This window comes from Ekhidna sp., from assembly GCF_965227465.1.
Classification (GTDB): Bacteria; Bacteroidota; Bacteroidia; order Cytophagales; family Cyclobacteriaceae; genus Ekhidna.
Genome location: NZ_OZ245746.1, coordinates 3,997,491 through 4,112,833, shown reverse-complemented (window position 1 = coordinate 4,112,833; position 115,343 = coordinate 3,997,491). Strand labels below are relative to the sequence as shown.

Annotated in this window: 96 protein-coding genes (2 of these 96 cut by a window edge); 60 read left to right on the top strand and 36 right to left on the bottom strand. The window is 39.9% G+C overall.

Annotated features, from left to right (window positions below):
- The 3 genes from ACO05G_RS18115 to ACO05G_RS18105 all read left to right on the top strand — a co-directional run.
- Positions 1 to 58, top strand: partial view of a chloride channel protein gene (locus ACO05G_RS18115; protein ID WP_421764012.1) — the 3' end only. It extends 1,736 nt beyond the left edge of the window; only the last 58 of its 1,794 coding nucleotides appear in the window; the start codon falls outside the window, past its left edge; the stop codon is at positions 56 to 58.
- Positions 59 to 297: 239 nt separating this feature from the next.
- Positions 298 to 768 (top strand): TlpA family protein disulfide reductase, encoded by a 471-nt coding sequence (locus ACO05G_RS18110; RefSeq protein ID WP_421764011.1) that lies wholly within the window; start codon positions 298 to 300, stop codon positions 766 to 768.
- Between the two features lie 14 nt (positions 769 to 782).
- Positions 783 to 1,406: a thioredoxin family protein gene (locus ACO05G_RS18105; protein ID WP_421764010.1), complete on the top strand. Its 624-nt coding sequence runs from the start codon at positions 783 to 785 to the stop codon at positions 1,404 to 1,406.
- Positions 1,407 to 1,471: 65 nt separating this feature from the next.
- Here ACO05G_RS18105 and hpf read toward each other — a convergent pair whose 3' ends face one another.
- From hpf to ACO05G_RS18085, 4 genes are all read right to left on the bottom strand, one after another.
- Positions 1,472 to 1,771, bottom strand: coding sequence for a ribosome hibernation-promoting factor, HPF/YfiA family (gene hpf, locus ACO05G_RS18100; RefSeq protein ID WP_348283334.1), 300 nt, complete (start codon positions 1,769 to 1,771; stop codon positions 1,472 to 1,474).
- 24 nt (positions 1,772 to 1,795) lie between these two features.
- Complete coding sequence (locus tag ACO05G_RS18095; protein WP_421764009.1) at positions 1,796 to 2,671, bottom strand: tyrosine-type recombinase/integrase; 876 nt, start codon at positions 2,669 to 2,671, stop codon at positions 1,796 to 1,798.
- Positions 2,672 to 2,744: 73 nt separating this feature from the next.
- Positions 2,745 to 2,939, bottom strand: a complete 195-nt coding sequence (rpsU, locus tag ACO05G_RS18090; protein ID WP_348283332.1) for a 30S ribosomal protein S21 — start codon at positions 2,937 to 2,939, stop codon at positions 2,745 to 2,747.
- A gap of 52 nt (positions 2,940 to 2,991) precedes the next feature.
- The gene (locus ACO05G_RS18085; RefSeq protein ID WP_421764008.1) at positions 2,992 to 4,155 is read right to left on the bottom strand and encodes an acyl-CoA dehydrogenase; all 1,164 of its coding nucleotides are present in this window, start codon (positions 4,153 to 4,155) and stop codon (positions 2,992 to 2,994) included.
- A gap of 129 nt (positions 4,156 to 4,284) precedes the next feature.
- Here ACO05G_RS18085 and ACO05G_RS18080 point away from each other — a divergent pair, with 129 nt between their 5' ends.
- Positions 4,285 to 5,595 carry a UDP-glucose dehydrogenase family protein gene (locus ACO05G_RS18080; RefSeq protein WP_421764007.1) on the top strand — a complete coding sequence of 437 codons (1,311 nt, stop codon included), beginning with the start codon at positions 4,285 to 4,287 and terminating at the stop codon, positions 5,593 to 5,595.
- A 52-nt stretch (positions 5,596 to 5,647) separates the two neighbouring features.
- On the opposite strand, the gene ACO05G_RS18075 is transcribed toward ACO05G_RS18080, so the two are convergent.
- Both ACO05G_RS18075 and ACO05G_RS18070 read right to left on the bottom strand, forming a co-directional pair.
- A complete protein-coding gene (locus ACO05G_RS18075) occupies positions 5,648 to 6,391 on the bottom strand; it encodes a DUF547 domain-containing protein (protein WP_421764006.1) in 744 nt (247 codons plus the stop codon).
- Between the two features lie 213 nt (positions 6,392 to 6,604).
- Positions 6,605 to 8,836, bottom strand: coding sequence for a SulP family inorganic anion transporter (locus tag ACO05G_RS18070; protein ID WP_421764005.1), 2,232 nt, complete (start codon positions 8,834 to 8,836; stop codon positions 6,605 to 6,607).
- A 237-nt stretch (positions 8,837 to 9,073) separates the two neighbouring features.
- On the opposite strand from ACO05G_RS18070, the gene ACO05G_RS18065 reads away from it, so the two are divergent.
- The 3 genes from ACO05G_RS18065 to ACO05G_RS18055 are packed head-to-tail and all read left to right on the top strand — an operon-like array spanning position 9,074 to position 12,734.
- Positions 9,074 to 10,621, top strand: coding sequence for a glycine--tRNA ligase (locus ACO05G_RS18065; RefSeq protein ID WP_421764004.1), 1,548 nt, complete (start codon positions 9,074 to 9,076; stop codon positions 10,619 to 10,621).
- Between the two features lie 3 nt (positions 10,622 to 10,624).
- Complete coding sequence (locus ACO05G_RS18060; RefSeq protein ID WP_421764003.1) at positions 10,625 to 11,392, top strand: zinc-dependent peptidase; 768 nt, start codon at positions 10,625 to 10,627, stop codon at positions 11,390 to 11,392.
- Positions 11,393 to 11,402: 10 nt separating this feature from the next.
- Complete coding sequence (locus tag ACO05G_RS18055) at positions 11,403 to 12,734, top strand: deoxyguanosinetriphosphate triphosphohydrolase (protein ID WP_421764002.1); 1,332 nt, start codon at positions 11,403 to 11,405, stop codon at positions 12,732 to 12,734.
- 17 nt (positions 12,735 to 12,751) lie between these two features.
- Here ACO05G_RS18055 and ACO05G_RS18050 read toward each other — a convergent pair whose 3' ends face one another.
- Both ACO05G_RS18050 and ACO05G_RS18045 read right to left on the bottom strand, forming a co-directional pair.
- Positions 12,752 to 13,447 (bottom strand): LytR/AlgR family response regulator transcription factor, encoded by a 696-nt coding sequence (locus ACO05G_RS18050; RefSeq protein WP_421764001.1) that lies wholly within the window; start codon positions 13,445 to 13,447, stop codon positions 12,752 to 12,754.
- Positions 13,448 to 13,513: 66 nt separating this feature from the next.
- Positions 13,514 to 15,328 (bottom strand): tetratricopeptide repeat-containing sensor histidine kinase, encoded by a 1,815-nt coding sequence (locus ACO05G_RS18045; RefSeq protein WP_421764000.1) that lies wholly within the window; start codon positions 15,326 to 15,328, stop codon positions 13,514 to 13,516.
- 327 nt (positions 15,329 to 15,655) lie between these two features.
- On the opposite strand from ACO05G_RS18045, the gene ACO05G_RS18040 reads away from it, so the two are divergent.
- Complete coding sequence (locus ACO05G_RS18040; protein ID WP_421763999.1) at positions 15,656 to 16,270, top strand: hypothetical protein; 615 nt, start codon at positions 15,656 to 15,658, stop codon at positions 16,268 to 16,270.
- Between the two features lie 61 nt (positions 16,271 to 16,331).
- On the opposite strand, the gene ACO05G_RS18035 is transcribed toward ACO05G_RS18040, so the two are convergent.
- From ACO05G_RS18035 to ACO05G_RS18020, 4 genes are all read right to left on the bottom strand, one after another.
- Positions 16,332 to 16,697, bottom strand: coding sequence for a hypothetical protein (locus tag ACO05G_RS18035; protein ID WP_421763998.1), 366 nt, complete (start codon positions 16,695 to 16,697; stop codon positions 16,332 to 16,334).
- Positions 16,698 to 16,793: 96 nt separating this feature from the next.
- The gene (locus tag ACO05G_RS18030) at positions 16,794 to 22,937 is read right to left on the bottom strand and encodes a LamG-like jellyroll fold domain-containing protein (protein ID WP_421763997.1); all 6,144 of its coding nucleotides are present in this window, start codon (positions 22,935 to 22,937) and stop codon (positions 16,794 to 16,796) included.
- Between the two features lie 149 nt (positions 22,938 to 23,086).
- Positions 23,087 to 23,836, bottom strand: a complete 750-nt coding sequence (locus ACO05G_RS18025; protein WP_421763996.1) for a LytR/AlgR family response regulator transcription factor — start codon at positions 23,834 to 23,836, stop codon at positions 23,087 to 23,089.
- Between the two features lie 82 nt (positions 23,837 to 23,918).
- Positions 23,919 to 26,714 (bottom strand): sensor histidine kinase, encoded by a 2,796-nt coding sequence (locus ACO05G_RS18020; RefSeq protein WP_421763995.1) that lies wholly within the window; start codon positions 26,712 to 26,714, stop codon positions 23,919 to 23,921.
- A gap of 215 nt (positions 26,715 to 26,929) precedes the next feature.
- Here ACO05G_RS18020 and ACO05G_RS18015 point away from each other — a divergent pair, with 215 nt between their 5' ends.
- From ACO05G_RS18015 to ACO05G_RS17995, 5 genes are all read left to right on the top strand, one after another.
- Positions 26,930 to 29,320, top strand: coding sequence for an efflux RND transporter permease subunit (locus ACO05G_RS18015; RefSeq protein ID WP_421763994.1), 2,391 nt, complete (start codon positions 26,930 to 26,932; stop codon positions 29,318 to 29,320).
- Positions 29,280 to 32,720 (top strand): isoleucine--tRNA ligase, encoded by a 3,441-nt coding sequence (ileS, locus tag ACO05G_RS18010; RefSeq protein WP_421763993.1) that lies wholly within the window; start codon positions 29,280 to 29,282, stop codon positions 32,718 to 32,720. The genes ACO05G_RS18015 and ileS overlap by 41 nt, the downstream gene beginning before the upstream one ends.
- A complete protein-coding gene (locus tag ACO05G_RS18005; protein ID WP_421763992.1) occupies positions 32,717 to 33,340 on the top strand; it encodes a lipoprotein signal peptidase in 624 nt (207 codons plus the stop codon). Before ileS ends, ACO05G_RS18005 begins: the two co-directional genes overlap by 4 nt.
- Before the next feature lie 3 nt (positions 33,341 to 33,343).
- The gene (locus tag ACO05G_RS18000; RefSeq protein WP_348283314.1) at positions 33,344 to 34,072 is read left to right on the top strand and encodes a DUF1835 domain-containing protein; all 729 of its coding nucleotides are present in this window, start codon (positions 33,344 to 33,346) and stop codon (positions 34,070 to 34,072) included.
- Between the two features lie 87 nt (positions 34,073 to 34,159).
- Positions 34,160 to 34,462 carry a hypothetical protein gene (locus ACO05G_RS17995; protein ID WP_421763991.1) on the top strand — a complete coding sequence of 101 codons (303 nt, stop codon included), beginning with the start codon at positions 34,160 to 34,162 and terminating at the stop codon, positions 34,460 to 34,462.
- Positions 34,463 to 34,505: 43 nt separating this feature from the next.
- On the opposite strand, the gene ACO05G_RS17990 is transcribed toward ACO05G_RS17995, so the two are convergent.
- Positions 34,506 to 36,116, bottom strand: coding sequence for a hypothetical protein (locus ACO05G_RS17990; RefSeq protein WP_421763990.1), 1,611 nt, complete (start codon positions 36,114 to 36,116; stop codon positions 34,506 to 34,508).
- 195 nt (positions 36,117 to 36,311) lie between these two features.
- Entirely contained in the window at positions 36,312 to 37,088 is a 777-nt protein-coding gene (locus tag ACO05G_RS17985; RefSeq protein ID WP_421763989.1) for a hypothetical protein, read from the bottom strand.
- Between the two features lie 374 nt (positions 37,089 to 37,462).
- Here ACO05G_RS17985 and ACO05G_RS17980 point away from each other — a divergent pair, with 374 nt between their 5' ends.
- Together ACO05G_RS17980 and ACO05G_RS17975 are read left to right on the top strand one after the other, a co-directional pair.
- Positions 37,463 to 39,886 carry an ATP-binding protein gene (locus ACO05G_RS17980; RefSeq protein WP_420317028.1) on the top strand — a complete coding sequence of 808 codons (2,424 nt, stop codon included), beginning with the start codon at positions 37,463 to 37,465 and terminating at the stop codon, positions 39,884 to 39,886.
- On the top strand, positions 39,886 to 40,608 hold the full coding sequence (locus ACO05G_RS17975; RefSeq protein ID WP_421763988.1) for a LytR/AlgR family response regulator transcription factor: 723 nt from the start codon (positions 39,886 to 39,888) through the stop codon (positions 40,606 to 40,608). The genes ACO05G_RS17980 and ACO05G_RS17975 overlap by 1 nt, the downstream gene beginning before the upstream one ends.
- 3 nt (positions 40,609 to 40,611) lie before the next feature.
- Here the strand turns inward: ACO05G_RS17975 and ACO05G_RS17970 are convergent, their stop codons facing one another.
- On the bottom strand, positions 40,612 to 41,820 hold the full coding sequence (locus ACO05G_RS17970) for an alpha/beta fold hydrolase (protein WP_421763987.1): 1,209 nt from the start codon (positions 41,818 to 41,820) through the stop codon (positions 40,612 to 40,614).
- 79 nt (positions 41,821 to 41,899) lie between these two features.
- On the opposite strand from ACO05G_RS17970, the gene ACO05G_RS17965 reads away from it, so the two are divergent.
- Both ACO05G_RS17965 and ACO05G_RS17960 read left to right on the top strand, forming a co-directional pair.
- On the top strand, positions 41,900 to 42,535 hold the full coding sequence (locus ACO05G_RS17965) for a DUF6134 family protein (RefSeq protein WP_421763986.1): 636 nt from the start codon (positions 41,900 to 41,902) through the stop codon (positions 42,533 to 42,535).
- Between the two features lie 103 nt (positions 42,536 to 42,638).
- A complete protein-coding gene (locus ACO05G_RS17960) occupies positions 42,639 to 42,998 on the top strand; it encodes a LytR/AlgR family response regulator transcription factor (protein ID WP_421763985.1) in 360 nt (119 codons plus the stop codon).
- On the opposite strand, the gene ftsY is transcribed toward ACO05G_RS17960, so the two are convergent.
- The 6 genes from ftsY to ACO05G_RS17930 all read right to left on the bottom strand — a co-directional run bounded on the left by ftsY (position 42,982) and on the right by ACO05G_RS17930 (position 46,583).
- Positions 42,982 to 43,941 carry a signal recognition particle-docking protein FtsY gene (gene ftsY, locus ACO05G_RS17955; RefSeq protein ID WP_348283305.1) on the bottom strand — a complete coding sequence of 320 codons (960 nt, stop codon included), beginning with the start codon at positions 43,939 to 43,941 and terminating at the stop codon, positions 42,982 to 42,984. The genes ACO05G_RS17960 and ftsY overlap by 17 nt on opposite strands.
- 92 nt (positions 43,942 to 44,033) lie before the next feature.
- Entirely contained in the window at positions 44,034 to 44,183 is a 150-nt protein-coding gene (locus ACO05G_RS17950) for a DUF4295 family protein (protein WP_348279825.1), read from the bottom strand.
- Between the two features lie 2 nt (positions 44,184 to 44,185).
- Positions 44,186 to 44,368, bottom strand: coding sequence for a 50S ribosomal protein L33 (rpmG, locus tag ACO05G_RS17945; RefSeq protein WP_348283304.1), 183 nt, complete (start codon positions 44,366 to 44,368; stop codon positions 44,186 to 44,188).
- Between the two features lie 102 nt (positions 44,369 to 44,470).
- Positions 44,471 to 45,916, bottom strand: a complete 1,446-nt coding sequence (locus tag ACO05G_RS17940; RefSeq protein WP_421763984.1) for an aminopeptidase P N-terminal domain-containing protein — start codon at positions 45,914 to 45,916, stop codon at positions 44,471 to 44,473.
- Positions 45,917 to 46,061: 145 nt separating this feature from the next.
- Positions 46,062 to 46,301: a 50S ribosomal protein L28 gene (rpmB, locus tag ACO05G_RS17935; RefSeq protein ID WP_421763983.1), complete on the bottom strand. Its 240-nt coding sequence runs from the start codon at positions 46,299 to 46,301 to the stop codon at positions 46,062 to 46,064.
- Between the two features lie 60 nt (positions 46,302 to 46,361).
- Positions 46,362 to 46,583 (bottom strand): DUF5522 domain-containing protein, encoded by a 222-nt coding sequence (locus ACO05G_RS17930; RefSeq protein ID WP_421763982.1) that lies wholly within the window; start codon positions 46,581 to 46,583, stop codon positions 46,362 to 46,364.
- On the opposite strand from ACO05G_RS17930, the gene rocD reads away from it, so the two are divergent.
- The 4 genes from rocD to ACO05G_RS17910 all read left to right on the top strand — a co-directional run bounded on the left by rocD (position 46,565) and on the right by ACO05G_RS17910 (position 50,973).
- Positions 46,565 to 47,836 (top strand): ornithine--oxo-acid transaminase, encoded by a 1,272-nt coding sequence (gene rocD, locus ACO05G_RS17925; RefSeq protein ID WP_421763981.1) that lies wholly within the window; start codon positions 46,565 to 46,567, stop codon positions 47,834 to 47,836. The two genes, ACO05G_RS17930 and rocD, sit on opposite strands and share 19 nt — an antisense overlap.
- 85 nt (positions 47,837 to 47,921) lie before the next feature.
- Positions 47,922 to 48,314: a hypothetical protein gene (locus ACO05G_RS17920; RefSeq protein WP_421763980.1), complete on the top strand. Its 393-nt coding sequence runs from the start codon at positions 47,922 to 47,924 to the stop codon at positions 48,312 to 48,314.
- Between the two features lie 156 nt (positions 48,315 to 48,470).
- A complete protein-coding gene (locus ACO05G_RS17915) occupies positions 48,471 to 50,252 on the top strand; it encodes a tetratricopeptide repeat protein (RefSeq protein WP_421763979.1) in 1,782 nt (593 codons plus the stop codon).
- A 61-nt stretch (positions 50,253 to 50,313) separates the two neighbouring features.
- Positions 50,314 to 50,973, top strand: a complete 660-nt coding sequence (locus tag ACO05G_RS17910) for a response regulator transcription factor (RefSeq protein ID WP_348283297.1) — start codon at positions 50,314 to 50,316, stop codon at positions 50,971 to 50,973.
- Positions 50,974 to 51,059: 86 nt separating this feature from the next.
- Here the strand turns inward: ACO05G_RS17910 and ACO05G_RS17905 are convergent, their stop codons facing one another.
- Both ACO05G_RS17905 and ACO05G_RS17900 read right to left on the bottom strand, forming a co-directional pair.
- Positions 51,060 to 54,227: a caspase family protein gene (locus tag ACO05G_RS17905; RefSeq protein ID WP_421763978.1), complete on the bottom strand. Its 3,168-nt coding sequence runs from the start codon at positions 54,225 to 54,227 to the stop codon at positions 51,060 to 51,062.
- Positions 54,228 to 54,293: 66 nt separating this feature from the next.
- On the bottom strand, positions 54,294 to 56,162 hold the full coding sequence (locus ACO05G_RS17900) for a PQQ-binding-like beta-propeller repeat protein (protein WP_421763977.1): 1,869 nt from the start codon (positions 56,160 to 56,162) through the stop codon (positions 54,294 to 54,296).
- A 224-nt stretch (positions 56,163 to 56,386) separates the two neighbouring features.
- Between ACO05G_RS17900 and bioB the strand changes: the two genes are divergently transcribed.
- The 5 genes from bioB to ACO05G_RS17875 all read left to right on the top strand — a co-directional run bounded on the left by bioB (position 56,387) and on the right by ACO05G_RS17875 (position 62,085).
- Positions 56,387 to 57,370 carry a biotin synthase BioB gene (bioB, locus tag ACO05G_RS17895; protein ID WP_421763976.1) on the top strand — a complete coding sequence of 328 codons (984 nt, stop codon included), beginning with the start codon at positions 56,387 to 56,389 and terminating at the stop codon, positions 57,368 to 57,370.
- Positions 57,371 to 57,470: 100 nt separating this feature from the next.
- Complete coding sequence (locus tag ACO05G_RS17890; RefSeq protein ID WP_421763975.1) at positions 57,471 to 58,580, top strand: aminotransferase class I/II-fold pyridoxal phosphate-dependent enzyme; 1,110 nt, start codon at positions 57,471 to 57,473, stop codon at positions 58,578 to 58,580.
- Between the two features lie 84 nt (positions 58,581 to 58,664).
- Entirely contained in the window at positions 58,665 to 59,270 is a 606-nt protein-coding gene (gene bioD / locus ACO05G_RS17885; RefSeq protein ID WP_421763974.1) for a dethiobiotin synthase, read from the top strand.
- Positions 59,248 to 60,543 carry an adenosylmethionine--8-amino-7-oxononanoate transaminase gene (bioA, locus tag ACO05G_RS17880; protein ID WP_421763973.1) on the top strand — a complete coding sequence of 432 codons (1,296 nt, stop codon included), beginning with the start codon at positions 59,248 to 59,250 and terminating at the stop codon, positions 60,541 to 60,543. Before bioD ends, bioA begins: the two co-directional genes overlap by 23 nt.
- Before the next feature lie 63 nt (positions 60,544 to 60,606).
- Complete coding sequence (locus ACO05G_RS17875) at positions 60,607 to 62,085, top strand: histidine kinase dimerization/phospho-acceptor domain-containing protein (RefSeq protein WP_421763972.1); 1,479 nt, start codon at positions 60,607 to 60,609, stop codon at positions 62,083 to 62,085.
- Here the strand turns inward: ACO05G_RS17875 and ACO05G_RS17870 are convergent.
- Positions 62,053 to 63,153 carry an aminotransferase class V-fold PLP-dependent enzyme gene (locus ACO05G_RS17870; RefSeq protein WP_421763971.1) on the bottom strand — a complete coding sequence of 367 codons (1,101 nt, stop codon included), beginning with the start codon at positions 63,151 to 63,153 and terminating at the stop codon, positions 62,053 to 62,055. The genes ACO05G_RS17875 and ACO05G_RS17870 overlap by 33 nt on opposite strands.
- A 23-nt stretch (positions 63,154 to 63,176) precedes the next feature.
- Between ACO05G_RS17870 and ACO05G_RS17865 the strand changes: the two genes are divergently transcribed.
- Both ACO05G_RS17865 and ACO05G_RS17860 read left to right on the top strand, forming a co-directional pair.
- Positions 63,177 to 63,557 (top strand): hypothetical protein, encoded by a 381-nt coding sequence (locus ACO05G_RS17865; protein WP_421763970.1) that lies wholly within the window; start codon positions 63,177 to 63,179, stop codon positions 63,555 to 63,557.
- Between the two features lie 54 nt (positions 63,558 to 63,611).
- Positions 63,612 to 64,400, top strand: a complete 789-nt coding sequence (locus ACO05G_RS17860; protein ID WP_421763969.1) for a prohibitin family protein — start codon at positions 63,612 to 63,614, stop codon at positions 64,398 to 64,400.
- A gap of 42 nt (positions 64,401 to 64,442) precedes the next feature.
- Here the strand turns inward: ACO05G_RS17860 and ACO05G_RS17855 are convergent, their stop codons facing one another.
- The gene (locus ACO05G_RS17855; RefSeq protein ID WP_421763968.1) at positions 64,443 to 65,837 is read right to left on the bottom strand and encodes a DUF4403 family protein; all 1,395 of its coding nucleotides are present in this window, start codon (positions 65,835 to 65,837) and stop codon (positions 64,443 to 64,445) included.
- Positions 65,838 to 65,990: 153 nt separating this feature from the next.
- Here ACO05G_RS17855 and ACO05G_RS17850 point away from each other — a divergent pair, with 153 nt between their 5' ends.
- Entirely contained in the window at positions 65,991 to 69,236 is a 3,246-nt protein-coding gene (locus ACO05G_RS17850; protein ID WP_421763967.1) for a S41 family peptidase, read from the top strand.
- Positions 69,237 to 69,291: 55 nt separating this feature from the next.
- Here ACO05G_RS17850 and ACO05G_RS17845 read toward each other — a convergent pair whose 3' ends face one another.
- The 3 genes from ACO05G_RS17845 to ACO05G_RS17835 all read right to left on the bottom strand — a co-directional run bounded on the left by ACO05G_RS17845 (position 69,292) and on the right by ACO05G_RS17835 (position 71,824).
- Entirely contained in the window at positions 69,292 to 69,783 is a 492-nt protein-coding gene (locus ACO05G_RS17845; RefSeq protein ID WP_421763966.1) for a fasciclin domain-containing protein, read from the bottom strand.
- 167 nt (positions 69,784 to 69,950) lie between these two features.
- Positions 69,951 to 71,138 carry a VOC family protein gene (locus ACO05G_RS17840; protein ID WP_421763965.1) on the bottom strand — a complete coding sequence of 396 codons (1,188 nt, stop codon included), beginning with the start codon at positions 71,136 to 71,138 and terminating at the stop codon, positions 69,951 to 69,953.
- 38 nt (positions 71,139 to 71,176) lie between these two features.
- Entirely contained in the window at positions 71,177 to 71,824 is a 648-nt protein-coding gene (locus ACO05G_RS17835) for a DUF6090 family protein (RefSeq protein WP_421763964.1), read from the bottom strand.
- A gap of 161 nt (positions 71,825 to 71,985) precedes the next feature.
- Between ACO05G_RS17835 and ACO05G_RS17830 the strand changes: the two genes are divergently transcribed.
- From ACO05G_RS17830 to ACO05G_RS17790, 9 genes are all read left to right on the top strand, one after another.
- The gene (locus ACO05G_RS17830; RefSeq protein WP_421763963.1) at positions 71,986 to 73,710 is read left to right on the top strand and encodes a hypothetical protein; all 1,725 of its coding nucleotides are present in this window, start codon (positions 71,986 to 71,988) and stop codon (positions 73,708 to 73,710) included.
- Positions 73,707 to 74,078, top strand: coding sequence for a hypothetical protein (locus ACO05G_RS17825; RefSeq protein WP_421763962.1), 372 nt, complete (start codon positions 73,707 to 73,709; stop codon positions 74,076 to 74,078). The genes ACO05G_RS17830 and ACO05G_RS17825 overlap by 4 nt, the downstream gene beginning before the upstream one ends.
- Before the next feature lie 94 nt (positions 74,079 to 74,172).
- Positions 74,173 to 74,769 carry a hypothetical protein gene (locus tag ACO05G_RS17820; protein ID WP_348283280.1) on the top strand — a complete coding sequence of 199 codons (597 nt, stop codon included), beginning with the start codon at positions 74,173 to 74,175 and terminating at the stop codon, positions 74,767 to 74,769.
- A gap of 71 nt (positions 74,770 to 74,840) precedes the next feature.
- Entirely contained in the window at positions 74,841 to 76,697 is a 1,857-nt protein-coding gene (locus ACO05G_RS17815) for an ion channel (RefSeq protein WP_421763961.1), read from the top strand.
- A 196-nt stretch (positions 76,698 to 76,893) separates the two neighbouring features.
- Positions 76,894 to 78,723 (top strand): potassium channel family protein, encoded by a 1,830-nt coding sequence (locus ACO05G_RS17810; protein WP_421763960.1) that lies wholly within the window; start codon positions 76,894 to 76,896, stop codon positions 78,721 to 78,723.
- Between the two features lie 141 nt (positions 78,724 to 78,864).
- Complete coding sequence (locus ACO05G_RS17805; protein WP_421763959.1) at positions 78,865 to 80,709, top strand: ion channel; 1,845 nt, start codon at positions 78,865 to 78,867, stop codon at positions 80,707 to 80,709.
- Between the two features lie 366 nt (positions 80,710 to 81,075).
- Positions 81,076 to 81,378, top strand: coding sequence for a GIY-YIG nuclease family protein (locus ACO05G_RS17800; RefSeq protein ID WP_421763958.1), 303 nt, complete (start codon positions 81,076 to 81,078; stop codon positions 81,376 to 81,378).
- Positions 81,379 to 81,567: 189 nt separating this feature from the next.
- Complete coding sequence (locus ACO05G_RS17795; RefSeq protein ID WP_421763957.1) at positions 81,568 to 82,425, top strand: hypothetical protein; 858 nt, start codon at positions 81,568 to 81,570, stop codon at positions 82,423 to 82,425.
- Between the two features lie 12 nt (positions 82,426 to 82,437).
- Positions 82,438 to 83,784 (top strand): S1 family peptidase, encoded by a 1,347-nt coding sequence (locus ACO05G_RS17790; protein WP_421763956.1) that lies wholly within the window; start codon positions 82,438 to 82,440, stop codon positions 83,782 to 83,784.
- 78 nt (positions 83,785 to 83,862) lie between these two features.
- Here ACO05G_RS17790 and ACO05G_RS17785 read toward each other — a convergent pair whose 3' ends face one another.
- Complete coding sequence (locus ACO05G_RS17785) at positions 83,863 to 87,159, bottom strand: WD40/YVTN/BNR-like repeat-containing protein (RefSeq protein WP_421763955.1); 3,297 nt, start codon at positions 87,157 to 87,159, stop codon at positions 83,863 to 83,865.
- A 207-nt stretch (positions 87,160 to 87,366) separates the two neighbouring features.
- On the opposite strand from ACO05G_RS17785, the gene ACO05G_RS17780 reads away from it, so the two are divergent.
- From ACO05G_RS17780 to ACO05G_RS17745, 8 genes are all read left to right on the top strand, one after another.
- On the top strand, positions 87,367 to 88,101 hold the full coding sequence (locus ACO05G_RS17780; RefSeq protein WP_421763954.1) for a DUF6090 family protein: 735 nt from the start codon (positions 87,367 to 87,369) through the stop codon (positions 88,099 to 88,101).
- Positions 88,098 to 88,826, top strand: coding sequence for a hypothetical protein (locus ACO05G_RS17775; RefSeq protein WP_421763953.1), 729 nt, complete (start codon positions 88,098 to 88,100; stop codon positions 88,824 to 88,826). Before ACO05G_RS17780 ends, ACO05G_RS17775 begins: the two co-directional genes overlap by 4 nt.
- A 158-nt stretch (positions 88,827 to 88,984) precedes the next feature.
- A complete protein-coding gene (locus tag ACO05G_RS17770; RefSeq protein WP_421763952.1) occupies positions 88,985 to 89,695 on the top strand; it encodes a DUF6090 family protein in 711 nt (236 codons plus the stop codon).
- 46 nt (positions 89,696 to 89,741) lie between these two features.
- Positions 89,742 to 90,266, top strand: a complete 525-nt coding sequence (gene yjjX, locus ACO05G_RS17765) for an inosine/xanthosine triphosphatase (RefSeq protein ID WP_421763951.1) — start codon at positions 89,742 to 89,744, stop codon at positions 90,264 to 90,266.
- A 130-nt stretch (positions 90,267 to 90,396) separates the two neighbouring features.
- Positions 90,397 to 91,125 (top strand): DUF6090 family protein, encoded by a 729-nt coding sequence (locus ACO05G_RS17760; protein ID WP_421763950.1) that lies wholly within the window; start codon positions 90,397 to 90,399, stop codon positions 91,123 to 91,125.
- Positions 91,126 to 91,167: 42 nt separating this feature from the next.
- Positions 91,168 to 91,917: a DUF6090 family protein gene (locus ACO05G_RS17755; RefSeq protein WP_421763949.1), complete on the top strand. Its 750-nt coding sequence runs from the start codon at positions 91,168 to 91,170 to the stop codon at positions 91,915 to 91,917.
- Between the two features lie 8 nt (positions 91,918 to 91,925).
- Positions 91,926 to 92,684 (top strand): hypothetical protein, encoded by a 759-nt coding sequence (locus tag ACO05G_RS17750; protein WP_421763948.1) that lies wholly within the window; start codon positions 91,926 to 91,928, stop codon positions 92,682 to 92,684.
- A 3-nt stretch (positions 92,685 to 92,687) separates the two neighbouring features.
- Positions 92,688 to 93,473: a DUF6090 family protein gene (locus ACO05G_RS17745; protein WP_421763947.1), complete on the top strand. Its 786-nt coding sequence runs from the start codon at positions 92,688 to 92,690 to the stop codon at positions 93,471 to 93,473.
- Positions 93,474 to 93,522: 49 nt separating this feature from the next.
- Here ACO05G_RS17745 and ACO05G_RS17740 read toward each other — a convergent pair whose 3' ends face one another.
- The 3 genes from ACO05G_RS17740 to ACO05G_RS17730 form a co-directional block, all read right to left on the bottom strand.
- A complete protein-coding gene (locus tag ACO05G_RS17740; RefSeq protein ID WP_421763946.1) occupies positions 93,523 to 93,963 on the bottom strand; it encodes a response regulator in 441 nt (146 codons plus the stop codon).
- Between the two features lie 73 nt (positions 93,964 to 94,036).
- The gene (locus ACO05G_RS17735) at positions 94,037 to 95,506 is read right to left on the bottom strand and encodes an ATP-binding protein (RefSeq protein ID WP_421763945.1); all 1,470 of its coding nucleotides are present in this window, start codon (positions 95,504 to 95,506) and stop codon (positions 94,037 to 94,039) included.
- Between the two features lie 188 nt (positions 95,507 to 95,694).
- Positions 95,695 to 97,155 carry a helix-turn-helix domain-containing protein gene (locus ACO05G_RS17730; RefSeq protein ID WP_421763944.1) on the bottom strand — a complete coding sequence of 487 codons (1,461 nt, stop codon included), beginning with the start codon at positions 97,153 to 97,155 and terminating at the stop codon, positions 95,695 to 95,697.
- 92 nt (positions 97,156 to 97,247) lie between these two features.
- On the opposite strand from ACO05G_RS17730, the gene ACO05G_RS17725 reads away from it, so the two are divergent.
- The 6 genes from ACO05G_RS17725 (at position 97,248) to ACO05G_RS17700 (ending at position 105,010) form a co-directional block, all read left to right on the top strand.
- Positions 97,248 to 99,146 carry a malate synthase gene (locus ACO05G_RS17725; protein ID WP_421763943.1) on the top strand — a complete coding sequence of 633 codons (1,899 nt, stop codon included), beginning with the start codon at positions 97,248 to 97,250 and terminating at the stop codon, positions 99,144 to 99,146.
- Complete coding sequence (locus tag ACO05G_RS17720; RefSeq protein ID WP_421763942.1) at positions 99,143 to 101,407, top strand: isocitrate lyase/phosphoenolpyruvate mutase family protein; 2,265 nt, start codon at positions 99,143 to 99,145, stop codon at positions 101,405 to 101,407. The genes ACO05G_RS17725 and ACO05G_RS17720 overlap by 4 nt, the downstream gene beginning before the upstream one ends.
- 487 nt (positions 101,408 to 101,894) lie before the next feature.
- Complete coding sequence (locus tag ACO05G_RS17715; RefSeq protein WP_421763941.1) at positions 101,895 to 102,521, top strand: hypothetical protein; 627 nt, start codon at positions 101,895 to 101,897, stop codon at positions 102,519 to 102,521.
- Positions 102,518 to 103,552 (top strand): WD40/YVTN/BNR-like repeat-containing protein, encoded by a 1,035-nt coding sequence (locus tag ACO05G_RS17710; RefSeq protein WP_421763940.1) that lies wholly within the window; start codon positions 102,518 to 102,520, stop codon positions 103,550 to 103,552. The genes ACO05G_RS17715 and ACO05G_RS17710 overlap by 4 nt, the downstream gene beginning before the upstream one ends.
- A complete protein-coding gene (gene hemB / locus ACO05G_RS17705; RefSeq protein ID WP_421763939.1) occupies positions 103,549 to 104,514 on the top strand; it encodes a porphobilinogen synthase in 966 nt (321 codons plus the stop codon). The genes ACO05G_RS17710 and hemB overlap by 4 nt, the downstream gene beginning before the upstream one ends.
- A 1-nt stretch (position 104,515) precedes the next feature.
- Positions 104,516 to 105,010 carry a hypothetical protein gene (locus ACO05G_RS17700; protein WP_421763938.1) on the top strand — a complete coding sequence of 165 codons (495 nt, stop codon included), beginning with the start codon at positions 104,516 to 104,518 and terminating at the stop codon, positions 105,008 to 105,010.
- A 10-nt stretch (positions 105,011 to 105,020) separates the two neighbouring features.
- Here the strand turns inward: ACO05G_RS17700 and ACO05G_RS17695 are convergent, their stop codons facing one another.
- From ACO05G_RS17695 to ACO05G_RS17680, 4 genes are all read right to left on the bottom strand, one after another.
- Positions 105,021 to 105,857 carry a hypothetical protein gene (locus ACO05G_RS17695; RefSeq protein ID WP_421763937.1) on the bottom strand — a complete coding sequence of 279 codons (837 nt, stop codon included), beginning with the start codon at positions 105,855 to 105,857 and terminating at the stop codon, positions 105,021 to 105,023.
- Between the two features lie 77 nt (positions 105,858 to 105,934).
- Positions 105,935 to 106,312 (bottom strand): co-chaperone GroES, encoded by a 378-nt coding sequence (locus ACO05G_RS17690; RefSeq protein WP_421763936.1) that lies wholly within the window; start codon positions 106,310 to 106,312, stop codon positions 105,935 to 105,937.
- A 32-nt stretch (positions 106,313 to 106,344) separates the two neighbouring features.
- Complete coding sequence (rmuC, locus tag ACO05G_RS17685) at positions 106,345 to 107,694, bottom strand: DNA recombination protein RmuC (RefSeq protein ID WP_421763935.1); 1,350 nt, start codon at positions 107,692 to 107,694, stop codon at positions 106,345 to 106,347.
- A gap of 41 nt (positions 107,695 to 107,735) precedes the next feature.
- Complete coding sequence (locus ACO05G_RS17680) at positions 107,736 to 108,449, bottom strand: pyridoxine 5'-phosphate synthase (RefSeq protein WP_421763934.1); 714 nt, start codon at positions 108,447 to 108,449, stop codon at positions 107,736 to 107,738.
- Positions 108,450 to 108,501: 52 nt separating this feature from the next.
- On the opposite strand from ACO05G_RS17680, the gene ACO05G_RS17675 reads away from it, so the two are divergent.
- The 8 genes from ACO05G_RS17675 to ACO05G_RS17640 all read left to right on the top strand — a co-directional run.
- Entirely contained in the window at positions 108,502 to 108,951 is a 450-nt protein-coding gene (locus tag ACO05G_RS17675; RefSeq protein ID WP_348283251.1) for a GatB/YqeY domain-containing protein, read from the top strand.
- Complete coding sequence (locus tag ACO05G_RS17670; RefSeq protein WP_421763933.1) at positions 108,952 to 109,500, top strand: CvpA family protein; 549 nt, start codon at positions 108,952 to 108,954, stop codon at positions 109,498 to 109,500.
- A gap of 19 nt (positions 109,501 to 109,519) precedes the next feature.
- On the top strand, positions 109,520 to 110,182 hold the full coding sequence (locus ACO05G_RS17665) for a CBS domain-containing protein (protein WP_348283249.1): 663 nt from the start codon (positions 109,520 to 109,522) through the stop codon (positions 110,180 to 110,182).
- Positions 110,179 to 111,051 carry an NAD kinase gene (locus ACO05G_RS17660; protein ID WP_348283248.1) on the top strand — a complete coding sequence of 291 codons (873 nt, stop codon included), beginning with the start codon at positions 110,179 to 110,181 and terminating at the stop codon, positions 111,049 to 111,051. The genes ACO05G_RS17665 and ACO05G_RS17660 overlap by 4 nt, the downstream gene beginning before the upstream one ends.
- Before the next feature lie 160 nt (positions 111,052 to 111,211).
- Positions 111,212 to 112,297, top strand: coding sequence for a hypothetical protein (locus tag ACO05G_RS17655; RefSeq protein ID WP_421763932.1), 1,086 nt, complete (start codon positions 111,212 to 111,214; stop codon positions 112,295 to 112,297).
- Between the two features lie 3 nt (positions 112,298 to 112,300).
- Positions 112,301 to 112,990 (top strand): DUF6089 family protein, encoded by a 690-nt coding sequence (locus ACO05G_RS17650; RefSeq protein ID WP_421763931.1) that lies wholly within the window; start codon positions 112,301 to 112,303, stop codon positions 112,988 to 112,990.
- An 84-nt stretch (positions 112,991 to 113,074) separates the two neighbouring features.
- Positions 113,075 to 113,794, top strand: a complete 720-nt coding sequence (locus tag ACO05G_RS17645) for an isoprenyl transferase (protein ID WP_421765724.1) — start codon at positions 113,075 to 113,077, stop codon at positions 113,792 to 113,794.
- An 8-nt stretch (positions 113,795 to 113,802) separates the two neighbouring features.
- Positions 113,803 to 115,343: the 5' portion of a BamA/OMP85 family outer membrane protein gene (locus ACO05G_RS17640; protein ID WP_421763930.1), read on the top strand. Its footprint extends 1,114 nt past the window's final position; 1,541 of the gene's 2,655 nt are visible here — the first part of the coding sequence; it begins with the start codon at positions 113,803 to 113,805; its stop codon lies off the right edge, out of view.

Sequence of the window (115,343 nt, the reverse complement as noted above, 5' to 3'; positions counted from 1 at the left end):
AAAGTCTCGCATTTTCAATGCCTATAGAAAAAAACTGATAAGGCAAACGGCTGAATGATTATCAATTGATAATCCCCTGAACATCAGGAGATTAGATATGCCTAATTAGAGTTATCCACAAATTTGAAAATATGAACTTTATTGATAAATTTTTGAAAATCAGTCACTTACAGTTAGCGCAAACCCTATTGTGGATAACTTAGCCAAAATGTTGATAAATAAACATTGAAATATTTGGTCGAAAAAAAACTAGTTATTAGAACTCAAAAACATGATCTTTTTAATTTCGTAATTTCAATGATGAAAAAATTCCTTTTAATACTCCTGGTACTGTGTTCACTGCATATTTCCGCACAAGAAGTTGAGGTTATTCGGTTTGCAGATCTCCAGAAAAAGATATTATACACAGAAGCACCTCTAACCGTTTTTAACTTTTGGGCCACATGGTGCGGGCCCTGTATCAAAGAGCTTCCTCATTTCGATGCAATAGAAACTGAGAGCGATCAGGTAAAAGTGTATTTGGTAAGTATTGATTTTCAAAGCGAGTTAGATCGGGTGAAAAAATTTGTTGTAAAAAAATCTCTCAAGTCCGATGTACTTTTTTTAAATGAAAAAGATCCAGATAGTTATATGGGAAAGGTTAGTCAAGAATGGTCAGGAGCTATACCAGCAACGTTATTTGTAACTGATCTTGGCAAAACGTATTTCCATGAAAAAGCGTTTACAAAAGAGGAATTGGAAAAAACAATAAAGAAATACTTGAATTAATAATGTCGAAGACTATGAAACGAACATTTATTTTACTCTTCTTAGTCACGGCTGTTGTTGCCGTGCTATTCATGAATGCATCTGAGCCTTTAGCAGGTTATGGAGTAGGAGATTATGCAAAAGATTTTAAGCTGCCCAATACGGATGGTAAAACTGTAACTATGTCAGATTATAATGATGCTAAAGGCTTTATCATTGTATTTACCTGCAATACATGTCCCTATGCGAATGCCTACGAGTCCAGAATCATTGATCTGGACAAGAAATATGCAGGTAAAGGATTCCCCGTTATCGCAATTAATCCAAATGATGTCTCCCAGCAGCCAGGGGATACAATGGATGAAATGAAAAAGCGTGCAAAAAACAAGGGTTACACATTCCCTTACCTTAGAGACGATAGTCAGCAAGTCACCAAAGCTTTTGGAGCTACGAAGACTCCACACGTGTATGTTTTGAATAAGGAAGCTGCCGGAAAATATAAAGTCGAATTCATAGGCGCAATTGATGACAGTCCGAATGATCCTTCTGATGTCTCCGAAAGATACGTTGAGGATGCAATAAATGCTATATCAGCAGGTAGCAGTCCAGCGATAACTGAAAAGAGAGCCATTGGTTGTACCATTAAATGGAAAAGTTAATCTGAGATAACAACAAAAAAGCCCTGCCTTAATATTAAGACAGGGCTTTACTTTTTATGCCAATATTAATGGGCTGTTACTTTCTCTTTATGTTTCTTTAACTGTCTTCTTAACGCTTCCACAGCTGCATCTGCACCAGCCTCGAAAGATCTGGATTTTTCTTTAGAGAAAAACTGGTTTTTAGGTCCATTCAATTTTATTTCTACAATTTTATTTTCCTTAGACTCGTCTTTCTCTACTCTTAGAAAGACCTCTCCATCGATGATTCTGTCATAGAAAGTCTCTAATTTATCTACTTTCTTTTGGATGAAATCTAGCAGCTTGTCGTCTGCGTCGAAGTGAATGGAATGCATCTGTAACTTCATGTCTATCTAGTTTAAGGTTATACATTAAGCTTTAGGATGAGCCTGATCAAAGGCTGCCTTTAGCTTCTCTATTGAATTATGGGTATATACTTGTGTGGCTGCCAGGCTGGTGTGACCCAACAAATCTTTAACAGCGTTTAAGTCTGCCCCTTTGTTTAATAAGTGTGTTGCAAATGTGTGCCTCATTACATGAGGACTCTTTTTGCTTAAAGTAGTGACGGCATTAAGGTACTTTTTCACCTTACGGTAAATGAACATTGGATATAAAAAATCACCCTTATCGGTAAGCAATAATCTATCTCCCATCATTCCCATTTGGCTTTTACTTTTTTTATAATCTGTGATCAAGTGTATTAACGAATTACTGATGGGTATGATGCGTTCTTTACTTCTTTTTCCGAGTACCCGAATAGTTTTTTCGTAGGAGTTAATATCTGACTCTTTCAATCCTTGCAGCTCAGCCAAACGAATACCTGTTCCGTATAATAGTTCCAGAATTAAATGATCACGTTTCCCTGCAAAATCATTAGCAAATTCAACCCTATCAAGCAGATTGGTAATTTCTTCTTCTTTTATAAAAGCGGGTAAGTCTTTCTCGGTTTTTAATGGCTTGATCTGAGTGGTGGGATTCACACTTATATACTCCCGAGCAAGCAAAAACTTATAGAAGGATTTAAGAGTGGCGATTTTCCGATTTACAGTCTTAGGTGATAAGCCTTGATCCATTAAATGTACAACCCAACTTCGAATGTACGGATGTAGTACTTCTTGCAGATTTACTATTTCAAAATCTGATGCTAAAAACTCGGAAAATTGCTGAAGATCTTTCTGATAAGCAGCGACAGTGTGTTTACTGTATCGCTTTTCGAAAGAAAGGTATTTTAGGAAAGTCTCCACCATAAGCAGTAACACCTCTGAAAATGAGGTGAATACTAACTTATTAAAATCTTAGGTGAAGTAGAAGGAGTTGAGGTTATTTATTTTCCTCGTCTCTAATCTGCTGGATGTACCTGGCTTTAATGATCTCTTCTCTTCTAGCAACTGATGGCTTTTTGAAATGAGTTCGTGATCTTAATTCCCTAAGTACGCCCGTTTTTTCGAACTTCTTCTTGAATCTTTTAAGCGCTCTGTCTATAGATTCGTTCTCTTTGACGTTGATTATTAACATTTCAGAATTTTTAATGGGCCGCAAATATAGCAGCTATTTTATTTCATTGCAATTATTGATTCAATAAGGTTCTGGCTATAACTACCTTTTGAATTTCTGATGTTCCTTCACCTATGGTACATAGTTTGGCATCTCTATAATATTTTTCTGCAGGGTAGTCCTTGATGTAACCATATCCTCCGAAAATTTGAACTCCTTCATTAGCCACTTCAACGGCTATCTCTGATGCATAAAGTTTGGCCATAGCTGACTCTCTATTGACACTTTTTCCCTGGTTTTTCAGTTCCGCAGCTTGGTAAGTCAATAGCTTTGCAGCTTCTACTTTCAATGCCATATCTGCCAATTTGAAGGATATTCCCTGAAAAGAAGATATTGATTTACCAAATTGCTCACGCTCTTTTGAGTAATTGGTCGCTGCATTCAGGGCTCCCTCCGCAATACCACAACTTAACGCTGCTATTGATATGCGGCCACCATCAAGCACCTTCAGCGCCTGAACAAATCCTTCACCCACTTCGCCAATTAGATTTTCTTTGGGAATCCGACAATCTTCAAAGATCATTTCAGAGGTCTCCGAACATCTCATTCCCAATTTATTTTCCTTTCTCCCCTGTTTGAACCCTGGATTTGTTCTCTCCACTATGAACGCACTCGCATTTCTTGACTTTCCAGACTCTCCTGTTCGTGCAATAACTACTGCAACATTTCCTGAATTGCCATGCGTAATAAAATTTTTCGCTCCATTCAGGACCCACTCATCACCTTCTAACTCAGCCACTGTTTTCATATTGCCAGCATCAGACCCGGTATTAGGCTCAGTCAACCCCCACGCTCCGATCCACTCTCCTGTAGCGAGTTTTGGTAAGTACTTCTTTTTTTGATCTTCGCTACCATGCTGAAGAATATGTCCCGTACACAATGAATTATGAGCGGCCATTGACAAACCAATTGAGCCATCAACTTTGGAAAGTTCAATAATTGCAGTTGCATATTCATGATATCCAAAACCAGCTCCACCGTACTCCTGAGGCACTAATACACCCATAAGGCCTAGTTCTCCCATTTTATGAAAAACATGCTTTGGAAATTCCTGTGATTCATCCCACTCCATTTTATGTGGCTCAATTTCCTTTTCACAGAAATCTCGCACCATCTGAGCGATCATATTTTTATTTTCTTCGATTTCGTTGGGTGAGTTTAATGTTGCAGTTGACATACTTGGGATGTTGTTTTATTTGGGAACGCAAAATTACTAATCTTGTTCGTCTAAAAATAGTGTTTATCCATAGACAGAAATAAACAAACACTATTTTTGCGGCCCATTAAGAAGATAAAAGTATAACTAATGAAAATAGCAGTTGTTGGAACTGGGTATGTTGGTTTGGTAACTGGGACATGTTTTGCCGAAACTGGAAATCATGTTACGTGCATCGATATCGACAAGAAAAAAGTTGAAAAACTTAACAATAAGCAAATCACCATTTATGAGCCCGGGCTTGAGGCGCTCTTTGAACGTAACATTCGTCAAGGGAGGCTCGAATTCACCACCAGCCTTGAGGAAGGTATTAAAGGTGCTCAAATTATCTTTCTGGCTCTTCCAACCCCTCCAGGTGAGGATGGGTCAGCAGACCTTCAATATGTGTTGAGAGTTGCAGAAGATCTAGGTCCAATGCTCGAAGATTTCACCGTAATTGTTGACAAAAGTACGGTACCAGTTGGGACCGCTGAGAAGGTCACAGCTAAGGTTAAAGAAGATGCTAAAGTTGATTTCGAAGTAGTCTCAAATCCTGAATTTTTGAGAGAGGGTGTTGCAGTTGAAGATTTTATGAAACCAGATCGTGTGGTGATTGGAGCAGAGGAACCAAGATCAGTAAAACTCATGGAGCAGCTTTACGGACCATTTGTCCGCCAGGGTAATCCTATTATCTTCATGGATGTTCGATCTGCCGAACTCACAAAATATGCAGCAAACTCTTTCCTCGCTACGAAGATTACTTTCATGAATGAAATCGCCAATCTCTGTGAACTTATGGGAGCAGATGTTGATAAAGTAAGAAAGGGAATTGGCACAGATTCGCGAATTGGGAATAGGTTTCTTTTTGCGGGGATAGGTTACGGAGGCAGCTGTTTTCCTAAAGATGTTCAGGCATTAGCCAAATCTTCATCTGAAGTAGATTATGACTTTAAGATTCTAAACTCGGTGATGGGTGTAAATCAAAACCAAAAACAAAAATTGATTGCTCCTTTGAAGAAATACTTCAATAATGATCTTAATGGTAAAACCATCGCCGTTTGGGGGCTTGCATTTAAGCCATATACTGATGATATCAGGGAAGCACCAGCTTTAGAGAATATTCAAACTTTACTTGACTTAGGAGCAAAAGTGAAGTCTTATGATCCTGAAGCGATGGAGAACGTTAAAGATGTTTTTGGAGATAAAATTCATTTTGCTAATGATCAATATGATGCCCTGGAAGATGCAGATGCCCTAATGATTATGACAGAATGGCCAATTTTTAGAACTCCTGAGTTTGATGGAATCGCGTCTCGACTTAAGAACAAAGTAATATTTGATGGTCGAAATCTTTATGATCTTCATCAAATGGAAGAATTAGGATTTGAATATCATAGTGTTGGAAGAAGAATTGTCAAATAATTCTTAGAAAAACATTTTTTAGAGCTTGGTTAGATAGTTAACCAAGCTTTTTTTATTTCTGCTCGTTTAACTTCCAGTTATAATCCATCCAATCAATATCAGCATTCTTGCTAAGCTTAGTGGGTGCATATTTATTAATGTACTCGATCAACGTTCCATCATTTTTAAAATCTCCGCCATACCAGTTGAATAGCTTAGATAAGGTTGCTTGATTTTCATTCTTGAATCTATTCTTAGCCGAATTCGACAAAAATTCTTTTGCCGCTTTAGTTAATTGCGCGTCAAGCTTTTCTGGAAGATAAGCTCTATTTTGAAGTTTGGGACATGAAACAGCCGCACACACCAGAGCAAAGTGAATTCTAGGTTCATCAAAATCCTTTCGGATAATACCATGCTCAATATTATTTAGATCATATTCCTCGCCTCCGATATTAATAAACTTAATATCCCACGCAGTACTTACAAAAGGGATTTTGATAGTTGAACCTATATCCTTGATGCTCTCAACCGGATAATGTTCCAATATCAATTCAAGTGTATATGCGTTGTAAGCATTTATCCAGTAAGCCAACTTTTGATCCCTGGTCCAGGTTTTTCGAGGCGCATTATTTTCCAGGGTAGACAAATAAGATTTGAGCTCAGATCTTTCTGCCTTTAACCCTTTATAATTTACCATTCCTTCATCGTCCACATATTTTTGGAGTAGCTGGTCAAAAGCATTGTGAGAAACACCCGACTGACTAAAAAGCCCAAATGACATCAAAATTGTGATAAAAAAAACGGTGAACTTATTCATAATTTTCATATTTCAAATTAACACTTACTAAAACGTACGAATGACTTGATTGATTCAGCTAGATTAAATATTGCAAGACAACCAATACAAGATGTACGCCAAAAGACAAACATTTGGATTCGTTGTTTTGAATTAAACTTTATAGCCTTCTAAAGGCTTGTTAGCTTGTGCAAAACACAAGGCTCGGATATGACAACTGCATGCCACAATGAATTATGAAGATGTTTTTGCATCTAAGAGTGCCGCCAACTCTTTGCCATACTCTATAAAGGCAAGCGTCTCATCTGTTCGTGCAAGCTTAATTTTATTAAAAATAAGTAGTGCCTCACCATTGCTTTCTAAATGATAAATATGGTGATTTTCGAAGAAGCGAATGATTTCATCTTTAAAAAATGATCGAATCTCAGATTCATTATTCCCCATAAGTAGGAATTTCTTAGAAAAATCAGGATATATCTCAAAATCAATGTCTTTATAGCCAGTAAAAGCCATTACACGATCAAATATTCTTTCAAATACCCCTTCTTTTTCTAAGGTAAAAATGGGAATTTGCTTATTTAATTTTAAGACCATAAGCGTTGCGTTGAATGTCTCAGCAGTAAAAGCCTGGCCCTCATTGAAAGTTACATCTGAAATTTCCCAAGACGCATTCTGGTCTTTATATACTCCTTTGAGAGAATTGGATTTTCTTTCAATCGGTCTAATTTCAAAAAAGTGGAATTCCTTTAAATAAGTCGTATTCCAATCTACTTGACTATTGTATTGGTAATCATTCTTGGTTGCTAAGTTTCGTAATCGCTTTTGTCTATGCGATAATTTTGCAGAACTGGTCAAGCTAATTTTCAAAGCCCTATTATATGAAGATGATGAAACATGAGAATCCAATCCTGTAATGAAGACTTTACCTCCAGTATCCCTTTGCATCTTTAAGAATTCCACCAGATAGTCCATATAAGTCATGCCTACTAATCTGGTTTCTGATAAATCAATATTGACGTCTGCCCCGGAAGGAATTTGAGCAACCAATTTGTCGATCTTTAAGATGCCTAAGAAATTCGCAATCCCTCGGATTTTTAAATCGAAACCTCCATCTGGTCGCTTTATCAGTTTTGTGCGTGAACGATAAATCATATTAAAAAATTCTGGAATGGACATTCTCGCCAATAACATGTGGGAAATCAATGCCAATAATAATCCACCAAGCAACCCAATTAATAAATTTGTATAAAGTGTCAAAATCATCGTCCCAATAAAGAAGATTAGTTGCTCAGTTCCCTGAGCATAAGCTTGTTTGAAGACTGCAGGTGATGCCAGTTTAAATCCGGTATAAACGAGTAAAATAGCAAAAGCACATAATGGTACTTGAGTCATTATTGGGCTCAATGCTACGATAAAGATTAGCAACAAAAGTCCTTGATACAAATTAGACCACTTTGTCTTCGCACCATTATGGATATTAACGGTACTTCGAATAATCACAGCGATGATTGGCAAGCCTCCAATCAAACCAGCTGCTATCGTACTCAATCCAATTCCTGTTAAATCTTTATTTAAATCCGTCTTTCGCTTATAAGGGTCAATTTTGTCAACTGCTTTCGCAATAGCCAAAGATTCAATACTTGTTATAATCAAAATGGAAAAGACGGTTGTCCAGAATTCAAGCGTGTCAATTTTGCTGAAATTTGGATGCATGATTGACTCCATGAAAGAATCCGGAATGTCTAACAACAGCTGGGGTCCTACTTCATAAGCTTTTCCAAAGAATAAAAGCGTGTGTTGCTCGAAGAAATTAAAAGCATAGACAAAAGGAATAGAAAGGGCTATGACCCACATTGGAGCTGGCAAAAAATGGAAAAATCGATTACTGATTTTGGAATGAAACAATAGTATAAGTAAACCCGCCAGCGAAATAAACACCACGAATGGGTTGGCTTCAGGTAAGAGTAGAACAGCATCGGTTAGGTTTTGTATAATGCTCGGACTATCAGATTGTGTGCCCATAGCAACATGGATCTGTTTTGCGAATATGATAATCCCAATTGCTGCCAAAATACCGTGAATGACAGAGGAATGGAAGATCTCGGCTAAACGACCCAATTTCAATAATCCCAATATGGCTTGAATGGCACCTGAAACAACCACTGCTGCCAGTATATAATTAAAGGCCTGGCCTGTACCATCGTCCATCAATGCTATACCCAATAGAATGACACCAATAACACCCTTTGCCGGTCCGTTTACTGAAACATGACCGCCACGGTAAAAGGTTGTTACCAAACCGCCAACAACCGCTGAAATGATTCCTGCCATGGCCGGTGCTCCTGCGGCCAATGCAATACCCAATGAAAGGGGCAAAGCAATAAGTGCAACACTCACAGCGGCGATTAAATCACTCTGCCAATTTTCAATTAATCCCTGAAAGCCTTTTTTAGGTACAGTTTCCATTTACTCATTAATCGAACGGTTTGTAAAATAATAACCGATTCACATAAAGTAGAGAATATTCGTAACTATTGGGAAGAACTGTTAAGAAACCAAAAGAATAAAACGCCTGAGATTTCTTAATACCATTACAAATACAGGTTCCTTAAAAGTCGGTATGACTCCAATTCAAATTAGATAAGTAACAAAATCTTATGTCATTAAAGGCAAAAGGAGATTGCTATCATATCTTTGCGCGCTATGAGCAATACACCTGAAGGAGGAACTCTTAAAAACATTGTATCCCACTGCAAAGAGTATGGATTTATCTATCCCTCGAGCGATATCTACGACGGACTTGGAGCTACTTATGATTATGGTCCAAATGGATCGGAGCTAAAGAATAATATCAAAGCCTACTGGTGGCAGGCGATGGTGAGAATGCATGAAAATATTGTTGGTATAGATGCCGCAATTTTTATGCACCCAACTACCTGGAAAGCCTCTGGACATGTCGACGCTTTCAATGACCCTTTGATTGATAATAAAGATTCTAAAAAAAGATATCGGGCAGACGTACTTGTAGAAGAATATATAGCCAAAATTGAAGGCAAGATTACAAAGGAAGTAACGAAAGCGGCTAAGCGATTTGGTGATGCTTTTGATGAAGATCAATTCAAATCGACCAATCCGAGGGTTGTTGGGTACAAAGAAAAAATACAATCCATTGAAGAGCGGCTAGGTAACGCATTAGGGTCTGGCAATCTTGCTGATGTAAAGGCGCTGATTGAGGAGTTGGAGATCGCTGATCCCGTGTCCGGATCTAAAAACTGGACAGATGTACGCCAATTCAATTTAATGTTCTCAACAGAAATGGGGTCAATAGCAGATGGTGCAGACAAGATTTACCTACGGCCTGAAACAGCTCAGGGAATTTTTGTGAATTACCTAAACGTGCAAAAGACTGCACGCATGAAGCCTCCTTTTGGCATTGCCCAAATTGGAAAAGCTTTTAGAAATGAGATCATAGCACGCCAGTTTATTTTCCGAATGCGCGAGTTTGAGCAAATGGAGATGCAATTCTTTGTTAAACCTGGCGAAGAAATGAAGTGGTATGAACATTGGAAAGAAAAGCGGATCAACTGGCACAAAGCACTTGGTCTTGGTGTTGAAAATTATCGGTTTCATGACCATTTAAATCTGGCGCACTATGCGAATGCGGCATCTGATATTGAATTTAATTTCCCAATGGGTTTTAAAGAATTGGAGGGGATTCACTCCAGAACAGACTTTGACTTAAAATCGCATGAAGAGCATTCGGGTAAAAAACTTCAATTTTTTGATCAGAACACAAATGAGAGCTATGTGCCATATGTTGTGGAAACCTCTATCGGACTTGATCGAATGTTTTTAGCCATAATGTCTGCAGCGTATACGGAAGAAAAATTAGAAGACGGAAGCGAAAGAACTGTGCTCAGAATACCTCCGGCATTGGCTCCAAATAAAGTCGCTATACTGCCACTGGTCAATAAAGATGGGCTCCCGGAGAAAGCGGAAGAAATTTTGAATGAAATTCGATTTGACTTCTCGTTTCAATATGATGCTAAAGATGCAATAGGTAGACGATATAGAAGACAAGATGCAATTGGAACGCCCTATTGCGTAACAATTGATCATCAAACATTGGAAGATAATACAGTGACCATTCGTGAAAGGGATAGTATGAGTCAGGAACGCGTCTCTAGAGAAGGGTTAATTCAAAAACTTCACGATAAAGTAGATCTAAAACATCTGCTCAAAATGATTTAAGATTTGGAATTACTACTCCTTCTATTAATTCCTTTTATCGCCAGATGGGTCATCCGGTTTCAGCAAACCGGCAGATTATTCCCTGCTTTCTTTTTGAGTGCTAAACACAAGGCTTTTTTAGCAAAAAATTTTGAATTTTATCAAAAACTTCCAGCTAAATCAAAGCAAGTATTTGAGCGCAGAGTGGCGCTATTTATTGGCTCAAAGAAATTTATTCCCAGACAAATGGATCTAGTAACCTGGGAAATGAAGGTTTTAATCTCAGCCGCTGCAATTCAACTTACTTTTGGCTTCCCTAAGGTCAACCTTAGTTGGTTTAGGTACATATTGGTTTTCCCGGATACATTTTTTAGCAAAGCAAATCAACAGCATCACAAAGGCGAAGTAAACCCACGTGCTAAAACCATTGTGCTTTCCTGGAAGTACTTTGTAGAAGGTTATTTGGAGTCAGATGGGAGAAACCTGGGACTGCATGAAATGGCACATGCACTGAGATTAGAAAACAGAATAATGAACGAGGAATATAATTTTCTTGACCATGAAATTTTGGAGGAATGGGAGCTGCATGCAAAGCATACCATGCAGGAGATTAAAAATGGAACCGAGAAGTTTTTTAGAGAATATGGCAGTGTTAACAATGAAGAGTTTTTTGCTGTAGCTGTAGAAAACTTCTTTGAAAGACCTGTTGAATTTAAAAAGGTTCATCCGCTGACCTATCAAACACTTTGTAGATTACTGAGACAAGATCCAGTATTGCTCGAAAAGACCTAATTTTTTGTTAATGAATTGGCTACAGCTACTATCTCATAAAAGGCCCGGAGAAACTAAAAGTGTCTCGCATGATCAAACGCGTAGCAGATTCGAACAGGATTTTGACCGTATTATATTTTCGCATCCGTTTCGGAAATTACAGGATAAAACTCAGGTCTTCCCACTCCCAGAAGATGATTTCGTCCACACGCGGCTGACCCACAGCCTCGAGGTATCTGTTGTTGGACGATCTCTGGCAAAAAACGCAGGTGCTCATTTGCTAAATAAATATCCTGATCTCAAAGATTCAGGATACACGGTTAATGATTTAGGAGGTATTGTTGGTGCGGCATGTTTAGCTCATGATTTAGGAAATCCGCCATTTGGTCATTCAGGCGAAGACAGTATCTCTTCCTTTTTCATCACAAATGAAAAAGGGCTGTTTTTTAAGGATAAAGTCACTGATAGTGAATGGAAAGACCTCACCACTTTTGAAGGGAATGCTCAGGGTTTAAGAATCCTCAACGGAAAAGGTAACGGGGGTCTAAAATTAACCTATGCCACTTTAGGAGCATTTACTAAATACCCTTTGTCCTCTTCGTGCGAAAAAGATACAGAACGGAAAAGTCAAAAAAAATTCGGGTACTACCAATGTAATGCTGATCTATTCGGTGAAATGGCATCCGAGATGGGACTTGTGCCACTTGGCGAATCTAAATGGTCCAGACACCCTCTCGCATTTTTGGTAGAAGCAGCAGATGATATTTGCTACCATATCATTGATTTGGAGGATGGCTGCAGACTAGGGCTTGTGTCATTTGAAACAGTAAAGGAATTACTAGCCGAAATAATTGGAGAAAACTATTCAGAGGAAAAAGTTCAAAAAATTGCCTCACAGCATGAACGTCTAGGCACCCTAAGAGCCATGGCAATAGGACAGCTGATACAAGAGTGTTCAGATGCTTTTATAAAGCATGAAGAGCAAATGCTGAAGGGTGCTTTCGATACAGATTTAACAAGTCTAATTCCTTCCTCTGGAGCATTAAAAAAAATCATTCATTTATCTATCGATAAAATTTATCGTTCTAAGCTGGTTTTAGAAAAAGAAGCCGGAGGTTATGAGGTCATTGATAATCTTATTGAAGTTTTTGCTACGGCCGTTTATGCAAAGTACTTTGAAAAACCTCTGCCTAAACACAAGTCTGTCTTAAGATTACTCCCTGAAGAATATGAAGTTCAATTACAAAATGTTGATTCCGTTTATGAGGCGCTTCAGATCGTAATTGATTTCATAAGTGGCCTCACGGATTCGCATGCAGTTAGACTGTATAAAACAATTAAAGGATATCGATTGCCTGTTTAATAAAAACCGAATTTTAATTAGAGCAATGCCAATTGATCGAAAAAATCTTTTCTGTAGGATTTCCCTATGTGTACTTGATGCCCTTTTAGAAACACCATCCCTTCTGAAATAGAGTCTATCGCCTGGAAATTGATCAAATAGGATCTGTGGATGCGGATAAAACCAAGCGGGATAAGTTTTTCTTCAACACTCTTAAGCGTATGACTAATAATGTATTTGTCCTTAACCGTATGAACAATGGAATAATTATCAAAAGCTTCTGCAAGGATGATCTCGTCTGAATTTAGAGATAAAATCTCTTGATCCTTTCGAACAAAAAGTTTCACGGGCTCGGACTTGGTGATGACCTTTCCACTTGATCTTAGGGTGGCTATTTCAATGTTGGCAATAAGATCACTTTCTCCAAATGGTTTTACAATATATCCCGAAGGTTTCACTTTTCTTGCTCGCTCCAAAGTGGCCTGATCATAATAGGAGGTGAGAAAAATAAATGGTACTTTCAGTTTGGGAGCCAAATCTATTCCATCTGTTTCACCTTCAATATTGATGTCGAGCAAAACCACATCGGGTTTGAATTCTGCAACAGCTTCCAATGCAGTGGTTGCTTCGTCTACTACAGCTGTCACTATATATCCGTTCCTTTCCAGTATCCCCGCTATGTCATCTGCAATGAGAGGTTCATCCTCGACTATCAAAATTGATGACTTGTTCATTACACCAATTTAAATCGAGAAATGTTAAATCTGGACGGAAGGGAAATTAAATTATGATCTATGGATTTAGATAACCATTTTATATCTGCTGATGAATATATCAACCACTGTACCTTCATCATTAATAATATTTAGCTCTGCTTTCAATTTTCTGGAGAGAGAACCAATCATCTTCCATCCAAAGGAGTTGGTATTTTTGAGGGATGCTTCATCCAGCCCCTTGCCATTGTCTTTAATGCTGACTCGCAGCTGGTCATTCTCCTCTCGCATACTTAATTCTATGATTCCACTGTTAACTTCTTCAAAGGCATGCTTGAGGCTATTGGTGATTAGTTCATTGACGATAAGTCCCAGGGGAACAAGGGTATCAACATCCAGCTTAATGCCTCCCACATCAATCTTGTAATCAATTTCTTTTTTATTCATTGTAAATGAATGGATAAGCTGTGGTATTAAAGTTTTTAGGTAGTCATTTACATCTACCCCTCGAAGGTCATTTTCCAGATATAACCTTTGATGAATCAGTGACATGGATTTTACCCTGTTTTGACCATCTGTAATTGCCTCTAGTGCAGACTCATTAGAAAGACTCTCTGCTTGTAAGTTGAGCAGACTGGAAATGACTTGCAGATTATTTTTCACCCGATGGTGTATTTCTTTCAGTAGAATTTCTTTTTCCTGAAGGGCCGACGCAATTACCTTGTTTTTCTCAGCCAATAACCCATTACTTTTGTTTTTTTGTTTGTATCTGACTACAAAAAATAATACTAGAAGGAGAAAAAAAGTACTTAACGAAATGAAGATATTTCGTTGATTTGCACGATTCTGAGAAGCAATTACAGCTTGTTGTGCTTCAACTTTTAGCTCATTGATTTCATTCTGTTGCTTTTCATTCTGATACTTTGTTTCCAATGCATAAAGTGACTCTGCCCTTTGATCTTCTTTGAGTTTTTGATATGCATCAAAATGATTCTTTTTGCTGTTGTAGGCATTTTTGTAATCTCCGATGGCATAATAAGCCTCAGCCAGATTTTCGTAACCCAATGATATTATTCTGGCATTTTGAGTACTATCAATCAAAGCCTTGTTTAGCGAAATCAATGTATCCATCCCATTTAAATTGTTATCTCCGATCTTTGTTTCAACGAGGTAATCCAATGTTTGAAGAGCATTCCGGAATAAGCGATTTTCAATCTGATATTTATACCCTTCCTTAAGTAGCGGGTAGGCGCTTTTGTACTGTTTTTTTCTTACATAAAGGTTGGCCAAATTCACTCGCGCCATATTAGCAAGTTCATGATAGGTCCCTGTAGCAGCAGATTTTATCAAAATCTTTTTGAAGAGTATTTCTGCAGTATCAAAAGACTGCTGACTACTAAATATGGATGCTAGATTAATTCCGGACGCAATAAATCGATATTCGTCATTTAGTTCCTGTGCCAGAAGATATGCTTCCAAGTAATATTTTTTTGCTCTTTCATAATCATCTGTTACGTGAAAAGCGACTCCCATATAATGGGCGATATCTTTAAGATGCCGAAGACCATTTGTTTCGGCTATTTGGTAGGCGGCTCGATAGTATTGAAGACACTGATCTAGGTTACCTACAAATACGTCGTAATAGAGACCAAGATTGATCAACGCTTCAACTGTAAGTCGGGGATCACCGGTCTTCGTAGCAAACTCATAATGCAGCTCTGCAATTGTCCCTGAGGAGTCATTTTCAGTCTCATAATAAAAATCAAAGAGTTGTTTATAAGCTTCTCCCTTCAAGCTATCATTAGTGGCTATTTTCAATGCTGCGTATAGTGAATCTACTTGCGAATGAACACAAGTGGTGATTAACATACAGGTAAGAAAAAAGGAAAGCGTTTTTCCCATGGTAGAGGTCAGGTTCTGTTCATGTTAAATTAATCAATTCGATAAGAGGAGATAAATAATAAGCCTTCCTATTTCAGATATAGTGAGCAGCTTGAATTGAAGTTTTTCAATTTTTTGGACAAAAGAAAAGTCTTTTTAGCCAGTGTCTTTAACCTTTTAGTAAGGGGACATCTGGTATTAGTGAAAGACGGCCTAAGAAAATGGCGTTTCATCAATTTCACTAAAAAATTAGTCCCATCCACTTTAACGGACTGTCCTTTTACTAAAAATCACTTTTGAGAAGTATAAAGTACTTGCAAATTGAGGGGCTCATCAAATAAAAATCCTATGAAACGAATATTCAAAATGAACAACTTAGGCCTTCTAGCCATGCTATTTATCTTATTCACTGCATGCCAGGAAAGTCTTGAAATGTTGCCTGAGATCACCTCTCCAGAATCCGGAGGATGGGGTGGGTTACCAACTGGAGTTATTACAGTCGAAGAATTGACAAATGCCCAAGGCTTTACCTACTTTGAGGATATCAGAGGAAATAAATTTGCTTTGCATGAAGGAAATTTTGTTTGCTCCAATGATTTCCCTGAAGCCATGTTTTCAAAGGTTGAAGTTTCCAACCTACATGAGTATCAAGGATTTGTAGAGGACGGTAATGGAGCGAAGATCTTTATTACCCAAGGCATTGCTTTTCGTCCCGCTACTGAATCTGAAATAGATCTATATGCCGCTGGAGATATGGATTGTAGTTTATTAATTAGTAACCGCAGAAGACCCTGTGTCGACGATGAAGGTAGAGATGGATATGAAGAATGTACTACCATTGTTTTCGTATGCATTTCTCATGCTTTTGGACTGCAAGTTGATATTACAGAGGATTGTTTTGGGTGTGGAGGTGAAATCGGTGGAATTGGAGATGAGCCTGAAATAGAACCTTTGTGTTTTTAGAAAAAAACAGATTTAAAAGGCAGCTCTCAAATGAGAGCTGCCTTGATTTTCTGTGACCCTTTTAATCATCTACTGATTTTCCATCTGAATCTAAGATTTCCCAGAAGAGCATGTAGCTAGCCGTACTATCTCGTTCCAGCAATGTCATAGATGTGGAATATTTCCCAGGTTCATTATCTACTTTGAATTTGAATACACCAAGTTTGTCATTTAAACTCACAAAATCATAGTCCCAAACCTCGATTTCGTTCCATCCCTCATCCACTTCCAAAGTCATTCCAATCTCTTCTACATCACCCGTATCGACCCGATGATATTTTTCTCCCTCAGGCCAGATTTTATGACCGTCTTTTTTTAGATACATCTCATCTTTATCTATCTCATCTGGCGTGGTACATTGAACTGATTTTATTCGAATTGTCGGCATGGTTAAAAAGTTTGCTGAATAAAAATACGTAGTAAAAAACAAAAAAAGGCGATCCCCCTCGGGGATCGCCTCGCATGAGCCTTAGCTTATGCTACCTTAGTTTGCCTTAATTATTCTTTTGTTAATCTTCTTATCTTCAACAATTAGCTCAATTACATAGCTACCTGCTGCAAGGTCAGATATGTCAATTTTATCACTTACATTCTTTTCTGATTTCTCTACACGGCCATTAAGCGAGTATATTTTTAGCTCCGAAATGTTTGATATATTGAAATGAAGAAAGTCTGAAGTTGGATTAGGGTAGATGCTTATTTCACTTTCCATATTGTCAGCTGAGAGTGGAATCGTAACTTCAAATGATAGGGTAAGTGAAGCAGCATTGTGATTTACATCACCGACCTGTTCTACTGATACAACCACCGTCCCCTCAGTCCCATCTAACGTTATCGTCTCACCGGATATTGTTGCCGGGCCAGTCACTGTGTAGGTAAGTGGTAGACCGGAATCCACACTGGCAGAAACATGAAATGGATCCTCTGTTGGTAGTTTATCTTCAATAGGCGTAATGGTAATCACTTGATTTGCTTTATTAATGATCAAAGAAGCATCTACCAATGTGATGGAATAGTTTGTCGCTTCTCCACCAGCCAATGTGATAGTGTAAGTGCCTGCATCGCTTGATTCTATTGCGGTAGTAGAAATGGTAGGTTCTGATGTAAGTGCAGTTGCATCTTCTCCGTTTACAAACCCATCATAAGCAAAAGTCAATGTTGGAATAGCATCTCCATAAGTGATGGTTTGGTTATCCGCTGCTACTGTTAGGCTTGCTTTGCTTACCTGAAAAGTTTGCTGAGCTGATGCCGCAAGAAAATCATCATTACCTGCTTGTAGTGCCTCTACAACAACATCCCCTACTCCTGTAATGGATAAGGTGTTTCCAGAAACCACTGCAGGACCAGAAATTACATTGAAAGTAACATCAAGTGTAGAGCTCGCAGTTGCTGAAAGGGTTTGATCACCTGCTCCATAAGTAAGATCCCCGATTGTTGTAAAATCTACGGTTTGTGCTTGTTTGAATTCCAGAACAGTCACTATTGAAGAAGCAGTAGATGCGTTTCCAGAAGCATCTGTTGCTGTAAGAATCACAGTGTTTTCTCCTAAATCCGTAGCTTCAAATGCGCTAATGTCAATACTTAGTGTTGGTGTCCCGCAATTATCTAATGATCCTCCATCTATATCTGATGCTTCAATGCTTGCCATGTTGTTGGCATCCAATCTAACAGTAATATCTTGAGCTAAGGCCGTTGGCACAATTGGATCTTCCACAGTAACAATTGCTGTTTCTGTTGCAGTATTTCCATTTTCATCTTCAACTGTTAAAGTCACTGTATTAGACCCCAAGTCAGCACAAGAAAAGACCGTTTTATCTAAGCTCAAAATCAGATTCCCAGTGGCGGCACAAACATCATTCGAACCATTGTTGATCTCTGATGCTGTTATTGATGCATCTCCATTGGCATCTAGTTGGATGGTAATATCCTGAGTGATCACTGTAGGTGCTGTCGCATCTTCTACGGTTATTGTCACATCAGCATTTGAGGTGTTCCCATTTTCATCGGTGACCGAAAAAGAAACGGTATTATCACCAATATGCGTGCAATCAAAATCTGTTTGACTTAATCCAAAGGTCAGATTGGTGCTACAATTGTCGGACGATGTATTGTTCAATGTGGAAGGATCAACGGACACGTTTCCAGTTGCATCCAGTTGTACAGTTACTGCTTGAGAAGCAATGACCGGTGCGATGTTATCTTCTACTGTTATGGTAGCATCTACAGTAGATTGATTTCCACTTTCATCAGTTACCGTTAACGTGACAGCATTAGCTCCTAAGTCGCTACAAGTAAATGTACTATTGTCCAGACTGAAAGAAAGCGTAGAGGTACACAAATCCGAAGACCCATTATCAAGATCAGAAGCTACAGCGGTTGCACTTCCATTTGCATCTAATTGAACAACTATGTCTTGGGCAACTGCAGTAGGAGCTGTTACATCTTCTACCGTAACTAATGCAGTTGCAGAACCTCCATTCCCACTTTCATCAGTGACTGTCAAGGTGATTGTATTTTCACCTACATCGGAGCATGAGAAATCTGTTTTATCTAAACTCAAAACAAGGTTTTCAGTGGTTGTACAGTTGTCGGTAGAGCCATTTTCTATATCAGCAGTTACAATTGAAACATTACCAGTAGCGTCTAATTGTATGGTTATATCTCGTGTAATTACTGTTGGCGGAATTGTTTCTTCTACCGTGACCGTCGCGGTAGTAGTTGCCTCATTCCCTGCTTCATCCGCTACCGTTAAGGTGACAGTGTTTGCACCCAAATCCGCACAGGTAAAATCCGATTGATCTAAGCTCAAAGTAAGCGATGTACTACAATTATCAGTAGAACCGTTATCAACTGCAGATGCTTGAAGTGTGGCATTTCCATTTGCATCTAATTGAATAGTAACATCTTGAGCCACAGCAGTTGGCATTTCATCATCACCAATTGTAATCTCTGTAGACATTTGTAAACTGCAGATTTCCACGCACGCCAAATTTCCAGTTATTCTATCTTCAACATGATTCATGTCAACCATGATACCATTAGACAGGTATTGTGAATCATCAATGACTGTAGTTCCAGTCCCCGCTTCCTCATTTAAATCAAAAAATGCGACTAGGGAATTTTCATCTTCCGCTGAAATGCAATTCGTATTAAATGATGCAATAGAAGACGCATCTAATTCAGTTTGCCACATCGCAAACTGATCGATCTGGCCTGTGAAATAGCTGGTATTGAAAGATCCGAAGGTCAATAAAGAAGAATTAGCCAAAGTTGTGCCTGTTCCATTATTGGCTGAATTCTCCAGTACTCCATCTACATAGATGCTCCATGTACCTGTAGATACATTGATGGATCCTGCGACATAATGCCACTGATTATCATTGACGGAAGTGGTCGAAAGTCCTGATTGCTTATAGGTGCCTGTACCATCTCTTCCGTCTAAACTCAACTTTCCATTACTGTCGATATAAAGCGCCCAACCATTTGTAAAATCAAACTTACCCGCAATAAAATTAGAGGAACCAGAGGCACTGGTTTTGATCCAAACACCGATGGTCACTTGAGTCGATACTCCACGATTGATATTTCCCAATGAAACATAATCATCCACACCATCGAACTCTAATGCACCTCCAGTTTTATTCAACGTCCCTAAAACATTGTATGTAGTTGTTGCATGTACGGCTCCAGTGTTAAAGTCTAAACCACTCCCTGTTCCAGCAATTGGTCCATCTACGATACTATTGTCACGGCTATCTCGAAGGAAGTAGTTGATGCCCACCACAGAGCTTCCGGTTGATATTGTGCTGCTTGATCCATCAGGGCAAAAAGAAGCATTATTTGTCGCCGTGATGGTTTCATCATTGATAGCTGAACTAATCGTGACTGTGGCTTCTGCCGTAGCTTCATTTCCTGATTCATCTGTAATGGTCAGGATTACAACGTTTTCCCCAACATCTTCGCATGTGAAATTTGTCTTGTCTAAACTATAAGTCAGATTACCTGCACTAGTACAGTTATCTGATGATCCATTGTCAATCAAATCTGGCGTAATGGTTACATCACCTGTGTTTATGTCTATTTGTGCCACGATATCTTGTACTAAAATGGTGGGTAACTCGGTATCTCCAACAGTGATTTCATTGGCCATTTGTAAGTCACAAGCTTTGTCCCCACATGATGGACTTGTGTCCATTGTCCAGTCAGTAGCAGGATCCATACTTACTAGCGTCCCGTTGATGCTTGAAGCCGAATGATCTGTCAACACCGTGCCAGACCCATCTTCAAATGTGAAATGTGCAACAATATCCGTTTCAGTTCCAGTTGGGCATAAAGAGACATTTGCAAGAATAGTGGAAGCGTCTAACGCCACATCCCAAAGCGTAACTTGGTACAGTGACCCTGGTGCATATATTGCCGATTGAGCTCCAATGTTGAAATTTGCTGGTGAAGCCAAAGTTGTTCCAGTCGTGTGTGTTGCTTCGTTTTCAAGTATGCCATCTACATAGATTTTCCACTCTTGAGTGGTGAGGTCTATCGTTCCTGCTATGAAATGCCACTCCCCATCATTTACTGTAGTAGTAGATACACCGGAGGACTTATAACTTCCACTTCCATCTCTTCCATCTATTGTCGCTTTACCATCAGCATTTATTAATAATAGAAATCCATTGATACCGTCATATTTACTTGCCAAAAACATCGAAGAATTGGCAGTTGTTTTTACCCAAACAGCAGCTGTAAGCTGAGTAGATATCCCACGGTTATCCGACCCTGCATTTACATAATCGTTTACCCCGTCAAAATCTAATGTCGTTTGGGTCTGAACCCTATCCTTTTCTGCGAACACATTGAAAGTAGTAGTGTTACTCAAATTACCAGTTACAAAATCAAGCGCATTTCCTGTGCCGGCAATTGGACCATCCACAATGGAATTGTCCTCACTATCCCTTAGAAAATAATTGAATCCAATAACTGAGCTTGCAGTGGAGATAGTAGTACCAGAAGTACCGTCCGGACAGATCGTCGCATTTAGCACGGTAAGTGCTTCGTTATTTACCTCTGAAGTCACTGTGACAATAGCATCTGCTGTAGCACTATTTCCATTTTCATCCTCCACGGTGAGTGTTACTGTGTTATCTCCCGTATCCTCACAGGTAAATCTTGTTTGTGATAACGACATGGTTAAAGCTGAGCTACAATTGTCTGTGCTTCCATTATTAATCATGGTAGGGTCGATAGTCACAAAGCCAGTTGCAGGATCTACATTGACTGATATATTTTGAACTTCAATAACAGGTGCTACCATATCTTCCACTGTAACTGTAGCCGTAGCACTTCCTGTATTTCCACTGCCATCATCAGCTGTAAGGGTTACTGTGTTGGCTCCAATGTCTGCACAAGAAAAATTTGTTTTGTCTAAACTAAGTGTAAGTGGCGCACCACAAATGCCTGTTGTGGGTGTTGCATTGTCAATCTCTTCAGCAGTGATGGTAGCTTGGCCTGAAGCGTCTAATTGGACGGTAATATCTTGTGAAATAACCTCTGGAGCATATGTTACATTGACTGTAGCCATCGCAGTTGATACTGTCTGAGCACCATAGGTTTCTGTTGCTGTCAGAGTTACAGCATTAGATCCTAAATCTGTGCATGTAAATTCTGTTTTATCAATAGACAAGGTAAATGGATCATTGCAATCTGCATTAGACCCATTATCTATATCTTCTGCTGAAATGGATGCGTTTCCTTGAGCATCTAGTTCAATAGTAATATCCTGAACTATTGCTGTAACTCCATTACTACTAGCACAACCTGTTTCATTAAACAAATTAGTAACATCTGTAGCATCTAATGTTCTAGAATAGAATCGGACATCATCTATTGTCTCTTGAAAGTGATTTGTTGAATTCCCATCTTTAATATTGCCGATAGTTATAGGATGAGATAGATTGACAAAACGTTTAACAACAGACCATGGATGATCTGGAGCTGTATACGTTTGATTCTGTGTGGCCTCAAATACCCCGTCAACATATACATTGTATGTGGCTCTAATTGCTGTTCCTTGTCTAAGACCTCCATTTGTAAAAATAGCTATAGTGATATGATGCCAATTCCCATCAGAAATGTTTGATATGGAATTTGTACTTAAATATCCAGTAAATCCGGTGGCTTCATAAACTGTTCCTGAAACAATATTTACAACCTGTTTCGCCCACTGAAAATTTCCAGCAACTCCAATAATACCATTTTGCAAAAAGACATACCATCCTGTTTGTGAGCTTGTTTCTGCTTCGGCATTTCTTTCAGTTTGATCAATGATTACTCTTTTGGTTGCATCGTTGGTTGTTGTCTTAATCCAAAAGCTAACCGAGAGATCGAAATTTCCTTCAGAATTAACTGTCTTTTGTAAGTAATCTCCATTCAGACTCAATGCTCTGTCCGCTCCGCCAGCTCTATCTGATACTACTGTAAGCGCAGATCCAATTTGATCCAGAGAGTCATCTCCACTTGTGTTAACCAAATTGCCACCTATGAATTTGTATTCTGATGTTAATCCTGTTGATGGTATCTGACCAAAAGCTGATAGGCATAATAATGGAATTAGGAATAGAATTAATTTTTTCATGATGTGCGTTGTTATTGTTTAAGGCACATCGAAATTGAAAACTTATCATTATGAATTTGAGGATGAACTTCCGAACTGAGTGTATGGCTTTCCGAAAAATAAGGTCATCAGAATTGGGTCCGATAAAATCTATTTTTTAGTCGACGAATTTAAACCCCCTGCATAAGCTGCAGAAATTCATCCTTTTTATCTTTTGAGATACTTACTGCTTTATCATTTTCCATTACAATGTAGCCTCCATCCGAGGACACATATTGTTTTAGGAATTTTAGGTTGATCAGATATGATCGGTGTGGCTTATAAAACTCGGTTGCATCTGATAGCATATCCACAAAAAACTTTAGTGGCTTGCTTACGAGAATCTCTCCATTACTTGAGGTATATACCTTGGTATACATGCGATCTGCTTCAAGCAAAATTAAGTCTTCAAATTTTACGAAAAGGACACCATTTGAAACCGGAAGTCCTATTTTTTTTACTTTAGAAGCTTGCAGGGTGTTTCTTAATTCTGTTAGTCGTTCATTGATTTGTGACTTCCCAAGCTCGTCTATTGCTTTATCTACTGCAGCCGCCACCTGCTCATCTCTCAGTGGTTTTAGTAAGTAATCCACCGCATTTAATTTGAAAGCTTTTACCGCGTATTCACTGTAGGCGGTGGTGAAAATAACCTGGAATTTAATCTGCTCAGGAGCGAAGAACTCGAATAGCTGTATCCCTGAATACCCTGGCATTTCTATATCTAGGAAAACTATTTCTGGTTCAATTTCATTGATTAGACGTACTCCTTCCTGTAGGTTACCCGCAGAAGAAATTTCTGATATCCGCGGACAATTTTCTTCCAGCAGGAGCTTTAGAAGCTTTCTTGATTTTTCTTCATCATCAATGATTAAAACCTTCATTTCTCAAATTTATTCAATCTACACTGTTCCAATTTAGCCGCCTTCCCAAAGTACCTTCTTAGTTTCCAAAACTGATGCCTCTTTATGAAGTTGGGATCGTCAGTTTTACCTTCGTCCCAATAGCACTACCGTCTTCATTGTACAAGTCAACCGTTTCCTCACCAATTTCTCTTTTAAGGTCTTTATTAATTAAGCTGAGACGTTGCTTTGTTGCACTCGTTGCAAAAGACTGGTGATTGGGATCTCTGCTTCTATTTATTTCCAATGATCTTTTCCTACCTATACCATTATCCTCAATGAGGCAAATCAAATTCCCTTCAGCATCATTTGTTTCGAAGCTTATTTTTAAAATTTTGTTAAACTCTTTATGTAAAAGTCCATGCAGGAGTGCATTTTCAACATATGGCTGAATCAACATAGCGGGTATTTTTTTTTCTAAAGAAATCTTCTCATCCACTATTAACTGATATTTCAGGGTGTCTTCAAAACGCAATTTTTCCAACTCAAGAAATAATTTTAGTGCGGTAATTTCGTCATCGATGGTGATAAACTTCGCCTGACTAAACTGAAGGTAAATCCTCATCAAGTCCGCAAATTTTCCAAGGTATTTTCCTGCCAACTTTCGCTCATTTAGCATGATATACTCTTGGATGGAATTAAGCGCATTGAAAATAAAATGTGGATTCATCTGAGACTGCAAAGCAGTCAATTTTGAGGCATTCAACTCTGCCAATTGATTACTACGGATGGATTGAGCCCTAAGCCTTACCTGATAAATAGCATAACTTCCAACGACAAACACGAGGATCGCACCGCCTATAAACCACCAGGTAAAGTAGAATGGAGCCTCCACCCTGAACTCGATCGACTTCTCGTCAATAATCTGACCCTTATATTTCAATTGTGTTTGAAACGTGTGATCCCCAAAAGTCAATGCACGATACACCACAGAGTTAAGCTCATATGGATTTTCGTTCCAAGATCCTTCATTCAGTCGATAGACATATGATAGATCCGCCATTCGAGCTAAAGAAGGGGCCATTATTTCAAATTTAATTTCGTTTTCTTCAAATGGAACAATAAATGATACCTCAGAAACCCTGCGATCATTGATGGTGACTAACACCTCCTGAATCTTTGGATTCCAATCTTTCTGATCTTTTAAGAACTTTTTTGAAAGCCTTTGTAAACCGGTCTGGTTTAAAAACCATATATAATCAGTATCTACTTGAAAGTCTCGAACTTTTTTGCTGATCAGCCCATCTGATTCACCAAGTAACGTGAGATTTGTTAAATCTGGGTCAAATATTTGAAACCCCTGTTCTGAGGAAATATAAAGGGTATCATTCAAGGATTGAACCTGCCAGACATTATCTGATATTAGCCCATTTTTTTTGTCTAAAAATCGCACAAGAGAGTCATTCTCGACTGCTAATACACCAAATTTTTGGGTAGCCACCAGCATTTTTCCTTTGTGATGTACCAGATCATTTACCAGAAAATTGTTATCTCTGAAACCTATAGTAAACTCACGATCCAGTGAATCTATTCGAACCAATCCTTGAATCGTAGCTACAATCAGCTCCTTGGCCTCTGAGTTATACTCAAGCGACGAAGTACGACCAACAGAGAATATTTTTCTTACTTTTATTGGATCTACAGATATGCGAGCCACATGTGAGTGAGTCCCTATCGCATAGTTGCTTGGACCGAGGGAAACAACATCCTTTACAGACCCTAAAGAGGCGTTTATATGTTTGCCTGCTTTGACATCTAAAATATCAAAAGAATTGAGATCTGTGACCAGGTGATTATTTTCTGGAAAAAATTCCAAAATCTCGATTAACTTTTTAGAGCTCCCCGATAAAATGGTATAATCTCCATCTCTCCATTCGAATACGTGACCATTAGTACTGCCCAAATACAGTCCGCCAGCACCATTAGTCGCTATTCTAGAAAACCTGACATCTTCAGGCCATTTTATCAGCTGCATGTGCGAACCAGGTATCACGATGATGCCATTACCAAAAGTGCCTAAGAGAATATTGTCTTCATCATCTTGGAAGAGGTAAGAAATAAAGTAGTTAGGAAACATTATCCGCTCTGAGTCGGCAACATTTCTGAGGTCATAATTTTTTATTCCAAAACGATTGCTTGCCAGCCATAAATTTCCTTCACTTGCATAAATCCTGCCCGGTTCGTCTGCATCCAGAATGATTTTAATCTGAACATCATCTTCGATTGAGTCAATTTCAAAAATTTTTGCTTCCCCCGGCTCACTAGCATACATTTTATTTCCTGCCATGAAATAGTGCAAGACCCCTTCCAGCTCTATCTGCCTATTCCTAATTTCATACCCTTGCTCATCAACAATTGCTACAGAGTCTCCACTATAATTAATAATCAAATTACCACTCGAAAGTCTCCCCAGTTGAACTATTGCCCCGGAATACGATCTTACATTTTCTATTACGCTAATTTGATTTTCAAATAACCTGTAGCACTTCCTGGAAGAAATTATGAGTTGATTATCCGGTAAAAAATCAAAATTTACATAAGCACCTAAAAGAGAGTCTGGTACAGTGTGGACCAGCTTTAGTTGCCCATCACCTATTGTGAAAATTTGTCCACTAAAATTATTGAAAAAAATCTCACCCTTGTAATTAATGGTAGGATTAAACAGGGAACTACTTTTCTGCTCTGGATGAGAATAGTTTTGAAATTTGTAGCCATCAAAACTAAATAACCCCTTATTTGTGGTGATCCAAAATACATGGTCAGGGGTTTGGTTGATTCCATAGATATCAATTCCGGAGAGTTCATCTGAGCCAAGAAAAAAATGATAATCGTTTTGGCTAAATGCGAATGATCCCCCCATCAAAAACAATAAAAATACCCATTGGCGCATGTTTCAAAAATAGATGAATTCCATCCATGAAAGGACATTTGCCAAGGGTCTAAGAAAATAGTTGATTTTTCTGCTTTTTGAATTCTTTTCTAATATCAATTCCAAAATACCTGATGCCATAATCATAAACCCCTGAAAATCTTGCCCCTAAGCCTTATCTAATTACCTTTGCGCACTATTTTATTATGTGGTCTAAACTAGCTCATACAATCCTTCGGTTTCGCGTTACATTAATGGTCATTCTTGGCCTGGTAACGGTATTTATGGGATACCAGTCTCAAAACATTAAGTGGTCATATGACCTGGCTAATATTGTTCCTGAGAAGGATCCTGATATGGTCTATTTTAAACAGTTTAGAAGAACGTTTGGAGAAGACGGAAATATCATGGCCATTGGTGTGCAGGACAGTGCCATTTATGAATTAGCAACTTTCAAAAAGTTTAGAGATCTAACCCTCGAATTAGAAGCTCAGGAAGGAATTCGAAATGTACTTGGTCTCCCAAACCTTCAAAAACTTGAAAAGAATAATCAAAAAAGAGCATTCGAATTAAAGCCTGTTTTTGAAGGAATTCCAGATACACAAGAAGAACTTGACAGCCTTCTTCAAGGAGCTGCTAGCTTACAGTTTTATAGTGGCCAACTAATCAATTCGGAGAATGGAGCTACTCTAATTCTTATCACAATCAGAAAAGAAGTACTCAATTCCAAGAATCGGGATCAACTAGTAAATGGAATTATAGCCGCTGGTGAGCGATTTGAAATCGATACAGGAGTAGATGTTCACTTTGCCGGACTGCCATACTCAAGATCAATAACCACTGGTAAAGTAAAAGCAGAGTTGAATATGTTCCTGGTGCTATCACTGATCGTAACAGGCATCATACTCTTCCTTTTCTTCAGATCCTTTAAGGCAGTATTCTTTCCGCTAATTATCATAGGTGTTGTGGTAATCTGGGTGATGGGAACGCTCGCGCTATTGGAATATAAAATAACGCTCCTTACTGGACTCATCCCTCCAATAATTGTTGTAATAGGTATACCCAATAGCGTATATATGCTAAACAGGTATCACCATGAGTACAATGAGCATGGGGACCAGATGAAGGCCTTGAGCAGAATCATTCGTAAGATTGGTGTGGTCACGTTTATTACAAACCTGACCACTGCGGTAGGATTTTTCGTTTTAGCAACGACCCAAATCAATGTTTTGGTTGAGTTCGGCATTGTTGCCGGTATCAATATCATGGCGACCTTCATTGTTAGTATCATCCTGATACCCGGGGTATTTTCTCTCTACAAGCCGCCATCACAAAAGCACCTTAAACATCTTAAATTCAAGATGCTTGATTCAGTTATTAAGTGGTTGGATGAGATTGTACATAAATACCGACCAGCCATTTTTCTAGTTACAATAGCGGTAGCCACTGTATCGGCTTTTGGATTGGTAAAAATTCAGGCTGTTTCTTACATGGTGGATGATATACCTGAGAATAGTCCACTTAAAAAAGATCTTCACTTTTTTGAGAATAACTTCAGTGGCATCATGCCTATGGAGATAATCGTTGATACCGGAGCGAAGAAGGGAGTTCAGAATCTGAGAAACCTTAGAAAGATTGATGAATTTGAGAGATTCATTTCTTCCATTGACGGGATTTCTCAACCTGTTTCTGTGGTGAGTTTTGCTAAGGCAGCCAGACAGGCCTTTTACAACCAAAGTCCATCATTCTACTCTTTACCAACCAATCGTGACATGGCATTTATCATGCGATATTTAAGCGAGGGGGAGACAGAAGATTTGTCGCAATCATTTATTGATTCTACTGGAAGGTATGTTCGTGTCTCTTTAAAAATTGCTGATATTGGTTCCCACAGATTAGATTCTCTTGTTAATGGTGTGATTGCTCCAAAAATCGATTCAATATTCCTTGATTCGAAAATGGATGTAAACCTTACCGGGACCACCCTCATGTTTATCAAGGGCAACAAGTTTCTCATTGAGAATCTTCTCACTTCTATGATTATTGCGTTTTTCATAATCGCTCTGATCATGGCACTACTTTTCCGAAATGTGAAAATGATCATCATTTCAATTATACCGAATATTATACCGCTACTAATAACAGCAGGAATTATGGGATATTTTGGAATTCCATTAAAGCCAAGCACTGCATTGATTTTTAGCATCGTTTTCGGAATATCTGTGGATGATTCCATTCACTTTTTAGCTAAGTATCGGCAAGAGCTTTACGCCAGCAAATTCAATGTGTCGAAAGCCATAAGTAAAAGTATTCGAGAGACCGGATCTAGTATGATCTACACCTCCATTATTCTCTTTTTTGGGTTTATCATTTTTGTCCTTTCTGAATTCGGAGGGACTATTGCTTTGGGGAAACTAACTTCCATCACGCTGTTTTTTGCAATGATTACAAACGTGTTGGTCTTACCTGCACTCATTCTACAATTTGATAGTGGTAAAAGAGATAGCTCCAAACATCCGCTCATTGAAAACATTCCTGAGCTAGCTGAGGGAATCAATGAAGACGACAAGTCAAAAAAGAAAAAAAAGAAGAAGTAATAAGAACTATTGGACTGTGAAATATCCTGAATTTAAGAAAGTCAGCTATTCAAAAATCGCAACCGACATCCTGAATTTTTGGGAAGAAGAGAAGATTTTTGATAAGTCAGTAAGCACCAGAGAAGGGAAGGACACCTTTACCTTTTATGAGGGGCCTCCATCTGCAAATGGAACACCGGGTATTCACCATGTGATGGCGCGAACAGTAAAAGACATCTTCTGCAGATACAAAACCCTCCAAGGCTATCAGGTAAAAAGAAAAGGCGGCTGGGACACACATGGGCTACCCGTTGAATTGCAGGTTGAAAAGCAGCTTGGGATTACCAAAGATGACATTGGCAAGAAGATTTCTGTCGAAGAATATAACGCTAAATGCAGGGAAGCCGTAATGAAGTTCAAAGGCGAATGGGATGATCTCACTCGCCAAATGGGATATTGGGTGGATTTAGATAATCCATATGTCACATTCGAAAAGGAATACATAGAGTCAGTATGGAACCTCTTAAAAAGACTTTTTGATAAAGATCTTTTGTATAAAGGGTACACTGTTCAACCCTATTCACCTGCAGCTGGTACAGGGCTTAGTTCACACGAATTAAATCAACCTGGTACCTACAGGGATGTAAAGGACACCTCTATTGTTGCTCAGTTTAGAGTCAAAAAAGCAGATAAATCTTCTTTTCTATTTGATGAAGATACCGAAGATGTAAGGGTGCTGGCATGGACGACCACTCCTTGGACACTTCCTTCTAACTGTGCACTAGCAGTCGGTGAAAAGATCACTTACGTAAAAGTAAAGACCTATAATCAGTATTCGCATGAGCCTGTATCGGTGGTGCTGGCAAAGGATTTAGTGAACAAATTTTTCTCTGAAAAAGCAAAAGATGTTTCACTATCAGATTATAATCCAGGGGATAAGCTCATTCCTTTTGAAATCACACAAGAGTTTAAGGGGTCTGATATCCTTGAGGTAAAATATGAGCAACTAATGCCCTATGTTACCAACGAGGAATTAGAGGAAAAGGCATTTCGAATTATCCCGGGTGATTTCGTTTCCACTGAGGACGGAACAGGTGTGGTGCATACTGCTTCCGTGTTTGGCGCAGATGACTTTAGAGTCACACAGCAAGCGGGCGTACCTTCTATCATGGTGAAAGATGAAATGGGGCAGGATGTTCCGTTGGTAGATAAGCAAGGACGTTTTGTTAGTGAGGTAACCGACTTTGCCGGAAAGTTTGTCAAGGAGGAGTATTACAGTGATGAGGAGCGGGCTAATCCAGATTTTAAGCCAACCGATGTACTTATCGCAATAAAGCTTAAAGAAGACAATAAAGCATTCAAAGTAGAAAAATACGAGCACTCCTATCCACATTGTTGGAGAACAGATAAGCCGGTGCTCTACTATCCGTTGGACTCATGGTTTATCAAAACCACTGCATTGAAAGATCGTCTGGTTGACTTGAATAAGACGATCAACTGGAAACCGGCTTCCACAGGTACCGGACGTTTTGGAAACTGGCTGGAGAATTTGGTAGACTGGAACCTGAGTCGTTCACGTTTCTGGGGAACCCCGCTTCCTATTTGGGTGACGGAAGATCGTACCGAAATGAAGTGTATAGGAAGTATTGCGGAGCTGGAGAAGGAAGTGCATAAAGCTGCTGAAGCCGGATTCATGAGTGCTGATCTCCCTAAAGATTTTGATTTACACAGACCATTTGTAGATGATGTCTTTTTGGTAAGTGATTCAGGTCAAAAAATGACACGTGAATCAGATCTCATTGACGTTTGGTTTGATTCTGGTGCTATGCCCTATGCACAATGGCACTATCCTTTCGAAAACGAAGAAACTTATAAAGCGAATTACCCGGCAGATTTTATCGCCGAGGGTGTAGATCAAACGAGGGGTTGGTTTTTTACCCTACACGCAATCGCGGTATTACTAAATGATAGTGTTGCTTACAAAAACGTAATTGCTAACGGACTGGTGCTTGATAAGAACGGCAACAAAATGTCTAAAAGATTGGGTAACGCCATTAACCCTTTTGAGACACTCGATCAGTATGGAGCGGACCCTACTCGCTGGTATATGATTGCCAATGCCAACCCGTGGGACAATCTCAAGTTCGATTTAGACGGTGTTGCGGAGGTCCAAAGAAAATTCTTTGGTACACTCACAAATACTTATTCATTCTTTGCGCTATATGCAAATCTGGATGGTTTCCAAATGAATGAATCAGACCTTACTCTGGTAACCGATCGTCCAAGATTTGATAAATGGATACTTTCAGAACTTCAGATCCTAATCAAAGATGTGACCTCATTCTATGAAGATTATGAGCCAACTAAGGCAGCTCGTGCAATTCAAGAATTTGTAAACGACCAGTTATCAAATTGGTATGTTCGGTTGTCACGGAAACGATTTTGGAGAAGTGAACTGAATGATGACAAGAAAGCAGCCTATGAAACACTGCACGAGTGTCTAATGGTAACTGCTCAGCTAATGAGTCCTATTGCACCATTTTATTCTGAATGGTTGTATAAAAACCTAACGGATGGAATTAGGGATGCAAGCGTGAAAAATGACTCAATGTATAAATTTGAGTCCGTCCACCTGAGTCATCTTACTACATCAGATGATAATAAAATAGATGAAGCGTTGACTGAAAGCATGCATTATGCTCAAAGTATTTCATCACTTGTTCATTCATTGAGAAAGAAAGAAAAGATTAAAGTTCGCCAACCTCTTCAAAAGATATTGATTCCAATTCTTAGAGAAGAAGTAAAAGAGCGAATTGAAGCAGTCGAAGAATTAATCAAGACAGAAATCAATGTCAAAGAGATTGAGTATGTAGATGATGCATCCGGAATTTTGGTAAAGAACATTAAGCCAAATTTTCGAAAGCTTGGTCAAGCTTATGGTCCGAAAATGAAATCCATCTCCGGAATAATCAATGGATTTACGAAAGATGACATTGCTGCAATAGAACGAGATGGAGTTTATGAAATCGAAGTGGAGGGTGAAAGCATTAAGCTGACGCTTGAAGATGTTGAGATTACTTCTCAGGATATTCCGGGATGGCTGGTTGCCTCAGAGGGGGGTATGACTGTGGCGCTTGATATTACCATTTCTGATGAGTTAAGGAAGGAAGGGTTGAGCAGAGATATGGTTAATAGAATCCAAAACTTAAGAAAGGATAAGGGTCTGGAGGTTCAGGACAAAATTGCCGTTACTTACTCAACAGGCGATTCAATGATGAATGCGGCTATATCAGATTTTGCTGATTACATAAAAACAGAAACTCAGGCGTTATCTCTCGATGCATCTTCTATATCCAGTGGTGAAAAATTTGATATAGATGGCATTGTAGTCGACGTTCAAATTGAGGTAGCAAAAAAATGAAAAACCAGATTGTAAAATATTTTCTGATCAGTGTCCTGATCATACTCATCGACCAAGCGGTAAAGCTGCTTGTTTATTATAATATGGACATGGGCACGAAGGGCCAGATTTTAATTTTCGGTGATTGGTTTAAGCTGCATTACCTCACCAATCCGGGTATGGCATTCGGGATGAAGTTAAATTTTGAATATGGTAAACTTATTTTAACCGTTTTCAGAATTGGTGCCATGATAGCGATTGGATACTACCTATATACGCTGATTAAAAGCAGAGCAAATTCAGGATTTCTTGTCTGCATAGCGTTGATTCTGGGAGGAGCAATTGGAAATCTGGTTGACTCTATTTTCTATGGAATCTGGTTTGACAATGCTCCTTATGATGCTCCTTCTGCCTGGTTTCATGGTCAGGTTATTGACATGTTTTACATTGATATCTGGGAGGGCTACCTTCCGGATTGGATTCCGGGTCTAGGCGGTGATTACATGGCTTTATGGCCGGTATTCAATATTGCAGACGCAGCTATTTTCGTTGCAATCTGTTTTATTATTATTTTTCAGAAAAGGTATTTTAAGAAGGAAGAAGAAGTTAATACCAACGAATTCGAGACACAGCATTCATAAATTTTGAAAACCTATCACATTCTCAATGGTGATGCTTTAAAGCACCAGTTTCCGGAAGGTCAAATTTCGGGAGAGTTGATTGTGACCAGGGAATGCTTTGTAGAAGGACCTGTAAAGGCAAAAAATAAAGAAGAGTTTTTCCAAAAAAGAGCTGAATTCATAGCTGAGGCTTATGGAGATCACAACTATGAACAGGAGGTGATTCCTGAGCTTAGCAAAATATCTCAAATTAAAGATAGCAAGGTGGTCCTCTGGTTTGAGGAAGATCTGTTTTGTCAAATCAACCTTTGGTTCGTCTGTAGCCAGCTGTACATGAATGAGATAGATGTATCTCTCGTGTGTCCTGAAAATTCGCTGCAATACGGATTTGGTGGTTTCTCTAAAGATGAATTAGTAGCTGCCTATCAGCAAAGGAAAAGTTTATCTCAAATCAACGTCAATCAGTTTGCCATCCTTTGGTTTGCTTATCGGAATGATGACATAGAACGTCTGTTAAAATTAGCCGTTCAGCTTCATTCAGATTTTCCCTTCGTCATGAAAGCTATTGAGGCGCACTTTGATCGAATTCCAAAAGATGGAAAGCCTGGAAAGCCAGAACAATTGATTCGTGATATTATGGAAGAAAAATCCACCAAAGATTTTGCCACAGTATTTAAGGAATTTAACAAAAGAGCTTCCATTTATGGCTTTGGGGATTTACAGGTCAAGCGAATTTTTGATCGGATCAACTGATCTCTAAATAAGGGTTTTGCAATCATCTCTTGATTGCCATAGTTATTTCATCCTTTGTTTTTTTAAAAAAATTTTTACATTAGTCTCATGAACAATAAGCCTCGTATCCTCAAAGCTTTTGAAGCATTAGATACTGAAATTCAGGAGCAGATCAAATTAGCTTACCCTGAAGGTTTCAAGGACTATCTTATCAAGTTTGCGAATAAAGATGGAGAATATCAAAGCGGCCTTCCTTTTGAGACCGAAGAAAAATATTACCTCGTAAAAATGACCTCAGAAGAAGCCCGTATACTCATCGCTGAAGATGATGATTACGATGATGATGGAAACCTCAGGGATAATGTGAGGGAAGAGTTTGAGGATAAATATGATGAAGACGATGACTACTAATTAAAAAGGCAGCCACAGGCTGCCTTTTTTGATCCATAGCTGTCTATTCGCAGATGTTTGCTTCTAAAAATGCTATCGCTTCACTCATCATTAATTCAATATTCTCCACGCTGGAAATAGAAGTAGTGCTTACATCACAGCCTTCAAGTATCTTAATTACTTCATCCTCTATGTTTCTTTTGTAAACAATTACACTGTTGCCTGTCTTGTTGTCTACTAAAAAATACTCTTTAAAGTAGATTTTCGCATGATCATAGTTAACACCAGATATAATCCCCTGATACGTTCCTGCAGCTGCAATTCTTGCGTTGTTCGCAGTAGTTACTAGTCCCTCTCTATTTTCAATAGACTTTTCTACACTTTTTTGTGCTGCTTTTTCAGCTGCATTTTCTGCAACTTCTTCTGTTGTTTGTCTGATTACATCTTTAAGTACAAATGAAGCTCCTTTTCTTTCATGTGTAGGATAAGGATTTTGAAAATAGCTAAATCGTTCATTCGGATTTTCTACGCGGATATACATATCTTGAGCATTCACAAAGTGTTGCTCTTCTCCATCAATGTTTTGCATGTAATAAACAACTTTATGCTGTTTAGCTAAATATTCAAATACTACCTCGTTCTCATTCGCAAAGCGTACTCCAATTGGTCCAATGATGCCTTTTCCTTCTCCAAGTCCATGTTTTTTAGAGGAAACCAAGGCTTCTATTTTTTCCCCGTTTTCCAGGATTACATATCCCGGATAGAAGTTTTGGATGGGATCCTTGTAGTCGTTTTTGATTTCAGACAAATAATAATTAACCAATCCATAGTCTGTCACTTGGGATTGATCATAATTTGTTTTGTTTCCTTCAGGATCGCGAAAGCGTATTTCAGAAAGTACTCCATTGTAGACACTCAGAGCTATTTCTCCCGATCTTTGGTTTCCTGACTGATCCACAACATACCCTTTATGATAGTGTGTTATGACTTCTGTTCTTGAGGTAGACCTTTTAGTCAACTTAATCGAGTAGTAAGTACCCTCCGTTGATTTTTGTGCTGCTAGAACTTCCTCTATTGATATTTTTGGCTCTATAACCTTATTTGGATTTTCAATTTCTATGTAGGTGCCCTTCACATTCTTAAAGTGATGTTCTTCACCATTAATATTTTGCATGTAATAAGTCACCTTGTAACTGCTTGCAGGATATTCATAAATCTCATTGTTCTGTCCTGCGTACTTCACATTGACCGGGCCATTGGCTTTACTACCATCAGAAGTTCCAAGTGTTTGATTTACAGAAGCAACAAGTCCCTCCTTCCGTTTTCCCGAAGAAAAAATGATGTATCCGGGGTGGAAGTTTTTGATTGGATTTTTATAATCATTCTTTACTTCAGAAACTAAGGACCTGACAATATCAAATCCCTGAAGACTAGACCTGTTAAACTTGATTTTGCTTCCTGAGGGGCTTTTATAGCGCACTTCAACCGTATCCTCGTTAATTACTTTTAAAGCAATTTTTCCATCCATTCTTTGACCGGATGCCTCAATTATATGACCTTCAATATAGTTGGTGATAACAACACTCCTGCTTCCGCTTATAATTTGAGATTTGACTGTATACTGACTGAGACCGAAAAGTGGCATTAGCAAAAATAGGATCGTAAGCTTTTTCATAAGTAATAGTTTATGTCAGATGAATGATATTTTTCTATGCTGCGAGTACTGCAAGCAAAATCACAATGGTTAGAATTTTGATTAGTATTTTCATGTCGGAGTATCATTTTGCAGAAGTGATTATTAATAGCAGAAGGCAACACAGGAGTTGTAGCCTGCATCACCAACGGCTAACAATTTATCATTTAAATCAGGTTACTTTTTCTTCTCAGGATCTCTTTCTGTATAAAGAACCACTCCTTCAGTAAGCTCAGGATCTACCATCTCAATTCGGCCACTTGATATATGATCAATCAAAAGATTATCTATAACACCATGATCGATTCCTCCTGAAATAATGTTGTCTTTAGAATAGATAAAGCCAATTTGATTGGTTCCAGCTGGCACTTCAAACATAAATTTGAATGGACCACCTTCTCCCGAAATCCCATTTATAATTTCTCCATTAAGAGTCCATCTTAACCAATCGTAATTAGCCTCACTGGAAATAATTGCATCAAAAGACACGTATACTTCCGTTTCACTAACTACATCAATATAGATTTCGGTGTATTCGTTATGATTTAACGCCGTAGGCTGACCGCTATCCGGACTCCCAAGAGCAAGATTGGGTTTACTCTCGTTTACTCCAGGTGTAAAATCCATTTCATACCATAGCCAATTTGCATGGTCATCATCAGCTTGAATAATCCAGCTTGGGACATTATCCTGAAAATCTGCGAATAAAAAACCTGAACCCGTTCCTGGATCACCTTTATCGCCTTTGTCACCTGTATCACCCTTGTCGCCAGTATCGCCTTTGTCGCCTTTATTTCCCTTGTCTCCTTTATCTCCCTTGTCACCTTTAGGGCCTTCTGTTCCTTGAGTCCCTTGCTGTCCTTCCGGACCTTCCGGACCAACTAACTCCTCTGTGCATGAGAATACTCCCAAGCACAGCAGGATCATCATCGTTTTAATTACTTGTGTTTTCATAATGTTAGCAATAGTTTTTCTTGATTTTCCGCTAATGTATGAGCGTTATTCATTCGCATTTTGAAAATGGATGTGAACAAATACGACAGGGGTGTGAATGGCTTAAATTGTGTAGTGAACAACTTAGTGCTCACATCTTTTACGATAGTATAAAACAAAAAAGCAGCAAAGAGTGAATCCTTGCTGCCAATTGAAAAATGTTTAACCTAAATGATTAGAGGATTATAAGGCCCCATTCGCTTAGGTGCTACTAATGTATCGCCAGATGTTTCTGTAAAATTGAAACTTGTTGCGAATGGAATCGCTGATGCTGTGAATGGATATATTGATGAAGTGAATGAATTAATCTATCTTTCGGATTCGATTATTTTCGAATGACTCTTAGAAAACTCACCATACTTTTCTTGTGTTTTTGTGCATTATTCAGCGGGGCTCAGAACAATCAGCAACCATTAATTGATAGCCTGGAAAGCTACCGTCCGTTAGCCGAACCTGGTTGGGACGAACTGGATTTATGCCTTGGATTATATAGACTTTACCTTTTTGGTGGAAACGTGGAAAAAGCTGATGAACAGCTTGAACGTATTTATGAAATCGGTAGAGAGGAGAATATTCCCATAGCAGCGGCTTATGGTCGGATCATGGAAAATCTTCGCGCATATATCATAGAAAGCGATGACGACAAAGCAATCAGGATGTGTGAGGAAGCGATCGAAATTGCTAAGGATTTGGATCATAGTGAAGCGCTTGCTTACGCCAGATACCAGCTGGCTGAAAACTATTATTTCGAAAAGGGGGAACCTCAAAAAGCCATAGATATCATATTACTTTCTTTGGAGGAAGTAGACGATCGAGTAACCCTAAAAACAAAGGGGAACACACACAAAACCATTGGTCATGTCTATGGCCAAATCGGTAAATACGATGAAGGTATGAAGCATTTAAGTATTGCTTTAGAATACTTTAATGAATTGAACAATAATCCTCCTCTACATTCAAAAATTGGTAGGCGTAGTTCATTGGATGTTGCCTCTGAAATGCATATTACAAACACACTCAATTACATGGGTGATTTGTACGTAATGCAAGGAAAGATATTGGAGGCATTGGAATATAAAGTTGAGGGATTGGCCTTAATGGAAAAGATTCAAAACAAGGATATGATGGCCTGGATGTACTTTCAAATTGGAAAGCTATATGCTGAAATAGGTAGTTTGAATCTTGCTGTATCAAACTTTCAAAAAGCACGGATACTCTTTGAAGAATTGAACTTTCAGAAGGACATCCACCGTGTCAATGGAAGTATGATTCCGACGTTGGTTCGCATGAGCGAGTATCAGCTGGCTGAAGAACTTACAAATGATAATATTGACTTTTATATTGAAACCAGCGATACGGTATTTTTAGCATCATCTTATGTGCATGCCAGTGGAATATTTTTAATGTTAGAAGATTTTATACACCTCAACAAGGCAAAAAACTATTTGGATGCAGCTACCCCGTTGGTTGAAGTAATTTCAGATCCTAAAATAGAATCGCTTTATGCCAGAATGCAAGGAATGTATTCAAAAAGAAAGGGGGACCTTGAAAAAGCAAACACATATTTTAGACAGGCACTTGCTATTAGCACAGCATCAAATCAGCTTTTTAAGGCTCGGGTTACGTATGACATTGGTGACAATTTTTTACTCAGAAAAAACTATGATTCGGCCAAAATATATGCCACACAAGCGATGAATATGGCACAGGAACTAAAAGATCGCGACCTTTCAATGGATAGCTATAGGCTCCTTAGCAGAATTGGAGAAGCCTCTCGAGACTACTCTCAAGCTTATGACAACCACTTAAAGTTCTTCACTCTTTATGACAGTCTTTTTACTTCCACTGCACAAGCGAAGCTCAAAGAGGAGCAAGTTCGTCAGGGGATCTACAACTATCAACAAGATAAGGAGCTGGCTGAACAAAATGCTCAACTTTTGGAAGATAGAAATAACGTCTTTTTGATTGTTGGAGCGGTACTTATAGTCGTGCTTCTTTTTATGCTTTACCTATACATCAGTCTACGTAAAGTCAAAGCAAAAACACAATTGCAAAACCTTCAACTCACCCAGCTAAATCAAACAAAAGACAAATTTTTTGGCATCATTGCTCATGACCTAAGAAGTCCATTGATTGGATTACAGGGAGTGGGTGATCAGGTCGATTATTTTTTGAGAAAAGGAGATACAGATCGTCTGGAACAAGTCTCAAAAAGCATCAGTGACACCACCAAAAAACTGAACGAACTACTTGACAACCTTTTAAGCTGGGCGCTTCTTCAGAATGGTATGATCCCGTATGACCCTCAAAAAGTGGACATTAAACAAGCTGTGGAAATTACTTTTGACTTAATGAAACCATTGGCTGAACTGAAGGGAGTCGAACTTCAAAACCAAATACAATCAGAATCCTATGTTTATGCGGATGAAAAAGCTGTCCACACCATATTAAGGAATTTAATTTCCAACGCACTGAAATTTACAGAGTCCGGCGGAGCAGTTGTGGTAGATCTAGAGGAAAACGAGAATCAAGCTCGCATCTTAATCAACGATTCCGGCACGGGAATATCTGCAGAGCAGCTACCTGAAATCTTCGCGTTGGAGAATGAGAGTAAGCATGGTACACAAGGAGAAAAAGGAACTGGGCTAGGATTGATTTTATGCAAGGAATTGGTTGAACTTAATCGTGGCAATATCAGCGTAGAAAGTACGCTTGGTGAAGGTTCCACATTTGCCTTCAACCTTCCAAAAGCAGCATAATGGCAAAACTGGGAATATATATCGTTGAAGATGAATCGCTCTATGCCAATCAACTGGAAATGATGGTTGACGAGCTGGGCTATGAGTTGATGGGTATTACTGACAACAGTGATGCAGCAAAAAAGGAGCTCGAAGAGATGCAACCGGATTTAATATTGATGGATGTGAAAGTAAACGGATCCATGTCAGGAATCGATCTGGCAGCTTCATTGTCATTTAATGCCAATGTAATTTTCATAACCTCTTTTGAGGACGAAGCTACCTTCAACAGGGCAAAAGAAACCAAACCACATGCCTACATAACCAAGCCATTCGATTCGAAGAATTTACAACGAACAATCGAGTTGGTTGTCGGCAATTTGGATCAGGGATCAGAATGGCAAGAAGATAAAATTTTCGAAAAATCACTTTTCATTAAGAATCGCCAACATCTCGAGAAAATTGATATTGAAGACATTATCTATCTGGAAGTTGAAGACAGATACAGTACTGTATATACATCCTTTGGTAAAAAATATGTTCTCCGCATGAGCTTAGGAGATGTCCAGCAGAAGCTCCCTGAACGATATTTTATGCGAATTCATCGCAAGTACACAGTTAACCTGAAATCCATTAAAAGCATTAATGTTCAGGATAATATGATCTTAATTGGAGAAACAGAAATACCCATTAGCCGCTCCCATAAAGAAGAATTACTTCAAAAGTTGGAATGGCTGCAATAATTTTTATTTCACTTCCTCTGTCAAGATCTCAGGTTTTCCCTCTAGCGTTTTGTGAACAGGGCACCTATCCGCAATCTCAATTAAACGCTTTCTTTGCTCATCAGTTAAATCCCCGGTTAGCTTTATTTTCCGCTTAATCTGATCGATTTTACCCTTCGAACTTTCGCTGTTCTCGCCATCTTGTTTATGTACTTTATCATGTGTGAGCTTTACTTCAACCTCCTTCAAGTCTATCCCTTTATGATCGGCGTACATACGTAAAGTCATAGCGGTACAAGCCCCTAGTCCTGAAAGAAGATATCCATAAGGAGTCGGGCCATAATCGTCTCCCCCAACACTCGGTGGCTCATCTGCAATCAATTGATGTCTCCCAGAAATTATTTCAGTCGTATATCCTTTTTCACCAACCCTTGTCAAAACCTCGCCTTCGGGAGACTCTTCCTTAGCTGACACTTCAATATATCTGGATGCCCAGCCAGAGATAATAGAACCCGCATACTTTGCATCTTCTTCTTTTGACATTAAATGATCTGCTCCATCCAGAGAGACAAAACTTTTTGGGTGCATGGCCTCCATGTAAATCTCCTGAGCATTTTCAATTCCTACTATGTTGTCCTGTGGTGAATGAATGATCAATAATGACTTTCCTAAGTTTTTGATTACCCCGTTTCTTTCTTTGCTTTCCAGATCTTCTAAAAACTGCTTTTTCATTTTGAACGTCCTTCCTCCGATGTTTACATCTGCCTCTCCTTTCTCCTCCAGGTCCTTTCTCCCATTATCCAGCAGGTGAGTAACATGCTCAGGTGTAGAAGGAGCTCCTATAGTGGCTACTGCTCTCACGTTTGCTAACGCTCCGGAAACATGAAGCACCGCAGCACCGCCGAGAGAGTGCCCAACCATTATTTGTGGGGCTTCATAATATTCTTCCAGAAAAGTGTAAGCATCTTCTAGATCTGAAAGGTTGGACGAAAAGTTAGTATCAGAAAAATCTCCCTTGCTTTGGCCTAATCCAGTAAAATCAAATCGCAGTATCGCCATACCCTGTTGGGTAAAAGCATGACTGATATGATCCACGGATTTCAAATTCTTTGAGCAGGTAAAGCAATGTGCGAAGAGTACATAAGCTTTAGGTTTGCCAATTAAAGGAAAATCCAATCTTCCGGAAAGTTCCTGTCCATTTGTATTTTTGAAACTTACTTTTTTAAAACGCATGAGTTGGGTGTTTTTTAATCTAACTTGAGCGGAAACAATTTGAAACTATTTGTGTCTTTAAGCTAATGATTTCTATTCAGTGAAAAGAAACCTGATCATATTAATCTTCACAATTGTCAGCCAAGCAGCTCTTGGTCAAACCTTAAATTATGAGGTTATTAAGGGTAGCAAGAAGCTGGGAGATATGACTGTGAAGCGAAAACTTTCGCAAAACGAGGTTAAGTATGAGATCAATAGTAAGGTGACATTTAGAATTCTCTTCTCATTTACTGTCGACTATGAATCGACCAGCGAATATCAATATGGAAAGTTGATCAAAGAGTACACACATAATCAACTGAACGGATCCACACAGAAAAAATCCACAATATGGTTTGATGGTGAAAAATACACCTTGGACTTAGACGGTATACGGACAACAATGAAAGATCAGATTGACTACTCCGTTGCTACTGTATACTTCGAAGAACCTAAAGACCGACAAAAGGTATATTCACCTCAATTTGGCCAATATATGACTTTCAACTCAATTGGTGAGCATGTGTATGAACTCGAATCTCCCGACGGATTAAATATTTACACCTATACAAACGGAATTTGTACCGAGGTTAAAGTCAACCGTGATTTTGCAAAGTTTGCTTTCGTTATGACACCAGAATCATTGATTGCGGTAAAGACTAAGAAAATTGTTGGGGGATCTCAGGTAGTTGATTAAGCTTTTTTCACAAATAACCTCATTACACTTTACCAGAGAGGTTTCCTCCAAGCTGCTGGAAAATGCTTAAAAAAGTGAGGTATTTTAGCGGGAAAATCAATTTATGATCACCTGCATTGCCATTGACGATGATCCGCTATTTCTTCAATCACTCAAAGCTTATTTTTGGGAGTATGAGGATATGGATTTAATTGGTACCTATCAAAATCCAGTCGATGGGATCATGAAGGTGGTGAAGGATAAACCGGATGTGCTACTCTTAGACCTTGAAATGCCCTATCTGGATGGATTTGAGGCCTTGGACACACTAGACCGGAAGCCAAAAATTATCATGATTTCTGCACACTCCAATCAACCTGAAAAATCTCAACAAATCAAAATTGATAAATATATCAGGAAGATTCAGCTAAATAAAGAATTCTTGCGGAAAGCTATTAACGAGACAATTAAGACTGATTTTTAAAGAATGAATCCACAAATTCTGTCTTATTGAAGACCTGTAGATCTTCTACTTTCTCACCAACTCCGATATACTTTACCGGAATTTTAAACTGGTCTGAAATCCCAATGACCACACCGCCTTTTGCTGTTCCATCGAGTTTGGTCACGGCCAAGGATGTTACTTCTGTTGCTTTGGTAAATTCTTTAGCCTGAATAAAAGCGTTTTGTCCGGTACTACCATCAAGTACTAGCATGACATCATGAGGAGCTTCCGGGATAAACTTTTGAACTACGTTCTTGATCTTAGAAAGCTCATTCATCAGATTAACTTTCGTATGAAGCCTTCCTGCTGTATCGATGATGACTACATCCGCATTTTCTTCTTTGCCTCTCTTTGCAGCTTCAAAAGCAACTGCAGCCGGGTCTGTATTCATTCCTTTCGAGACTACCGGTACTCCAACCCGTTCCCCCCACATGATTAGTTGATCAACCGCAGCAGCACGAAACGTATCAGCAGCTCCTAAAATTACATTTTTACCTAATGACTTGAATTGTGCTGCAAGTTTCCCAATGGTGGTGGTTTTACCTACACCATTTACTCCAACAACTAAAATAACATAAGGGCCATCCACCTGTGGCAGATCAAAATCAACAAGATCTTTGGTATTGTTTTCCGAAAGGAGACCGGCGATTTCTTCACGAAGAATTCTATTTAACTCTGAAGTATTGAGGTACTTATCTTTCGCTACACGCTCTTCAATTCGATCGATGATTTTCACGGTAGTTTCAACACCAACATCTGAAGTAATCAAAACCTCCTCAAGTTCATCCAATACATCTGCATCTACGGTTGACTTTCCAACAACTGCTTTATTCAGTTTGGTAAAGAAGTTTTGTTTCGACTTTTCGAGCCCTTTATCAAGTGACTCCTTCTTGTCTTTTGAGAAAAAACTTTTTATCCCCATAATTGTATCGGATTAGATAAAGTAATGAATATAAAAAAAGCCACTCTGACGTGTTCGTCGGAGCGGCCTTCCATCTTCTAGGATTTAATTTCTTACTTAGCCAATGTGTCTTTCACATCACCTTCAAGAACCATTTCTTCTCGGTAACTGTAAGATCCATTGTCGCCTTTGATCGCTTTGATCACTTTAGCGTATTTCGCTCCACCTGGTTGCTTAAGAGTTGCTACTACTTTCTTTGCCATGGTTACTTAATTTCTTTGTGTACGGTATACTTTCTCATGATCGAGTTGTATTTCTTCAACTCTATCCGATCAGGAGTGTTTTTTCTGTTCTTCGTAGTGATGTACCGGCTTGTGCCTGGAAGACCACTATTTTTGTGCTCTGTGCACTCGAGAATTACTTGGACTCTATTTCCTTTCTTCGCCATTTTATTTTGTCTTTTCCAAAAAGGAGTGCAAATGTAGTAGAATTAGTTGATTTTAAAAACGTTAGTTCAGCTATTTTTCCTTAATTCCTCTACATTCAATTATTAATCTTTCCCAATTTCAGGAAGCACGAATGCATCCAGTGGGCTGGGTTCTTTCATCAATTTTTCTATTTCGTCACTTTTCCGCGGTGCAAGGTCTGATAAAAGCTCATAGCCATCTTCCGTAATCAGAATACAGTCCTCAATTCGAACGGCGATTCCCCACCACTTTTCATCACATTTCGCTCCTTCCGGAATATAGATACCCGGCTCAATGGTAATTGCCATTCCCGCTTCTAGGTATTCATAGTTTCCCTTATCATGTACATCCAAACCAATGTGGTGTCCTAAACCATGCGGGTAATAAAGATGTCTCTGCCCTGCGCTATCTATAATTCCCAGCTCAGCCAATCCTTCGTTTATGATCTTTCTGGCAATGGCAGCATCCAAATCTCTTCCGATGTTTACTCCAGGTTTAGCTGCTTTAATAGCTGCGTCTTGTGCTTTGTATACCAGATCATAAATCGTCCTTTCTTCCTCCGAAAATTCACCATCGACAGGTATTGTTCTTGTGACGTCTGCCGTGTAGCCATGATACTCTGCTCCTAAATCCATCAAGATCATTTTATCACTGCTTATTTCAGGCTTATAATTTTCTATGTAGTGCAGGATACACCCATTGTTACCTTCACCAACTATTGATGGGTATCCTTCATATTCCGCCTGGTACTTTTTGAAAATGAATTCATGAATGCCCTGAACTTCTCGTTCACTCATTCCCGGTTTCAATGCTTTCATTACTTCAGCCTGAGCTATACAAGAAATATCCACTGCTTTTCGAAGTAACTCGATCTCATCTTCCGTTTTGATACCTCTCAGATCTCTCATGATCTGGTCCAGGGTTTCCATATCTAAATTATTCGCCGCTGATTCGATGGTAAGGTCTCCCTCCGTTGGATAACCGGATTTTTGCTTAAATGAGGTGATCAAATCATATAGGTCTCCCTCCGCCCGGGTATCACGTACATCGTTAAAGAAGTCGTAGAAAAGCACTTTATCAAAAGCTGAAAAGTCAATATTATAAGCTTCAAACTCCGTGTTATTAAATACCTGATTGAAGGCGAGCTTCTCCTTTACACCTGTAATACCCATTCTTCTGCCCGTCCACATCTCTGCCATGGCATTGCGCGGCTGGATGAAGATAATCTCATTAAAATTTCCATCAGGTCCTTCCTGCTCCTCTTTGAAAATCATCAGAACAGCATGAGGTTCTTTATATCCAGTCAGATAATAGAAATTAGGATCCTGATGATAAATATAATCTACATCATTGGCTCTGTTTCTTACCGGGTTTGCAAAAAATACTGCAACTGAGTTATCAGGCATTTTTTCACGAACCAACGCTCGTCTTTCGGTATGAAATTCTTTTGTCAGAAAATCATCTGGTTCATTTTGAGCAGATACACTAATTGAAAGTCCGATCAGAAATAAGGTGAGAAGCTTTTTCATTATCATGTATTTGTTTGGGACGATAAATATAATACGTAAGCATGCGTCTCGTTCCATGTCAATCCAACCACTGGTGGAAATACTGGATAAAAGGCATAAAAAAACCCTGACGTAATGCCAGGGTTTGAATTTCTTTCTTGTCAACTTACTTGATCACCATGCCACTGGCTCTTGCTTTTTTAAGCACAGAAGTGATTCCGTTTTTGTTGATTGTTCTCAAGGCTGAAGTAGATACCTTCAATGTGATCCACGTATCCTCTTCAGGAATGTAGAAACGTTTCTTCTGAAGATTCGGATTAAACCTTCTTTTCGTTTTATTATTAGCGTGAGAAACGTTGTTTCCTACCTGTGGTCTCTTACCTGTTATATCGCAAACTTTTGACATCTTTCTATCCCGTTTTCAAAAATGGAGTGCAAATATCGGGATTTCAACCCAATATGCAAACTATTGTATAACATTTTCGTGTCCATAAGGGCAATGTTTGCACGCATTACCACAACAGTACCCCCTTTTTAGCAAATATTTTTCTGTAAGCACCATTTTTCCCTGGGAATTGATGTAGAAATCTTCTGGTTCTAAATGTGTTTTCAATTGTGGCTCAACGCTTAAATTGTTAATCTTGTGCTTCAGAATAAAATTGCAAAAATATGATAGAAAGTAAGACACTGACGAGCGAGGAATTAATAAAGTTGGAAGACATGCATGGTGCACATAACTATCATCCCTTACCAGTTGTTTTGGCGAAAGGAGATGGAGTGCATGTATGGGATGTAGAAGGAAGACAGTATTATGATTTTCTATCTGCATATTCTGCTGTCAATCAAGGACATTGCCATCCTGCGATCGTGGGTGCTATGACCAAGCAAGCTGAGACCTTAACATTAACTTCCAGGGCTTTTTATAATAATTCCTTAGGTCCATATGAGAAATTCATTACTGAATACTTTGGCTTTGATAAGGTGCTTCCGATGAATACAGGAGCAGAGGCTGTGGAGACTGCAATTAAACTATGTAGAAAGTGGGCCTATGAGAAGAAAGGGATTGATGAAAACAAGGCTCAAATAATTGTTTGTGATAACAACTTCCATGGCCGAACTACCACTATCGTATCTTTCTCTAACGATCCTGTGGCCAACAAAAATTTTGGACCATATACTCCAGGCTTTAATCGGATTCCTTATAACGACTTAAGTGAATTAGAAAGAGCACTTCAGGGTGAAAATGTAGCTGGATTCCTTGTTGAACCAATTCAGGGTGAAGCCGGGGTTATGGTTCCGGATGAAGGTTATATCAAGAAAGCGAAAGGATTATGCCAGAAGCATGGAGTCTTATTTATCGCCGATGAAGTTCAAACAGGAATTGGCAGAACAGGAGCTTTACTAAGAGTCTGTGGAGATTGTTCATGCGAAGGTCACTGCGAAAAGCAATCAACTTATACACAACCTGACATCTTGATCCTGGGAAAAGCACTTTCCGGAGGAGCTTATCCGGTATCAGCGGTATTAGCTGACAATGAAGTGATGGAGGTGATAAAGCCTGGTCAGCATGGATCTACTTTTGGTGGTAATCCTGTTGCTGGAGCAGTCGGAATAGCTGCATTGAGTGTTATCCGAGATGAAAAACTGACTCAGAATGCACGGAAGCTTGGGGATATTTTCAGAGACCGAATGAATCAATTGATTGAAAAGTCAGATTTGGTGACGCTAGTTCGCGGTAAAGGTCTACTTAATGCAATTGTTATTAATGACTCTGAGGATAGCTCAACTGCCTGGGATATTTGCATGAAGCTTAAAGAGAATGGCTTACTCGCCAAACCAACACACGGTAACATTATCAGATTTGCCCCTCCGTTGGTAATGATAGAGGAGCAACTGCACGATTGCTGTGACATTATTGAAAAGACGATAATGGAGTTTTGAGCACTATATACGTTAGATATCAATCAAACATTTGGTTGCCGTTTAACGTATACTCATAGTGTTGAACCCCACTAAATCCCATACTATGACATTGCAATTCTCGATTAAAGGCCTCTGGACAGGAGCAATTCAACTTGCTATCGTATTATTTTTGACCGTAGCAGTTCCCTTGGCATTCAGTTCACTCCCTGAGTTTTACCTATCAATCATATGGCTGTCAAGTTGGGCGCTTTCCATAATCTTTTTAGAAGGAGAAGAGAAATTATCGGCTCTAACCGCCGTATTAATAAATAGCATGGCAGCAATATTTTTGATGTCTGTTAGTCCGGCTAAAGGCATAATATTATTGATGGCATCCCTATCAATTCCTTTATTACATCAACTTCTTAGTAAAACCAACAATTCATCTATTGTGTATTTAATTGGACCTGCTACAGTCTTCACGCTGGTGTATTTTGCAGAACGCTTTTTTATCTGACCCTCATCAAAATAACTACGACTTAAAAAACCTGATTCTTTTACGAATCAGGTTTTTTGTTTTTCTATTAATTAAATCATCCATGGCTAGATTGATTTAAACGAAAAATAGTATCCACAACGCGGCTTAATCATCATAATTAAACAAATTAGTAGCATGAGATACCTAACCCTAATCATCCTACTTACTGCTTTAAATGCCTTTTCTCAGTCAAAGCTGTCAGAAGCATCACTTCAGCAAATCACTTCTTCATCAATGACATGTGATGAAAAATTAGATGCATTTCAAGCGCTCGATATTCTGAATGCCGTAAAATCAAATTTGAAAGCTGAGGCGTTACTTCAACTTGGCCTAACACATTATTGTCTTGGAAATTTTGAAAAAGCACTTACTAATTATCAGGAGTCGCTTGATTTGTTCAGTGAATTTGATTCAAAAGAAAAACCTGCTGAAATACTAAACCTGATCGGAACGCTTCAAAAAAAACAGGGAAATTTTGAACTCGCCAATAACTACTTCAATCAAGGGCTTGAATATGCGATCGCTAAAAATGATTCGCTTGGCATAGGCAATAGCCTTAATAATATTGGCGTCTTACTATTTCAGCAAGAAAAATTTAGCGAATCACTCGACTATTATCTGGAATCTACTGAAGTAAAATCTGCGATTAGTGACACAATAGGTCTTAGCTACAATTATGATAACCTGGGAATGGTTTACACCAGGTTGAATAAAATTGATAGTGCCAAGTATTACTTTAATCTGGCAGCCAAATACAAATTAATGATCGGAGATGAGGTGGGTTATGGTATTGTTAAGAACAATATTGGTGAAATGCTTTTAGAAGAAGGTCTTTATTCAGAAGCAGAAAACTACTTTAAAGAAGCTCTAGAAATTGCGCAGAAAACATCTTATACTGATTTTGAACAATACGTGCTTTCGATGATTTCAATTGTTCGCGAGCAACGCGGAGATTATAAAGCTGCGCTCAGCTTTTTCAAAGATCATACTCAACTTAAAGACAGCTTATTTAACGAACGCAAAAGCCAACAAGTCGCTGAACTTGAAACCAAATATCAAACGGAGAAGAAAGAACAAACCATCGTATTACAAGCTGCCGCTTTGCAAAGAAATCAAATTCTCTTAGTAGCAGCTGCAATGGCCCTGATATTGTTAATTACCATTGGCTTATTGTGGCGAAATCGGACTAAGAAAAAGCAGCAAATCATTCTTCAGGAGGCTAAGATAGCTACAAAAGAAGCTGAGTTGAGAGCAGCGATCGCTTCACAAGAAAAAGAACGCTCAAGATATGCCAGAGACCTTCATGATGGCTTTGGTCAGATGATTTCTATTTTAAATATGAATCTTCAAAACTTAAAGGATGGAGCAAAGCTCAATGAACGTCAAAAGGTTTTTGAAGAATCATCAAAAGTAATTGATGACATGTATGGGGAGCTAAAGAATATCTGCTTCGACCTAATGCCTCAAACGCTTATAAAAAATGGGTTGGAAAGTGGGCTAAGAGAGTTTGTAGATCGAATTAACGGTACTGGTAAGATTCATATTGAATTAAATGTTTTTGGCCTGGAAAATCGCCTTTCGGAACTACAAGAAATTTCCCTTTATCGCATTTCTCAGGAATGGATCAATAATATTCTCAAATATTCAGATGCTACTAAGGTCACCCTCCAAATCACTAAAGATGAGGAAGAAATAACTCTATTGATAGAGGACAATGGAACAGGATTCGATCGTGAACTCCTTCGTGACGGTAAGGGCAATGGATGGAAAAACCTAAACACTAGGGCAAACCTGATTAAGGGGTCGCTTGAATTGGAAACATACAAAGGAGTAAAAGGAAATACATTGATTCTTAATGCTCCCATATTGTCCATAGTTGAGGAAGAAGTAGAACAAAATACCATGGAGCTGGTATAGTATCCTTTCGCTTCCTTATCCTTCTTTGATGATCTAAAGCGTTGATTAAAGAGGAAGCCGGATGAATTTACTAACTTTCCTAGGCAGAGATAAAGCTGCTAAGATGAAAATATTTCTAACCGATGATCACGCCATCCTATTAGGCGGACTTATTAAAATTCTTTCTACCGAAGATGATTTGGAAGTTGTGGGTTCCGCTGGATCTGTGCAGGAAACTTTAGATCAGCTAACACAGAAAAATGTCGATCTTCTGATCACCGATTATAATCTTCCGGATGACGATGGTTTGACGCTTGTTAGAAGAGTGAAACAGAAATATTCCGACATTAGAATCATCGTATTAAGCCAGCATGATGAAGCACATTTAATTAAAGAGATCCTTAAAGAAGGAGTAGATGGCTACATCCTTAAAAAAGACTCACACCATGAATTGGTAAATGCGGTCAGAGCAGTGAAGAATGGTAAGGTGTATCTAAGTTCTGATGTAAATACCATGCTCATGAAAGGCCTTAATGGAGTGGAAGAACAGAAACTACTCACCGATCGTGAGCGGGAGATTCTCAAACTAATCGCCAAGGAATATACCAACAGGCAAATGGCGGAAGAGCTATTTATCAGTGAACGGACAGTTGAAACTCATCGTAAGAACATCTTTCGAAAAACGGGAACAAATAACCTGGTAGGGCTGATCAAATTCGCTTATGCCAATAATTTGATTTAAGAAGGGTTAGAGGTCATCAACATTAGCGATGATAAAAAAAGAGTCATCTATTACGATGACTCTCTTTTTCAAACAACTACAGACGGTTAGTATTCCTTAATTAGTATATCATGATTGAGGTTGGCCACCCGTGTTGTAGGTTGCTGCTTCCCATCAGTCGCTTCATATACTTTTTCGGATAGGTATTTCTGCATCTCACTCGCATAGATTTTTCCATCTCCATTTAGATCTGCTCCATTGTTAATCATCCCTTCCTTCAGGTAATAGGTAAATACCCCATTTTTCCAATCAGCGCTTTCAAGTGCGTATTCAGCACCTCCGGCACTGGAGATTGCAATGGTTCCTGTATTTTCCCTCAGGTCCGCAAATTGCGAGCGCATAAACTTGAACAGATTGCCATAACCTAATATCCGACTGAGGCCTGTTTTCTCTCTCACATTGGAAAATCCGCGTGAAGTAAGTCGTGCATTTGGAGTATTTCCGGTTCCTTCTTCTAACACCACATTGTCTTTCTCAACCTCTCCAGAATGACAGGCGTCAATCAATATCAATTTATTACGTGAGGGGATATAGGAAAGCAATTTTTCTACATCCTCATATGCCATGCCTCCCTCGTCCGGATTATTAAAATCAATGTGATGCATTGCAAGGAAATAATCCAGCTCGCGACTTAACAACCCATGCCCTGCAAAGAAGAAAATGACATGGTCGTCAATCTTTGACTGCTCCAATCGCTCCCGTGTGGTTTTCACATTTTCGGGAGTCGCCTCCTCATTGAGGTAGTTCAAATGATAGACGTTTTCAAACTGATTCTGGCTTGAAAACAGCTGTGCCAAGTCTTTTGCATCCTTAGAAGCATATGTCAAATTAAAATCCTCATTTTCATAGTTTGAAACACCAACAGTAACGAGATAAAGGTCTTTTTTTCCAGGAGTTTCAGGTATGTACTTAACTTCAAAATATTGACTAAGTGAGGATACTCCTTTAGCATTTAGTAGACTCACCTCCAGAGTATTATTACCCTCACTTAGATCAATTTCCACCTGTTTTTCAACTTCTTTCCCTGTAATTGAGATTGGCAAAACAGGGACTCCATTGATTTTAATATTGATTGCTCTTAATTCTTCTATTTCATCCTGCCCTGAGACTTTAAAAGTCAATGACCTTGAACTCGTTGAGCGCGGAAGCTCAGCTAGATTTAACGAGATGTCAGGCGTGTTGAAATTGAGTGTTGCATCCTCAGGAATTCCTAATTGCACCCTTCGTTTTTTGTATGCCACCTTATAGGCTTTTACAAGCCGACTATTGGCATAGCCGATCCTTTCCAGTAATATATCCGGACGATTAAATTGAAAATCGAATTGCTCAAATGGGTACATCTTTCCTTTGTACTTAAAGGCGATCGATTTAAGCGCATCTTTTGACGCCATGAAGTAAAAGTCATTGGTCAGAGCGATTACCTCATTTTCGCGTGTCACCATGATTCTGGCAATATTTTCTCCGCTGACGGGATCCCAAAGGGCAAGTGCACCATCCATGCTCGAGGTAAATGCATATTTATCATCAGGAGTGTACCCGTATGAAGTGACTTTGTTTTGGTGTGTCAAATTGTATTTTCCGCTTGAAGAGGTGAGGATGGCCTGGGTCTCTTCCTTTTTCAGACTACTTCCATTGGCTTCACTTACACCCGGCTTTGTAGCAGCAAGCTCATTGTTCACAATTTCTCCACTCGTCAAATCCCACGTGATTTGTTTTCCCTCTGTAGCTGTTGAAATTGCCTGGGTTTCGTCTTCAGAGAACTTTAAAGATGTAATCTCCCCTAAATGCCCTTTGAATGTTCGAAGGATCGATTTGTCCCTCATATCCATGAGATGGAAAAAAGAGCTATTGTAGTAGGCTACCAGCGCTTTGGTTTTATCTTTTGAATAAGCAAAGCCCTCGATTGCGTATTCGTTTTCGAAATGATCCAACACTTCCATAGTAGCCAGATCAATGATGTACCGGTCTTTGATTCCTGTAGAGATCACAACAGTTTTACTGTCCTGCCCAAAAGCTACCGCATACATTGGGTATACTTTACCGTTTGTGAACGTCTGAATATTCCGTTCAAGTCCAAAATCCCACAGTTTCATTTCACCATTCTTTGCCGAAGAGAATAGGTACTTACCATCCTTTGATGGTATCAGATCGATAATTGGAGATTTATGAGCTTCAATGACTTTGTACGGGGTTGCATACATGTTATCCATTTTCTCATTGAGCTTTGCGTATGGATTTGCCGTCCGGGGATAAAATTTAATGTCATCGTACTTCCAGAATAGAATTTCACCGAATTTATTGGCAGCTATAATATCATCGGTTCCATCTTTTGAAAAGAAGGCGCTCAAATTAGATTCGGTTGAAACTGCACCCACTGATTCTGATTCTACTTTGTTGATATCGTAGTTATCCTGACTTTTGAAAGAAAAGATTTTATAATCTCCGGTGGTGTCCTGAAAGTTGTAAGGGAAGAAACTCTTCCATAGAGGTTCTTTACTTTTCTTCCAGTCCGAGATCATGTTCCAGTCTTTAATTATCGAGACCATAGGTGTCCCATAATTCACCCTTCCAACCAAAAATTTCTCATCTACTGCATCGAAACTGATAGAAGTACCACCTCCTCCGGGTACCCATGTCACCATTTTACCTTGAGGAATTGAGAAAAAGGCATTCCTACTCAAGAGCTTGTCGGTCTCCGTGTATAGATAGTCTCCGCTATTCAGGAATTTAATTCGATTTACCTCACTTTTAAACTCGTAGAGTTCTTTGATTTTTCCGGAAGAAACATTGTGTAAGAGTACCACCTTATCTTTCCCTGCTGTGGCGAAGTAGTCTCCTTTAGGGGAGTAGTCCACACTCAAAACCCTGTTTTTGTGTTCCTTGATAGTCTTGACCATTTTACCTGTCTCCACCTCCCAAACAATAACTTTTCGATCATCACCAACAGATATTAAAGTCTTGGAGTCCGGCGAAAAAGCAATGTCATTTACCGCCTTTGAGTGGCCGTATAAAGTTTGCATTTCTTTACCTGTTGCAATTTCCCAGAGTTTGATGGTATTATCCTCGCTGCATGAGGCGACAATCTTACCATCCGGGGAATATTCCATATCATTAATCGCCAGCTGGTGACCCGTCTGTATGACGAGCTCAGGAGTCTGAGCATATAAAAAGGAAAAGAATACAGTGAAAAAAAGAATAGTAGATAGACGTAACATAAGCGGTGTATTTATAAATAAAAAGGAGCCGTTTCAGCATATCGAAACGACCCCCATGAATCAAAGCTACTCTGCTTGATATTTTATGATTTTGGTGCCATCAAAAACGAATATGTACTTGCCATCTTCGGTTAAGTCAGCTCCACCACTCAATTCTCTGATACGAGCGTATTGCTCATCATTGCCCTGACCGCCTACTGCTGCTTGCGCAAGCGTCTTTTTCTCAGAGTTGTGCTTAGGAATTTTTACAGTTCCTAGTGTAGCACCAGTCTGAAGATCCAATAATGTCAAATCATCTTTTTCATTCTGAACGTAAAGCTTTCCACCTCTTTCATAGGTCCGTTCAATCTTTTTGATCTTTTCCGAAGAGTACAACGTCTCTCCATTGCTTTTTTGAAAGGCTGTAACTCCTTTTGTTCCCATAATAGTTACCGCTTCACCTATGTCATAAGAGAATTTAGGCTTCCCTACCTTGGTCGCTTTAAAATCAACCTGGTAGTTTTCAACCCCATTCTTCGCTTTTATTGAGTAGAAATATTTATTGCTGGCAGCAAAAACATTCGCTCCATCAGTGGCCATTTTAGTGATTGCTCCTTTGAATTTATCTGAATTCCATTTCTCAGTACCATTATCTGCATTGAATCCCCTTAGTCCAAACTTTCCTACCCAAACCCACTCATTCACATGCGCCCAGTAAGTTCCTTTTGAAACGGGATCTTTTAACATTGCACTGTACTGTTGATTTACTAGACCTCCAATCTGGGCCACCAAAACACCATCTACTAGTGCCAGTCTAGGTAAAGCTTTTGCGTCATTGATTTTCTCAGAAGTCCATAATAACTCACCGGTTGCCAGATCAAATTTCTGAAGGTACTTTCTCCTTACCTTTTTATCTTTTTCCTGAAGCACTACATATACAGCGTCATCGGTAATAAGCGGATCTGCAATCGCATCATAGGTAGCACCGCTCAACTTTCTACCGGCTCCACCTTCAAGGCCTGAGGCCATACCTGCAGGCTTTTTAAGGATCTTGATATCCTGGTTATAATAAGCACTCCAAACATTTTCCCCAGTGTTAAAATCAAATACCTGGATACCATTGTAGATAACAAAAATTCGATCTCCTTCTATTTTAAGATCCCCTTGGCGCTCTTTTGTAATGTATTTCTTTCCACCAAACCCCTGATGGGAGGTTTTCCAAATTACGTCTCCGGTTCTGATATCCAATTTTGCTATTGCATTAATGTTTTCGATCCCAGCTGCGAACGCATCAAATGCTCCTCGCATGAAGTTGATCATGACGATCTGACCTTCTTCTTCAAGGTATATGTGTCTTCCGATTGCACCTCTGAACTCTTCGGTTTCCCAAATTACTTCTCCTTCTTTTACATCAATCATCACCGTTTTTGCAGGCAAACTGAAAGCAAATGCCTTCATTTCCGGGATATAGGCAATCGCATCTTCAATAGTCTTCTTTGGGATTTGATAGCCATCTAATGTCCACATAAGGCTACCATCAGCCAGGTTTATTCCGGCAATCCTATCGTTCTTTCCAGCCTTTGAGTCAAATAATAGTAGGGTATTGGCCTCCCAGAGTACGTACTGGTAATTACTGTTGGTAATTACTTCGCCAGTAGCTTCTTTAAACTTCGCATACCAAAGTTCATCACCGCTCGCACCATCTATTAAGGACATATCTGTCTTAGAAGTGGTAAGGGCATAATTCCCATTCGGGCTTGTACATGAGTAGATATTCGCCTTACTGCTAGTCTTGCTGGTCCAGACAGAAGGGAATGCATCCCTATCGCCTCCTCCTACTTTACTGGCGACTTTATTTTTCAGATCTTTCAACTTGCCTAACTGGGCATCAGTTGATGATACAATCGCACTCATTGTGAGTATCAAAAGCATCAATTTCAGAGTAGATTTTTTCATGATTCTTGATTTTAGTTTAAATAATGCCTGAGCACATTCAGACACGTTTACAAAGCAAGCACCAAGAGCCACCTAATAGAATACCACTAAGCACGGGATTTTACTACGGGTTTCACGGTATATAAAAATAAGATTTCGCCCTTAGGTGTATAAAATCCTATCATTTATGCTATTCACTACAAGTCGATTTAAGTAATATTGCGTGAACCCTAAAAGAAACGCGAATGGCAGAAGTAAGGCACAACTGGACACTGGAAGAAATCTCAGAAATCTACCATAAACCACTCATGGAGTTAGTTTTTGAGGCAGCAATCATGCACCGCAAATATCATGATCCAAAAGAAGTCCAGGTTAGTAGTCTTATCTCGATTAAAACCGGGGGTTGCCCGGAAGATTGTGCATATTGCCCCCAAGCTGCCAGATACCACACAGATATCAAAGTACATAAGCTGATGGAGGTAGATGAGGTACGTGCTCAGGCAGAATCAGCGAAAGCTAATGGGGCTTCCAGAATGTGTTTAGGTGCAGCCTGGAGAGAGGTTAGAGATAATCGTGATTTTGATAAAGTACTGGATATGGTCAAGACGGTAAACAGCATGGATATGGAAGTTTGCTGCACATTAGGAATGGTCTCCGAAGACCAGGCAAAAAAGCTGGCCGATGCGGGGTTATATGCCTACAATCATAACATTGATACCTCTGAAGCTTATTATGACGATATCATATCCACCAGGGAATATGACGATCGTCTCAAGACCATCGACAATGTGCGTAAAGCAAAAATCAGTGTGTGTTCCGGAGGTATTATCGGTATGGGGGAATCAGCGGAAGATCGAATGGGAATGCTTCTCACACTGGCAAACATGGATCAGCATCCTGAGTCAGTGCCGGTAAATGCATTGGTGCCTGTCGAAGGTACACCTTTGGCAGAGCAGCCAAGAGTTGCTGCCCATGAGTTGATTCGAATGATTGCAACTGCAAGATTGGTTATGCCTGCGTCCGTCGTAAGACTATCAGCCGGGAGAGAAGGCATGAGTTTAAGCGAGCAAGCACTTTGCTTCATGGCTGGAGCGAATTCCATTTTCGCCGGTGATAAGTTGCTCACCACACCAAACCCTGACTTCAACGACGATAAAGAAATGTTTGACCTTTTAGGCTTGCAGCCACGAGAAGCATTTAAGTACGACAAGAAAGAAGAATTAGCATAATTACATCCCCCTAACCCCCTTCAAAGGGGGACTTCACACTTTAATAAGATGTAAATGTCCCCTTGAACAGGGACAGCCGGGGTGTCAATAAACAACAATTTTGAACATCTACCAAAAAGCACTCGAAGAACGAAAACAGCAACACCTGTTGCGAACGCTCCCACTCCCACCGGATGGGATTGATTTTTATTCCAACGATTACCTTGGATTAGCTCAATCTCAAAGTTTGCGTTTTGCAATTGAGAACCAATGTAGCAATACGCCTAAAATTAATGGGGCAACCGGCTCACGCTTATTAAGCGGAAATAGTGAATATGCAGAAAGTGTTGAGCGTGAAATTGCACGTTTTCATCATGCCGAAAGTGCATTGATTTATGTCTCAGGATACATGGCTAACCTGGGTTTAATCTCCAGCCTGGCAACCAGGGAGACTACACTCATCTGTGATGAACTAATCCACGCTAGCTTAATAGATGGTGCACGGTTAGGTCACGCTCAAAAAATTAGATTTAAGCACAATGACCTTACCGACATTGAGCAAAAGTTAAAGAAAACCAATCAACAAAAGATCGTTTTGGTTGAGTCTGTTTACAGTATGGATGGAGACCTCTGTCCATTAAAAGAAATCGCTGAAATATGTAGCAAACACGATGCTTTGCTCATTGTAGATGAAGCGCATGCATTGGCGGTCTATGGAGAAAATGGTGAAGGGTTAGTTCAAAGCCAAGGATTGGAAGATCAGGTTTTCGCGAGGATTATGACCTTTGGAAAGGGTCCGGGTATCCACGGAGCAGCGGTAGTTGGCCCTGCATGGCTTAAGGACTATCAGGTGAATTTTTCCCGATCGTTGATTTTCTCAACCGCTCCATCTTATCATCATTTTGCCAGCATTTCCGCCATGTATAAGCATCTTCCAAAATGTGGTGCTGAACGTGATCAGTTGAAAGAAAAAATCCAGTATTTCGTGCAAAAAAGAAACGATTCTAGTGGGCAATGGCTTGAATCTAACACTCAAATCCAATCTTTGATTGTTCCGGGAAATAAGGAAGTTGTCGAATTGGCTGAAAAACTGAAAAAAGCAGGAATTAATGCACTTCCGATTAGAAAACCGAGTGTTGCTGAAGGGTCAGAACGTATACGATTCTGCCTCCACTCTTACAATACCAAAGAGGAAATAGATTTGCTTTTTGGAGTTCTTACATCCCCTTAACCCCTTCAAAGGGGGATTTCTTCCTATTAAGAAGGTCGAATGTCCCCTTGAGGGGACTGCAGGGGTGTTTAATAAAAAATAAAAATGAAACAAAAAATCATCGTAGCGGGCATAGGCACAGACACTGGAAAAACAGTGGCATCAGCGATCCTGTGTAAAGCGCTAAAGGCCGACTACTGGAAGCCGGTACAAGCCGGTGATCTCGACAACACCGACTCACATAAAGTGAAAAGATGGACGTCTGAAACAATCATACACCCGGAAGCTTACCGACTGACTCAGCCCATGTCTCCGCATGCAGCTGCCACCATTGATGATTTGACAATAGAAGCATCCAACCTTCAAATACCAACTACCGAAAACCCATTAATCGTGGAACTGGCCGGTGGCTTAATGGTACCTATGAGAGAGGATTATTTAAATATTGACTGGGTCGCTTCTACAGGCTTACCCGTCATTCTGATTGCTGATTATTACTTAGGAAGTATCAATCACACCCTATTGTCTTTAGCTGCGTTGAAATCACGTCAAATTCCACTTATAGGGATCATCTTCAACGGTGAAAAAAACCCTTCTACCTTTGATGTCATTATGCAAAGGTCAGTGGCTAAATGCCTCTTAGAAATCGATAGAGAAAAAGAAATAACGCCTGCAATCATTGATAGCTATGCCTCAAGAATCAACTTTTGACACATCCCTGCTCACCTTTGATCAGGAAAACATCTGGCATCCGTACACCTCACTAACCAACCCGCTTCCAACCTATCCTGTCGTCTCTGCCAGTGGCGTAAGACTTAAACTTGCTGATGGCAAGGAACTCATCGACGGGATGTCCAGCTGGTGGACTGCTATCCATGGCTATAATGTGCCAGAGCTAAATGATGCTGCTACGGACCAGCTTAGCAAGATGGCACATGTCATGTTTGGAGGTATCACACATGAGCCAGCAATCAAACTCTGTCATAAGCTGGTTGAGATTACGCCTGCAGGATTGGAAAAAGTGTTCCTGGCAGATTCAGGTTCTGTATCCGTTGAAGTCGCCATGAAAATGGCCATTCAGTATCAACATGCAAAAGGCAACTCGCATAAAAATAAATTCATGACTATCCGTAATGGATATCATGGAGATACCACAGGCGCCATGTCTGTCTGTGACCCGGAGGGTGGCATGCACCACTTATTTTCTGATTTTTTACCCAAGCATCTTTTTGTGGATCAACCCAGCAAGCGATTCAGCGAGAAATATGATGAAGACGAACTGGGACAACTCGAACAATTCTTTCGACTCAATAGTGACAAGTGTGCAGCTTTTATCCTCGAGCCCATTGTTCAGGGAGCCGGGGGTATGTGGTTCTATTCACCAGACTATTTAAAAAAGATTCGTCAACTCTGCGATGAGCATGACATGCTCTTAATAGCCGATGAGATCGCTACCGGATTTGGTCGGACAGGAAAATTCTTTGCTTGCGAGCATGCAGATATTAGCCCCGATATTATGTGTGTGGGTAAGGCGCTGACGGGTGGTTATATGACTCTTGCTGCAACACTGACCACTCATCAGGTGGCAGAAACAATTTGCAATGGGGAGGCAGGAGTATTTATGCATGGGCCTACCTTCATGGGAAATCCCCTGGCATGTGCCATTGCAAACAAAAGCCTGGAATTACTGTTAGATTCAGGCTGGCAGAGTAAGATCAAAGCAATTGAGAAGCAATTGAAAAGAGAGTTACTCCCGCTTGGAAATGCATTGTGTGTAAAGGATGTGCGGGTACTTGGTGCTATTGGTGTGGTTGAGATGAACGATCCGGTAGATGTTTCAAGAGCACAAGAATTCTTCGTTAAGAATGGAGTTTGGATCCGTCCTTTTAGAAATTTGATCTATATAATGCCTCCTTTTGTGATTGAAGAAAATGATCTACATTTTCTTATAGTAGCTATTTCTAATTATATTGATAATATCTGATTTAATTAAAAGTTAAAAGTACTTAGCCAGCTATTAAGTATCTTATTTCTAAATCTAAATGAAGTGCTTGGTAGGCTAAACATATTTTTTCTCTTCCAGCTCATAATTCATAGTCTTATTGCTCAAGCATCAAGTAATGGATTTGATGAAAAAATCGTGGATGCCATACTTTTCGAAAATCCGGAGAAAGCACGCGTTGTTGAAAATGAGATTGAGCGAAATTTAATTCTTTCTGTAACCAACAGAAATTCATCACCGGCAGAATCTGCTGAAAACCTAATCGCTGCAAAGGAGGCAATTCTTGTTGGGAAGAAAGTCAAATACTATCCAATGCTAAACTTGGTAGAAGGTTACTTCTATCTTTTTGAGGATGAAACAAAAGCGGAAAATCAGTTTTTAAAAGCCGTTGATGGTTTTGAAAAGCAGAAGAATCCTGCCATGAGTTTATTAACTCAATATTTTTTGGTTAGAATACTTGCGGTCTCTGATCAATGGTTTGCTGCCATTGAGGCATATGAAAAATATTTCGAATCTTCTGAAGAAGGTTTAATAGAAAATGCACTTATACAGAAAAAGATCAATCTACTTAGTGAAAGTCTCTATGGTAGCATTCTTACGGCTGTTTCTAATGTCGATTCAACCTATATTTCACAAGCAGAAACTTTCTTGAAGGATTTAATTGAAGAGTCAAAGGATTTCAATGCAGATGGGGTAATGTATAACTCAACGGGGAACTTAGCTTACATTTATTTTCTAAAAAATGATCATAAAAAAATGATTCCCCTTGCCCTGCAAGACCTAAAATTTTCCAAGGAAAATGGGCGGATAGAAAGTGCTTGTGGGCTACACATCACATTGAGTTCTTCCTACTCCGCAATTGGCGATTTCGAGAATGCCAAGTATCATTTTAATGAAGCAGAAAAGCTAATTCATCAGGTAGATGGCCTTTTCACGATTCGAGAATTTATCAAGAATGCTAAACAATTCTACGATCCTAATGACTCAGAAAAGCTATTTGGATTATTAGATTTTGTACAAAACATATTGATAGCTAAATCCAACGCTTCGCCGGCCATCAACTACGATTACTTAAAAGCAGAGAATAAACTCCAGGAAGCTGAAACCCAAATCGAATTTCTTTTAGAAAAGAACAAACTTACTACTCGTAACAACCTCCTTTTAGGACTCCTGCTGTTAGCTGTTCTACTCTTGCTATTCATCTTTTACAGACTGCTTCGTAACCAGAGAAAATTCAGAAGAAAATTGGAAATCATTAATCAAAACCTGGAAAATGAGGTCAAAAAAAGAACGAAAAAAGTTTATGAACAAAATCAAAAAATAAAGCAATTTTCCTATAGCAATTCACATCTTACACGGGCACCTGTAGCCCGACTGATTGGCTTGGCAGAGTTGTTATCGGATGATCCGGAATCAAACAAGGAATTGCTTAAAGAAATTAAAGCATCTACTGAAGAGGTCGACAAGATCATTCGCGAAATTAATGAGATGTTATCGGATGATTCTTTGGATCCCATCAAGTAGCGTTTGCACCTCCACTTCCGTGTTCATTGGGCCCACACTAAACCGAAGGGTACCGGTTTCGCTTGTGCCAATGGCTTCATGTGCGAGTGGGGCACACTGAAACCCCAGACTACCGATGATGCTTTCCTTCTTCAGTTTGTCCTTGATTTCTTCAAGAGGTACAGAAGCACTTTTAATAGATACTGCACCTGTATATCGATGATAATTTTGACTGCCTACTATCTTAATTCCTTCAATATCAGAAAGGCCCTTTCTCATTTTACTAGCCAACTTATTTTGATGGCTCAGCAACTCATCCCATCCTTTTTCTTCTAACCACTTAATTCCTGCTGTTATCCCCGCGATGGTCATCATGGGAGCTGAACCCGTATCGCAGTAAGTAGGAAAAACTGATGCTTTTTTCTCTCCCGGCACAAGCTCACAAGCCGCGCTAGGACAGGTCATATTTACGCTTTCCGCAATGTAAAGTCCGCCAATTCCCTGGGGGCCATATGGCCCTTTATGTCCGGCAAAAACAAAAATATCCGGATCAAGCTCAGCTACATTTATGGGAATGATCCCCGAGGTTTGCGCGCCATCCAGCAAACAAACCACACCATACGACTTGCAAAGGCGAATCACCTCCTCAAAAGGAAGGATTTCTCCAGTCACATTACTAGCCATTGAAATAGCGACCATTCGTGCGCCTTTTTTAAGCTCGTCTTCAAAAAAATCTAAATCAAACGGGCCCTCTGTGGCTCGTGGGATAATCACTCCTTCGACCCCTCGCTCTTGGTGCAATTTGTAGTACCATCTCGATAAGGCGTGATGCTCCATTGTGCTTATGATCAGGCGATCTCCATGCTCCCAAGGGAAATCACTGAATGCAGTGGCCAATGCCTGGGTACAGCTTTGTGTGAAGAGAAATCTCTCCGGATTTGGAATACCTAAAAAGGAAGTGACGGTTCGAATACCCTCTCCAAAAACACTCCTCCATTGATCGGGTGGAAGCTCATTGAAATGATTAATCGCATCATTTACGGATTCAGGTTTTGGCCAGGTAGTGCCGGCATTGTTGAGGTAGATCATATAGCTAAACTAAAATTAGATAATTGAATCCTGGTAACCATCCAACTATTTTTGGTTTGGTATTTGCTCTTGAGCTATATACCAACTTAAACGCATTGATTAAATCCTTACTCAAAAAGCTTGTTCAGTTATTATTCGTAGGTGTCATTTCCTATGCAGGAAATTTTATCGTCGTAGAAGAAATCTCAGAGAAAACGGAGAAAACTGAACGATCAGAGGAAGCACTCCATAGTCAATATCACTCCAAGAAATTTAGTCGGGTAGTAGAGCTGGCGGAAGTTGCTCAGACACAATCATTGTGTAGTCATTACCCTTTTACCAATACTTTTAAAAATGCAGATAGTCAACATAATTTCAATATTGACCACATGTATTTTACCAGTCATTTGAAACCTACCATTTAGATACCACCACTCAACAACCATAAGTAGGTTTTTAACATCTAAATCTCAATTCAAATGAAAACAATAAAATATGTATTAATAAGTACCACAATTGTGCTATTAATGAGCGCATGTGCAGTGGTAAGGCAAGGAGAAGTTGGAGTCAAAAGAAAGATGGGAAGACTTAGCCCTAAAACTATTGAAGCGGGCGCACAGGTTTTTAACCCTTTCACCACGACCATTATTAAGCTTCCCATTCGCACAGTAAATGTGGAGATCCTCAGCAATCTGCCTTCGAAGGAGGGTCTCAATGTTCAATCGATTATTTCTATTCTGTATCATATCAGAAAAGAAGAGGCATCAAACATCATCGAGAACATTGGAACTAACTACGAAGAAGTGGTAATAAAAAGCGTCTTTCGGTCTGCATCTGCGGATGTATGTTCGCAGTTTTTTGCAAAAGACATGCATACCATAAAGCGAGCCGAAATCGAAAATGAAATAAGAAAAAGGATGAGTGAGCTTCTCGCAAATCGTGGTTTCGAAATTGAGGCAGTATTATTAAAAACTATCCAATTGCCTCCAGGACTCTATATGGCAGTCGAAAACAAACTGGAAGCAGAACAGGAAGCTCAACGGATGGAGTTTGTGCTACAAAGAGAGAAATTGGAAGCTCAGCGAAGGATGTTGGAAGCAGAGGGGATAAGGGATGCACAGAAAATCCTTCAGGAAGGTATTAGTCCTCAAATTATTCAGTGGCAAAGCATAGAGGCTTTTAAGCAGCTGGCAAAATCTCCTGGTACTCGAGTGATTATCACCGACGGAAAAACTCCTTTTCTAATTCAACCAGATGGAGGAAATTAGTCAACGATGCTCTCAAGAAAAAGCCGGAATCTTCCGGCTTTTTTATTTTTCCAGTAACTCCTCCGTCAAATAGGCATGAGCCCTCCCATCTACATTGAAGAACCATTGAAGTCCATCGGTGGTAAATACCAATGTATCTGACTCTAGCTTATCAAAGGTGATTGCTAGTTCCACTTTTCTCCCAAGATTGGATTTGTTTAGCGCTTCTACAATCTTGAAATCAAGGGAATCTAACGTTCGCGCCAAAGGTATTTTTGATTTGCTCTGAAGAAATTCTGTAAGTCGATCACTTGCTATCCAATCAGCCAGATATACGAGGCTATTTTCACTCTCAATGTTATACTCAATGCTATCAATGATCAGGTTTTTTTCACGGTCCAAAAACGGATAAGCATACGCATCTATGGTAGCTTCTATATCTCCGGCAACATCAAATTTCAAATGGAGCTTTCTGTCAAGCGTATTCGTTCGGAAGTTTGTAAGTAAAATGGATGCCCCTTCGTAAATGAAAAGGGTACTGTCAAGTCGTCTCCTTAAAACAGCTTCCATTTTCTCGTACGGTATGTAGACATCTACCATAATATCAAGTCCCATTTCCTCTTCCGATTCAGCAATCATATTGGCTGGCATGGGTTTTTGTTCATATTCCAAACCCTCCAATGGCGTGATAAATATTTCGGATTTTGTATGAAGTATCACTCGTAAGGTATCTTTTATATCCTTAGAGAAATGGGCTGAAAAGAAACTCGGATTACTTGTTAGAAAAATTTCAATGGGCTTTTTACCAATTCTATGTGCACAGCTAATTATGGTCCAGATTTTTTCTACCTGCTCTTTTAATGGTACCAATTTCTGAAGTGCGTGACAGATCTTGTTTTCAATGACATCAGATTTCTCCAAAATTTTTTGATCAATCTTGTTTTGCAGGTTGACTTTGATTCCCAGGAATTCAATCACCGGTGGTTCAATCCAATGAATTTTCTGAATTTTGCACCTGCTTCCCAGGTTCCAATCTTCCTCAATGAATAGCTGCGTATTCATATCAACTCTCACCTCAAAATCTATCGACTGATGGGTCATAATTCCCAATAATCTCTTTTCAATCTCGGCAGTAACCCGCATTGGAATGGAAGCATCCAGGTTATTACCATAAGACGCCAATAACATTTGTCCTATGGGCTCAACTTTTAGTTTTATAAACTCATCCTCTTTTTTTAATTGTAATGTGTCATCGACCAGTACATCAGGGAGTGCCTCATTCAGAACTTTGGAAAGCTCGATGACGGGGAAATCAAGTGGAAAGGTTAATTCAGACGGTTTGATTCGCTGAATCCTTTCGGCTGACGCTTTTTGAACAAGTTCACCTTTCTGTTCATCATCTTTTTTCTGACACGACCAGCCTAGAATGATAAGGGAAAAAATCAACCACTTCTTCATCAAATCGAATTATAAAACCTAAGATAATAGAAACATCAAATACCTCTCAATAATCGTCTTGAAGCTTAAAATATCAAGTGCCGCCTGTCAAACTCTGATTGGTAAGGCAACTGGTTTTGGTTAAATTGATCAATCTAGTAACCTAATTCAAACATGAAAAAGAACCTCACTCTATCCCTCATTGGCATTGTTGTTTCACTTGCAGTTGCAGGCCAGGGCACTCAGCTCCTACGTCAGCCAACCATCTCATCAACAGATATTGTATTTGTATATGCAAACGATCTTTGGAAAGTAAGCAGAGCTGGAGGAGATGCGATCCGTATGACGACCAATGAAGGTTATGAATCCATGCCTCACTTCTCTCCCGATGAAAATTGGATTGCGTTCTCCGCTCAATACGATGGAAACACAGATGTCTATGTAATCCCTGCTACTGGCGGCTCTCCAAAGCGATTGAGTTATCATCCGGGGGCAGACATTGTACAAGGATGGAGTCCCGATGGAAAAGTAATTTTTCGATCCACCCGACAGGCATACCCTACACGCCTTAATCGATGGTACATGATTGGAATGGATGGTGGTTTACCTGAGTTATTCGAAATTCCTAGGATAGCGAGTGGCGAATTATCTCCGAATGGAAAATATGTAGCCTATGAACCCATCACCTACTGGGATCCGGAATGGAGAAACTATCGTGGTGGTCAAGCTCAGCCGATCTGGATTGTGGATATGGAATCCAAAGAATTGATGAGAACACCCAGAACTGACAATGAACGCCATTTAAGTCCTGTGTGGCATGGCAACAAAGTCTATTACTTATCTGAGCGTGATTTTCTCAGCAACATCTGGTCCTACGACCCTGCAACCCAGCAGGAAAAGCAAGTCACGTTTCTCAAAAATTTTGACATCAAATCCATGGATGCAACGGCGGACGCCATTGTTTATGAAATGGGTGGTTACTTACATTTACTGGATCCAGCTTCCGGTAACTCTACACAGCTCGAAATTAAGGTCGCTGGAGATATGAACTTTGCCCGTCCAAGGTGGGCAGATGTTAGCGGAAATAACCTTACCAATCCTAATGTTTCTCCAAATGGAAAACGAGCCATTTTCGAATATCGCGGAGAGATATTCACCTTCCCAAAGGAGGAAGGAAGCTGGAGAAATATTAGCAATACTCCGGGTGTTGCCGATCGCTCCCCAATCTGGTCTCCCAAAGGTGATAAAGTAGCATGGTTTTCAGACGCCTCAGGAGAGTATCAACTAGTGGTTGCGGATCAGTATGGCGGGAACCAAAAGACATACAGCCTTCAAAATCCTACTTTCTACTTTCAGCCGGATTGGTCCCCAGACGGAAAATACATTGCCTACACAGATACCGACTATAACATCTGGTCTATCGATTTAGCATCTGGAAACGTCAGGAAAGTAGATACCGATCGCTATGCACACCCCAATCGTGCCATGAATCCGGTATGGTCCCCGGATAGCCGCTGGATTACCTACGCCAAGCAGCTGGAAAGTCACTTTAAGGCCGTTTTTGCTTACAATGTAGAAACCCAGGAAAAAATACAATTGACAGACGGGATGGCGGATGCCATTACGCCAATCTGGGATCAGAATGGCAAGTACTTGTATTTCCTGGCAAGCACGAACTATGGGCTTAACTCCGGTTGGCTGGATATGAGTTCGTATGACCCCCAGGTCACCAGAAGTTTGTACTGCCTAATCTTATCTAAAGACACGCCTTCTCCGACCATTGTGAAGAGTGACGAAGAAGAAGTGGAGAAATCAAAGGAAAAGGAAGAGAAAAAGGATAAGGATGAAGAAAAGGAGTCTTCAATGGCAATATCCATCGACAAAGATGGTTTGGCCACTCGCATCATCGCGCTTGACATCCCTAATCGAAATTATGCAGGGCTGGTAGCAAGTAAGGAAAATTCCGTGCTGGTAGCAGAGGCAATACCGAACGAATCCGGGCTGAAGGTGCATAAGTTTGATATGGAAAAAATGGAAGCATCCGAGTTTGCTTCTGGTATCAATCAGGCAGTAAGCTCTTCAACAGGAGAATATGTTTTACACCAAAGTCGGGGGAGTTGGTCGATTTCCGGAACTTCAGGCAAAGCGTCCGGTGACGACAAAATCAGCACAAACGCTAAAATTAAGATTGATCCTCAGGCTGAGTACACCCAGATATTCAGAGAAGGCTGGCGATACATGAGGGATTTTCTGTACGTGGATAATGTACATGGAGCTCCATGGGACCAAGTGTATGAATGGTATGCGCCATGGGTTAAAAACGTTCGTCACAGGACAGATCTTAATTACATGGTCGATATCCTGAGTGGGGAAGTAGCCGTAGGGCATAGTTATGTCTCGGGAGGCGATATGCCGGATATAGATCGTGTTCCCGTAGGACTTTTGGGCTGTGATTTCAGCCTGGAAAATGGGTACTACCGACTGACTAAAATTTACGACGGTGAGAGTTGGAACCCCAATCTTTCAGGTCCCCTAGGAACCCCCGGGTTGGGAGTGAAAGAAGGCGATTACATCACAGCCATTAATGGTCAGGGGCTAACTGCTAATGACAACATTTACCAATTACTGGAACAAACTGCCGGAAGAACCACAAGATTGACTGTTAATGCTCAGGCGGCAGCAGGAGGAAAAGATGTTTTTGTGGAGCCTATTCAAAATGAATACCAGCTCAGAACTGCAGATTGGATCGAAAATAATCGTAGAAAAGTCTCCGAAATGTCTAATGGAAAACTGGCCTACGTTTACATCCCTAATACAGGAGGTGGTGGATTCACCAATTTCAACCGCTACTATTTCTCTCAACAGGACAAAAAAGGAGTCATCCTGGACGAACGTAACAACGGAGGTGGCTCAGCAGCTGATTACATGATCGATGTAATGGCAAGAGAGTTATTTGGATACTTTAACAGTAAGACCAATGACAATCGACCATGGACCACTCCGATGGCCGGTATCTGGGGACCAAAGGTGATGATCATCAATGAACGAGCCGGATCTGGCGGAGATTTGCTTCCTTATATGTTTAAGGCCAAAAACCTGGGCCCTCTGGTAGGCACCCTTACCTGGGGAGGTCTTGTCGGTACCTGGGATACTCCGCGCTTTATTGATGGAGGACGCATGGTTGCTCCTCGTGGAGGATTCTATGATGTAGATGGTAACTGGGCGGTAGAAGGTGAAGGGGTTGCTCCGGATATTGAGGTGATTCAAGAGCCAAAAGCGCTAATGGATGGAAAGGATCCCCAGCTGGAGCGTGCGGTTTCAGAAGCACTTAAGTTATTAGAGACGCAGGAATTCAAAATGAAACCAGAGCCTGCAGCACCAGTAAGATGGAAGCGTCCAGCAGGATGGGGTAAAGAATAAAAAAACAGCCCTCCAAAATGGAGGGCTTTTCATTCAACTAATGGTTAACTAAAATTTATAGTTTCAACGATGGAGGAAGAATCACTTTATCAATTACGTGAACTACTCCATTTGAAGCTTTAATGTCTGCTTTCGCTACGTTAGCATCATTGATTTTCACACCACTTTTAAGGTCTACCTTTATTTTATCTCCTTGTACGGTACCTGCTTTCATCCCATCTTTCAGGTCTGTTGACATAACTTTTGCACCTACAACATGATACGTTAATACTGCTGTCAGCTTGTCTTTATTCTCCGGCTTCAATAGCATAGCCAATACGCCATCAGGCAAATTATTGAATGCTTCGTTTGTTGGAGCAAATACAGTAAAAGGTCCTTCACTATTTAATGTTTCCACCAATCCTGCTGCTTTCACTGCAGTTACTAAAGTTGACAAAGATTCAGTTCCCACTGCCAGTTCAACAATAGTTTTGTCCTGTGCCTGAGTGTTAAATGTCATTAGCATTACCAATGCAACACTCGCTAAAAATAATTTTAAGTTTTTCATAATTCTTAATGTTAATTGCGAGTGAAAGTCATGGGAAGGCAATATTGTTTTGTCTTTTAACAGAAACTTAACATTGAAGTTTTTCATCACTTATTCGCGCCATTAAAGTGATTTTCTTAAACAATTAGGCCTGTTTCACACTGTGATTTTTGAAAATAAGTTGCTATTTACCGGAGCAGGTATCGATATTTCTCAGGGCCGATCAACCCATTCATTTCTTCAGACCAATATATGCTTTTAGCAAAGTATCCGTTCATTGCCGAATCAGAAACGCTCCATTCAATCTCCACAGCCTTCGAATCGGCAAAGTCCATCATGCCTCTACGCTCATCCACCAATCCGATGAATCCTGTTGGCGAGGTTCTATAAATCTTGGTCCATCCCTGATCTGCGACGAGTTGAAACCCTAAAACCTCCTCATAAAATCGCTGCATCCCGAGTAGATCATTGTGGTATGTCCATGTAATAGAACCGTAAAAATTTAGGTTTTCAATATCGGTTTGAATTCTCGGAGCTTTCTCCAGATATGCCATAAAGAGTTCATTTTCCGGATGCTGTTTGAATTGTTCGAATTCCAATAAATAACCCCCAGGATCAATGGCAACAAATCCATCATGCGGTCCTCCTTCGCGAGGCTTATAGGTGTACTTGATAGGAACGCCCTGTTCCTGAATGTAGCTATACCATTCTGGTAACTGGTCTGTTAAAAAAGCAATAGCGGTTGACTTTGCCTGACCTCTTGGATGGTCCTGATCCATTGCATGGAGTTGGAGAATAGCATCCTCACTAATCATAAACCGATTCGAATCTGTAGATTGTAAACCCAACACTTCCTGATAGAAGTTCTTCGCTTCATCTATATTTTCATAATAAAGATGAGTGACCTGCCGCTCCACACCGAAACTATCCAATGTTCGAAAGTCTGTATTCTTCATTAATAGTTCGTTGATTCCCTGAGGACTATAGCCTAGCAATCGACCGAATCTTCTTGCCGCTTCGATAGGATCAATTTTCTCAAGGTCTGCTTTGAGTTGCTCATATTGTACAAATCGAGGTTCCCGATAAATGATCGCTACTTCCTTCCCTTTGGTAACTCCAACTGGGAATAGGGGAGTAACTGGAAAATTGGACTCACGATATATTTTTACTTCATATTGGGTAGCAATCTTTAGGTAATCATCCCAGTTTGCATCCATTGCATCACTCCTTTGTGGTGCACTTAATGCTATCGGTTTGGCATCATTTGCGACCATTTCACAGAAAACTTCAAAATCTGATAATTCTGTATTTTCTTCCGGATCGCAGGAAAAAAATAATGCTGATAGGAAAATAATGGCTAGATAAAATTTACGCATTTGGTAAATATATCATTGCTCACTCAAGACTTCAACTATCAAAGTTCTTCACTAATTAGCGAATCTAATTTGATGACCTTTCGCAAGGCACTCCGATAAAAATTGACGTGTCCATTCACATCATTGGCTGAATACGCAAAATAATTTTTGATAAGGATATCCTTCTCTAATGGTTTAATGGGTTGATAAGTGATGTAATCGACCAGTTGAACATAATGTGGAAAATAGTTGTCATCCAAGGCTTGTAAATGATTGTCTTGAAATTCTTCAATGGTTTCGTATCGATGATAGAGTGAAACCAGCTGACGTTTCAATTCCAGATTGCTAATGAGTTTAAAGTCCCCACTATTAATCATTGATTGATACGTGATGTCATTTGGTTCAAAGAAATAGTAGTTACCTACCTGCTGAGAGTAGATAAAAATGGAATCCCTATTGACAGGAACTTGGCCATATAGGCCCATGGCCCGGACCATTAAGTTTACCTTTCGTTCATTCAATTTTATACTATTAGCTAACAATACACTATCCTGTTTCAAATCAGACAGTAACTCTGTATAGTAATTCTTGAGTGTCTGGTTTTCCTTGATGGATTCTGCTCTTGTATTTAACCAGAAGGCAATGGTGACACCAACGATGACAATTACAAGTTCGATTAAATAACGGAGGACAGATTTTTTTTCCATGGGCGTGGTGCTTTCTATGATCAAAAAGTGATAGCCATTTGTAATAGGAGATTGCCAACAGCTTAAGAAGGTTGCACGGGGCGTTTATTTTGTCTTTTCAAGGCATTAGGTGCTTCAGTTTTTCTGAATCTCAGTAACTTATCCTTTTAAAAACCTGACCTATGAAATACCTAACCATTTTGGCAATGGCCATCTGCTGCTATGCTTGTCAGCCATCCCAGCCATCCATCACTTTTGACGTGTCAATCGATACGAAACTCAATGAGTCAGCAAAAGATGGGAGATTACTCTTGCTTCTCTCTACTGACGATTCGGCTGAACCTCGATTTCAAATCAACGATGGACCTAATACCCAAATCGTATATGGCCAAAACGTGGAAGGCATGTCGTCGGATCAATCTGTCTCATTTGATGGATTACAGTTTGGATATCCGGTTCAAAGTCTCGACGATTTGAAGCCCGGAGAATACTGGGTGCAGGCCTTACTTCACACCTATGAGACATTCAACCTTTCCTCCGGTCATACGGTAAAACTGCCAATGGATAACGGGGAAGGCCAGCAGTGGAATCGTTCACCCGGAAATCTGTACAGCACGCCCATCAAGGTAACGATAGAAGAAGGAACCTCTCAAAACTTTGCCATCGTAATGGATCAGGTCATTCCTCCCATCGACGAACCTGCCGATACCGAATGGATCAAACACATCAAAATAAAAAGTGACCTCCTCAGTGAGTTTTGGGGGCGAGACATGTATTTGGGTGCTCATGTGTTATTACCAAAAGGATTTGAAGAACACCCGGAAGCAAATTACCCACTAATGATCTTTCATGGTCATTATCCATCAGATTTTGGAGGGTTCCGAACCACGCCTCCGGATCCCACATTAGAACCTGATTACTCGGCTCGTTTCAATGTTTCGGGATATAACATCATTCAGCAACAAGAAGCCTACAATCAATACTTGCAATGGATCAGCGATAATTTTCCGCGATTCATCATCATAGAAATACAGCATCCGACTCCCTATTACGATGATTCCTATGCGGTAAATTCTGCCAGCCAGGGACCTTACGGAGATGCCATTACCTACGAACTGATTCCACATATCGAAGAGCAGTTTAGGGGAATAGGAGAAGGCTGGGCTCGCTTCCTATATGGAGGATCAACCGGAGGTTGGGAAGCGCTGGCGGTACAGGTCATGTATCCTGAGGAATACAACGGCTGCTTTGCTGCGTGCCCGGATCCCATTGATTTTCGTGCATACTGCCTGGTCGATTTATATGAGTATGACAATGCATACTACTATGAAAGCGAACATAAGCAAGTTCCGATTCCTGCCCATCGGGATTACCTGGGTGCAGTGAATTCCTACATGGAAGACTCCAATCACAAAGAGCTTGCGCTTGGGGATAAATCTCGTTCGGGACAGCAATTTGATATTTGGGAGGCTACTTATTCCCCTCAAGGAGAGGACGGATATCCGGTTCGCATCTGGGATAAGAAGACCGGGAAGATCAATAAAGAAGTGGCCGAATACTGGAAGGAAAATTACGACCTGCGATATATCCTGGAAAGAGACTGGGATGAGTTGGGTCCTAAGTTGCAAGGCAAGATCAACATCTATTGCGGCGATATGGATAATTATTACCTGAATAATGCGGTCTACCTGATGGAGGAATTTCTGGAAGGCACCACAGACCCCTACTATGACGGGGAGGTAGATTATGGTGACCGTGCAGAGCATTGCTGGAATGGTGATCAGGAAAATGGCAATCATATATCTAGATTGAGATACAATACCATGTACGTAGATAAAATTCTGAAACGCATTGAGGAAAGTGCTCCTAAAGGTGCGGATCTTACCAGCTGGAGGTACAAAGAATGAGAACAGGCTCCCTGATAGTGATTTTTGGACTTCTTTTCGGTTGTACAAATAATCAAGAATCAAAGCTTCCTGATCCATTGGAAGCCGGGTGGAATAATGAAGCCGTATGTGAAGTACTGGAAGACAATGAACAAGTTCGGGTGCTTCAATGCACCTTTCCTCCGGGTGTGGGACACCAACGCCATTACCATGCTGCCCATTTTGGATATACGGTTACCGGAAGCGCATTCAGAATAAAGGATACTACAGGAATTAGAGAAGTCAATGTGCCTACCGGTTACTCATTTTATAACGAGAAGATTGAGTGGCATGAAGTGTTGAACATTGGAGCAGACACTGCTGTATTTCTGATCATGGAGCCGAAATAGTTGGCGTTTGGTGAAGAAACATCAATCAGGAATTTCACACAGAATTTCCTAATTAAAAACTGACTAAATTTAACATTACCCCAAAGAAAATTTTATGAAAACTATCATCATTTGTTTAATTGGACTATTAGCTCTCGAATCCAATGGCCAGGATGATAAGTTGGTTGCTGCAGGAGTGCTACCATATACGGTCATTGATGATACGGTTTACTTATTATTAGGCTATGACGAAGACAAGCCGGGATGGACTGATTTTGGTGGCGGAAGGGAGATCGTAGGGAGTTTGAATAATGAGACACGGCTTGAAACACCACAGGAGATTGCGGTCAGAGAATTTTTTGAAGAATGCCGCATGGTGTATGGAAAAGCAGAAATCGATCTCAAATTTAGACCGCAAGCTTATATCACCGCTGTGAATGGAGTGTATCGGAGCTATGTGGTCAATCTTCCTTACAAATCACGAGATGAAATTCGGCAGGCGATGATTCCACTGGATGATAAATTTATCATTTTTAGAGAAAAGAAAGATTTCTATTGGATCAGCCTGGATGAGCTTAAGTCCGTAATTCGCTCCGGGAGTAACCGACTTACCAACTCACCCAATCAGGGCATTATTTACAAGCACTTTTACAACACCTTAAATAGGGTGTTGCAAGATGATCAAATGGACTATTTGTTTGTAAAGGATTGATCAAAAGAATCTTTGCTCAATTGCCCTTCTCCCCGTTTTCCGGTAAATTCAGGAGCCAACCTGATTGCCCAATGAGATTTATCGGTCTGTTCTTGCTTTCTTTTCTCACGCTCAATTGCCTGGCGCAGAAGGAGGAGATTGAGTTCGAAGAATATTCCTACACAGAGTTTTTCCAGATGATCGAAGAGGAGACCGACTCGGTTTTTAGACTTGAAAATGCGATCATAAAATACGGTGACCCCAAAGACTCGCTCTTCTTTTTAACCCAACTTGGAACCGAAAAAAATTTTAACAGAGAAGATACCATCGCTGTTACGAAGGAGGTTCGATTGGAAAATGTACTTTTTAGCAATTCCGTCCCGGATTCACTTAGTAATCCCAGTGAAGGGAAAGGAAGGCTCAGATCAACACTATATCAAATTCGATTCTTAGAAGAAGTATGGCTAAAGAATTGCGACCTGCTATCTGTGGATCGTTGTGTCTTCGATAAATTATTTAATGTGAAATACGATGACAGATATCCAGTTGTCAAAGACCAATGGATTCAATCAGGATTTGCGTCGTGGAACGATATCAAGAATTCGACTTTTTTCGGAGGAGTGGACTATTCTTCTCTAACCAACGAATATATTAACACGAATTGGGGATTAATTTCATGTATTATTCATCCGGCTAAAGATGGTTTAGGAAATAGCTTTTGGTACCGGAAACAATTTAACTTTTGGATTACAGATTGTACGTTTCTAGGAGAAGGACCATTGATCATTCGTGCATTGGAGGGAGATCAACTCAACATTGATAGAAATCAATTTGGAAAGCAACAAGTCTCGATGCAAATAGGAACTGAGGGGCCTATCCAAAGAATTGAAATCAGCCAAAATAACTTCGACAATATTATTCTTATGACCCTTCCCGTCTTGAAGGAGGATGATAACGTCGATTGGGATCAGTTCAGAAATGGAATTATAAATAGGGATGCATATAATTTGTTTTATGATTACCGCACCGTTTACAAGATTGATTCATTGGAAGATTTTATTCATGATGATGATTTTTACTCAACCAAGAACATTGAATACTATTTCAATTCGGCGAGAATCAAAGATGCAAAAGTGAATCGGGATGAGATGAAGTTGTTAGGGAAACTTTACAACCATTATCGTCAACAACATGCCGCCAAATTTGCCAATGGAGTTTTCATAGAAATGAAAGACCTGGAGACGGCCAATCTCGCCTATATCTATCAGGAGAATCCTACTTTCGATTCGTTCTTCCAATGGAAAATCAATCAATTCCTAAAACTGTTTGCTGACTATGGAACGAGACCTTCAAAGGCCATCGTCTTTGCCGTATACGTCATTGCCTTCTTCGCATTGATTTACCTCTTCTTCCCAAATTCCTGGGATGCGCATGGCCGTACCCGCATTATGGATCGGTATCGCTTCTTTTTGAAATACCTGAACCGAAACGAAGGAGCCAGTGAAGTATATCAGGAGGAAAAGGAAAAAGAACTACTTCCCTTTCATGAGTTTCGGGAAGTGCTAGAGAGAGAAGGCAAGACAGCTCCCAAATTCTTTTATGCCACGGCACTTCCGCTGTATAAATGGTCGGTCTCGGGCTCCAGACTCTCTGGGTGGTTTCTCTCCAAGATCGATGTGCTTAATGGCAAGTGGAGTGACGTGCCGGAGAAAGGTCGGGTCTTTAAATCAGCACTGGTTATCGGTGCATTCATTATCGCCTTGCTCTACGACCTCTTCATCAAAGTCCTCAATGCCATCATGCTCTCGATCAACACCTTCACCACCCTTGGATTCGGCGAAATTCCAATCAAGGGACTGCCCAGATATCTAGCGATTGTTCAAGGGTTTATCGGGTGGTTTATGTTGACGATATTTAGTGTGAGTTTGATCAGTCAGCTTTTAAACTAGGGCGTCCTTCACTTCTTACTCGTCATTCCTGATGAAGCGCAGCGCAGTTCAGGAATCTCTTGAAATTAATACAGATATGATTCATGAGATTCCGGTATTCCTTCGCTACTCTACGGAAACCGGAATGACGTCTAAAGTTTGTTAATTGCCCTTCTCCCCGTTTTCCGGTAAATTCAGGAACCAACCGAATCCCCCAATGAGATTTTCCGGTCTGCTCTTGCTTTTTTTTCTCGCTCATAATTGCCTTTCGCAAACGGAGGAGATTGAGTTCAAAGAATATTCCTACTCTGAGTTTTTCCAGATGATCGAAGCTGAAGAGGACAGCATCTTCACTTTGAAAAACGCTGCGATCGTTTTTGATAGCCTCACGGATAAGGCCTATGCCAAAACCAGTGCTCACGTCCATGATAGTGTTTATATCAGAAAAGACACCATCCAGATTAATAAGGAATTACACTTTGAGAACGTCTTTTTTTATAGAGTGAGCGGGAGTTTTGATAATACAGAAACATTCTACTACATCGTATTCAATAAAGAAGTGCGCTTAAAGAATTCATTTGCCTTTTTTGAATCTTGCACCTTTAATCAAGCGGTTAAAGTTGAATTCGATCAAGGACTTGAGGAAGTGTATCACTCGTATTTGGGACGTGTGTGGTATCTCTCAATTACGTTTACTAAGTGTGTATTTAATAAGGGGCACCTCTTAAGAACTTCCTATGATCGAAATCAAAATGACATAATCCCAGCTCAATTTATCATAATGGAGTCCACTATTTATCCAATAGATCAATCTCTTTCGCAAAACGCCTACTGGGTTGGATCACTTTTAAATTTTTGGGTTTCTAATTGTGATTTTGAGGGAGATGGTCAAGTTCGCATTCTTGCACCTGGAGGTTCAATGTTCGAACTTGATGGCAATGATTTCGGCAAGAATCGGCTAGACATAGTAATTGGATCTGACCTTCCTTTTCAGGCTTTAATCATGGAAGGAAATACAATTAACCATCCGGTTCGGTTACGTCTTTCAGAAATAAAACAGGAGAATAGCATCGCATGGCCACAGCTAAGTGCTGGCCTAATTAGCCATAGTCCATACCGCGATTATCTGAGAAGTTTAGGGGCTGTAAGTCGAGAACAATTGGATCATCTTGGAAATATTGATTCTGTAATGACCAACTACCTGGAAGATTATCGACATCAAAATACTCAGGCATTCAAAGCGGAAACCAAATTACTTGGGAAGCTTCATGCACTATACAAGAGCCAGCACGATACAGAATTTGCCAATGCAGCCTTCCTCGAACTGAAGGATTTGGAAACCCAACGACTCGGTTATTTATATCAGCAAGACCAAAGTTTCAGGACGTACTTCAAATGGAAGGTCAATCAGTTTCTAAGGCTGTTTTCAGACTATGGTACAGAGCCGTCAAAAGCCATTGTTTTTGCAGTCTATGTCATCGCATTCTTCGCAGCGATCTACCTGTTCTTCCCCAATAGCTGGGACAGTCATGGTAAAAATAGAATCCTTCATCGTTTTGGTTTTTTCCTGAAATACGTAGACAGCAAAGCTGGCATGCATGAAGTATATATGGAGGATAAGAAAGGCGACCTACTGGTTTATGAAGACTTCAAAAAACTCCTTCATGAAAAGGGTCAACGGGTTCCCCGATTTTTCATAACTGCGGGTTTTCCGCTATATAGATGGGCGGTTTCTGGAAGCAAAATCTCATCCTGGTTTTTAAGCAGAGTGGATGTATTAAAAGGAACCTGGGATGAGACACCCACATCCAAAAAATGGCTGAAGTACGTTTTGGTGTTCGGCGCTTTCATCATCGCCCTGCTCTACGACCTGTTCATCAAAGTCCTAAACGCCATGATGCTTTCCATCAACACCTTCACCACGCTCGGTTTTGGAGAGATCCCGATCAAAGGCTTGCCTAGGTATCTGGCGATTATTCAAGGGTTTATCGGGTGGTTTATGTTGACCATATTTAGTGTGAGTTTGATTAGTCAACTGCTTAACTAGAACCCACCCCCAGCCCCTCCAAGGAGGCGAGTCTTGAAATTGAAAGAGAATCTAATCCCCTCCCTGGAGGGGAGAAAGGGGTGGGTGATGAATTGCCCTTCTCCCCGTTTTCCGGTAAATTCAGGAGCTAACCTAACCCTCATGCGCCTGATTATCATGCTAATTACGGTATTTACTGCTTCTTGTATATATGCCCAAGAGGAAGAAATCAAATACACTGAGTACAGCTTCACAGAGTTTTTTCAAATGATTGAGGATGAACAGGACTCTGTATTTAGACTTAAGAATGCCATAATCAAGCATAAATCTGAAGATGATTCAGTGTATACTTTCGACTATGAAGTCGGAGATAATGGTGAATATTCATACCGATTTCATAGAGCGGACACACTCCATATAACTAAAGCTCTATTTCTGGATAATGTCCATTTTGCTAAATTGGATTATAAGAGTTTTGGGAAAAAGTATACCGCTATTTACAAAGTAGTTTTTCATCAACTAGTCATGGTAACCAATCCATATCAGGGCTTAATAGCCAATTGTCTATTCAAGGATTATGTTGCATTTCGAGTCTCAGAAGAATCAGTTATCAACACACTTTTCCCCAGCGAAGCACCCTCTTACGATATTGTTTCAAGTGAATTTGAATCAAGTTTGGAGTATTTAGCTTCCTTAAACAACGAGGAAATCAAAAGAAAAAATGGCTTCAAACTATACAATTCCACTGTGTATATGGCAAACGAAAAATATGGTGGAGGCAGTCTATTTTTCAATAACCAGACAATAGTTGAAATCATCAACAATACCTTCTTCGGAAACAGTCTCTTTCCCTTGGGTATAAGGAACACCTTAACGCTATCCATTACTGATAATCAGTTTGATGAATTAATAGTTCTAGCCAACATAAATCCCTCCGAGAGCACATATATGTATGAGGTAACTGGCAATAACTTCCCAAAGCCTATTTTAATTGACGTTGACCTTGACTCGGATAAATTAATTATTGATTGGGATCAGTTTGAAAGTGGATTAATATCACAAAAACCCTTCAATTCAAAATATAGACCAACCCTTAATGTACCGAATGAAAGGAATGATCTACTTCGGTTTTATGAGCACGACTCCATAAATGAGAATTACCTGCAATATTTTCGAATTGAGAATGAGGAGGTATTCAAAGAAGAGAAGAAGCTGCTTGGTAATTTTCATGATTATTACAAAAGCATACATGATACCAAATTTGCGAATTCGGCATATGTCGCGATGAAGGATTTGGAGACAGAAAGGCTTGCTTTTGAATATAAACAAGAACTTTCATTCGACTCTTTCTTTACCTGGAAAGTCAATCAATTTCTCAAAACATTTTCTAATTATGGTACAAAGCCAGCAAAGGCGATAATTTTTTCTGTTTACGTAATTCTGGCCTTTGCATTTATCTATCTGTTTTTCCCAAATCACTGGGACAGTCACGGACGCTTCCGTATCATGAATCGATTGCGATTTTTTCTAAAGTACTCCAAGCAGGAAGATGGTGTGAAGGAGGTCTATCTGGAAGAGAAAAAAGAAGAGCTTGTGCCCTTTGAAGAATTCAAAGCGTACTTCGAGAAACATGGGAAAAAAGCACCAGGATTCTTTTATGCCGTAGCTCTGCCACTGTATAAATGGTCAGTGTCCGGAACCCGTTTGGTCTCTGGGTTCCTTGGCAAAGTAGATGTTTTGAAGGGCACTTGGGAAAATACACCAAATTCTCAGCGCTGGATGAAATCGACCTTAGTGATCGGAGCGTTTCTGTTCGCATTTTTATACGACCTCTTCATCAAAGTCCTTAACGCGGTGATGCTTTCTATCAACACCTTCACGACCCTTGGTTTCGGAGAAATCCCGATTAAAGGATTGCCCAGATATCTGGCAATTATTCAAGGGTTTATAGGGTGGTTTATGTTGACGATATTTTCGGTTTCTCTAATCTCACAGCTGTTAAACTGAGACGTCATTCCTTTCTTACCCGTCATTCCTGATGAAGCGCAGCGGAGTTCAGGAATCTCATGAAATTAATACAGATATGATTCATGAGATTCCGGTATTCCTTCGCTACTCTACGGAAACCGGAATGACGTTCAAAGTTTAGCAATTGCCCTTCTCCCCGTTTTCCGGTAAATTCAGGAGCTAACCTGACGCTTATGCGACTTTACATCGTCATATTATCTATTGTCACTAGCACCTGCTTATTCGCACAGGAGGAAGAATTGGCTTTCGATTTAGTGTGTTGTTGATTAGTCAGTCGTTGAACTAGCCCGTCATTCCTGATGCAGCGCCAGCGGAGTTCAGGAATCTCAATAATTTTGGTCACTAATGTCAAAAGGTGGATATATCTACATCATCACAAATAAGAACCGAACGGTTCTTTACACTGGCGTGACCAGTCATCTTCAGTCAAGAATATATCAACACAAACAAGGCGAGGGTTCCTCTTTTGCGAATAAGTACAACTGCGAAGATTTAATTTATTATGAATTTTTTGAGGACATTGAAACTGCGATTGCTCGAGAAAAGCAAATCAAGAAATGGAAGAGAGCATACAAGGAGAATGTAATAAATGAAAGGAATCCAGAATGGAAGGATCTATATGATGATGTTCAGGATTACAATAGATGAGATTCCTGCATGCGCAGGAATGACAGCTAAAGTTTGTTAATTGCCATTATCCTCGTTTTCCATTTGATTCAGGTATGACAGCCACAGCATCAATGCTCAACGCCTGCACCCTAGTGAAACCTATCATTTAGTTACCTATGATGTATTAGATAAAAAATCTATTATCTTTCAAAACCAACCTATCACAAAATGCAAAATAAAAGACTGCTACGCAATCAAGTGTTTGCCGGCATTGGCCTTGGCTTATTAATTGGAATAATTGCCGGATTATCCGTTTCGCCTGTTGTCAAAACCATACTAGGCACATTAGCTGCACTACTAGGGGCATTTTTAGGGCTTCAGGGAAGTCTGTTTAAAAAGGGGGAAACATCAACTGACGACCTCTTAGCGATGAGTCTCCGAACCGGAAGTTTCGGTGTTGCCTGTGCCCTTGCTATAGTTGGTGGAGTGCTCCTCCGAACACATAATGTGCTCGGCATAAGTATTAAGGCTCAGGTTGATCAGTGGATTGAAGCAGGGTATACCGAAAATGAAGCTAAAAAGTATGTCGTATATGACCGGTTAAAACTCTTGCCGGATGAGACAGGTAACCTCGAAAAAGTAGATAGCAACACGATGAGTTCTGCAAGTGGTTTTTTGTTCTCAAAAGAAGAAATGCAGAACTATTGCATTTCATTGAGTCTTGAAAAATATAATGGAGATACAAAAAACACACTGGATGGATTTCAATTAATGAATCCTACAATTCAGGCTTATGCAAATATTTTATCCAATTATAACGATAAGCCTACAGCACAAAAGCTCATCATGCAGTCAGTAAATGATTTGATTTGTCATTTGGCCAAACCAGACGTCAATTACGAAAATTTTTGCAAAGAATTTGATCAATTAATTATCCCAAGTGACGCAAGTACATCATTGGACAACATGCGAAATTCAGAAATGATAGAGCTTTCCATTATGGCCAATGAAATTCTTAGCTGGACCAACCAAAGCGACCAGTCAGAATTACTCGCTATCATTCAAAAAATTATCTGTTCCACCTAAAACTCACTACCTATGAGAATGCTATTCCTTTCTTTGATTTGCTTTACGCTTCAATCTTCTTTAATCGCACAACCCTCATCTTTTCATCCGTCTGTTATTCAGATTGAAGTTGACGGAACTCCTCGTGGAGTTGGAGTAGTTGTCGGAGGTAAAGACCAAGTTGTGACCGCACTTCATGTTGTCGCTGGACTACCAAATATCAGTGTCTATTCCAAATACTTAGGAAAAGCCGTTGGTGCCGAAATCGTCAAAGTACACAAAGAGTCTGACCTGGCATTACTAGAGTTAAAATCCCCATTAAACCTGCCATATGTTGGTCTCTCCTCACAAACCCCTAGATCAGATTTAAACTACTATATATATGGGTATACTGCAACGCCGGAGATCATTGATTTACCAATGGGTCTGGCCAGTAATTTTTTCAAACTGACCTCCATCATTGCCCCTGGTACTACTCCTTATAATTTATTACTCTCCAATCAATACCCGCAACCACAGGCCACTATTGTAAGGCTTGGTGATCCCATTAAGCATGGCGATTCCGGATCTCCAATACTGGATGCCGACGGAAGATTAATCGCAATCGCAGATGGGGGTCTTAGGCAAGGGGTTCAACGATTGAATTGGGGAATTTCTGCCCAGTACGTAAATAGCCTGTTTAGTTCAAAAGAATCTATTGCGCTAGGTCGATCAAGAGCGCCTTTCCTAAAAAATGCTAGAGCGGAAAATAAGATAATCGGTAATGGCAACCATGATCAAGAGATACATTACATATTCTCAGACTACTTAAAGAATATCTATAAAACTGCATTAAGCAATCATCAAGAAATTATTGATCAATATCGTCAGTATGGCAAAAACGCATCAGGACAAGATATTTTTGAGATCATGGTAGATGTTTACGAAGACTACTACTCAGGAGCAACTTTTGCCATACCGCGAGAAATGCCTTTTGACTATGACCCTGACGATGGGTTTCTTACCGCCTACAGCCCTTCAGAAAATGTCACCTTAGATATCCTTGTTGATCATGACGACTCATTTGAAGGCGCCATAGACAGCAAAGTATATTTCTTTGAAACCATCAAAGAAGATATGACCTGGTATTTAAGAAAAACAGGGAATTACACTTCCAGAGACTATAATTATTATCAGGAAGATTTCAATCTTACACGATTCGACGAGTATCAAGATGAAATCAGTAGTATGATTGGAAAGATATTGGTTGAAGATAATTTTATCATGGCTAGTGCTGTAACTGTTTATGATCTTGAATATGCAAATGACGAAGCTATGGATTGGTATTATACTTATGCAGCAGAAGCTTGCTTAGTATTAAGTGGGTTTGCATTACATTAATCCATTTGACCGTCGAAATACGACCTGGAAATCAAACGAAAAATAGAGCAGCAAGCCGAGGGCCTGCTGCTTTATTATTTAATCTTTGATCTCAATAATTCTTCCTGGTGTCCATGGAGCCTGATTCGCATCCAACTCTGCATTGATGGCCGGCACATCTTCGCTCATAATCTGCTTCAAACTTGCGATAACCGGGTCAAGGTATTTTTCGGCAATCTGCTTCACCTGCTTAGAAGTACCGGTAGGATCACCAAAACTAGAGGTCCCCGTATAGATTGCTGTGTTCACTCGGTTACTGAGTGAAGGGGCCTGATCAATTTCTAATTGCCGCTTGATTGGATCCCCGTACATAGTTATTTGAATCTCCTCGAGCTTTTCTTCCAGCATATCCAGCTTTTCGTTCAGAGAAGAACTGTTCACAACTCGTGCAGCAGCCTGGTAATAGTTCAAGGCCTCCTGTAATTGGTTGTAAGCTCTTCTTGCCCCATTGGCTGATTTCGAGAGCTTCATGAGCTGCTGATGAAAAGCGAGCATAGCTGCAGGATCAGCAGGTGGTATGGTGCGGTTATCCAAGGTTTTCACTTCAAACGTGACTGGTTCCACCAGTTGCGTCACCTCACCATCGATACTTTTCGCCAATTCCACCGAATAAGTACCCGGTAGCACCATAATCCCTGATGGGAGATTCTTTGATGGGTCTGCTAGATTGGTTTGTACCTGATCGATGGCAGGATATTTCAAATCCCAGTGTACGCGGTTAATCCCTTCTGAAGCACCGGTCCTTATTTCATTGACAAATTCACCATTCGCGTCTCTTATCGTAAAGATTAAAAAAGATTTTTCCTCCTCTTTCTCTGCCTTGAGCTGATTATAACTAGGATAGAAAACATTCTCTCCATCTTTTCTTTTCTCACCTTCCTCTTTTTCCCGTTTGTCTTTGAGCGTTGAATACTTTTCTTTCAAATAATAAGTAAAAGCTGCACCGAACGGAGGATTTTCTCCCAGGTAGTAGGTTTCCCCCTGGAACCCCTTTGGTCCTAGCCATGAGATGGTTTTACTTGCTGCAATCGGACTGTAAGGTTCATACTGTAAAGCTTCTGAAACCGGGAAAATATGCGCTTCTTTTCCCAATAACTCATTCGACAAATCACGCAGAGCTGAATAGTCATCCATGATGTAAAAGCCCCGTCCAAAAGTACCAAGTACCAAATCCTTTTCTCTTTTTTGGATATTGATATCGCGAACGGCGATGGTTGGCAATCCTTTAGAAAGCTTCTTCCAGTATTTACCACCATCTAATGTGGCAAAGCATCCAAACTCTGTTCCAACAAATAATAAATTTTGAGCCTCCGGATCCTCAGCGATTGCATAGGTAGAACCCCTTTCAGGAAGGTTAGCATTTATTGAAGTCCAGCTTTGTCCAAGGTTGGTACTTTTCAATAGATACGGCTTAAAATCCCCCCGTTTGTGATTATTGAAAGCAACATAAACGGTGTTCTCATCGTGCGCAGAAGCAATGATTTCGTTCACATAGGTCATATTAGGTACGCCTGGAAAAGAGCTATATCGTGTCCAGTTTTCACCACCATCTGATGAGATATGTACTAATCCATCGTCCGTTCCAGCAAAAAGCAAGTCTTCATCCAAAGGCGATTCGGCAATAGCAACAATATTCCCGAATTCCGTAGTAGATGCATTTTTAGCCACAGCATCCATCGGCCAGATTTTGCCCATCACCTTAAGCTGGTTCCGGTCCATTTGTCTGGTCAGGTCGCCACTTACTTCTTTCCAACTTTGCCCCCGGTCATCGCTTCTATGTAGCCGATCAGAAGCGTAATAAAGTCTTTTGTTATCATGATTACTGATTAGAAGTGGAGCATCCCAGTTCCAGTTGTACGAATAATCTCCATCCGGTGGCTGTGGAACAATGTTCTGCGTCTCTCCGGTTTTTCTATCAAAGCGCGACAGGTTGCCGTATTGCGACTGACTGTAAATAATATCCGGATTTTCAGGATCCACATGTGGCTCAAAACCATCACCTAAGGTCGTCACAAACCAGTTTCGGTTGGTTATGCCTGTGGTCTCCGTTGTTTGAGAAGGGCCTCCGATTGTAAAGTTGTCTTGCGTACCACCGTACACATAGTAAAACGGGTAATCTGTACTAACGCCTAGCTTATAAAACTGTGTCACCGGCAGGTTAGGAAAAAAGCGCCATGTTTTTCCCTGATCCCAGGATTCATACACCCCACCATCATTTCCGTTGAGTAGGTAATTATTGTTATTTGGATCTATCCATAACGCATGATTATCAATGTGCTTGTTTTTCTCTCCCACATTATTAAAGGTTTTCCCCCCATCGTCCGAAACACCGGCAAACGTATTCATCACATACACACGATCCACATCCACCGGATCAGCAATGACTTCCTGATAGTAATTTCCGCTTGAAGAATAGTCACTGCGTCTTTCCCACGATTCTCCCAGGTCAGTAGATCGGTAAAAACCGCCCTTATCTTCTTGTGCCTCAACCACTGCGTAGATCACATCCGGATTGGCGGGAGAGATGTCAAGCCCAATCCTGCCCAGATCCCCACCAGGGAGTCCTTTTGTTATCTTTCTGAAATTCTTTCCTCCGTCCGTTGATTTATAAACAGATGACTCAGGTCCACCGCTGATGTAGGTGAACACATGACGCCTTCTTTGGTGAGCTACTGCATAAATGACGTTGGAGTTTCTTGGATCTAGATGTACCTCATGAATTCCGGTATGTTCGCTGATTTCAAGGATTTTGTCCCAGTTATCGCCACCGTCTGTGGTTTTAAACAGTCCACGATCACCACCTGCACTCCATACCGGTCCGGTTGCTGCTACATACACGACATCTGAATTGGTTGGATCAATGGCAATCATCCCAATGTGCTCCGAATTCTTTAGTCCCTTGTGCTCCCAGCTTTTCCCTCCATCCACACTTTTGTAGATGCCATCCCCATAGGAGACACTTCGCTGATTATTGTTTTCACCTGTTCCAACCCAGATAACATTGTGGTTATTCGGGTCCATTTCTACCACGCCAATGGAGTAGGAGCCCTGGTCGTCAAAGATTGGGTCAAAGCTGAGTCCCCGGTTGGTGGTTTTCCATACTCCGCCTGCCGCTGTGCCTACATAAAATTCACTTGGATTATCAGGGTTGACAGCAAAATCGGCTATTCGTCCAGAGGTAAAAGCCGGTCCGATGGAACGAAATGAAAAACTGTTCCAGGCTACATCATAAACAGGAGGTTTCTTTTCTTCATCTTTTTTCTGAGCATGAACGCTAACAGCTGACAGGGTCAGAATGAATAAAAGAACAGGGTAAAAAATCGATTTTTTTAGCATAGGAATAATTCTGATTGATAGGAATAGAAAGGTAGGGAAAAACTGAGAAAGTGTCAGACCTGCTTACATGAATGGCAAATCACGAACGTCATTTCTGATGGTAGCGATAACCGAGTTCAAGGGAATCTAATTAAATTAGGTCACTAACCGAAAAGAGATTCCGGTATTTCTTCGTTACACTTCGAAAACCGGAATGACGCACCGCCTATGAAACGCATCTTATCCACCCTCTCTCAAAAATGGCCGGAATACCTCCTTGAAATCCTAGTGATTACCATAGGTATTTTGGGGGCCTTTTCCTTGAATAACTGGAACGAGAATAGAAAGACAAGAAAACAAGAAGTAGAACTACTGACCAATCTTAGAAGCGACTTTGAAACACGCATCGAGGAGATAAAAACCATTCAGGAAGTAAGGTCAAACATCCTGCAAGTCATTGATACCCTCTATCTGAGAATTGAAAATAAAGAGTATGAGAATCGGGATAGCGAATTGGATAGTCTATTGAGTTACCTCTATATTTCATATCGTTTCAATAATGAATTTAGTAGTCTGGATATGCTCTTTAGTTCCGGAGGAATCATTAATCTTTCGAATAGTGAGCTCAAAGAAACTTTGATAAAATGGCCATGGCTGGTAGCCGAAATGCTGGAAGAGCAAGACCGAATTGAAAACCAAATGTCACTTACGACAGAAGTTCTTTCTGAGTACGTCCTGGCCAATAATCTCTACAAAAACTGGGCTTTCAGTAAAATTCATGGAAATCTATCAGATGATTACTTTCCGAGTAATTATAAAGGACTTTTTACCGACAGGCGCTTCCTTGATGTGCTGGCACATCGAAAAGCGAACCTTGCTTTTAATGTCAGGGATGGAAAAGCAATCATTGAGCTTGGAAACAAGATTATCAAAAAGATTGAACAAGAAATTTCAAATCAATGAAGCGAATTTTTCAAACCCTCTCACAAAAATGGCCTGAGTACCTGCTGGAAATTCTGGTGATTACCATCGGTATTCTAGGTGCTTTTATGCTAAATAACTGGAATGAAAATAGGAAGCTTGAAAATACTGCAGAAGTACACAAGCAAGTTTTGATTGAGGACATGAAAGCTGATTTGGCTGATTTAAAAGAGTTGAATGACCAAATGGAGGCTAACATTAACTCCTGCATTCGGTTGTTTCGTCAGTTCAAAACACTTGACCCGGTTGATTCGAGCACTAGCAACTACATCGTCTCGCTCATTCTTGAGTACAATTTTGCTCCCAATGAAACAGGGTTCAATGCCCTTGACAATTCCGGCGGTCTCACACTTTTTGAAAATGAATTGCAGCAAAAAATCAGAGAGTATTACTCGCTCACGGAGAAAATCATCGCCAGAGAGAATATTTCCAACAACTTCATACGTGATAAATATGAGCCATTGATTTTTGATAAATACGCATCGCTATGGAGCCAGTCCAATACCTTCAGCTTTTCCAGCGAACAATACAGCGATGACCCTAGGCCTATACCTTCGCTTGACACCAAATCCTTACTCGCAGACCGGCCTCTCGAGACATTAATCATCGCACGTCAATATCAGTCTGACACTCAAAAAAAACTGTATCAGGAGGGCATAGCGTCCATCAACCAAATGCTGGAGCAGCTTGAACAGCATCAATTTTAATACCCACTAAAAAACAGAAAGGAGGAAGAATGTAAAGATTCCTCACTTCGTTCGGAATGACAGGTTCATTTACTATCTTCAATCGATTAAATCCACCAATCGCCTAATCATCAAATCGTAACATGCTCTTCCTCCTCCGCAAAATCCGCCGAAAGCTTATGCAAAAGAATAAAGTCACTACCTACCTGCTCTATGCTATCGGTGAGATCGTATTAGTGGTTATTGGGATCTTGATTGCGGTGAGCATCAATAACAGAAATGAAGAAATAAAAGCCAGAAATAGATTAAAAGAAACGATCACTGCCTTTCGAGATGACTTAGCACAAGACACACTTTTAATCCATAATCGAATCTCTGAAGTTAAGCATCAATACCTCTTAAATGAGCGGCTAAGAGACCGAGTGGCTAAGCCTTCTTCAACAATAGATACATTATTGAAAATTGTGCGAAGTGAGTTTAACCCCAACTGGACTGAGCCTTTGAGATACAATACAAACAACTACAATAGCTTGATCAATTCTGGTTTAATTGAAATCTTACCAGACACACTAAGAACACAAATAAAAAATTTTTACAATCAGAAATTTTCCAAAATCAACCTGGTAGAACGCATCACTAATGATTACAGAGGCAAACTCGCCACTTATGTCAACACCTACACTTTTGGATCCACGCCACTGCATGATCAGGGTCCTCTTATCGATTCATTAGTTTGGAGCAATGTAGATTATGGTCATCTTGCTGCCTCCTTTCAAGGTTTGAGTAATTTCAAAAGGATACTTTTCACTCTTACAAGGGATGAAATGGAGTATAGCAGTGAATCATCAAAAGCACTAATTCTTCAAATTGATCAATACCTCCTTAAGTAATGTTGTTCCTACTTCGCAAAATCTATTTTTAATCACTTAGAACAATATGAAAGTCATTGTTGCCTCTAAGAATCCTGTAAAAATTGATTGTACCCAAATTGGGTTTAATCAGGTATTCCCGAATGAAGAAATCAGTGTGGAAGGAGTCGCCGCTCATTCAGGTGTGGCTGATCAGCCCATGACCAATGTAGAAACTATGCAAGGCGCCAAAAACCGTGCACAGCATATCAAAAACGAATTTCCTCATGCCAATTTCTGGGTAGGCATTGAGGGTGGAATTGAAGATACCAATGCTGGCATGGAAGCTTTTGCATGGGTGGTCATTCTTGCAAAGAACCAAAAGGGTCAGTCCAGAACGAGCACGTTTTTCCTGCCCCCAAAAGTCAGAGCGCTAGTCCTTCAAGGTGTAGAACTTGGGCATGCCAACGATCAGGTTTTTGAAGATCATAACTCGAAACAAAAAGGCGGGGCAGTAGGCTCACTCACCAATGGATTGCTGGGAAGAACCGCTTATTACGAACAAGCAGTCATTTTAGCATTGATTCCTTTTGTTAATAAGGAGCTTTATTGAGGATAGTATTTCCATAGAAATTCAAAGGGGTGAATTAGAATTTACTATCTTCAATCGAATAAATCCACCAATCGCCTAATCATCATATAGGAACATGCTCTTCCTCCTCCGAAAAATCCGCCGCAAGCTTATGGACTCAAAAAAGATAACCTCATACCTATTATATGCCATTGGAGAGATCTTTCTTGTTGTCATTGGGATTTTCATTGCAATACAACTGAATAACCTCAATGAAAACCGAAAACTGCAGAATAAGAAAAATGTCTACTACTGTAAGCTTTTGGAAGATGTGAGACAGGACCAACACCAGCTAGAAAGACTTATTCACGAAACGAATGAACGTATTCACCACAGTAATAAACTATTGGGATTACTGCAGAAAGAGGCATTGGACCCGCTAGAAATCGCAAACGAAATGCTCGCTTCTGTTTCCCTTGTGACATTCACGTTCAAACCAAGTGTATCTGCTTTTGACGACATTAAATCAAGTGGAAATATTGGATTGTTGGATGAGGAAATCAAGGAAAAACTATTAGCCTATTATTCAAATATTGAAGGAATAGTGGACGTGGTGGATATCAACTCTGATCAGGCCGTCAGGCTTTTTTATGATACAGAGAGTTATTCCAAAATCGGTTGGCCATTGATCTCATTTGTGGATGATGCTATTGATTCTTCTTTGGTTGACAAAAATCAGTTGGCCAAACTGGTGAGAGCAAATCAATCGTACCGCGATGAGCTGATAAGTGATGCGATCTATTTTATTGGGTCAGGTGCCCGGGTAAAGATGTTGTATGAAAACCTAAGTGAAGATATTTTCACAATGGAGGGATCCCTTAAATTGAAATGTCAAAACTAACCGTCTATGCTCTTCCTCCTCCGAAAAATCCGCCGAAAACTTATGAGTAAAAATAAAGTCACTACCTACTTATTGTATGCCATCGGAGAAATTGTGCTGGTCGTAATTGGGATTCTGATTGCGGTGAGCATCAATAACTGGAACAACGACAGGAAAGACAGAAAGGCAGAGGAAGTGTTGCTCATTCAATTGCAATCAGAGTTTGAAAGCAATCTTGCTCAGCTAGAGGAGAAGATGCAGATAAGAAGTAATGCAATTAGAGGCGTTTTGAGGTTACTGGATTATGTGGATCATCCGGAAAAACGCAATGCAGATAGCACCTTGCTTTTTCTAGGACAGACGATCACCGCCCCCACGTTTGATCCCATTGTCAACGACCTGATAAGCGCCGGACGACTACAGCTTTTGACCAATGATACCCTGAAGACCATGCTTAGCCAATGGACCAGTGAAATCATTCAGGTTAAAGAAGAGGAGGATGCCTGGAAACAAATAAGAGAGACGCGCTATTTTCCTTATTTGATCAAGGAAACTTCTTTCAGAATTCTGCTCAACAGCTATTTTGAAACCGGTCAGTTTGATCTACATCTGATAGATAAGAATGCATCACTTCGTGTGGCCATTGCCAAGGATCAGTCCATCGAATCAATAATGGACATACTAGATCATCCAGATTTTGAAGACCACATAGCCGATTGTGCTGCATTCCACTCGGTAGCAAATGTGCAATCAGAAATCATGAGAGATCGAATCATAAGTATCCTTGATATTATTAAATCACAGCTCAAATAAATTGGACTATGCTATTCCTCCTCCGAAAAATCCGACGAAAACTCTTAGCTCAAAATAAAGTTACTAGCTACCTATTTTATGCCATTGGTGAGATCCTATTAGTCGTGATTGGGATCTTGATCGCCGTGCAGATTGACAGGTTGAACGACCAGCGAAAAGTAATGGCAGAGGAGGAAGGCTACCTCAAAAGATTAATTGCTGAAAACAAGCAGGACATTGGTAATTTCTCCAGGCTGATTGACGATTTGAACGTAGCTATGCAGTCCATCGATACATTCTGTGCTGCACTAAATGCCAAATCAGCTAGCGATTCCTTAATTCTTTATGCCGTTGAGGAATATATGAACTATGGGAGTATTGTCCCTTTATTCAGCTCGTCCCGCTCCACCTTCGATGATCTTTCAAATACAGGTAATCTTAAAGTGATATCGAATGTCACATTACGAGATCAAATTATCCATCATTATGCCGAAGTATTGGAGGTTCAGAAACGAATGAACATCAACTCTGACTGGGCACTGGCTTTGGATATGGCCTTTATTAACGAAACCTACGGCATGAAATATGTCCCCATCACCGCCCACCTTTTTCCAACAAAAACAAAAAGGCAACTAGCAGATGAGCTGAGGAAAAACAAACTTCAATATATCAACAATGCTGCGGTCGGGTATTGGGCTGATACGGATGCTTTGAACTTGCTAAATATACTTAAGCAAAAATCCAATGAACTAATCATTCAAATTGAAAACGAATTAAACCAACATTAACAAATGCTCTTCCTCCTTCGAAAAATCCGACGAAAGCTATTATCTCAAAATAAAGTTACTAGCTACCTATTTTATGCCGTTGGTGAGATCATTCTGGTAGTTGTGGGGATATTGATTGCTATAAGCATTGACAATTGGAACCATAAGAATAATGAAACAGCCCAAGAGCAAATCATTCTAAGGCAACTACAAGCCGAATACGCAGAAAATCTGAAACAGCTGGAGGAAAAAATGTACATGAGAAATCAAATGCTGGAAGCTGCTAATCGCATTCTATCATACATTGATAATCCAAGTGGAGTTCACAGAGACTCACTCATTTTTGATATAGGCATGGTCATAAGGGATCCCACATTTGACCCGATCCAAAATGATTTGATTGCATCTGGAAACATTCGATTGATTCGCAATGACACCCTAAGAAAAATACTCTCCAACTGGACCTCTGATGTGTATCAGGTTCAGGAAATTGAGCTCGAATGGCAAAAAATCAGGTCAGAATTTATCAATCCTTTTACGATAGAAATTGGTATACAAAGAGATATTGCAGACATCATCTGGAAGGATGGTTACACTCCAGTTGAAGCATTGGATCAAAACATCAGTATTGTAAACAAGGTAGGTCCATCTAAAAAGGCTCCTTCCACCAGAGAAATCCTTCAAAATCGAGAACTAGAAGGCATTGCAGCTATAACCATTACTTACAGTCAAATTGGTAACATTCAATCGCAGGCCTTAAGAGACCGCATTCTCTTGATAAACAATTATATCTCTCAAGATCTACATTAAATGTCAGCGAATTAAACCCCTTTTATAACCAAAATCGAATTAGACTCGTCTAAAAAGCCGTTAGTTCATTAATCACTTCTTGTAAACGTTCTTCTGTTAAATACTTTGGTATAAAGCCCTTTACTAAAGAATATGACTCTGCCTTCTTATGATCATCAGGATTTAATGAAGAGCTAAGAATATATAAATTCAGCCCACAATCAGCCCCACCTTTCTCACTCATTAGCTCATCAAGAAATTCCCAGCCATCCATACCCGGCATATTGATATCCAGAAAAATTAATTCAGGCAATCGTTCCGAATTCCTAATCAGATCTAAAGCTTGTTCACCACTTTGTGCGACCTCCACTTCGGATACCAGCCCGGATCTTAAAATTGTCCTCTTCTGTAGAAAATTACAATCCTTATCATCATCTATCAGGATTATTTTTTTGATCATGTAAGGCCCCAAAGCCATGAATTTGTTATCATTTGATGATAAAAATAGCAATTTAACGTTTAGTAATTCTTCATCCTTCGAACAAACATCTTTCTGGAGTTTGATGAAGATATGTAGGTAAAACTTATTCAGGATTAATAGTGAAATGAAACACAGAACCTTCGCCTAATTTTGATTCCACCCATATGGTACCATGATGGATCTCCACAATCTTTTTACAATTTGCCAGCCCTATTCCCGTGCCCTCAAACTTAGATTCATCGTGTAGTCTTTTAAAAATGACAAATATTTTTTCATCATATTTCTTTGCGATTCCAATCCCATTGTCTTTTACTGCAAAAGAGTAACTATCGGGAGCTAAAGTTTTGGCTGAGATTTCAATTTCCGGTTTGACATCTGGTTTTTTAAATTTCAATGCATTAACCAGTAAATTTTGAAATAATTGCTGTAGTTCAATTTCATATCCTTTTAAGACAGGTAGTTCTCCTACCTGAACTTTGGCACCCGTTCTTTTTATTGTAGAGTCAATATCTCTGAGCACTGCTTTTACCAGTTTATTGCAGTCAACTTTTACGCGTTCTTTTTTGCTGCTCAACCTAGCATAGCCCAACAAACCCTTAATGAGTTTGTTCATCCTGTTAGCAGAATTAGAAATGGCATTCAAATAATTCATGGCCTCTTTGGGTACTTTATTTCCAAAGTCTTCGTCAAATGCTTTAATGTAGTTAATGATGGTAAGCAAAGGGTGCCGCAAATCATGAGAGGCTATGTAAGCGAACTGTTCCATTTCTTTGCTCTTGGCTTCAAGAATTGAAACTCTCCTTATCAGTTTTTCATTTTTTTCTCGCTCCGTCACATCCTGACAGGTACCAATCATTTCTATGACCTCTCCTTCTTCATTCTTAAAGACCTTCCCCTTGAGGTGTATTAGTTTAACCTCACCATCCTCACGTAGTATCTTATGATAGAAATGATAAAACTTTTTGTCAGCAATGATCGATTGTACTCGCTCCGATACAAATGCTACATCATCAGGATGAACGTAACTAAAATAGGTGTCGTAGTTTAGGACCCCTTTGTCATCTCTACCAAAAATCTTAAAAAGGTTATCAGACCATATCACATCATTGGTAATTAAGTCCCACTGCCAGTGCCCAATAGAAACAATCTCCTCAGCGAAATTGAGCAAATGGTTTTTACGTACGAGTTCATTTTCAACTCGTGTCTGTGTGCTAATATCTCTAATATTGAGAAGCACAAGATCCTTTGATGAAGAGAGATAAACTATGCTAACATTTACCGGAAACTCAGAATCGTCTGGTTTCAGTGCTGTCAAGTCAATTTTTTCAACGAAATCCTCATCTGATTTTTCGCAAAAATCATCTAAGATTTGCTTAATGTTCTTGCGAGACTTTACCGACAAGATTTTATCAACAGATCTAGCTAGCATATCCTGACCTGAACACCCAAATAATCGAGATGCAGACTGATTCGCAAACCGTATTTGCCCATTTCTTTTAATGAGAAGAACCGGGTCAGGAAGTTTTTCTAATAATGCTATCTGGTCATCTGATATATTGTAGCCATCAGTCATATGGAAATCTTGTTAATAAGAGAACATTTTAAAACCATTGTTTATAATCCAAAGGCATGCTCCTTTCAGTCTATCTTAACGGAAATTAATCATAAATTAATTACTCCCCTTTTCAACCTTCCTATTGGGATTTTGATTCTTTGAGAGTATTAAGGAAAAAACATCTTCTACGTGTGATATAAAAGTGCCTAAAGTTTCTTCAACTCCTCTTCCAGCTCTTCCTCAAGGTTTCTTTTATTAACGATCGTAGGTGGTGCTACCCGATGTTCACAATCGGGAATGGAACACTGCTCACAGGTGGTATGTACCGTTCTTCTACGCAAATCAGGGTCTTTCATAAAATTAAAAGCCCCCCTTAGCGATTCATTCATCGATAGTCCTAGTGTAACGCTGGTTCCATTGTGGTTGTCAAACCGGTCAGGTTCTGCAATAGAAATACAGAAGTAGGCATTATCCGTTTGCCAGTATTCAGAAACCTGCGCGTCAATCACATAATTGGATTTGACACTGTTCAATTGTTTGATGCTACTGATTGAGACCCATCGATGACACAGGTGTTCTTCCAATTGGTTTTGATACGGTTTATGCAAGCCTGAAAGATGCAATTCCTTCGTTATGCGATAATTGACAAGACCCTTTGTATTATCCAGTCGGATAAAAAACAGATTGTCGATACCGAAGTGTTTCGGTAAAATATTGGTGAGTCTCTGTAATAGTGTCTCCGGTGTAACCTGATACTTTTTTAGTATGCTTTCAATCAATTTGGGATTCCAACTAGTGGCTACAGACAATTTTTGTAGGTCTTTAACAAGTTCTCCTGAGCTCATCAGTAAGGAAGCTGCAAAATAGGAAGCTCTGAAATTATTTAAGAGCTTTTCAAAAGATGCTTCCTTGTTCAGCGTTGTTTCATGTGGTCGTTCACCAATGGCTAAATGCTGAAATCCCAGTTCTTTCGCAATCAGAAACTTTTGTTGTTCCTCGCTAAGCTGGCTATTAACATATAGCTTCTTTGCCGATTCAGAATAGTATGAACGAAAACGTCTCAGCTTTTCATGATTGCCCAATTTGGTATCATCTATTTCAATCGAGAAATTATCATTCAATAATTGCTTCAAAGAAGTCAGAGAAGGAATTCCTTTTAGTTTGGTAGTTGTTCTAAAATCTTCAGCTGCTTTTTCCAAAGAGAGGAAAAAATTGTCGTGCATATCCTGATACGATCGCAGTGCTACCCTGTAAAAATGCTCCTTTTCAATCTGGTAGCTCCTAACCATTTTCAAAATGGTGCTGATAAAAGCACTGATCTTATCCGGTGAATTGCTGAATATATCTATCAGCTTTTCCAGATTCAAGCCAAACTCTTCTGTAGGAAAATATTTAAAAAACCCGGAGTTTAATAACTCCACCACTGGACGTAGCTTTTTATCTGCCTGCGTACTTACCAACTCATCATAGCTCACCTCAAAAGCCTCTGCAAGCATTCGGATCTTATCCGGTTTCGGATATTTCTTCCCTTTTTCAATGTCATTAAGATAGGAAACAGATAGCCCCGTTCTATTAGAAAGCTCCTGATACGATACCCCCACACTGGATCGAAGGTGCTTCACCTTAAACCCCATAATCAACTTCAAAACGTCATTATCCGAAATCATGCGGTGAATTTAGATATTAAAAGAGTAAAAAATAATATTAGCGGAATTTCCGCTTTTAGATTATTTTAATATATTTGGTAAAAATTCAACCTATGTCACAATTACATATTCACCCGGATCGACTAATTGATTATCGAGATATCTACACAGATGATGCGCTAACTGCTCTTGAATACCTGGCCGCCTTTAATGAACAGCAGAAAGAGCTAATGAAACTTCGATCGGATCGAAGAAAAGTTCGGATCGAGTCTGGTGAAATGCCACATTTTCTTCCGCAGGAAAAAACCATTGGCAACAGTTCACTCACTGTAAAAGATGCGCGTGAAGGAAACTTTGAAGGAGCAACCATCCCTAAGGACTTGCAATGCCAGTGGATTCAGGGTACCGGACCAGCTGCCAAACCAAATGCTTCTTTAAAGTCAAGCATTCGAAATGTGGCCTACGCTCTTCTTTCTGGTGCAGACGGCTGGATGTTTGATGGAGAAGATGCGCTTGGGCAAATAGACTCTATGTCTTTGGATAATATTCGAAATCTCAAACTAGCCATTTATCAAGATCCGGTTTTTCTTGAAGTTGCCAAACATGTTGCTCAGGAAATGAACCATTGGTCAAATGGCTTTTTCGGAAAAGAAATTGTAGCTGACTCACAACAACAACTTGACTTTACTACCATCATTTACCGGGTGAGGGGACTTCACCTGGATGATCGACACATTACCATGGAGGATGGAGCTTCTTTCTCTGCCTCTATCACAGACTTAACGCTTTATGTTGTCAACAACTATAAAAAACTTTTATCAAGTGGTCGATCTGTTGTGCTGTATCTCCCCAAAATTCAAACGGCAGATGAAGCAGCTTTTTGGAACGAATTAATAACTGCATTAGAAATTCATCTAGAGATTGATGAGGGCACGATTAAAACGTATGTGCTTGTTGAGCAGTTGGAGGCCGCCATGCAGCTCATGGAAATACGAGCTGCCCTGGGCAAGCACTTTGTAGGATTCAATACCGGCCGATGGGATTACATAAATAGCGTATCCGATGCATTGGCTGGAGTACCATACTTCATCAACCCAAACATCGAATCCATCACAATGGATTACAGCTATATGGCTGCCTATGAAGACCGGGTTCGCCGCGCAGTAAACACCCCTGATAACAATGGAAACTTTGCTTTATGGCAAGGAGGCATGGAACCAAATATTCCTGTCGGCGGAGAAATTGGTGTTGAAGAAAGCATGAAAAAAGCTGTTGCCGGAGCTGAACGAGAACAGTACGCCGGAGCATCAGGAAAGTGGGTTGCACATTGGAAAATGGTGCACATTATTCGCCCGGTTTGGGAAAAAGTAGGTGCCGCAAACCAGTTGGGAAGAACATTTGATCCGCTGACCTACACAGAAAAAGATGAAAATGCACTCATGAACTTGTCAGATGCACCTAGAACCATTCGAGGAGCAAGAAATCTGTTAAGTGTTGCATTGCAGTACGGTAATGCCTTTTTGCAAGGATATCAGGCAGCTGCACTTAAGCCGGCAGACTTCTTCGGTGATGATAACATACTCTACCTCATGGAAGATATGGCAACAGGAGAAATTCGAGTGAGCGTCCTGTGGGAGTGGGTGCATAAAAAAGCCAAAATGACGGAAGCAGATAAAGAGGTCAACTTAATAAAAGGTGAGTCTTTTACAAGAGCATTGTTTGATCGCTTGCTTGAAGAAGAATTTGAAAAGCTGATGAAAGCGAACAATCGTGATGTTCATAATGACTCCAAATTGACAACCCTGCCTATTTCTAAGATGATTGTCTCACGGCTGGTTCATGACTCAACCAAAGCTCCGTGGTATATAGACCTGCTCAATTTGAACTTAAACAACACAGACTTCAAGATTGCTGAGGAACGTGTTGACGCATATTTCCAACAATTAAAAACTACTGGCCATCGAATCACAGCTAATCTGGATTTGGTGACGCTTAAACCAATTCACGTATGAAAAATGAATCAACCGTATTCCAGGAGACTGTTGCCGAAGTAACTAATTTTTTCAAAAAATCCAGATTTGACGGAATAAAGAGACTTTATACTGCCAGACAAGTAGCAGAGCAGCAAGGAACCATCTTTCAGGATTATTCAATAGCAAAAGCAGCTGCAAAAGATTTTTTCCAAAAGCTTAGGGAAAAATATTCAGAAAAGTCTTCCATAACCACTTTTGGCCCTTATTCACCTGGCCAGGCGGTCATGATGAAGCGTGCAGGAATCGAAGGAATTTACCTTGGAGGCTGGGCTACCTCCGCCAAAGGTTCCGCAGATGAGGATCCGGGTGCCGATCTCGCAAGCTACCCGCTAAGTCAGGTGCCAAATGAAGCCGCCTCAATAGTTAGGGCACTACTTGCAGCAGATAAAAATCAACGATTTCATCGGTGTAAAATGACTGAGGGCGAACGTAAGGAAACGCCCATGATAGACTTTTCGCCATACATCATTGCGGATGCGGACACAGGTCACGGAGGTGATGCACACGTCCGAAACCTGGTTAGAAGATTTGTGGAGGCAGGTGTGCCAGGCTATCATATTGAAGACCAGAAACCGGGCACCAAAAAGTGTGGACACCAGGGAGGGAAAGTGCTTGTTCCATGCGATGAGCAAATCAAGCGATTAAATGCAGCCCGTTTCCAATTGGATGTTATGCGTGTAGAGGGAATAATCGTGGCACGAACCGATGCTGAGGCGGCCACTTTGATGGAATCTATCAGTGATGAACGTGATCAGCCATTTGTACTAGGCGTTACGAATCCAAACATCCCAAGCTACAAATCGGTACTTATAACGCTACATGTCCTTTTAAATGAATATGGCATTGACACCTATGGGCATATGCTTTATAGTGAGCAAGTCATTGCTTCACAGGCAAGAAAATGGCTAAATGGCATTGGGATAGAACAAAAAATTCAGGAGTATTCAGAGATTCTTAAAACAGATGAGGCCATCACTTTTGAGAAAGCACTTAATGAGTTGATTGACTTTGTTGTGGGAGAATGGGAAAAAGATGCTGTAATAAAAACCATTGGTGATGCTGCAAAACAAGCCATCGTACTTGCTATGAGCGATGGCCTTGAATTGGACATTGCCCTTGGATGGGAATGCGAGATAGAAAAAATGTCCATCGCTGATGTTAAGGCCTATCTTAAAGAATTGGGGATTTCATTTTACTGGAACTCTGATGCGATGCGATCTCCGGAAGGATATTTTCAGATCAAAGGTGGCATCCCATTCGCCATTGCGAAATCTCTGGCTGTGGCACCCTTTGCAGATATTTTATGGATGGAAACAAAAACCGCAGACTTAGCAGACGCGAAAAAGTTTGCAGACGCCATTCATGCTGAGTTTCCGGATAAAATGTTGGCTTACAATCTTTCCCCTTCATTTAATTGGGATTCTACTGGTATGACGGAAGAAGAGATGATGGCATTTCCATCAGAACTTGCTAAAATGGGCTTTGTCTTCAATTTCATCACGTACGGAGGTCACCAAATTGACGGATTGGCTGCTGAGGAATTTTCAGATTCATTGAACAATGAAGGCATGCTCGCACTGGCGAAAGTTCAGCGCAAGCTTAGACTGCTGGATTCTCCATACAAAACCCCTCAGACCTTAGTTGGTGGTACCCGATTAGATGGAGCCCTTGCAGCTTCGTCAGGGCGAACTGCGACGACAAGAGCCATGGGTAAAGGTTCCACGCAATTTCAGCATTTGCTGCACACCGAATTGCCCCTTTCGACTCTTAAAAAATGGCTACACGAATGGAAAACGATCAATGAAATTAATGTGGAACTAAAAGTGAAATTAAAGCCCCAAAGCATGGGATCGTCAACACTTGAACTTTCCGTTTCATCTAATAAAGAAATGATAGCCAATATCGTCTTCAGTACATTAGTTGATCGTAACAAGGTGGCTATCCTTTCAATCAGGGATCAAAACACGTTTGCTGCTAAATACAGAAGAAAAAGATTAATGACGCTGATCCATATCTTCTTGCTGAATCGATTCCACTCGGACAAAGTCCATTACCTCACACCTACAGTAGATAATGTGAAACAATGCGAGGCGATGGCCAAACGTAACATTTACAGCAATGTCCATAAGGAAGTTGGGAACATTATCGTAGCTGAAGTTCAAAGAGATGATGTGGTTGCCTATGTAAATCAGGAAAACAAGATCAAAGATTTATTGCAGATCGGTCAGCTTGTACTCTAAACAAACTCCTAATCTCTCCTTCTTTACTACAGATAGAGCGCCTCAATCTTGAGGCGCTCTTTTTTTTGCCGCTAATAAAAAGAGGAGCGGCTTCTATTTTGTCAATATGGGCTATTAAGGCCGTATAGTTATTCAGGAATTTTGTCTATTGAGTTCCTTTTTTTCCTCTTTTCTTCTGAGTGTGGGTAAAACTTAGAATTATCGAAAGGATCGAGTCCCATCAAATGACTTTCATCAAAAAATGGACGGAACTTTTCTCTAATTCTATGTCTAAAACTCCGTGTGTGAATGTGATTTTTTTTCCGATAAACATGACCTTTGCTATTTAAATTTGAACAAGTAAATTGGATAGAATCAAATCCATAAACAATGACTACCGTTAGCTCTTCAGATGATTTTTAATCCTGAAAATCATTTTAAAAGTCTGAGCAATTCAACACAAGTTATCACCCGTGCATACTAGCTTTGAATCTCAATTCAAAAGCACATGGATTTAAGACAAATCATCAAGCAAATTGTATCATCACCAGAACTACATGCTAAGTGGCTCAACTCCCTTTCCATGATGGAGAATACTGGAGCGCGAAAAATCTCAGCTTGTGAACATGATCAGCTAGTGGATGAAATAGTATTGAAGCATGCAGCGGAAGAAGCGCGTCATGCCTATTACTTAAAAAGCCAAATTAAAAAGACAGGGTTTCAGGGATGTCAAACGTATCAAGTGCACGAACTATTGGCACCAGTTCAAAGCTCTCAGTACTTACATGCACTGGATACTTTTATTAGTAGGTATCTGAAAAATGAGTTTGGATTTTCAGGCAATGAACTTAGGTATGCAGCATATCTTTTAGTGACCTATGCGATTGAAGTTCGTGCTGACGAACTCTATCCAATCTATGAAGAAGTATTAAGGGAAACAGTTAGCAAAATAAGCGTCCGAATGATTGTAGTTGAAGAGCAAGGACACCTGGAAGAAATGATTTCGCAGATGGATACATTCTTCGGGGACTGGAAACAACATGCACTATTTGTAGAATCCCTGGAACAAAAACTTTTTGCAAAATGGATTTCTGCTATCCAAAATTCCATTCAAAACGAACCACAACTTGTATGAAATATTTGTTCGTCCTGATCCCCATTTTATTATTGACTCATTGTTCAACCAAACAGCTTGAGCCAACAATCGAACCACTCGAAAGCCCCACCGAATCGTTACTTCAAGCCATAAGCATCGTTGATGAAAATACCACGTGGATTAGTGGTCATGATGCAACATTTGTGAGAACCAGAGATGCAGGAGAAAGCTGGGAGCTTTTCAATCATCCTACAGGGGATAGCTTACAGTTTAGAGATGTGCATGGATTTAATGAGAGCAAGGCGGTTTTGATGAGTGCCGGTCCTGGTTCTCTTTCCAGAATTTTTACGTTCACTGAGCCTAATCAATGGGAAGAAAATTTTGTGATGCAAGATTCTTTAGGATTTCTTGATTGCATTGATTTTTGGGATAATCAAAGAGGCATTGCATACGGAGATGCCATTGATGATTACCCATACATCCTGCTTACCAGCGATGGAGGAAAAAGCTGGAATCGCGCTGACACAGTCAATATGCCCCTTGCTGGTAATGGAGAGGGAGGCTTTGCAGCCAGTGGTACATGTGTGACGACCGGTGAAAATGGTAAAGCATGGATAGCCACAGGTGCAGGAGGTAACTGCAGATTTTTGATTACAGAAGATTATGGCCAATCATGGAAGGAAATAAGTTCTCCTTTGGTAACCGGTGATGCTGCCGGAAATACTTCAGTTTCCTTCATTGGAGATATAGGGGTTGTTACGGGTGGTGATCTTTTAATTTCTGATGATTACACAAATAATTGTGCCTTTTCAATGGATGGAGGGGCAACTTGGAAACTGTCCAATCAACCACAAACAGTAGGTGCTTTTTATGGAAGCACAATCACCAAAACTGACAATGAAACCTTTGCCATTGTCTGTGGTCCTAACGGTATAGATTACACAGTTGATCTGGGTCAAAACTGGATTAACCTTGACTCAGCTAACTATTGGGCGATCAGCATGAAAGGAAAAGTTGGGTATGCCAGTGGTACCGATGGCAAAATTTTGCGAATATCTTTGCAGCTATGAGGCGACCAAGAAGAAACAGAGCATCTGCGGCATTAAGAGACTTAGCTCAGGAAACTACGCTAACTACAAATGATTTCATCTTCCCGCTGTTCCTTTTGGATGGAAGCAAAAAGAAATCTGAAGTAGAAAGTATGCCCGGTATTTTTCGTCTTTCTGAAGATCTGATACTGAAAGAGGTCGAGGAATGTCTCAAAATGGGCATCAAAGGGTTCGATGTATTTCCTGTTGTGGAAGAGAAGTATAAAGACAAGACAGCCACCAAAAGCTATGATCCTGATTTCTTTTACCTGAAGACGCTCACTAAAATCAAAAAAGAGTTCCCTGAGGCACTCATCATTACTGATGTGGCTATGGATCCATATAGCAGTGATGGCCATGATGGGATCGTAGAAGATGGTAAAATCTTAAATGACGAGACGCTTGACATTTTAGGTCAGATGGCGCTCGCCCAGGCTGATACTGGTATTGATATGATCGGTCCATCTGATATGATGGATTTCAGAGTAGGGTACTTACGAAATGTGCTTGATGAACAAGGGCATACTGATACAGGGATCATGAGTTACACGGCCAAATATGCCAGTGCATTTTACGGTCCGTTTAGGGATGCGCTTGATTCAGCTCCAAAGTTTGGAGATAAGAAAACGTATCAAATGAATCCGGCAAATAGTGATGAGGCCATCCTTGAAGCTGAGCTGGATTTCAATGAAGGAGCAGACGTCATGATGGTAAAGCCTGCACTCGCATATCTGGATATCATCCAAAGATTAAAAGCAAATTTCAATATTCCTATCGCAGCTTATAATGTATCAGGCGAATATGCTATGATCAAAGCAGCCGGAGAAAAAGGATGGCTGGATGCCGATCGGGCAATGATGGAATCACTACTATCAATAAAGCGTGCTGGAGCTGATATGATTCTTACTTATTTTGCGAAAGAAGCTGCTGAATACATTGATTAAAATGAGCATAAGGAGATTTTTATTCTTGACAATAACTTTCGTGTTTGGAGGTTGTGCAAGTATTGTGAGTAAATCAACCTATCCAATTAGTATCACTAGTAAGCCTAATAAAACGGAAATTACTGTAGTAAACCGAAAGGGCGATATGGTTTATCATGGGACTACCCCGGCTCTTGTCTTACTAAAGTCCGGCCAAAGTTTTTTCAAAAGGGCTGAATATGAAGTTCAATTCCAAAAACAAGGATATCAGTCAAAAAAAGAACCTATCAAATTTAGGTTGGATCCATGGTATTTTGGAAATATACTATTTGGTGGTGCAATCGGAATGTTAATAATAGATCCGGCATCAGGAGCAATGTATCGTCTAAAAACTCCATTCGTAATAGCAGAACTGGAGGAGTTAAGCGCCTCAAAATCTGATCAAAAAGTCATAAAAGTATATCTCCTAAACGAGATCTCTGAAAGTTGGAAGCATCAGCTTATTCCAATCAATTAGGGGAATGATATTACTTATTTTGCGAAAGAAGCTGCTGAACATCTTCACCGGCAGCATTGAGGATTTTCCTATTTCGATTAAGAAATTTTTCAAAGAGTGGTTTATAAAAATCTCCATTTGGCATTGCAAGAGCCTCTTGCCACACAGGCAATGCCAGAACCGGACTCAATTCGAGATCCAATGCCATCAGAACTAAATCTGCTGCTTTTTTCTCACTTGTTTCCCCTGGCTTCAGTTGTACCTTGTAGGTTTTTGATTCCACAGTTTCTCCTGCGAAAGTGCTACTAAGTTTAAAGGTAAAAATGCCGTCAGTCAAACCATAGGTAGTTGGTTTGAGGGTATACGTATGTAACTGCGTTCGAAAATCCTGGATTTTATTTCCGTTGTTATCACTAACTGACACAATGTAGTTGACGACTGGTTCATCATGAAGATGCCAGAAAATTTCAAAGGGCTCACTTTCATTCCATTCAATGTACCCCGACCTGTCAAACGGAGGAGATAACACAGTGATTGTCTTCGTGTAATCATATGCCGTACTATCCCCATACAATAACCCCAGTTTAGGTCGATCTTCGCGGTTTTGAAACGGTTCCGGCTTTAGATAAAAAGTAAAAATCTTTTCTGTGTGTTCGTAAGTAGTTCCTCCCTTATGTATTAAACTCAGAAATCCACCTTCCTTTATTTCAATGGAAGTAACATCATCAATCATTTGAAGGGGTTTTACCTCAATACCATAGGTATTAGCATTCTTGGCTACCAAAACCTGGAAAGGTAATTCGCTGGTTTCCTGTGCTGGTAGAAATAGAGATATAGAAAGAATTAGAAGGCTAATTACAAGCCGCATCTTCTCATTCGGTTAATCTTCTTTAAAAGTAAGAATTAACAGAACATTATTTAAGAAAAAAGGAAGAAAATAGAATTTTAGTTAAAGAGGTCTTCTTCTCTCTCAAGCATCAAAATGGATGACTGAGGCACAATAAAATACTTTTCCTTATTGTATTGAACCTCAAAAGCCCCTTTTTGCAAAAAGATGGCTAAATCTCCTTCCTTAGCTTGTAGTGGAATGTACTTGATTTTTTCATCTTCCGGCTTCCAATCCTCATCATCAACTGCATGAGGGATCGGATACCCTGGACCAGCCTTAACAATATAACCACTTTGCACCTTCTCTTTCTCCTGAACTCCTAGAGGAAGATATATTCCACTATCCGTTTTCTGAGCTTCTTTTACCGGCTTGATTAGTACCCGGTCTCCAACCACCAGGATGTTTTTCAGCTTATTATCTGAAGTCAATTCCATTCCTAAAAAATTAGTGCTTAAAATTAGTGCAATTAGAACAGCTGAGACGAACCATCATCGTCCTTGGCTCCCGCCCGATGTAAAAGTTTGTCATCCATCGACTTTGAAGTTTTAGAGCCTAACTCCTTCAGGCGCTCCGTTTTCCGAATCAAGTTATCTTTTCCCTCAACCAGCTTATTCATGGCCTGCCCGTATTGTTGCTTTGATTTATCCAGGGACTTGCCCACTTCAACCAGGTCATCAACAAAAGCCTTGAATTTATCATATAAAGCTCCACCTTGTCGTGCAATTTCCAATGCATTTCGGTTTTGATATTCATGTTTCCAGATGCTCGAAACCGTGCGAAGGGTCGCTATTAATGTAGCCGGACTTACTATTATAATACTCTTTTCATGAGCGTCATTGTATAACTCGCCACCGTGCTGAACAACCATTGCAAACGCCGATTCAATTGGCACAAACATCAAAACGTAATCCAATGATCCTCCATCAAAAAGCTGATGATAATTCTTTTCTGCCAGCCCCTTTACATGAGCCTTTACCGACAAGATATGATCCTTTAAATGCTGCTCCCTCTCGGTTTCATCTTCCGCATTCATATATTTTTCATAAGCTACCAATGACATTTTAGCATCGATAACCAGGTTCTTATTGTCGGGTAGTTTGATGATAACATCCGGTCTCAATCTTCTTCCTGCCTCGGAGTGTAGCGTTTCCTGAACAATGTATTCACGGTCTTTTTCAAGACCAGATTTTTCCAGTATTCTCTCCAAGATGACCTCACCCCAATTACCTTGCATCTTCACATCCCCTTTAAGTGCTTTGGTTAAGTTCTCAGCCTCTTTGGTCATCCGATCGTTCAATTCCCTCAAACCAATGATTTGTTCCCTCAAAGCAGTACTTCTCTCAAGGCTTTCCTTATTGGTTTGTTCAACTTTCTTTTCAAACTCTGAGAGCTTTTGACCGAGCGGATTCAATAGCTCATTTAGGTTCGTCTTATTTTGATCAGTGAACTTCTTGCTCTTCTCTTCGAAGATTTCATTCGCCAGATTTTTAAATTCAGTAGTGAATTTTTCCTGAAGTTGTCCGAGCTCACCTTTCTGCTCTTCCAGTCTTACCTGGAGGTTTTGATAATTCGCCTTCAAAGTAGCATTCTGATTGTTGAGGTGAATGACCTCCTCTCGCTCTCTTCGCAATTCTTCATTTAGTTGCTGAAGTTCTTCTGCCAGTTTTTTTGATCTTTCAATTTCCAGTTTAAGCTGAATCTTTAATTCCCCATTTTCCGGCACGTCCGAATTACTTCTAACCCTAAACAGTAACCAGCCAACAGGAACACCAATTAACAAGCCCACAGCCAAAAAAATCAAACTAGCAATTTCCATTAATCAAAAATAAGCATTTTACTAAAATGTTTAGCAAAAATTTAACTCAACTCCCGCAAATACATCTGAATCGTGTTCTCCAATCCAAAATAGAGTGCATCACATACCAGCGCATGACCAATGGAAACCTCTTCAAGAAAATGGATCTGAGATTTAAAATGTTTTAAGTTCTTCAAATCCAAGTCATGGCCTGCATTTATACCTAACCCTAAATCATATGCATATTTTGCTGAAGACCTATAATCCTTAACCGCATCATCTTTATCTCCATGATATTTCGAAGCATACATTTCAGTATACAGCTCTACCCTGTCAGTGCCACATTTTTTGGCGCCTTCCATCATCTTATTATTTGGTTCAATAAATATTGAAGTACGTACTCCCCAGCCTTTAATCTTTTCAATAATCTTGGAAAGCATTTCTTCATTATTGACCGTATCCCAACCTGCATTGGAAGTTAAAACCTCTGGCGGATCAGGCACAAGTGTGGCCTGCGTTGGCCTCACTTCCTCAATGATTTTAATGAACCTTTCATCCGGATACCCTTCAATATTGAATTCCGTTGTTACAACATCTTTCAAATCATACACATCTTTTTTGGTGATGTGCCGCTCATCAGGCCTTGGATGCACAGTGATCCCTTGTGCTCCAAATCGCTCGCAATCTTTTGCAACCACTACCAGATCAGGATTATTGCCTCCTCGGGCATTTCGCAGGGTAGCAAACTTGTTGATATTGACACTTAGTTGGGTCATAGCTTAAGAATGTTTTTCTTCGCAAAGTTGTTCAAACTAAAACAATGATGCCATGAGTTTAAAATCTACCATAGAAGCAGAAATAAAGCAGGCCATGCTTGCCAAAGATAAAGATCGTTTGAGGGCTTTAAGAGCTATAAAATCTCAAATTCTCTTAGCTGAAACCGAAAAAGGAAATGAAGGTGAACTTACCGAAGAAACGGAACTAAAATTGCTCACAAAAGCTGCAAAACAACGCAAAGATTCCATTGAAGTCTTCGAAAAACAGAGTAGAGACGATCTAGCAGCCACCGAAAAATCTGAACTTGAGGTAATTGAAAGTTTTTTACCCAAGCAGCTTTCAGAAGCTGAAGTTGAAGCCGAGGTAAGTCAAATCATTCAACAGGTGGGCGCTGCTGGCCCACAAGATATGGGCAAAGTAATGGGGGCTGCCACAAAAAAATTGGCCGGAAAGGCAGACGGAAAAATGATTTCTTCGTTAGCTAAAAAACTATTGAGTTAGTTGGAGACTCTTGATATCATCCTGCTGATTTTACTAGGACTCGGAGCTGTTAAAGGCTACACGAGGGGATTTATTGTCGAAGTTTTTTCGTTTGTAGCATTTTTCATAGGGCTATTCTTAGCACTAGAACTAACTATTCCTGTCGCAACTGGTCTGTTTGGAAATAGTGATTATTTCGAAGTTTCAGCCGTACTTGTTTTTATTGGGCTATTTATTCTTTTAAGCCTCGCAATTAAGGCAGGAGCAAAAGCCCTTAAAAATATTATTGACATGACCCTGTTTGGAACACTAGACAATTTGGTGGGTGCAATAGCTGGGGCATTTAAATGGGCATTTATCATTAGTATCATATTTTGGGTTTTTGATTCTGTCGGCTTTGATTTGGAAGATCGCTATGCGCAGGATGCTATTATTTTTCCGTATATTGTAGATATAGGACCTACTGTTTTTGAATGGTTAGGTCAACTGATCCCCTTTATTAAGGATTTGATAGATTCATTGGAAACCCTACCAAAAGGAAAAAGTAGTCTTATGACTTTCTTAAATTGATGAATGCTAATTTAAAGTTATGATTGCAGAGCAGCTTATTAACTACATGGTGCCCCCACTTAAACCTTCAGACGATATTGCGCGGGCAAAACAATGGATGGATGAGTTTAGGGTAAAGGAACTTCCTGTCGTTGACAATAATAAACTGTTGGGTTTTGTTTCTGAAGAATTGCTATACGACGAGAACATTTTGCATACTGAAGTTGGAGCTTATCCGCTGGTTGGTCAATCTTGCGTTGTTTCCTGGAATAGTCACTACTATGATCTATTAAAAGTTCAAAATGATCACCATATGGATATGGTTGCAGTAATTAAGAATACTGAATTTCAAGGGGTTGTCCTAATCTCTGATATCCTCCGAGAGTTTGCTAAGACTGCTATTGTAAACTCAGCTGGTGCTATCGTTACCCTTCAATCTAGCCTAAACGATTACTCTTTATCCGAGATCTCAAGAGTTGTCGAAATGAATGGGTCTACCTTATTGGGGGCAAACGTTAAACCTGATCTCGATGACCCGTCACTAATTGAAATAGTACTTAGAATCAATCACCAAGATGTCAATCAGATAGCCACTGGGCTCTCAAAAAGTGGTTACAAAGTCACATCATCCTTCAACACAGAAGACAATTCATTTGATGAGAAAGATCGATTTGGTCTTTTAATGAAATTTCTAGATCCATGAATGAAATAAAAAAAGTTGCTCTTCATGGACTTACCCTAGAAAAAGGCTCTGAAAAATACTTAACACAAATCATTGACCGTCTAAAGAAAGAAGGAGTTGAAGTTTGGTTCACATCGATATTTCACGAGCGTAATACGAAGCTGCTTGGCGAGGTTAAAATCGCTGAAGTAATCTCCTCCGATTTTCATGTTGTTTTTAGTTTAGGTGGTGACGGCACTTTCCTCGAAACATTATTATGGGTAGGGAAAAGCGAGGTGCCAATCTTGGGAATCAATATGGGCAGGTTAGGGTTCCTTGCTTCTATAGCCAAAGAATACATTAAGGAGTCCCTTTATCTCCTTTTCAAAGGAGAGTTTGAGATAGAAAGCAGATCACTGATTTCTCTGGAAACCAATTTAGATTTATTCAAGGGCAAAACGTATGCACTTAATGAATGTGCCATCCTGAGAAAGGACTCCTCTGCAATGATTATGGTCAAATGTTACATAAATAACCAATACCTGAATACCTATTGGGCCGATGGTCTTATGGTTGCAACTCCTACTGGCTCAACCGGATATTCTTTGAGCTGTGGTGGACCTTTAATGATGCCAGATTCTAAAGATTTCATCATCACACCAGTAAGTCCTCATAATCTAAACGTACGACCGTTGATAGTTTCAGATGAATCAGAATTAAAATTTGAAATTCAAACAAGGAATAGGAGTTTTCTTATATCATTGGATTCTCGATCCGAAACGATTGAGAACGATGTAGAAATTGTTGTTAAAAAGGCTCCTTTTCATGCTAAATTAATTCGAATAGAAGGAATCAACTTCCCTGATACCATTCGGAATAAGCTCGGCTGGGGATTTGATAAACGGAATTAATTTTAATCTTTTTAAAATACATTTCATCGAATTGCCTCCTTTTTTGGATGAAAAAGTCAATTGTTTTAATAGCTTTATGCGTTGACAACTAGCGATTTATCGAAAAAAAGTAAAGTATAGAATAATCAAACACGTATTTTTGTGTTTTAAAGAGTGAAATATGAAACTCAAAAGCCTATTTGTTGTACTCCTTTCCATTGCCATGCTGGGCATAGCAGATAATGCAGAAGCGCAAAGGAAAAACAAGTATAAAAAGAGAAGACAGACCAACAAAAAAGTATCTCATTATAAGGGAGGAATAAGAGGATATGGAAGATTCGAGCCATTCTTATTTGTAGGTGCTCAGATAAATACTGGTAATTATTTTGGTGATTTAGCACCTGTAAACAAAGCCGCTAGTACAGATATTTCCTTTACACGCCCGGGATTTGGACTGTCTGCAGGATATAAGTTTCATCACTCAGTAGCGATTACTGCAGATATCAACTGGGTTAGAGTATTTGGTGATGACTTCACCTCTGATCCGGGCACAGAAGAAGGATTTCCAAGGTACGCTCGAAACCTGAGCTTCAGAAACGACATCAAAGAATTTAGGTTAGCAGTTCAAATATTCCTTTTCCCGAATTACGGCGGTCCTAGCCAACGACTACCATTCAATGCCTACTTATCTTTAGGAGGTGCGGTTTTTCATCATGAACCGAAGGGCAAAGTACCGGATGCTGATTATCAAAGCGCTCAGGATGGCTCTGTAGCAGCACCGCAAGCAGGTGAGTGGGTTAAATTACGACCGCTCGGTACCGAGGGGCAAAACTTAGGTATAGTTGAGCCATACAAATCAATTAATTTTTCCATCCCGGTTGCGGTTGGAGCTCAAGTACGAATACCAAATACTCAGCTTACAGCAGGTATTGAGTTAGGAATTAGGTATCTCTTCACTGATTATATCGATGATGTAAGTACCGAGTATGTGAATTTGGATAGATTCGATGACGACCTGGCACGCATCATGTCTGATAGAGCTACCGTGCCATTTAGTTCAAAAGGTGAGGCCAGAGACCTATCAAGTGTGCGAATACTTAATACTCATGGTGGAGGTCATACCTATTATATTGAGGGAAATGTAGGAACCGGACTTGATGGGTCCCGAAGAGGTAATCCCGATGATAACGACATGTTCTTTGTGACCCAACTCAAATTAAGCTATGTGTTAGGTGGGACTACTCGTAGAAGAGCTAAATACAGATAAAACTTGCGTAAAGTATTTTCAGGTCTTTTGTTATGTTTCAGTGTAACAGCCTTCGCCCAATTCATCGAATTTGGAGGCGGTGTTGGATCAATGAATTATTCGGGAGACCTGGTTAGAGGTTTTAGTTTTAGCACCAGTTCCTTAGCCGGAACAGGATTTTACCGAATGAATTTTTCTGAAATTCTCACCGTCAAATTAGCAATTACCGTTGGTAAGGTAAAAGGATCTGAAACGCCTATTGATGCTTTTGCAGTTCAAAGAGGTCATTCTTTTAGCTCTACTGTTATAGAGGCTTCATCCGTTTTTGAGTACCACTTTCTGGACTTTAAAACCGAAAACTCACGAGTGAATTACTCACCATACATTTTTGGAGGCATAGGATTTATCAATTTTAGCGATGCTCCGGAAAATGAGGGCGTTGGGAAAATTCAGCCGGTTTTACCTGTTGGGGTTGGATTTAAATACCTTTTTCAGAAAAAATATACAATCGGATTCGAAGCGGGTGCTCGAAAAACTTTCTTTGATTATTTAGATGGCATCTCAGATGGAGATCAGGTCATCAAAGATTATCAGTATGGTAATCCAAAAGACGATGATTGGTACTTTTTTACCGGGCTAACTTTTAGCATTACGCTCTTTAATGTGCCTTGTCCGTTCCCCTACAGACCCAATCAATCAATTCTTTCTCGTTAATAGAAGTTAAATCACTGATTTACATTCCCTTTAAGTAAAAAAAAGTCCATTTTTGTAGCCTTTTTGAAAATCGAGTTGGAGCAACTGAGAAAGCAAATATCTGATAACAATATTCCTGAACACATCGCTGTGATCATGGATGGGAATGGTCGTTGGGCGCAAAAACAGGGGGTGAAGCGGATTTTTGGTCATCAAAATGCAATAGAAGCTGTTAGAAGTGTTACTGAGGGGTCTGCTGAATTAGGAGTGAAATACCTCACTTTATATGCTTTTTCAACAGAAAACTGGGATAGACCAAAATATGAAGTTGATGGTTTAATGACACTTTTAGTAAATACGATTAAAGATGAATTACCAACTCTGCAAAAAAACAATATTAGGTTGACCAGCATCGGTGATATAACTGCTTTGCCTGCTAATGCTCAAAGAAGACTTGGCGAAGCGATAGAGTTGACCAGAACCAATACAGGTATGACTTTAGTTTTAGCTCTAAACTACAGTGGTAAGTGGGATTTGGCGAATGCGATGAACAACTTAATAAAAAAAGGGAAATCGTACATCGAACCTTCTGACATTGATGAGCATCTTTCTACTGTAGGTATTCCAAATCCTGACTTGTTAATAAGAACAAGTGGAGAAATGAGAATAAGTAATTTTTTGTTGTGGCAGATGGCCTATACCGAGCTTTACTTTACAGAAGTTCTTTGGCCTGATTTTAGAATGAAAGATTTATACGAAGCAGTTATTTCCTATCAAAAAAGAGAGCGAAGGTTTGGAAAGACGAGTGATCAAGTGAAAGCGTGAAATTACAGATGAAGAATATATTACTAGTTGCATTGGCCATTGTGGCATTTTCTGAAATCAAAGCGCAGGTCGTTTTTGGTAGAAACACAGGTAGCACTAATAGTGGGGTTTCCATAAATTACTCCAGCCCAAAGGAGTATGAAATAGCTGATATCGAAGTAAGAGGAGTCCAGTACCTCGACAATAATGCTTTGATCTCTCTCTCCGGCTTGCGTGTTGGAGATAAGATTAAAGTCCCTGGAGATGAAATTACCACAGCAATCAAAAAACTATGGAATCAGGGGATCATAGGAAATGTCTCCATTTATGCTTCTAAAGTTGAAGGAGACAAGATCTGGTTAGTAATTGAGCTTACCGAACGCCCAAGGCTTACAAAATATGTCATCGAAGGAGTAAATAAAACCAAACAGGGAGAGATAGAGGATAAGATTGGGTTGATACGTGGAAAAGTCCTTACAGATGTAGTAATTAAGAATACAGAGCTTGCTGTTCAAAAGTATATGGAAAGCAAAGGGTACCTGAACGCAGAAATAGACGTGTTTCAACAAAGCGATACAATCCTTAGAAATAGTGCATACTTAAAGATCGTAATCGATCAGGGGCAAAAAGTTAAAATAAGAAATATCAAATTTGATGGTAATGATGAGTTTACATCCGCAAAGCTTAGATCCAAACTCAAGAGTACGGGGATGGTTCCTAAATTTTCATTGCCTACTGAGATAATCAGAGTGGGAACTAAGTTGATTTGGCCTCCAAACATGATCAACTTCATTAAAGGATCCAAAAAAGTTTCTAAAGAAGAAGTTAGAGAGTACTTAGCTACTCACGTTAACCTGAACTTCTTCAAGTCTGCCAAATATGTGAAGGAAGATTACGAGTCGGATAAAGATCTGCTTATAGGATTCTATAATTCCAAGGGTTACAGAGATGCGGAAATAATTTCAGATACGATCTACGATATTTCAAATAAATATATGAATATCAACATGACCGTTGACGAAGGAACAAAATATTACTTCCGTGACATTTCATGGTCTGGAAATTACATTTATACAGATGAACAACTGCAGAGAATTTTAGGGATCGAAGAAGGAGATGTTTATGACCTTGATTTGGTTAACAAAAAACTAAACTTTAATCCAAATGGAGCAGATATCAGCTCGCTATACATGGATGATGGATATTTGTTTTTCAGCATTACACCAGTAGAAATTGGTGTTGCCCAAGACTCAATTGATTTAGAGTTACGGATTTACGAAGGAGCGCAAGCTACAATTGACAAGGTGGTGATTAGTGGAAATGATAAGACCAACGATCACGTTATCCTTAGAGAATTAAGAACGAGACCAGGTGATAAGTTTAGTCGTGCTGAGCTCATTCGTACGCAGAGAGAATTATCTCAACTTGGTTACTTCGATCCGGAACAAGTAAACCCGGTTCCTATTCCTGATCCTGTCAATGAAACGGTTGATATAGAATGGCAGCTAGTCGAAAGATCTAATGATCAGATTGAACTCTCAGGAGGCTGGGGTGGTGCTTTTGGATTTGT

Coding starts and splice junctions, on each gene's coding strand:
- ACO05G_RS17915 (WP_421763979.1), top strand. CDS start 48,471: ATGAGATACCTAACCCTAATCATCCTACTTACTGCTTTAAATGCCTTT.
- ACO05G_RS17665 (WP_348283249.1), top strand. CDS start 109,520: ATGATTGCAGAGCAGCTTATTAACTACATGGTGCCCCCACTTAAACCT.
- ACO05G_RS18045 (WP_421764000.1), bottom strand. CDS start 15,328: ATGGGAAAAACGCTTTCCTTTTTTCTTACCTGTATGTTAATCACCACT.
- ACO05G_RS17900 (WP_421763977.1), bottom strand. CDS start 56,162: ATGAAAAAATCTACTCTGAAATTGATGCTTTTGATACTCACAATGAGT.
- ACO05G_RS18020 (WP_421763995.1), bottom strand. CDS start 26,714: ATGGGGGGATCATTCGCATTTAGCCAAAACGATTATCATTTTTTTCTT.
- ACO05G_RS17920 (WP_421763980.1), top strand. CDS start 47,922: ATGACATTGCAATTCTCGATTAAAGGCCTCTGGACAGGAGCAATTCAA.
- ACO05G_RS17980 (WP_420317028.1), top strand. CDS start 37,463: ATGACTCTTAGAAAACTCACCATACTTTTCTTGTGTTTTTGTGCATTA.
- ACO05G_RS17870 (WP_421763971.1), bottom strand. CDS start 63,153: ATGATCTACCTCAACAATGCCGGCACTACCTGGCCAAAACCTGAATCC.
- ACO05G_RS17720 (WP_421763942.1), top strand. CDS start 99,143: ATGAAAAATGAATCAACCGTATTCCAGGAGACTGTTGCCGAAGTAACT.
- ACO05G_RS17855 (WP_421763968.1), bottom strand. CDS start 65,837: ATGAAGAAGTGGTTGATTTTTTCCCTTATCATTCTAGGCTGGTCGTGT.
- ACO05G_RS18005 (WP_421763992.1), top strand. CDS start 32,717: ATGAAAAACCAGATTGTAAAATATTTTCTGATCAGTGTCCTGATCATA.
- ACO05G_RS17780 (WP_421763954.1), top strand. CDS start 87,367: ATGAAACGCATCTTATCCACCCTCTCTCAAAAATGGCCGGAATACCTC.
- ACO05G_RS17700 (WP_421763938.1), top strand. CDS start 104,516: ATGAGCATAAGGAGATTTTTATTCTTGACAATAACTTTCGTGTTTGGA.
- ACO05G_RS17800 (WP_421763958.1), top strand. CDS start 81,076: ATGTCAAAAGGTGGATATATCTACATCATCACAAATAAGAACCGAACG.
- ACO05G_RS18080 (WP_421764007.1), top strand. CDS start 4,285: ATGAAAATAGCAGTTGTTGGAACTGGGTATGTTGGTTTGGTAACTGGG.
- ileS (WP_421763993.1), top strand. CDS start 29,280: ATGAAGACGACAAGTCAAAAAAGAAAAAAAAGAAGAAGTAATAAGAAC.
- rpmB (WP_421763983.1), bottom strand. CDS start 46,301: ATGTCAAAAGTTTGCGATATAACAGGTAAGAGACCACAGGTAGGAAAC.
- ACO05G_RS18110 (WP_421764011.1), top strand. CDS start 298: ATGATGAAAAAATTCCTTTTAATACTCCTGGTACTGTGTTCACTGCAT.
- ACO05G_RS17860 (WP_421763969.1), top strand. CDS start 63,612: ATGAAAACAATAAAATATGTATTAATAAGTACCACAATTGTGCTATTA.
- ACO05G_RS17950 (WP_348279825.1), bottom strand. CDS start 44,183: ATGGCAAAGAAAGTAGTAGCAACTCTTAAGCAACCAGGTGGAGCGAAA.
- ACO05G_RS17695 (WP_421763937.1), bottom strand. CDS start 105,857: ATGCGGCTTGTAATTAGCCTTCTAATTCTTTCTATATCTCTATTTCTA.
- ACO05G_RS17745 (WP_421763947.1), top strand. CDS start 92,688: ATGCTCTTCCTCCTTCGAAAAATCCGACGAAAGCTATTATCTCAAAAT.
- ACO05G_RS17970 (WP_421763987.1), bottom strand. CDS start 41,820: ATGCGTTTTAAAAAAGTAAGTTTCAAAAATACAAATGGACAGGAACTT.
- ACO05G_RS17655 (WP_421763932.1), top strand. CDS start 111,212: ATGAAACTCAAAAGCCTATTTGTTGTACTCCTTTCCATTGCCATGCTG.
- ACO05G_RS18015 (WP_421763994.1), top strand. CDS start 26,930: ATGTGGTCTAAACTAGCTCATACAATCCTTCGGTTTCGCGTTACATTA.
- hpf (WP_348283334.1), bottom strand. CDS start 1,771: ATGAAGTTACAGATGCATTCCATTCACTTCGACGCAGACGACAAGCTG.
- ACO05G_RS18075 (WP_421764006.1), bottom strand. CDS start 6,391: ATGAATAAGTTCACCGTTTTTTTTATCACAATTTTGATGTCATTTGGG.
- ACO05G_RS17750 (WP_421763948.1), top strand. CDS start 91,926: ATGCTATTCCTCCTCCGAAAAATCCGACGAAAACTCTTAGCTCAAAAT.
- bioB (WP_421763976.1), top strand. CDS start 56,387: ATGGCAGAAGTAAGGCACAACTGGACACTGGAAGAAATCTCAGAAATC.
- ACO05G_RS18055 (WP_421764002.1), top strand. CDS start 11,403: ATGAATTGGCTACAGCTACTATCTCATAAAAGGCCCGGAGAAACTAAA.
- ACO05G_RS17835 (WP_421763964.1), bottom strand. CDS start 71,824: ATGGAAAAAAAATCTGTCCTCCGTTATTTAATCGAACTTGTAATTGTC.
- ACO05G_RS17840 (WP_421763965.1), bottom strand. CDS start 71,138: ATGCGTAAATTTTATCTAGCCATTATTTTCCTATCAGCATTATTTTTT.
- ACO05G_RS17805 (WP_421763959.1), top strand. CDS start 78,865: ATGCGCCTGATTATCATGCTAATTACGGTATTTACTGCTTCTTGTATA.
- bioA (WP_421763973.1), top strand. CDS start 59,248: ATGCCTCAAGAATCAACTTTTGACACATCCCTGCTCACCTTTGATCAG.
- ACO05G_RS18070 (WP_421764005.1), bottom strand. CDS start 8,836: ATGGAAACTGTACCTAAAAAAGGCTTTCAGGGATTAATTGAAAATTGG.
- ACO05G_RS17815 (WP_421763961.1), top strand. CDS start 74,841: ATGAGATTTATCGGTCTGTTCTTGCTTTCTTTTCTCACGCTCAATTGC.
- ACO05G_RS17985 (WP_421763989.1), bottom strand. CDS start 37,088: ATGAAAACACAAGTAATTAAAACGATGATGATCCTGCTGTGCTTGGGA.
- ACO05G_RS17690 (WP_421763936.1), bottom strand. CDS start 106,312: ATGGAATTGACTTCAGATAATAAGCTGAAAAACATCCTGGTGGTTGGA.
- ACO05G_RS18065 (WP_421764004.1), top strand. CDS start 9,074: ATGAGCAATACACCTGAAGGAGGAACTCTTAAAAACATTGTATCCCAC.
- ACO05G_RS18040 (WP_421763999.1), top strand. CDS start 15,656: ATGAAACGAATATTCAAAATGAACAACTTAGGCCTTCTAGCCATGCTA.
- ACO05G_RS17660 (WP_348283248.1), top strand. CDS start 110,179: ATGAATGAAATAAAAAAAGTTGCTCTTCATGGACTTACCCTAGAAAAA.
- rmuC (WP_421763935.1), bottom strand. CDS start 107,694: ATGGAAATTGCTAGTTTGATTTTTTTGGCTGTGGGCTTGTTAATTGGT.
- ACO05G_RS17910 (WP_348283297.1), top strand. CDS start 50,314: ATGAATTTACTAACTTTCCTAGGCAGAGATAAAGCTGCTAAGATGAAA.
- ACO05G_RS17820 (WP_348283280.1), top strand. CDS start 74,173: ATGAAAACTATCATCATTTGTTTAATTGGACTATTAGCTCTCGAATCC.
- ACO05G_RS17725 (WP_421763943.1), top strand. CDS start 97,248: ATGTCACAATTACATATTCACCCGGATCGACTAATTGATTATCGAGAT.
- ACO05G_RS17905 (WP_421763978.1), bottom strand. CDS start 54,227: ATGTTACGTCTATCTACTATTCTTTTTTTCACTGTATTCTTTTCCTTT.
- ACO05G_RS17960 (WP_421763985.1), top strand. CDS start 42,639: ATGATCACCTGCATTGCCATTGACGATGATCCGCTATTTCTTCAATCA.
- ACO05G_RS17830 (WP_421763963.1), top strand. CDS start 71,986: ATGAAATACCTAACCATTTTGGCAATGGCCATCTGCTGCTATGCTTGT.
- ACO05G_RS18050 (WP_421764001.1), bottom strand. CDS start 13,447: ATGAACAAGTCATCAATTTTGATAGTCGAGGATGAACCTCTCATTGCA.
- ACO05G_RS17730 (WP_421763944.1), bottom strand. CDS start 97,155: ATGATTTCGGATAATGACGTTTTGAAGTTGATTATGGGGTTTAAGGTG.
- ACO05G_RS17825 (WP_421763962.1), top strand. CDS start 73,707: ATGAGAACAGGCTCCCTGATAGTGATTTTTGGACTTCTTTTCGGTTGT.
- rpsU (WP_348283332.1), bottom strand. CDS start 2,939: ATGTTAATAATCAACGTCAAAGAGAACGAATCTATAGACAGAGCGCTT.
- ACO05G_RS17735 (WP_421763945.1), bottom strand. CDS start 95,506: ATGACTGATGGCTACAATATATCAGATGACCAGATAGCATTATTAGAA.
- rpmG (WP_348283304.1), bottom strand. CDS start 44,368: ATGGCGAAGAAAGGAAATAGAGTCCAAGTAATTCTCGAGTGCACAGAG.
- yjjX (WP_421763951.1), top strand. CDS start 89,742: ATGAAAGTCATTGTTGCCTCTAAGAATCCTGTAAAAATTGATTGTACC.
- ACO05G_RS17760 (WP_421763950.1), top strand. CDS start 90,397: ATGGACTCAAAAAAGATAACCTCATACCTATTATATGCCATTGGAGAG.
- ACO05G_RS17845 (WP_421763966.1), bottom strand. CDS start 69,783: ATGAAAAACTTAAAATTATTTTTAGCGAGTGTTGCATTGGTAATGCTA.
- ftsY (WP_348283305.1), bottom strand. CDS start 43,941: ATGGGGATAAAAAGTTTTTTCTCAAAAGACAAGAAGGAGTCACTTGAT.
- ACO05G_RS17940 (WP_421763984.1), bottom strand. CDS start 45,916: ATGAAAAAGCTTCTCACCTTATTTCTGATCGGACTTTCAATTAGTGTA.
- ACO05G_RS17755 (WP_421763949.1), top strand. CDS start 91,168: ATGAGTAAAAATAAAGTCACTACCTACTTATTGTATGCCATCGGAGAA.
- ACO05G_RS17715 (WP_421763941.1), top strand. CDS start 101,895: ATGGATTTAAGACAAATCATCAAGCAAATTGTATCATCACCAGAACTA.
- ACO05G_RS17775 (WP_421763953.1), top strand. CDS start 88,098: ATGAAGCGAATTTTTCAAACCCTCTCACAAAAATGGCCTGAGTACCTG.
- ACO05G_RS17675 (WP_348283251.1), top strand. CDS start 108,502: ATGAGTTTAAAATCTACCATAGAAGCAGAAATAAAGCAGGCCATGCTT.
- ACO05G_RS17710 (WP_421763940.1), top strand. CDS start 102,518: ATGAAATATTTGTTCGTCCTGATCCCCATTTTATTATTGACTCATTGT.
- ACO05G_RS17995 (WP_421763991.1), top strand. CDS start 34,160: ATGAACAATAAGCCTCGTATCCTCAAAGCTTTTGAAGCATTAGATACT.
- ACO05G_RS17790 (WP_421763956.1), top strand. CDS start 82,438: ATGAGAATGCTATTCCTTTCTTTGATTTGCTTTACGCTTCAATCTTCT.
- ACO05G_RS18105 (WP_421764010.1), top strand. CDS start 783: ATGAAACGAACATTTATTTTACTCTTCTTAGTCACGGCTGTTGTTGCC.
- ACO05G_RS18030 (WP_421763997.1), bottom strand. CDS start 22,937: ATGAAAAAATTAATTCTATTCCTAATTCCATTATTATGCCTATCAGCT.
- bioD (WP_421763974.1), top strand. CDS start 58,665: ATGAAACAAAAAATCATCGTAGCGGGCATAGGCACAGACACTGGAAAA.
- ACO05G_RS17795 (WP_421763957.1), top strand. CDS start 81,568: ATGCAAAATAAAAGACTGCTACGCAATCAAGTGTTTGCCGGCATTGGC.
- ACO05G_RS18025 (WP_421763996.1), bottom strand. CDS start 23,836: ATGAAGGTTTTAATCATTGATGATGAAGAAAAATCAAGAAAGCTTCTA.
- ACO05G_RS17850 (WP_421763967.1), top strand. CDS start 65,991: ATGAAAAAGAACCTCACTCTATCCCTCATTGGCATTGTTGTTTCACTT.
- ACO05G_RS17785 (WP_421763955.1), bottom strand. CDS start 87,159: ATGCTAAAAAAATCGATTTTTTACCCTGTTCTTTTATTCATTCTGACC.
- ACO05G_RS18035 (WP_421763998.1), bottom strand. CDS start 16,697: ATGCCGACAATTCGAATAAAATCAGTTCAATGTACCACGCCAGATGAG.
- ACO05G_RS18085 (WP_421764008.1), bottom strand. CDS start 4,155: ATGTCAACTGCAACATTAAACTCACCCAACGAAATCGAAGAAAATAAA.
- hemB (WP_421763939.1), top strand. CDS start 103,549: ATGAGGCGACCAAGAAGAAACAGAGCATCTGCGGCATTAAGAGACTTA.
- rocD (WP_421763981.1), top strand. CDS start 46,565: ATGATAGAAAGTAAGACACTGACGAGCGAGGAATTAATAAAGTTGGAA.
- ACO05G_RS18095 (WP_421764009.1), bottom strand. CDS start 2,671: ATGGTGGAGACTTTCCTAAAATACCTTTCTTTCGAAAAGCGATACAGT.
- ACO05G_RS17810 (WP_421763960.1), top strand. CDS start 76,894: ATGAGATTTTCCGGTCTGCTCTTGCTTTTTTTTCTCGCTCATAATTGC.
- ACO05G_RS17975 (WP_421763988.1), top strand. CDS start 39,886: ATGGCAAAACTGGGAATATATATCGTTGAAGATGAATCGCTCTATGCC.
- ACO05G_RS17770 (WP_421763952.1), top strand. CDS start 88,985: ATGCAAAAGAATAAAGTCACTACCTACCTGCTCTATGCTATCGGTGAG.
- ACO05G_RS17990 (WP_421763990.1), bottom strand. CDS start 36,116: ATGAAAAAGCTTACGATCCTATTTTTGCTAATGCCACTTTTCGGTCTC.
- ACO05G_RS17680 (WP_421763934.1), bottom strand. CDS start 108,449: ATGACCCAACTAAGTGTCAATATCAACAAGTTTGCTACCCTGCGAAAT.